This window comes from Rosettibacter primus (assembly GCF_036860675.1).
GTDB lineage: Bacteria > Bacteroidota > Ignavibacteria > Ignavibacteriales > Melioribacteraceae > Rosettibacter > Rosettibacter primus.
In genome coordinates this window covers 173,015-288,357 of the sequence record NZ_JAYKGK010000002.1, presented here as the reverse complement: position 1 = coordinate 288,357, position 115,343 = coordinate 173,015, and the positions used below count along the sequence as shown (strand labels likewise).

Sequence of the window (115,343 nt, the reverse complement as noted above, 5' to 3'; positions counted from 1 at the left end):
GATAGTAAGGAAGCTTTTGCAATTTGTGGAGCACTAACTGCAATAATGCACATGCACTCTTATGCAACTTCGGCAGAAATGGCAAAAGAACTTGGTCCATTTCCCCGTTACGAAGAAAATAAAGAAGCAATGCTGCGTGTAATAAGAAATCATCGTCGTGCAGCTTATAATGTTCCAAATAAAGAATATGAAGGTTTATCAATTTATCCAATGGGTATAAATCCTGAATTTTGTCCTTCTGATTTACTTGAAGCTGCACGCGAAGATGCAGACTTAGCTCTGGAACTTGGTGAAAAATATGGTTATCGTAATGCACAGGTTACTGTTATTGCTCCTACTGGAACTATTGGTCTGGTTATGGATTGCGATACAACAGGCATCGAACCAGATTATGCATTAGTAAAATTCAAAAAATTAGCAGGGGGTGGTTACTTTAAAATAATTAATCAATCAATTCCTCCTGCACTAAAGAAATTGGGTTATAACGAAGAGCAAATTCGTGAAATAGTAAAATATGCAAAAGGTTCAGGAACACTTGTTGGCTGTCCTTATATCAATCATGAATCTCTTAGAGCAAAAGGATTTACAGATGAAATAATTAACAGAATAGAATCAGTTCTTCCTACAGTATTTGACTTGAGTTTTGCGTTCAATAAATATACTATCGGAGAAAAATTTCTTAAGAATAATCTCGGTTTTACAGATGAACAAATCAATGATTATGGTTTTGACCTTTTGACCGAACTTGGTTTTACAAAAGAAGAAATTACTGTAGCTAATGACTATGTTTGTGGAACAATGACCATTGAAGGTGCTCCTTTCTTGAAACATGAACATTATTCAGTTTTTGATTGTGCAAATAAATGCGGCAAAAAAGGAACAAGATTTATTAATTATGAAGCACACATATACATGATGGCTGCAGCACAGCCTTTTATCTCTGGTGCTATTTCTAAAACTATTAATCTTCCAAACTCAGCTGAAATTGATGATATTAAAAATGCTTATATGCTTTCATGGAAATTAGGATGCAAAGCAAATGCACTGTATCGTGATGGTTCAAAACTTTCTCAACCACTAAATACAATGACAGAAGAAGAAGTTGAAGAAATTCTCGAAAAGAAAGAAGAAAATGATATTGTCAAAATTGCTGAAAAAATTATTCATCGATATATTGCTAAGAGAAGAAGATTGCCAGATAGAAGAACTGGCTATACTCAAAAAGTAAAAATAAATGGTCAATCAGTTTATTTGAGAACAGGTGAATATGAGAATGGTCAATTAGGAGAAATATTTATTGATATGCACAAAGAAGGTGCTGCCTTTAGAAGTTTGCTAAACTGTTTTGCTATAGCAATTTCTCTGGGCTTACAACATGGTGTACCTCTCGAAGAATTTGTTGATGCATTTGTATTCACAAGATTTGAACCAAGTGGCATTGTTACAGGACACAAGAGAATTAAAATGGCAACGTCTGTAATTGATTATATTTTCCGAGAACTTGCAGTAACATATCTCGGAAGAAACGACCTTGCACATGTGGACGAAGAAGAAGTAACAAGCAAGAGCAACTCAAGTAGTGGTGAGTATCGTTCGTTGGTTGAAGGTGAAATTGAAGGCGAGGAAGTTGTAAGTGAAAGAATGATTGAACTTGATAATAAAACTAACGATAATAAAAACGGGAACAGCATCAGAGAAAAAGTTAAATTGATAACTTCAAATGATCCGGTTCTAAAAGCAAGAGAAAGAGGCTACACCGGCGATATTTGTCCAGAATGCCAAAGTATGACTATGGTAAGAAATGGAACATGTTTGAAATGTATGACTTGCGGTGCTACCACAGGTTGTAGTTAATAAATTATAAAGGGATTTTATAAAGGGGCTTGAATGCCCCTTTTTTATTATTATATTAACCAAGTAAATTCATTGACTTTTAGAATCAAAACGGATACTTTTTTATCCTTAAAATTTTTATATGATTAAAAAATTCTAAATGATATCTGATAACATAAAAAGACTTGAAGAAAAAATTCTCAATAAATGCAGTTCACTTGGCAGAGACAGGAATGATATTAAATTGATTGGTGTTACAAAAACACAACCTATTGAAATCATTAGACAAGCAGTAGATGCAGGTTTAAAAGATATTGGAGAAAATAAAGCTCAGGAATTAAAAGAAAAATATGAAAAGCTGACAAACGGAATTAAATGGCATTTTATTGGTCATCTACAAACAAATAAAGTTAAATATGTAATTAAGGCTGCTGACTTTATTCATTCTGTAGATTCAATAAAACTTGCAGAGGAAATAAACAAAAGAGCTTTTCAAATTGGAAAGCGGCAAAATGTTCTTCTTGAAATTAAAACTTCGAACGAAGCAACGAAATTTGGCTTAGTAGATGAAAAAGAAATTTTTGAAACAGCTGAATATTGTGTTAAATCTTCCAATTTGAATCTAATTGGACTGATGACAATCGCACCTTTTACAGATAATACTGAACTGATAAGAAAATCATTTATTCAGCTCAGAAAATTAAAAGAAAAGTTGAATGATTCTGGTTTTCATTTGACTGAACTTTCAATGGGAATGAGTAACGATTTTGAAATTGCCATTGAAGAAGGCTCAACAATGCTAAGAATTGGGACAGCCATTTTTGGTGAAAGAATTAATAATTAAGGGGAATTAAAATGAAATTTACCCCGTTTGGAATTAAAAATCAGGAATTTAACAAATCGGTCCGCGGCTACGACCGCGATGAAGTCAAAGCTTTTCTTGAAAAACTTGCTGATGAATTTGAAAGACTTCAAAATGAAAATGAAAAACTGTTAAAAGAACTCGAAGAAAAAGAAGAACAGCTTAAAGAATTCAAAAAGATAGAAAAAAATTTACAGAATGCTTTGTTGAGTGCTACTGAATCTACAACAAAAGCAGTTGATTCTGCAAAAAAACAATCCGCACTTATATTGAAGGAAGCTGAAATTAAAGCATCCCAAATTATTGAGAAGGCAAAAGAGAATGCAAGTGCAATTCGTGATTCAGTTATTAAATTAAGAGAAGAAAAGAAGTTGCTAATATCAAAAATCAAAGCAATGCTTGAAACACAATCAAACCTACTCGAATTGGGTTCGCAAACAAAAGAATTAGAAATTAAAAAGAGAGAAAAAATAACAGAAGAAAAGGACAATCAAACAGAAATAAATGTTGATGATATATTGGAGAAATTACTATGAGTCAATTAATCAAAATGATTAATGAAACACTCGAAGTAATTCGAAAGAAAACAACAAAGAATTATGAAATAGGAATAATCCTTGGCACAGGCCTTGGCGGCCTGGTAAAAGAAATTGAAATCGAACACCAGATTGACTATGCAGATTTGCCTCACTTTCCAATTTCTACAGTTGAATCTCATCATGGCAAATTAATTTTCGGAAAAATAGCCGGAAAAAATGTTGTAGCAATGCAGGGAAGGTTTCATTATTATGAAGGTTATACAATGCAACAAATTACCTATCCTGTTCGAGTAATGAAATTTCTTGGTGTTAAAACATTACTTGTTTCTAATGCTTGTGGTGGTATGAACCCTCTGTTTAGAAGAGGTGATATTATGTTAATGGTAGACCACATAAATTTACTTGGCGATAATCCATTAATTGGAAAGAACGAAGATGAGCTCGGACCTAGATTTCCTGACATGAGCGAGCCTTATAGTCTTGAATTAATTAAACTTGCAGAAGAAGCAGCTCTTGAAAATAAAATTAAAATTCAGAAAGGTGTTTATGTTGCTGTTCCAGGTCCAAATTTAGAGACAAAAGCAGAATATAGATTTTTAAGAGCTATTGGAGCTGATGTGGTTGGAATGTCAACTGTCCCGGAAAATATTGTAGCAAATCATATGGGAATAAAGGTTCTTGGCATCAGCATAATTACAGATGAATGTTTCCCCGAAGCTTTAAAACCTGCTTCTCTTGAAGATATCATAGCGGCAGCTAACGAAGCAGAACCTAAAATGACATTAATTATGAAAGAGGTTATTAAAAAATTATGAACGAAAAAAAAACAATTTATTATGCTACCGCCGTATTACTTGCTTTGATTATTTTTGGGTCTAATTTTTTGAGCACTGATATATTTCAGGCTGGGTATCAAAATTTTGCAGTCTGGTTTGTTCTTTCAATTTTTGCTTTTGCCTGCGGATGGTTGATAAATCGAACTCTGGGTTATAACCATGGCGGGAAAGTAATATTTGCTGTTATTGTATCTTCTGTTTTTCTAACAATAATTTTAATTTCATTGTTTAGTGAATATTTTGGCTTAGGTAATTTACTTGTAGAGAATATGATTTTGTATACACTTCGAAATATTACACTTGGTGCAATGGGACTATTTGGAATGGTTGTATGTGAACTTCTTATTATTCAAAAAGAAAGTAATGCCGGAAAAAAGAAATTAGATGAAATTAAAAAGTTGCTGGCCTCGGCTCAAAGAGAAGCACAAATTATTGTTGAGGAAGCAAGATTAAAAGCAGATAAAATTCTTTACGATGCCCAAAAAGCTGCAGACGAAATCTTAGAAAAGAAAAAATATATTGAAACACAATTAAAAGAATTTATTGCTGCAGAAAAAGAATTAATAAAAAAATATGAATCTGAAGAAGAATAATTATTAACAATCTAAATACAGAGAAAAAGATGTTTAAGCAATTTGACGAAAAAATTAATTATCCTGAAATCGAAGAACAAATTCTAAAGTTCTGGCAGGAAAATAAAATTTTTGAAAAAAGCATCTCTTCACGAGATGAAAGCAAACCCTTCACATTTTATGAAGGTCCTCCTACTGTCAATGGTAAACCGGGAATCCATCATGTAATGGCAAGAACTTTAAAAGACCTTGTTTGCCGTTATAAAACAATGAAAGGATTCCGAGTTCAAAGAAAAGCTGGATGGGATACTCACGGATTGCCAATTGAAATTGCTCTTGAAAAAGATTTAGGATTTACACAAAAATCTGACATCGAAAAATATGGTGTTGCTGCTTTCAATAAAAAAGCTAAAGAACTTGTTTATCATCATATTGAAATGAAAGAAGGCTGGCGAACTTTAACTGAAAGAATGGGCTACTGGATTGACCTTGATAATCCTTACATTACCTGCACAAATGAATATATTGAATCTGTATGGTGGGCATTATCTGAATACTTCAAGAAAGGATTAATTTATAAAGGATTCAAAATTGTTCCTCAATGCCCACACTGCGAAACTCCACTTTCTTCTCATGAACTTGCTCTCGGCTACAAAGATGTTCAGGACCCCAATGTATATGTGAAATTCAAACTTAAGGATGAAGATGCATCAATACTTGTATGGACAACAACACCATGGACATTAATTTCGAATGTTGCTCTTGCAGTCGGTCCAGATATCGATTATGTAAAAATAAAAACTGAAAAACACGGAGTAATGTATCTTGCAAAAGCAAGACTTTCTGTAATTAAAGAAGAATACACAATCCTTCAGGAATTAAAAGGTGCTGATTTATTAAATCGTGATTATGAACCTCTTTTCAAATATATTCCTGTAAATAAAAGAGCATGGTATATTGTTGCCGGCGATTTTGTTAGCACTGAAGATGGTTCGGGTGTAGTTCATATAGCTCCAGCTTTTGGTGCTGATGACTATGAAGTTTCAAAAAAATATGATCTGCCATTTATTCAGCCAGTAACAAAGAGCGGAAGATTTACAGAAGAAGTTAAAGATTTTGCCGGCAGATTAATTAAAACAATTCAGTTCGAAACTCATGAAGAAAAAGGTGTTGACCCTGATATAATTCGTAATCTTAAAGAAAGAGGTCTTATCTACAGAGCAACAAATGATTACATGCACTCTTATCCTCATTGCTGGAGATGCGACAACCCATTGATTTATTATGCACGCGATAGCTGGTATATTCGCACAACTCAAGTTGCTCAAAGAATGATTGAATTGAATAAAACTATAAACTGGTATCCTCCGGAAGTAGGAGTGGGAAGATTTGGAAATTGGCTTGAGGAAAATAAAGACTGGTCATTATCTCGCGATAGATATTGGGGAACTCCACTTCCAATTTGGATTAATGATGATGGAGATATGTTTGCAATTGGTTCTATTGCTGAATTGAAAGAAGGTTTTGTTGAACGAGATGGGAAAAGAATTTTAGTTAAAGATTTACCAGAAGAAGAAATTGACCTTCATAAACCATTTGTTGATGAAGTTAAATTTGAGAGAAATGGCAAAATTTATAAAAGAACCCCTGAATTAATTGATGTGTGGTTTGACAGTGGAGCTATGCCGTTTGCTCAATTCCATTATCCATTTGAAAATGTAGAAACTTTTAAGAATAAATATCCAGCAGACTTTATTTGTGAAGGCATTGACCAAACACGTGGATGGTTTTATACTCTTCATGCAATTGGAACAATGCTTTTTGACAACATTGCTTTTAAGAATGTTATTGTGAACGAATTGATACTCGATAAAGAAGGACAGAAAATGTCTAAATCTCGAGGCAATACAGTTGATCCATTCGATTTGTTTGATAAGTATGGAGCAGATGCAACAAGATGGTATCTTATTACTACAAGTCCACCATGGAAACCTACGCTATTTGATGAAGAAGGTGTTCTCGAAGTTCAGAGAAAATTCTTTGGAACTCTTATAAATACATATTCATTTTTTGCACTTTATGCAAATATAGATAAGTTCAATTTCAGTGAAGATTTAATTCCTTATGACGAACGTCCTGAAATTGATAGATGGATAATTTCTAAATTGAGTTCTCTTGTCAAAGAATATGAAGAACTGATGGATAATTATGATGTTACAAAAGCTGCAAGACAGGTTGCTAATTTTACAATTGACCAATTATCTAACTGGTATGTAAGAAGAAGCAGAAGGAGATTCTGGAAATCCGAAATCAATAAAAATAAATTATCAGCTTATCAAACTCTTTATGAATGCCTTATTACAATTGCAAAATTAACTGCTCCATTTGCACCATTTATTGCAGAAGAAATTTATCAAAATCTCAATAGTGTTGCTAAAAAAGAAAATTATGAATCTGTTCATCTTGCAGATTTTCCACAGCCGTCATACTTCGATAAAGAACTTGAAGAAAAGATGGACGTTGCTCAACGAGTTGTATATCTGACTCGTTCGATAAGAGCAAAGCATAATTTGAAGGTTCGTCAACCATTAAGAAAAATAATGGTAGCTGTTGAAAAAGAAAAACAAGATGCACTCAAAAAAATGCAGGATGTGATTCTTGAAGAAGTCAATATCAAAGAATTAATTGTTCTTGAAGATGATTCTTCGATTGTAAACAAAACAGCAAAACCAAATTTTAAAGTAATTGGTCCAAAATATGGTAAACTTGTAAAAGCATTAACCAATGTAATTAAAGAGCTCGATAAAAATTTAATAGCAGAACTTGAGAAATCAGGTAAAATAGATTTAGAAGTTGAAGGACAAAACATTCAAATTACTTTGGAAGATGTCGAAATTGTAAGTCACGAAATAGAAGGCTGGTTTGTAGAAAGTGAAGAAGGAGTTACAGTAGCAGTTGATACTGAGCTAACAGAAGATTTAATTGCTGAAGGATATGCACGCGAGTTTGTAAATCGAGTTCAGAATATGAGAAAAGATGCAGGTTTTGATGTGGTGGATAGAATTTTTGTTGATGTTTATGGAGACGAAAAATTTTTGGGCTATATTCAAAAATTTTCTGATTATATTTCAAACGAAGTTTTAGCGGAATCAATTCGATATGAAGGTAATATGAATGGCTATAAACAAAAATGGCAAATAGGCGATTATGAATGTGAGATAATAATTGCAAAGCAAAATAATTATAATTCTGAAGCTTAGGAGGAGTTATGGCAAAAAAGACAGATAAAAAGACAAAAAAGAAAACCGCTGTAAAATCTAAGACAACAAAAAAATCAGCGAGCAAATCAAATTCAAAGAAAGGGAAAATAATGTCAAAATCAAATGAAAATAATAAGAAGATAACCATGAAAAAAGGTAAGCATGTGGAAGTAATTTCACCAACAAAAAAAGTGAAAAAGATTCAGGGATATTCAAAAAAAGATTTAGAAGAGTTCAAAAAAATTATTCTTGAAAAAAGAAATGAAATAATTGAACAGCTTCAAGTATTAAAGGAACAAATGATGGACCCCACAACAGGGCAATATGTAAATGAAAATTCGCCATATTCTCTTCACATGGCAGAACAAGGAACCGATGCAATGGAAAGAGAAAAACTGTATCTATGGGCTCAACGTGAAAATAAATTTTTGGGTTATCTCGATGATGCTCTACAAAGAATTGAAAATGGGACTTATGGAATTTGTATTGAGTGCATTGATGAACCACAAAATCTTTGTCCAACATGTCCATTAATTCCAAAAGAAAGATTAATGGCAGTGCCTCATACTCAGCATTGTCTGCAGGTGAAACAAAAAATGAAAACAACATAATAGGTAAAAGTCTTGAAAGTTCTTTATACAACATTAATTGTAATAATTATTGATCAGGTTTCAAAATTTTTTGTTAAAGGCGGAACTATTCCTTTTTTGAATATAAAAGCAAATGGTATGGATTATGGTCAGAGTATAAATGTTATAGGAGATTTTTTTAAGATAACATTTGTCGAAAATCCAGGCTTGGCATTTGGAATAGATGTTAGTAACTCATCAAAATTAATTCTATCTATTTTTTCTCTTTTAGCAAGCATTGGAATATTTTATTATTTATATAAATCGAGAAATCAAAAATTTATTGTAAGATTTGCACTTGCATTAATTCTTGGCGGAGCAATAGGAAATTTAATTGATAGAACTTTTTATGGGGTAATTTATGGTTATGCGCCATTATTTTATGGTAGAGTAGTAGATTTTTTTAATGTAGACTTTTTTGATTTTACAATTTTTGGAAGAACTTACGACCGCTGGCCTATTTTCAATATTGCAGATGCTTCGGTATCAATAGGTGTTATTCTCTTAATCATATTTCATAAATCTGTTGAAGAAAAAACTGAAGGAGAAAAAGAATTATTAGCGACAGATGAATTTAGTAGAAATGAAAATCTTGAGCTTGAGACTACTAACCCAATTGTAAAAAATGTCGAAGATAATAACCGAGAAGAAAATTAAAATTGAAATTCCAGAGGGCAAAAGAAAAGAAAGAATAGATATTTTTTTAGCCAATTCAGTTGAAAATGCTACTCGATCAAGAATTCAAAAGTTGATAAAATCAAATCATGTTACTGTTAACAATAAAATTGTCAAACCAAATTATCTAATTTGTCCCGGTGATAAAATTGAAATAACAATTCCAGTAACTCCACGGCCTGAAGAAACTGAACCAGAAGATATTCCATTAAACATTGTTTATGAAGATGATTACATAATAGTTGTAAATAAACCGGCAGGAATGGTAGCTCATCCAGCATTAGGGAATTATAGTGGAACGCTTGTAAATGCATTACTGCATTATACTCAAAAGTTGAGCAAACTTAATGAGCCGGGCAGACCTGGAATTGTTCATAGAATTGACAAAGATACAAGCGGACTCTTATTGATTGCAAAAGATGAATGGACACATGCTCAACTTGCCAAACAATTTTCTGCTCATACAATTGACCGTGAATACTGGGCAGTATGCTGGGGATTGTTTGATGAAAAAAAAGGAGAAGTTATAGGAAATATAGCAAGGTCAAAAAAAGATCGAAAAATTTTTACTGTGAGTAATATCGAGGGAAGATATGCACACACATTTTATGAAGTAATTGAGGAGTTTGAATTTGCTTCGTTAATAAAATTAAAATTAAAGACTGGGCGAACACATCAAATTAGAGTTCATATGTCGCATATTAAACATCCGGTTTTTGGTGATCCAACATATGGCGGAAGAAGAATTGTATATGGTTCTAATCTTCCTAAAATTAAAAGCAGAGTTGAAAATTTACTTCAAATTATGAAACGCCAAGCGCTGCATGCAAAAACTCTTGGTTTTGTTCATCCACATACAAAAGAAAAAGTTTTTCTTGATTCTGACCTTCCTGAAGATATGAAAATGTTGTTAGAGAAATTAAGAAATGAGTAATATTAAATGTTAATCCGCTGAAATGATTTTTCCCACTCAGCAATTGCTTCTGGAAATGGTTCAAGAACTCTTGGTATTGCACCATGAAGATATGAAATTGCCACACCATAATTTACAATTGGAATTCCCATGTATCTTGCTTGTTTAATTCTTGTTTGCATCATTTTTCGTGTAAGTGTGCAACCACCGCAATGAATAATTAATTTGTAATTAGATAAATTTTCTGGAAAGTCATGACCGCTAACAATATCAATTTCTATGTTCTTTTTTGTATGATGTCTAAGCCAGCGCGGAATTTTTACTCTCCCAATATCATCTTCCTGTGCATGATGAGTGCATGCTTCGGCAATTAAAACTTTATCGCCATTTTCAAGTTCTTCTATTCTTTTGAGTCCCCTTATGTATTCTAAAATATCTCCTTTATATCTTGCCATCAAAATTGAAAAAGTTGTAAGAAGAATATCATCTGGAACATCTGCAATTACTCTCATAATTGCCTGACTATCAGTAACAACTAATTTCGGTGCTTGATTTAATTTACTCAGAGCTGCTCTTAATTCTTTATCTTTTACCACAACAACAATTGTATCTACATCGAGTGCTTCCCGAATTGTTTGAACCTGTGGCATTATTAGTCTGCCTTTGGGAGCTCCTAAATCGATTGGAACAACAAGAACAATTAAATCATGCTGTTTGACAATATCTCCTATCAGTGGGATATCTTCTTCTCTTGGTAAAAGTTGAGATACCTTTTCTTTTAATTCATAAATCCCATTACCTGTTAAACAAGAAACGGGATGATATTTTATTCCAAATTTTTGTAGCTCGTTTATCAAATCGTAGTTAATTCCCAAATCAGATTTATTTATTACGGTAAGAAAAGGAACACTGAAGTTTTTTAATTTCTCAATTAATTCTATTTCATGATGTGTTAATTTTTGCTGTGAATCTAAAACAAGGATGGCAAAATCAACTTCAGTGATAGTTTTAATTGTTTTAGAAATTCTTTTTTCACCAAGTTCACCTGTATCATCAATTCCAGCTGTATCAATTAAAACTACTGGACCAAAAGGAAGAAGTTCCATTGCTTTTTTAACCGGGTCTGTAGTTGTACCTGGAATATCACTTACAATTACAAGATCTTGACCAATAAATTTATTCATCAAAGAAGATTTGCCAACATTTCTTCTTCCAACAAATGCTATATGAGTTCTTTCGGATTGTGCTGCTTTACTCAAGGTTGACTCCTAAATCTTTTGATATAATTTTATATAATTGATTTTCGTCGAGCAACTTGCTTTTCATTAATGCTTTTACAAATGGGATTTTATTTTCATAAGCATATTTTACTAATTCTTGAATTACATCATATCCAAAAGTAGTGATTAATGATGCCGCAATCGCTGAACTATTGATTAAATTTATTTTACATCTTTCTTCATTTGCGGTAATTCCTTCAATACAATTTTGAGCAAGATTTATATTTGAGTCACGAAGCATTTCGAGTGATTTCAAAAATACATGAGCCAATAATGGAACAAATGGATTGAGTTCAAGATGTCCACTTCCAGCAATATTTGATATAATAATATCATGACCTTTAACAAGTTCACAAATTTGAATAGTATTTTCAAGAATAACAGGATTTACTTTTCCAGGCATAATGCTTGAACCTGCTTGTTTTGGTGGAATATTAATTTCTCCAATTCCTCCATTTGGACCACTGGACATAAATCTTATGTCGTTACATATTTTTATTATTGTTACAGCACCTGCTTTAACCAGTCCATGAACTTCAACAAATACATCAAGGTTTTGTGTTGCATCTATAAGGTCTTCACTTTTTGCAATTGGTAATTTTGTAATCTTTTTCAATATATTATTTACATTAAGAACATATTCTCTTGTTGCGGAAATAGAATTTCCTACAGCAGTTCCGCCAAGATTTACAGAACGCAATCTCTCTTCTGCATTATATAGTCTCCATCTATCTCGAGCAATTGCCTGAGCATAAGCACCAAACTCCTGTCCAAGTGTTATTGGAACAGCATCTTGATATTGAGTTCTTCCAAGCTTTAAAATGTGTTTAAATTCATCTTCCTTCTTCTGTAATGCATTTTGAAGAGTAGCAAACGAATCTGCTAATTCTCTTAGTAAATTTATCGAAGCAATTTTTAGCGCAGTAGGGAAAGTATCGTTTGTAGATTGACTCATATTCACATCATCAATTGGATGAATATAATCATATTCACCATACTTTTTGCCGGAAATTTGTAATGCAGTATTTGCAATAACTTCGTTGATGTTCATATTAAGAGATGTTCCTGCGCCTCCTTGATATGGATCGACAATTATTTTTTCGTAAATGGAAGATAAATTGCCTTTGATGCAGGCTTCCGTTTCTTTAATTAATTCTTGAATTGCTTCTGATATTGCCTCATATTTTTCTTTTAAGAGAATGCCGCATTTGTAATTTGTTTCGGCTGCAGCAAGTTTAACCTGAAAATAGGCTTTGATTAAATGAAGATTAACTCTTTCGTTGCTTCGTGGAAAGTTGTTAACACTTCTTAAAGTATGAATTCCATAAAGTGCATCTTCTGGTATTTGTAGTTCACCTAATGAATCTTTTTCAACTCTCATTTTATATTAAATTTTTTACAAAAATATAAAAACAATTTCTCTTTTGGATATAAAAAAACCCTCTGTTTTTTAGGCAGAGGGTTTAAGAAGGAGGTAAAATGAAGATTATTTGAGTAATAACATTTTGTTTGTTTTAACAAAATTATCAGCTTCAATTCTATAAAGATAAACACCAGATGCCATGTTCTTTGCATTCCATTCAATTGTATGAGTTCCAGCATTTAATCTGTTATTAACGAGAGTTACAATTTCTCTTCCTATAGCATCATAAATTGTTAATTTAACATTAGATTCTTTTGGAAGCTGGAATCTGATGTATGTTGTTGGGTTAAATGGATTTGGATAATTTTGGAAGAGTGCATATTCACTTGGAATTGTTAGTTCGTCAGATTTTACATCTGTAGGAATGCCAAGTAAATTCATAGCACCTTTCAAAGCAGTAATAATATATTTGGGATTGTGTATACCGTTGCTCTTATCATTTTTTGCAGTAATTGCATTCCAGTAAGCACTAAGTTGATCTTGTGTCCAGCTTGATTTTGGGCCATCAAGAGTTCCATCTGCTTTGTGTGGTAAAGCAGCCATAATTTTTTCAATCATCCCCTTAACCTCACTTTGTAGTCCCTCAACTACACCATCATTATCGTGGTCGCCATTACCATTTAGGAAGAATTTAACATCTTCGAATGAGGTTCCAAATGTACTACCGTGGCATTGAGCGCAAGCTTCCATATTATCTTTATCTGGAATTTTTCTGCCATTTGAATCAAGTATAAAATTACCTTTTTCATCTTTCTTAAATGTACTCATACTGAATGAATGTCCACCCCATTGAATTACATTTCCTCCAGAGAGAACATTTCCAGTGTACATATGGCATCTGACACATGATTTCTGAACAGCACCAAAGTGATTCGATTTTGCTAACTTTACTCCAGCAAGTTCTAACATATTATTTCCTACTAATATATCACCTTGAGGACCATAATGAGGACCAAATCTTACTGTAATATTTCCTTTTAATGATGCATTAGCTTCAGCTCTTGATTTATGACAATTGAAGCAAAGTGCCCCAGTTCCTGCATTACTTTCATCAATCTTAATTGTTGTATTATTAGGTGCAAGTAATTCAACTTCTAGTTTTCTTAATTGATATTTATTTTCTGCGCTATGCGGATCGTGGCAGCCTGAACATGTAATTGGTGTATATGAAGCATCAAAATATGGGTCTGCCTTTGTAATACCATTTACATATTGAGCAAAACCTTTACCAGTATGGCATGGAACGCAATCTTCTCTTCCAGGACCAGTTGGATAGGATGTAGCACCTGAATGTACAGAGGCATCCCATTGTTCAGGGAAAATATGGTATGTGCCTGAATCATGGCAATAAGCACAAGCATCAGCTGAATATGTTGCTTGCATTCTTGAATCTTGAGTTACTCCTAAATGACCACTTCCTGGTCCATGACAGCTTTCACATTGGACATTAGCTCTCTTCATTGCATCTGGAAATTTTACTAATAATGTATCGTATGTATTTGGTGTAATTTTAGCAGGGTAAACAAAACCTAAATCGTCAAATCCATCATTAACCGCAGTTGGATTTGCATCATATCCAGTTGTATGACATGGCACACAATATGGAGCGTAATGATCTGTAGGTCCACTTAATCCTGGTGTTGCTTTCATAGCTCTGGTAAAAATAGTAGCATGCTTACTTTTCTCCCAATCACTTACTTTAGATGGATGACAAGTTTGGCAATTTACTTTTTTATCAACACCATTAACTATTGTGTTTGTATAACCTAAATATTTAGCTGAATTGAAAACAATAGATTTAGAATAAGAACCTTCTGTAACTGTTATTTCATAGACTCCAAGTTTATCGGGTGTGAATGTTACAACTTGAGTTGAATCATTTTTAATATCTTTATCGGCTCCAATTATTGCAGTGGAACCTGCGGGTTTGCGTGTAATTGTGTAAACTGGATTTTCAAATTTTTTCCCTGTAATTGATGCCTTAAAATACATTAATGTTCCTACACCGACATTTGTTAAGCCATTATATGGATAAGTGTATATATCGGTGGTAGATTTTGCTACATCTCTCGGTGATACTCCAAATGGCTGAAAATCTAATTTAACTGTTTGAGCCATCAGAGTAGTCGAGAGAATACACGCAAATAAAATAATTGTAAGTTTTCGAATCATAAAGGTTCCTCCTTTGATTAAGAAGTTAAATTAAATAACCAAATTTTCAAGTTATTAAGATATCTTTGTTTTTTTTCTTTATTAAAATATAAAATAGAACAAAGATGTCAAAGTCTAATTTTATTTTTTGTTTAATTATCTTTTTATCGTATTTTATACCAAATTTCATTCCATAATTAAATTTGTATAAACTGTGCACTATTTGTATATTTTTTCCCAAATTTTGGAATAATAATGTTAATCTATAATACTTTTTCTAAAATTAAAGAAGAATTCATTCCGGTCAACCCGCCTAATGTAACCTTTTATGTTTGTGGTCCAACAGTATATGATTATTTTCATATTGGAAATGCTCGATCTTTTATCATGGCAGATATTATAAGGAGGTATCTTGAGTATAAAGGTTTTAATGTAGATTTCGTTATGAATATTACTGATATAGATGATAAAATTATTAATAAGTCAAAAGAAAATAATAAATCAACAGAAGAAATAGCTAAATTTTTTACCAGCGCATTTTATGAAGATATTCAAAAATTAAGAATTAAACCTGCAGTTAAAAACCCTCGTGCTACTGAATCAATACAAGATGTTATTGAAATGATAAAGATACTGGAAGAAAAAGGTTATGCCTATAATGTTGATGGTAATGTTTATTACGATATAACAAAATTTAAGGATTATGGAAAACTGAGCGGTAAGAATATTGAAGAGCTTGAAGCTGGTTCACGAGTTGAAGTTAATGAATCCAAAAGAAATCCACTTGATTTTGTTTTATGGAAAAAAGCAAAAGAAGGCGAACCAAGCTGGGATAGTCCATGGGGAAAAGGTAGACCCGGCTGGCATATTGAATGTTCTGCGATGAGTTGTAAACATTTGGGTAAAACAATTGATATTCATGCTGGAGGTAATGATTTAATTTTTCCACATCATGAAAATGAAATAGCACAGAGTGAAGCAGCTAATGAAGTAAAATTTGTAAAATACTGGATTCATTTTGGCTTTCTTACAATTCATTATGAGAAGATGTCAAAATCTCTTGGCAATTTCTTTACTGCGCGAGAAATTCTTTCAAAATATTCGGCAGAAGCAATTAGACTTTTCTTTGCACAAACACATTATCGAGGTCCCCTAAACTTTAGTGAAGAACTGCTTTCGGCGGCTGAAAAAGGAGTTGAAAAAATTAAAAATCTTGCTGAGAAAGTTGAAATGGAACTCCAAAAGCCAGTAACTGGTGAAATTTCTCAGCAGTTTGATTTTAAAAAATATTATGAAGAATTTGAAAAAGTAATGGACGATGATTTCAATACACCGCAAGCGGTTGCAGTAATTTTTGATTTTGTGAAGAATGTAAATAAATTAATTTCAGAAAATGAAAAAATAAATTCTGAATTTTATAATAATGTAAAAGAATTTCTTAAAGATACAGCCGAAAATGTTCTGGGCATAATTCATTTTGATTCATTGTATGAAAATAAAAAATCGGAAGTAATCGAAGATAAATTAATAGAACTATTAATTAATGTTAGACTTGCATTAAAAAAAGAAAAAAATTATGCACTGTCAGATTTTATTAGAGATGAATTAAATAAACTTGGAATTATACTTCAGGATAGCAAAGAGGGAACTACATTCAAAAGGAAAAAGTAAATCCAACAAATCAAAAAAATATTTAGTTATTAAGAAAAAAATGTAGTATTATTTATACTAAAAATTGTAAAGATAAAGTTATGAAGAAAAATATTTTTCTCTGCTTTCTTTTTTTAACGACATTATCAGTCAAAATATTATCTCAGGGCACTTCTGGTACTGATGCAAAATATGAATGCAGAAATTTAATTGATATCCCTACAGCAGGTGTTCTCGATAAAGGTGTTGTTGGAGTATCATTAGATATGATGCCTCTTGGAGTAGTTATTTCAAAAATTGAAGTTGGTGTGTTTGATAATTTTAGTATTGGAATATCTTACGGAGGTAGTAACATAATTGGACAGGGAAAAATTGATTGGTATAAATTGCCGGCCGTAAATGTTCGTATAAGATTAATTGACGAAACTGTAACTTCACCCGCTGTAACATTTGGCTTTGATTCTCAAGGTAAAGGAACTTTTAACAAAGATTTAAATAGATATCAAATAAAATCTACTGGATTTTTTGCAGCAGCATCAAAAAATTTTGAATTCTTTGGTTACTTAAGTTTGCATGGCTCAGTAAATTATTCTCTGGAAAGAGACGATAACGATAAAGACTTAAATTTAGCTATTGGTTTTGAAAAAACAATTGGTAAAAAAATATCATTAGTCTGCGAATATGATTTTGCAGTAAATGATAATACTGGATTATCACTCGGTAGTGGAAATGGCTATTTAAATATGGGTTTGAGATGGTCTGCAGCTGATGGATTTACAATAGGAATTAATCTCAGAGATTTACTTGATAATAAAAAGTTTAACAGTAGTAGAGCTGATAGAGGTATTGTAGTTGAATATGTAAAATCGATTTTCTAAGTGTTCTATAAATCGAACATATAAGTTCATAAAAATATACAATAAATTTATTAGTCCTTTCTTTTTAGCATTTCTTTTAAACTTATTGAGGCATAATTTTTGTCAAAGAAATTGAAAAAGGGGTGTAGAAAATGAAAACCTTAGTTAAAATATTGTTATTGATTCCATTGTTGACTTTAGGGGGGTGTTATACACAGTTAGCTCTTCGCGATAGTTACGACTATGATGATGAATATACTTATCAAGAACAAGAAGATACAACATATACAGATAATCGCGGAGAAGTAAATATTTATAATTATTATTATGATGGATTCTATCCTCGTTACAGAAGATATTACTGGGGGTATTATCCAAGCTGGAGCATAACAATCGGAACATATTATGACCCGTTCTGGTGGGATGTTTACTATCCATATGTGCCATGGTGGTATTATCCATATCCTTATAGTTATTGGGTTTATTATGATTACTGGTATTATCCAAATTACTGGCATTATGGCTATTCACATTCTGGAGTTTATAAATACAGAAATACTTATACAAGATTGAGAGATACTGATGGTGGAAGAAGTGGTGATATACGGAATAGAGGAGATAGTTATCGCAATGGAAGAACAAGCATAATTGATAGCAGAAGCGGTGTAAGCAAACCAGCAGATGTTGACTTAAGTAGAACAGGAGTATCTCGGACTAAGGGTAATAGTTCGGGTACACTTTCGAAAGAAGGTGCAAATACAAATATTGAAAGAAAACGGGAAAGAAGTGAAACAAGAATAAAATATCCAGTAGAAGCAACAAGAGATAGAGAGACAAGAGAACGAAAAAGTGAAGGCGGCAGAGGTAATTCATCAGAAAGGGAAAGAAGTAGTTCTGATAATAGCAGCTCAGGAAGATCATCACAACCAAGTTATACACCGCCACCAAGTGAATCAAGAGCTCCAGCTCCATCGTATAATCCTCCACCGAGATCAAGTTCTGGTAGTGGTTCTACGAGAGGAAGTGATGGAGGACGCTCAGGTGGTGATAGTGGAAGAAGAAGATAAAAATTCTCTATTAAAAACTTATTGCTGGAGATTGATATGAAGAAAATATTTGTAATTGTCTTAGTCTGCTTGATATTAAATGCATTGAACTATGCACAAAATTTTAAAGATGCTTTACGATTAACAGAACCAGAAATATTAACAAGTGCTAAAGCACTTTCTCTGGGAAATGCTTATACAGCTTTGAGTAATGATTTTTCGGCATCCTTATTTAATCCTGCTGGATTTGGTTTAATAAAGAAATCAGAATTTTCAGGTTCACTTTCTTATAACTCTTTTAATAATTCAACTACTTTTTTCAATAAAGAATTAGATTATTCAAATAGCAATACGAAATTAAACGAGTTTGGTTTTACTGTTCCTATGCCAACAAGAAGAGGCAGTTTAGTATTTGCACTTGGTTATAATCAGTTAAAAGATTTTAACTATACCATGAAGTTTGATGGATATAATCCCAATAACAATTCATTAATTCAGGATCTTACAAATTATAATGATGATATTGCATATGAGCTTGCATTAAGCTACCCTGTTTATAATAAATCTAATAAATATCTTTATGATACTACTTTAATAAACGGAAAATTAAACCAAAGTGGTAAAATTACACAAGAAGGAGGTTTACACAGTTGGTCATTTTCAGGTGCTGTAGAAATTCAAAAAGATGTTTTTGTTGGTGCAACTTTGAATATTATTAACGGAGATTTTAAACGTGACCGTCAATACTGGGAAGATGATGTTAATGATTATTATAATATTAATTTACTTTTAGATCCTATAGAACCGGCTACTCGTGATTTTCAAACTTTTTATATCAATGATATTATACGCTGGGATGTTTCAGGATGGAATTTGAATTTTGGATTATTGACAAGAATTAATGATAAACTGAACATTGGTTTTTCTGTTAAAACCCCGCGTAAATTCACAATTAAAGAAACTTACTTTGTTGATGCATATAGTGATTTTGCTCAAACAAGATTCACATTAAATCCTCCTGTAGAAAACAGAACTGAATATAAAATTAATACTCCTTATGAATTCTCCTTAGGAGCAGCAATTAATGAAAACAATTTATTGATAAGTTTCGATGCAAAGTTTATTGACTATACTCAAATGGAATTTAAAAGCGGATTAGATGTTAGAGACATTGAAAATAACAACAGGGATATCAAAGAATTATTCAGACAGGTAATAAATCTACATGCAGGATTAGAATTCGAGATTCCATATATAAATCTTGCCTTAAGAGGTGGTTTTATGATTTTACCTTCACCTTATAAAGATGACCCTTCAGAGTATGACAAAAAATTTATTACAGTAGGACTGGGCTTAAATCCAAATCGTAATCTATCATTTAATCTTACTTATGCTTTTGGATGGTGGAAAGACATAGGTGATAATTATGGCACAAATCTTTCGAGAACTTATCAAGATATAACAAGAAATAATTTTATTGCAGGAATAAGATATAATTTTTAATACACACCCCGCTTGGTTAATGCTCCCCACAAAAAGCATCTTAGAAATAAGATGCTTTTTGTTTTTAATAATTTCATAAGATAGATTTGTAAGACAAAATTTAAAGGAGGTGTTTTATTAAAGGAATAATTTTCAAGATAGAAAGTAAAAATTATTATGTTCTTGATGAAAATGATAAAGAAATAAGATGTTTTTTAAGAGGGAAATTTCAAAAAGAATTTTCTATTAAAAAAGATAAGTTGGTTACACTTGATATTGCCGCAGTTGGTGATATAGTAGAATTTATTTTGAACAAAGATGGAACAGGTGTAATAACAGAAATCAAACCACGAAGAAATAAAATATCAAGAAAAGCTCCAAGAATTAAAGGAGCAAGCATAAGAGGAGAAAGATTAGAACAAATTATTGCTGCTAATGTTGATAATTTAATTATTGTTTCAAGCTGGATTAATCCTAAATTTAATAATCGGTTGATTGATAGAATGATTGTTGTTGCAGAAAGTTCTTCGGTTGAACCAGTAATTGTAATTAATAAAATTGATCTTGATAGTATTAACGAAAGAAAAAAATGGGTTAATCTTTATAAACAAATTGGTTACAATGTTTTTGAAACAAGCACAATAAATAACTTAGGTCTCGATGAATTAAAAAAATTTTTAAAGGAAAAAACTAATTTGTTCTGGGGACATTCAGGTGTTGGAAAGTCAAGCTTATTGAACCTGCTTTATCCAGGCCTCAATCTTAAGGTAAGCGAAATTAGTAATTATACTTTGAAAGGAAAACATACAACGGTAACTGTATTAATGAAAAAAGTAGATGATAATACTTTTGTTATTGATACACCAGGAATCAGAGAGATTGACCCTTATGGAATAAAAAAGGAAGATTTGTGTCATTACTTCAAAGATTTTAAGGAATTTATTTACAATTGTAAATTTAATACATGCACTCATCATCATGAACCTGATTGTGCTGTTGTAAAAGCATGTAATGAAGGAAAAATTAATGAAGATAGATATAAAAGTTATTTAAACATCTTAGAGACTATCGAAGAAGATTTATTTTTTGAGTAATAGAACTTTCTTTTTCATTTGTTCTATAAACTGAATAATTACTTCATCGGGCACACCATCATGATGTTTTGATTTTAATCTCATGTCGCATTGGTCATTGATGTAATCAATTAAAACAAATTTATTTTTTCTTGTTAATGCAATTTCAGTTGAGAAGTAATCAATTCTTGTAATTTTTGATAATCTTTTGGTTATTCGATGCAATGGTTGAAGATGATACTTTTTAATCTGTTCATAAGTAATTGATTCATAAACATGAGTATGGTCATCCCACCAAGTTGGAATAACTTTATTAAAAGCCCAGAATACTCTGAACCATGCCCTTTTTCCGCTTAATGTTTTAGGATAAATTTTTTCCTGAATTAAAAATTCCTCAGTTTGATTTTTAATTCTTTCTTTTTGAATCTGTGAAATTGTGGTTGCATCAACTTCAACTCCTTCACCACCACCTGTTTCAATTGCAGGCTTAATTATAAATGGAATACCAAGTTCTTCTAAATCTTTTTCATTTATGTTGAGATTGTGATTGTAATAATAAGGAGGCAATAGAATAGTTTTTGGCAAATTAAAATTTTTCTTTGAAAGCAATTTGTGCATGTAAGATTTATTTGTAAACTTATGAACTTTTTTATGAGGATTAATTATATAGGTTTTTCTTTTTGATAAGATTGAGGCAATTGGTTCGAAATCCGAATCAACATCTGAAGCGCGGTCTAAATAAGCTCTAAAGTGTAGCTGTTTTGATTTTAATGAATTGATAACTTCAAAAACATTATAATTGCTGATTATAAAAGTTGAAAATCCATCCTTCTGAAATATGAATTCGATTAGTTCGACAAACTCTATATCATATTCCCATGTGTAAGATATTGCCAGATCAAATGTATTCATAACTTAAAAATATTTTTTACAATATTAATATAATAGCTTTTATTAAATTAATATTGCAAGCTCACATCTATCTATGATTTTTAATAATATGAAAATAAAATCGAAAAGTATAAAATTTTATTTGGTGATTATTTAAAATCATGGTTGTTGAATTTTAGTATAATTCATTTGCATTTTATTTTAAGCATATATAGAATCTTGTAGAACTTTTCTTTCTTACAATTACATCTTGGTTTTTATTAATTTCGATATGTTTCTATCTAACTTACTTGTTAATCAATACTTGATAAACTATATTTTGAATAAAATTAAATGGTGATTATGAAATATTTATTTTCCTTATTGAGCTTACTCGTATTTTTAAGTTGTTCTTCTGATATAATTAAAAAGCCTTTACCAGCTTCTTCCATTAAAGTTGATTATGAAAAATTAGCTGTAGAAAAATTTATTAATGGTTCTATTCAGGAGATAAAAGGGAATATACAGGAAGCAATTAATGAATATTCTGCAGCATTAAATTATGCTGATAAACCCGGAATACACTATGCACTCGCAAAAAATTATTACAGAATTAATAAATTAGCACTTGCATTACAGCATGCAAGAAAAGCAGCTCTGCTTGAACCTGATAATAAAGAATTTCTTTTCCTTCTTGCTTCTGTTTATAATTCCTCTCATCTTGAAGATTCTTCGATATCGGTTTATGAAAAAATAATTTCACTGGATTCAACTGACGCAAAAGCTTATTTTCAACTTGCGCAGCTTTATGAGAAAAATAGACCAAAGTATGCACTCACGATTTATAAAAAGCTTATTGATATGATAGGACCTGAGTGGAATGTGCTGATTAATATGATTGAGTTAAATGAGAGACTTGGCAATATTGAAGAGTCCATTAGCATGCTTGAAGAGTTAGTCAAACTTAATCCTTCGGATTTGGAATTGCAGAAGTTATTGATTGATGCTTACATTAAAACAAAAAATTATGATAAGGCATTAAAAACCTGCGATGAATCTTTAATAAGTTATCCTGATGAAATTGGTCTTCTTGAACTTAAGGGGAATATATTTATTCAACAGGATAGGTGGAATGATGCAGCTTTAGTATATGAAAAAATTTTTGAAAATAAAGAAAGCGATTTTAACACAAAACTCAGAATTGCATCTTTATTTATGATGGCTTCAGAAAAAGATTCAACTAATCTTTTTACAGCAAAAAAGTTTTTTGAAAAATTAAACATTGATTCTACTGATTGGCAGATAAATGCTTCTCTTGGTGAAATCGAAATTAAGTTAAAGAATGATTCATCAGCTATTGAGTATTTTAAGAAAGCTGCATCACTTGCAGAATGGAATTCGCAATTGTGGATTAGATTAGGAGGACTATTATTCGATAAACGAAAATACTCAGATGTAATTTCTTTGCTCTCTGAGGCTGTTGAAAAATTTCCAAATGACTTTGCAATTAATTTGATATACGGATTATCATTATCACAAAATAATCAACATCAAAAAGCAAAAATTTATCTCGAACGTGCAGTAAATATTAATCCAGATGATATTACATCTTTAACAGCATATGGTTATACTCTCAATCAATTAAAAGATGAAAATGGGGCTCTAAAAATTCTTAATAAAGCTTTATCAATTGACCCCAAAAATATTGACATAATTGGCATGGCTGCTTTGATATATGATTCTCAAAAAAATTTTGAAAAATCAGATTCTCTTTATAACGAAGCACTGAAAATTGATTCGACAAATGCATTGATATTGAACAATTATGCATATTCTCTTGCTGAAAGAGGAATTAAATTGGAAGAGGCATTAAGAATGTCGAAAAAAGCAGTTGAAAAAGAGCCAAAGAATGCTTCCTATCTTGATACAATAGGGTGGATTTATTATCAACTCGGAGATTATAAAACAGCAAAAAAATATATTGAAGATTCTATCAAACAGGATTCAAAAAGTGCTACTATAACAGACCATCTTGGTGATGTTTATTTTAAACTTGGTAATAAAGAAAAAGCAAAAGAACTCTGGAAAAAAGCACTTGAACTTGAACCATCAAATGAAAAAATTATTCAAAAATTAGAAAAAGGTGAATTGTGAAAAGGAAATATTTTTATTTACTTCTTTTAATAATATTATCAATATTGTCAGCATGTGCTCCAACTAAAACAATTGAGAAAGAACTGCTTATTTCTCCTGACAGACTGGTAATAAAATTAGAAGCCAATCGTAGAAAAATAAAAAGCTTTGCAGGCAGTGGTATTATAAATGTTCAGAATAAAGAATTAAATGCAAAAAGTAATTTCGAAGTAAATTTAAAAAAGCCTGATTCCCTGAGAGTTGATTTTTTTGGCCCTTTTGGAATTGAACTTGCACAAGCTGTAATTTCTTCTAATGGTTTTTTGTTTTATGATGTAATTAATAACAAAATTTATAAGGGGAATTTAAGAGATGATGTTTTGCAGAAAATCTTAAAAGTAAACTTATCCTTGAGTGATGTAATTGATGCATTAACTGGTTCTGTAAATTTAACCGATAAGTTGAGAAAGGAACCTGATAAATTTGAATATGAAAATAAGTTTTACAAATTAACTTATGTTGATTCAGTTAATTCATTGGAGAAAGTTTATCTTGTTAAAGCAGATGACCTTTCAATTTCAGAAAGTATTATACAAAATCTTAATGGAGAAAAATTGCTCGAAGGGAGATTTTCTAATTTTAAAATGTTTGATAATGTCCCTGTCCCATATGAAATAAGAATAAATGACTTTAGAAACAATCAACAGCTCAAAATTGAATACAGAAACATAAATGTTAATAAAGAACTGCCAAATTTATATATAGAAATACCCGATGACGCAAAAATTTTAGAATGGTAAAACAATTTATTAAAATAATTTTTGTCATTCTTTTGCTATCATGCCTTTCATTTTCTCAAAAGAAGGACAGCATTTCTATTAGGAACAAACAACTCGAACAGATTAAGAAAGAAATTGAATTATTAGAAAAAGAATTAAGTAATAAATCAAAAAAAGAAAAGGAAAGTCTTGAATTTTTAGAGAGAAGCAGCAGACAAAGTTTGTTAATACAGAAATTTATAAATAATCTTATAGCCGAAGAAAATCTGAAGTCAGCAGAAATTCAAAAAACAGAAGAAAAGATAGCAGAAATTGAAAATAAGATTTCTCTCCTCAAGCAAAAATATTCACGTTATATAGTTTGGGTTTATAAAAACAGAAACACTTCTACATTGAAATATTTAATTGGGTCAAGTTCAATTGGAGAGATGCTTAAGAGATACAAATATTTGAAATTCATTACAGAACAAAATGAAAAAGATTTAAAACTGCTTTCATTGAGTAAAACGAATTTAGCAAAATATAAAAATCAGCTTCAGCATGAAAAAGAACAGAAAGAAATGCTTGTTTCACAAAAACTTGAAGAACAGAAAAAACTTGCATTGCTGCAAGCAGAGCGGAAACAATTGATTGTTTCATTAAGAAGGGATAAGAAAATTATAGAAGAAGAAATCGACTCGAAAAGAAAAGCTGAGATTGAAATTAAGAATTTAATTTTCAACTTGATTGAAAAAGAAAGAATAAACAAAGCCAAGCAGCTTGAGGAAAGAACAAAGAATAAAGTTGTTAAACCTGTTCTTGATTACACCAAGTTTGAAAATTTTGATAGATTGAAAGGGAAGTTGTTGTGGCCTGTTAAAGCAGGCAAAATAGCACGGAAATTTGGGGAAAATAAAAATGAGAAATTAAATACAATTACTTTGAATTATGGAGTAGATATTGCAACAAAATCTCAGCAGGAAATTATTGCTGTTGCCGAGGGAATAGTTTCTACGATAGAATGGATTCCAGGTTATGGAAGCGTAATTATTTTAACTCACAATAATGAATATCGTACTGTGTATGGACATGTTGGAGATATTAAAGTTAAAGAAGGGGATATAATTAAAGCTGGAACTGTAATCGGCAGAGTAAGCGAAAGTCTTGAAGGAAACATTTTACATTTCGAAATATGGAATGAAAGAAATTATCAAAATCCAGAACTGTGGCTTGCTAAAAGATGATAGCTGATTCAAAAATATAATTTCAACAACAAATCTCATGAGAGTTTATGAAAAATAATTACAAATTACTCATAATGATTTTTTTGTTTTTACCTGATATTGTTCATTGTCAGTTTGAACGATTAAATCAAAACGAAGCAATGCTTGGAGGAAGCTTTGGTTTGACATGGATAGATGGAAGACCTCACTATGCATTTCGCATTTTTCCAGAAATTCAGTTCTCAAAAGTTGGAATTGGGTTGGATTTGAATTTAGAGTTTACACCTGAAGGAAAAATTCGCAAAGAAAATTTTAACGAGTTTTCAGATTATCTGAGCATAATTCGTTATATACGATATGGTAAAAAACATGACCCTCTTTATTTTAGAATTGGTGCTCTCGATTATGCAACATTGGGACATGGAAGCATAATGTATCTCTACAACAATAGTCCAGCTTTTGACACAAGAAAAATTGGAACTGAGTTCGATATTGATTTTAATAATTTCGGATTTGAATCTGTCTATGGAAATTTTGGCCAATCAGGCGTTATGGGATTAAGAGGTTACATTAGACCAATTCGATTTACAGAATTATCATCTGTTCCTATACTTGGAAATCTTGAACTTGGTGCAACATTAACTACGGATTCAGATGAAAAGAGCGGAATAATTGCAGGCGATTATAATTCTTACAATAATACTTTTCTACCATTGATTGATGAAGGAAAAATAACAATTGTAGGACTGGATGTAGGACTTCCTTTGTTAAGAACAAACTTACTTGATTTCGATGTTTACTTTGACCATTCAAAAATTATAAAATTTGGAAGTGGTTCAGCTCTGGGTTTAATTGCTGATTTTAAAGGATTGAGTTTAATTTCATTGAAAGCAAAATTAGAAAGAAGATTCAATGGTAAAATGTATTTACCTTCATACTTCAATTCTCTATATGAAATTGAAAGATTTAGAATTGATAAATCAACTGGAATTGTAATTAGTAAAATTCAAAAACTAAAATCTGCAAATGAAGGTAACGGTTACTTTGGAGAACTGCTTCTTAATTTTTTGGGAGCTTATAATATTCTTGGCAGTTTTCAAAAACTGGATAAAATGCCGGAAAGCGGAATACTTCATCTTTGGACAATCATAGATTTAGAAAATTTGCCATATCTATTTCGTGCAGGTTATGATAAAATGCAGATAAAAAATTTTGCTGATATTTTTAAAATGGATAATCGTTCTTATCTCTTTGCAGAATTTGGTTATAAAATTCAAAAATACTTTCTGTTATCTGTAGTTTATTCATGGACTTACACACCGTTGAGAGATAAAACTGATAACATAATTGGATATAAACCACAAAAGAAAATAGAACCAAGATTATCGTTCATTTATCCAGTTGGGATTTAGAATTGGTTTATTATTGAATATTTTCTTCAATGAACTTTTTAAATTCCTCTACAGAATAAAAAATAAAATCGGCTTCTGCATTTGAGTATTTACTTCTTGAAAATTCATCCCATAGCACAAGAGCACATTTTATTCCAGCATTTCTCGATGCAATAACATCCGTATTGGTATCGCCAACCATCAAAACATTTTCTGGTTTAAGATTAAATACGTTCAAAAATTTTATTATTCCTTCGGGGGCAGGTTTGTGTTCTTTAACATCATCTCCCGTAACAATTAAATCAAAATAATCATGAAGTTTAATTGCTTTTAATGTTATTATCGAAGTATCTCTTCCTTTTCCGGTAAAAATTCCAAGTGGAATTTTTTTGCTTTTTATTAACTTTATTATTTCTTCTAATCCAGGAAAAATATCTGCCATTTCTTCATGCTGGGATTCATAAAAATCGTAATAATCTTTTCTGGCTTTTTCATAATTATCTTTCATCCATTCTTTTAAAATTACATCTTCAGTCGGTCCAAACAACGCAATAATTTCTTCAGTAGTTAATCTTTTGTTGTGATATTTTTTTATTACATGATTAAAACTTTCAAATATCAAATCGTGTGTGGATGCTAGTGTTCCATCAATATCGAATATTATTCCTTCAAAGTTTTTCAATTTTTACCTCGTTTTAAATATTACAATTGTTCCATCAATATTTGATGTCAAATATTTATTTGAAGATATTTTTTCTACTGGATGAATTGGCGCAGTGCCTAAATATAAATTTTTTACTGAATTGAATTTTGAATCGAAATAATTAATAAATCCATTTCCGCTCCAGAATATTTTATTATCAATTTCAACAGGAGTAGAGAAAGAATTCAAAAAGTTTATATCAGTTTTAATTTTTCTTTCGATTTTTCCTTTATCAGCAGAAATTATCATAAATTCATTGTTTTGTGATTCTGCAAAAATCATTTTTTTGTTTTCAGATAAACCAAAGTTCTGAAAAAACTGATTGTTAATTTTCCAGTCAAGCTTACCCAACAATAAATTAACAGCATAAAGTATACCTTCCTGAGAAATAACAAAAACTTTTTTCCCATCACTTAATAATTGAGAATAAGAAAGGTCTGTATTTGCTTTTTCTTTCCATCTCCATATTGTAATTCCATTTCGAGCATCGATGCAATAAAGAAAGCCATCTCGACTTGTATAAAAAATTTTATTATCTACATACAATAAATTAGAGCTTATCATTTCTTTGCAGTAGTTATTTGACCAATATTCTTGGAGAGTTTCTAAATCGTAACAATAAACTTTTCCACTTGAAGTGCCAAAAACTACTGCTGTGGTTGATTGTGAAAGTTTTGGAATCATTAATTCTTTATCGCCGTTGTAATTAATAGCAAGTAAATCTGTAGTTATGTAGTCTTCGAAACCAATCGATTGAAATTGTTCGCCGGAAATTGCACTTAATGAAATTAAATCTCCCTGAAAAGTTGCAGTTGCAATCATCATATCTGCAATTATTGGTTTTCCAATAATATTTCCATTTGCATCAAATTCCCATTTTACTTTGCCAGTAGTATCAATACAGCTGATTAAACCAGAATAATCAAAAGTATAAATTTTATTGTTCCAGTAACTGCACGATTTTAACATTGTTGAGTTTAAATTAATGCTAAGCAAAATATCAGAATTAATTGCTTGTAGTTTATCGATATCAATTTTTTCTTTTGGGATATCGATTGTTTTATCAAAAGCAGTAATGATTTTTTTTGTATTATCAAAAATTTTTACCGAGTCATCTGAAATTTCTATAAGGACAAAATCAAAAATTTTTTTATTTGTGTGTTGTGATGATTGGACATCGAGTATAGAATAACCATGTAAATTTCTTAATTCTGTCTTTGTGGCATTCCCATTTATCATCAACTTTAAATTCTTTCCCGATAAATTGGTAAGCAAAGTTTTCCAGTTGTCTACTTTAACATCAAATTGAACGGGGGAGAAAAAATAAATTTCATCACTTAATTTTAGTGTATCTAAAGTTTCATTTAACCAGTTGATATTTTCTGTAATGTAATGATAATAATTCGTTAAAGGAATAATGGGACTTAATCCTATAAAGATTTTGTTATTGAATCGTATTGCAAATTTATCATCGTAATTATCCTGAAAATATGTCCAGCCTTTTGCATCCTTAATATCATTCAAAGCAGGTAAAAGGAAATAAGGTTTTTCAAGTTTATTAAGCAAGGATTTAAGTATTAAAAATTCTTTTTCAGAGCCGGATAAAGTTAAATTTCCAGCGATAATTAAGAAATCAAGATTTTCAATTTTATTAATCTTTGATATGGTAGAATCGAAAATTGAATTATTTCCGCTTTTATCAATTAATGGAGCTGAGAAAAAAGCAAAGTTAACTCTTTGAGCAAAACTTATGCTATAAATCAAGCATAAAATTATAAATAGTTTTTTCATATTATAATTACATCATTAATTAATCATTTACAAAATTAGTAAAACAAGAAATGATAATGAATCTTTATAATGCCTAATTAAGAATATTTATCTGTCACTTTGTTTAAATTGTAAATCCTTTACCTTCTTTATATATTTGCCACTAAATTTTTAATTGAGTATGCAAAACATTCGCAATTTCTGCATAATTGCTCACATAGATCATGGCAAGTCAACATTAGCAGATGGTTTATTAGAATTTACTCATACAGTATCAGAGCGCGAAGCAAAAGAGCAGCTTCTTGATAGCCTTGACCTTGAAAGAGAGCGTGGGATAACTATTAAGTCTCATGCTATACAGATGGAATATAATGCTCAGGATGGGCAAACTTACATATTAAATTTAATCGATACCCCTGGACATGTAGACTTTTCTTATGAAGTTTCACGCTCACTTGCTGCCTGCGAAGGTGCAATTCTTGTAGTTGATGCTGCCCAAGGTGTTGAAGCTCAAACTATTTCAAATCTTTATATGGCAGTTGATGCAGGTTTGGAAATAATCCCTGTCATCAATAAGATTGATTTACCGAGTGCAATGATTGATACTGTAAAGCAACAGATTATTGATTTAATTGGTTGTAAGGAAGAAGAAATTATTTTAGCAAGTGCAAAAACAAGAATTGGAATAGATAAAATTCTTGAAGCGATAGTTAAAAGAATTCCGCCGCCAAGTGGTTCAGAAGATGCACCACTTCAAGCTCTGATATTTGATTCTGTATTTGATTCTTATCGAGGTGCAGTTGCTTATATCCGTGTATTCAATGGAATAATAAAAGAACGTGATGAAATTACTTTTTTTGCAAACGGCAAAAAATATATTGCTGAAGAAATTGGCATACTTCGATTAAATAGAATTAGAACAGGAGAACTTAGAACCGGCAATGTAGGATATTTAATTGCTGGAGTTAAAGAATTGCGAGATACAAAAGTTGGTGATACAATTACTCATGTTAAGAATGGTGCAGAAAAACCATTGCCTGGTTATAAAGAAATTAAGCCAATGGTCTTTAGTGGTTTATATCCTACAAATTCAGACGATTATGAAAGTTTAAGAGATGCTCTTGAAAAATACAGACTTAATGATTCATCAATTACATTTACTCCAGAAACTTCTGCTGCCCTTGGTTTTGGATTTAGATGTGGATTTCTGGGAATGCTTCATATGGAAATTGTACAGGAAAGACTTGAAAGAGAATTTAATCAGTCCATTGTAACAACTTTACCAAATGTTGAATACTGGGTTTATAAAAGAAATGGTGAAAAAGTAATTGTTGATAATCCTGCCGAAATGCCACCACAGGGAGAAATAGAACACATTGAAGAGCCTTATGTTAAAGCTCAAATTGTTACTCCAAGTGAATATATTGGTAACTTAATGCAGCTTGCAATTGAAAAAAGAGGAGTTTATTTGAATACTACTTATATCGACCCAAAGCGAGCAGATTTGTCATTTGAGTTCCCTCTTTCAGAAATTATTTTTGATTTTTATGATAAATTAAAGTCAATATCTCGCGGTTATGCTTCTTTTGATTATGAGTTAATAGGTTATAGACAATCTGATTTAGTCAAACTCGATATATTGCTAAATGGCGAAAAAGTTGATGCTCTTTCAATTATTGTGCATGAAAAAAAAGCTTATAACTGGGGACTAAAAATTTGTTCAAAACTCAAAGAGCTTATACCACGTCAAATGTTTGAAATTGCGATACAAGCTGCTATTGGCAGCAAAGTTATTTCAAGAACAAATATTAAACCTTTGAGAAAAAATGTTCTTGCAAAATGTTATGGCGGGGATGTAACACGCAAAAGAAAATTACTGGAAAAACAGAAGGAAGGGAAAAAAAGAATGAAACAGGTTGGCAATGTTGAAATTCCTCAGGAAGCATTTTTAGCTGTACTTCAAATTGAAGATTAATAATTTTTTCGAATAACAATTGGTTGAATATGTCATCACAAAAAAAAGAAAAAACAAAAACACCGCAGAAAACACCCGCACAAAAATTTTGGGAATTTATTAAAAATTTATTGTTCGCCGCATTTGCTGCTCTTCTGATTAAAACATTTTTAATAGAAACTTCGCGAGTCCCTACTGGTTCAATGGAAAAAACGATTCTGGTAGGCGACTTTCTTTTTGTTAATAAATTTATTTATGGTTCTACTTCTCCTCGAACTATTCCATTTACAAATATTGCTTTACCTTATTTCCAGCTGCCAGCAATAAGAGAACCAAGAAGAGGTGATATCGTTGTTTTCGAATATCCTGGAGACCGTGATGAATTAAAACCCGTAGAAATTAATAATTATGTAAAAAGATGTATTGGAATTCCCGGCGATACAATTGAAATAATTGATAAAGTGGTTTTTGTTAATGGGAAAGAAGCATGGATTCCACCTCATATTCAATATTTAAATCCATATGTTACTCCAAAAGGTGTTCCTAATCCAAGAATTTTTCCAAAAGGGGCTAATTTCAATGAAGATAATTATGGACCTATTGTTGTCCCTAAAAAGGGGGATGTAATTCCTTTAAATCTGGAAAATGTTGAACAATGGAGAACAATTATAGACCGTGAATTTGGAAGAAGAGTTGTTACAGTTGAAGGCAATCAAGTCTTTATTGATGGCAAACCTGTTAATTCATATACAATTAAAAAAGATTATTATTTTATGATGGGTGATAATCGCGATGATAGTGCAGATAGCAGATTTTGGGGTTTTGTGCCTCGTGATAAAATTGTTGGACAAGCATTTTTAATTTACTGGTCATGGGACCCAAGCATTCCATTTTCTGATTTCTTTAGACTTCTTGGCTCTGTTAGATTAAATAGAATTGCAAAATTAGTTCACTAAGTTTGGTTATGATATAAAAAAATTAATTTTCTTTTATAATAATGAAATATTTTCTTACAATAATTTTTTTATTGATTTTAATTATTACAACTTCTGCTCAAACAAAGTATTTTATTTACTTTAAAGACAAAGGCATTCCTGAATCACATCTTCTCAAAAAAAATTCTCAATTGTTTTTGCAAGTTGAAAAGGAACTTTCTCAAAAATCTATCGAGCGAAGAAAAGCAGTTAATGGAAATGATAATTACATAACTTATGAAGATTTACCTGTAAACAAAGAATACATTCAACAATTAGAAAACTTGGGTATTAAAATTATTCATACTTTGAAGTGGTTTAATGCAGTTTCATGTTTTTTAAGTGATGAACAAAAAAATAAAGTTGAAAAATTATCTTTTGTAAAGAGTGTTGAAAAGGTTAAACTACTTAAGCGTATTGAACCTATAGAACATGAACAAAAGAATTTCCATCAAGTTTTAGAAAAATCAAATTATTTATTGAATTATGGTCCATCATTAAAACAAAATTTACTTTCAGAAATTCCAGCTGTTCACGAGCTTGGAATTAATGGCAGTGGTGTTTTAATAGGATTACTTGATACTGGATTTAGATGGAAGAATCACCCTGCTTTGAAAAATGCAAAAGTGATAGCAGAAAGAGATTTTATACAAAATGATAACTTAACCGAAAATGATTCTACAAAAGATGATGCACCGAATCAAGATAGACATGGAACCGCGGTATTTTCAATTATAGGTGGATTTGATAATGGAAATTTAATAGGACCGGCATATGGTGCAGAGTTTCTTTTAGCAAAAACTGAATATATACCAACTGAAACTCATGTTGAAGAAGATAATTATGCTGCTGCATTAGAGTGGATGGAAGCACAAGGAGTTGATATTACAAGCAGTTCTATTGGATATAATACATTTGATACTGGATACTCGTACACTTTTCAAGATATGAATGGTAATTCAACAATTGTTGCAAAAGCAGTTAATCTTGCATTTCAAAGAGGTGTTTCAACATTTACAGCGGCAGGTAACGAAGGAAATTCTGACTGGGGAGCAAAATATGGTGATAATAAATATGGAAAGATAGTTTCTCCTGCAGATGCATTTAATATTATTTCAGTAGGTGCAGTAGATACAAGCAATAAGGTAAAAATATTTAGCAGTCGAGGTCCAACTTTTGACGGAAGAATCAAACCTGAAATTGTAGCTCAAGGTTCATATGTTTACTTTGCATTAGCAGGAGGAGGCTATGGTTTTGGAAACGGAACTTCTTATGCCACTCCAATTGCTGCTGGAATAGCCGCACTTCTTAAATCTGCTTATCCTCATTTAACAAATTATCAAATTCGCCAGATTATGCTGGAAAGCAGTGATAATGCAATTCAACCGGATAATCATAGAGGTTATGGCTTAATTTCTGCTCGAAGAGCAATTTCATTTCCAAATCTTGAAAGAAAAGATAATCAATTTATATTAAATAAAATTTTTGTTGATTCTACTCTCAATAAATCGAAGCCTGTTATTATTTACTATAAAATTGAAAATGAGAATTATCAATCCGCTCAAATGGATTTTGATGGTCATTTGAAGTATAAATTTATTCTTCCTGCTTTTTCATTGGGCAAAAAAGTAAGTTTCTATTTTTCTTATGAAAATAAAAATGGGAAAATACGTGAACCTCAAATAGGCTCATATGAATTTAATTACGGCTCTTTATTAATTCACTATAATGTTTACAGTGTTGAAGATACAACAAATATCGAAGAACCCATTCCATTTAAATATTATTTGTATAATAATTATCCTAATCCTTTTAATAATTTAACAAGGATTGAATTTTATTCTATTGACAATGCCTACGCAGAGTTGATTATTTTTGATTTCCTCGGTCAAAAAATTAAAACTCTTTTTGCTGGTAATGCTTCGATTGGTAAAAATATTTTTTACTGGAATGGAAAAAATGATGAAGGTAAAAATGTTGCAAGTGGAGCATATTTTTGTGTATTAAGAATAAATGATAATATTTTTACAAATAAAATGGTCTATTTGAAATAGTATATTATGAATAAAATAATTTATGAAAAACAAATAAAATATCTGGAATCTCTTCGCAATGTTCATGATCCTATAATTAAAGAAATGGAAGAATTTGCAAAAGCTAACAATATTCCTATTCTTGATTGGAAAGCTGCGGAGTTTTTGGAACAATTAATTTTAATGCTTAGACCAAAACGTGTTCTCGAAATTGGAACTGCTATAGCTTACTCTTCAATTAGAATAGCAAGAAGACTTAGAAAGAAAGCTGTGCTTGATACAATAGAAAAAAGTCTTGATAATATTTCTCTTGCGGGTAAATTTATTGAAAAAGCCGGATTAGAATCTAAAATTAATTTGATTGAAGGAGATGCACTCGATATTCTTCCATCTCTTACGAAAAAGTATGACTTGATATTTTTAGATGCCGATAAACAGGATTATGAAAAATTGTTTTATTATTCATTGGTGTTATTGAAAAAGCACGGAGTAATTTTTATAGATAATTTACTCTGGCATGGATATGTGGCATCAAATATAGTCCCGGCTTCTTATAAAAATTCTGCTAAAATTATTCGAGAATTTAATAAACTATTTTTGAACCATAATTCCCTTCAAAGTACAATTTTACCAATTGGTGATGGAATTGGTTTAGGAGTTAAATTATAATGGATTATAAATTAGAATCAGAGAAAATTTGCAACGCAGTAGAAGATTTAGCTAAGGGAAAACTTAAAAACAAAGAAGATTTACTGCGAATTATAGAGCTTGCATTAAGCACAGATAAAATGAACAAACTTGAAGAACTTGCCTTTCTTGCCAAATTTTCGCAGGGAGTTTTAAGAATCATTCAAAATAGAGATAATTCTATTGAAGATGAATATTTTAATTCATTAAAAAATGAATACTTAAAAAGTATTCAAGAAATAAAAGCTATTTTGGAAAATCTGCTCGAAGGTGCAAGTCAATTTTTGAAGACAATTTATGAAGAAAAATTTTTACAGCTGACAATGCAAAGTATGAATTCTCTGAATGATTTATGCAGTGATTTGGTCTATTTGAAATATTACTTTAATGATAATAAATAAAGAGGTTGCTTAAAAGTCACTGTTTCCTTTCAAACAACCTCTAAGTGTTCTTATTTGTGCTTGCTTAATGTTTCGGCATACTTTTCTGCTACTTCCTGCACAGATTTGCTTGATATCAAATTATAAATTCTGTTTCTTAAATCTGCCCATTCATCGTGAAGTGGACATGGATTTTCTTCTGAGCATTCTTTCAAACCAGTAACACATTTTAAGTTAATTACAGGTCCTTCAACTCTTTCCACAATTTCGAGTATTGAGCTTTTCTTGGCAAGCTCAGTTATTCTGAATCCTCCTCCTCTCCCTTTGAATGAATCAACATATCCATACTTTGCCATTCTTTGTAAAATTTTAGCAAGATAGTGAGCAGGAATATCCTCGCTTTTAGCAATTTCAGAAGACATAATTAATTTTTCTTTTGGCTGTCGTGCCAAAAATAAAATTGCTCTAATAGCATATTCGCCAGTTTTAGTGTATATCATACTAATCCCTTATAATTATTTTAAAAAGAGATTTATGTCCATATTGAAATTAATTAAATCAATACTTTTTGTCAATTTTTAATAAAAGATATGAATATTATAAGTAAGTGAAAAAATCAATTTCTTTGATTTTAATCTGATTGTGTATATATGAAATTAGTTCATTGATAAATTTATCCTTGATTTCTACAGGGACAAGAGCTTCTATGCGGGGGATTTCATCGAATAAATTTTTTTCAATTACAGCCTTGTATTTAGATATACATCTGTGAACGATGCTAAGTGAATCATAATTATAGCTAATAATTAATTTGTTGTAAAGTATTTTTGTTAGAATTTGAGAATTTTGCAGACATTGATATGCAGCTTCATAATATGTTTTTCCAAGCAGACCAACACCTAATTTGGTTCCCCCAAAATATCTGGTAACTATTACAAGAATATTATTTAAGTCGAAATGGTTTATCGCATGTAATATTCTTATTCCTGCGGTTCCATTTGGTTCACCATCATCAGAATGCTTAATTGTTCCGTCTGTTAATTTATACGCATAACAATTATGAGTTGCATCGTAATATTTTTTTTTGATTTTTGTTAATTCTTTTGTAGCATCTAATTCATTGCTTACAGGAAAGCTCATACCGATAAATAATGAATCCTTTTCTTTAATTCTGAATTCTGTGAAATTTGATATTGTTTTTATGGAAAAAGGTAACTTCATATTATATAAATTGATTTTATTATTGCATTGATTTTAGTTTTATGTTTATCTAAAATAACAGGTTGAACTTTTACAAATTTATGTAAATGACCCAACTGAGTAAAATATTAATTAAAGGTGCAAGGGAACATAATCTTAAAAATATAGATTTAGAAATCCCGCGTGATTCTTTTGTTGTTATAACAGGATTATCAGGTTCTGGAAAGTCTTCATTGGCATTTGATACAATTTATGCAGAAGGACAGCGCAGGTATATTGAATCATTATCTTTATATGCCCGTCAATTTCTGGATATTCTCGAAAAACCAGATGTAGATTTAATTGAAGGATTAAGCCCGACAATTTCAATTGAACAAAAGTCTTCTGCTACAAATCCTCGCTCGACTGTTGGAACTGTTACTGAAATTTATGATTATCTCCGATTGTTATACTCGAGAGTTGGTAAAGTCTTTTGTTACAACTGCGGCAGACCTGTTGAAAAGCAGTCTTCTGACCAGATTATTGATAATATTCTGAATAATTTTAATGAGAAGAAAATTTTAATTTTGGCTCCAGTTGTAAGAGGAAGAAAAGGTCATTATCGTGAATTATTCCAAGAAATAATTCGGGATGGTTTTTTAAGAGTTAGAGTAGATGGCACTGTTCATGAATTAATTGATGATTTTAAAGTAGAACGCTACAAAGTTCATGATATTGAAATAGTGGTTGATAGACTTCAGGTAAACCAAAGTTCGAGATACAGAATTAGACAGTCTGTAGAAGTTGCACTAAACTATGGCAATGGAAATGTAATTGTAAACGATGGGAATGAAGATTTCTGGTTTAGCAGAAATTTTGCATGTCCACATTGTGGTATTGGTTATCAGGAATTAGCTCCTAATTCATTTTCTTTTAATTCTCCTTATGGTTCATGTCCAGATTGTGATGGTCTGGGTGAAAAGAAAGAACTGGATGTAAATTTAATTATTCCAGATTGGGATAAATCAATTAATGATGGGGGACTTGCACCACTTGGCAAACCCCGTTCTATCTGGATATTTACTCAGCTTGAAGGTATTGCTAATCATTTTGGATTCTCTTTTGATACTCCTCTTAATAAATTAACAAAGGAACAAGTAGATATTTTATTAAATGGGACAAAAGATAAAATTCCTTTCACTTATGTTTATGGAGGTGGAAGAGAAGTAACTTACATGCACAAGTTCAGCGGAGTGATAAATTATATAAAACATTATTATGAAAATACATCTTCAAACAAAATTAGAGAATGGGCAGAATCTTTTATGAATACATTGACATGTTCAACATGCAATGGAGGAAGATTAAAAAAAGAATCACTTGCAGTAAAAATTGGTGGCTTAAATATTGCTGAGGTAACTTCTCTTTCAATAGAAAAGACACTTAAATTTTTTAGAGAACTTAAATTAACCGAACGCGAGGAATTAATTGCAAAACAAATTTTAAAAGAAATTAAAACAAGATTAGAATTCCTGATTGATGTTGGTCTTGATTATCTTACATTAAACAGGTCTGCAAGAACATTATCAGGTGGAGAAGCGCAAAGAATTAGATTAGCAACACAAATTGGCACCCAACTTTCTGGTGTGCTTTATGTACTTGATGAACCAAGTATTGGGCTACATCAGGCAGATAATATGAAATTGATTAATTCATTAAAGAACCTGCGCGATTTAGGAAATACTGTGATTGTTGTAGAACATGATAGAGAAACCATAGAAAATTCGGATTATATTATCGATTTGGGACCGTTCGCAGGTGAACATGGCGGAAAAGTTTGTCTATACGGAAAGACAGAAGAAATTTTGAAATCACCAGATGGAAAAAATTCTCTTACAGCTCAATATCTTAAGAATCAAAAGAAAATTGAAATTCCTGAAGAAAGAAGAAAAGGCAATGGAAAATTTATTGAATTGATTGGTGCATCAGGAAATAATCTTAAGAATGTTACTCTGAAAATTCCTTTAGGAACATTTGTTACAATAACAGGAGTAAGTGGGTCAGGAAAATCTTCTTTGATTAATGAAACATTAGTTAGAATATTATTTCAAAAAATTTATAATTCCAAAGTTGTTCCTCTCCCTTACAAGCATATAAAAGGTCTTGAAAACATTGATAAAATTATTGAAATAGACCAAACTCCGATTGGGAGAACACCTCGTTCGAATCCTGCTACATATACTGGTGTGTTTACTCATATTCGTGATTTATTTGCACAGTTGCCGGAATCAAAAATGAGAGGATATACTGCAGGGAGATTTAGTTTTAATGTAAGCGGCGGAAGATGCGAAGAATGCAATGGTGATGGCTTGAAAAAAATAGAAATGAATTTTCTCCCAGATGTTTATGTGACTTGTGAGGCATGCAATGGAAAAAGATATAACCGAGAGACTCTCGAAATCCTTTACAAAACAAAATCTATTTCTGATGTTCTGGATATGACAGTTGAAGAAGCTCTAAGCTTTTTTGAAGATTATCCAGTTCTTCATCGTAAAATTAAAGCTTTGTATGATGTTGGACTTGGTTACATTAAATTAGGACAGCAGGCTACAACATTATCAGGAGGAGAAGCTCAAAGAGTAAAATTAGCAACCGAGCTTAGTAAAGTTAGCACAGGAAAAACTTTGTATGTACTTGATGAACCAACTACAGGTTTACATTTTGAAGATGTAAGAATTCTTCTTAAAGTATTAAATCAACTTGTTGACAAAGGAAATACTGTTATAGTAGTTGAACATAATATGGATGTAATTAAAGTTGCAGATTATATTGTTGATTTGGGACCAGGAGGTGGAGAATATGGTGGAGAAATTATTGCCGAAGGTACACCAGAACAAGTAGCAGAAAATAAACAAAGCCTTACAGGAAAATTTCTTAAAAAAGAATTAATGAGAAAATAATAGGTGCAAAATGAAAACAACAGTTAAAGAATTTAGAAGATACCGTTCAGAAATGAATGAGAGAATATTGAACTCTAATTTTAGTGATTTCAAAAAATTTTTTGCTCTTGATAACAAAGCTTACATTGATGGAGCACTTCCTGCAAAAACCAAGGAACTTATGGGGTTGGTAGCATCGATGGTATTAAGATGCAACGATTGTATTCTTTACCATATTGATAGGTCGATAGAAGAAGGTGCAACAGAAGAAGAACTTTATGAAACTTTTAATATTGCCTTAATTGTTGGTGGTTCAATAGTTATTCCTCATCTTCGGTTTGCAATTGAAAAAATGGATGAAATTTTTACAGAAAAGAAAAAGGAGAATCAATGAAAATTATTTTAGCAAGTCAGAATAAAGGAAAAGTTAGAGAAATAAAATCAATTTTTGAAAATTCCCCATTTGAAATAATTTCTCTTTATGACTTAGGAAATAATATTGAAATTGAAGAAACAGGTTCTACTTTCAGTGAAAATGCTTTTATAAAAGCTAAAGCAATTTTTGAACATTATAAAGAACCTTCAATTGCTGATGATTCTGGAATTATGGTTGAACAACTTGATGGAAGACCTGGAGTAATTTCAGCAAGATATGCAGGACCTAATTGCACTTTTGAAGATAATAATTTGAAGCTTATAAAAGAATTATCAAATTACCCAGAACCACACAAAGCAAAATTTGTTTGCACTGCTGTTTTTTATGATGGAAGATTTACTATAGAAACCGTAGGTGAAATAAATGGAATTGTGATAAATGAACAAAGAGGCACAGAAGGTTTTGGTTACGACCCGATATTTATTCCTGATGGCTATAATAAAACAATGGCTGAATTAAACTTTGAAGAAAAAAATAAAATAAGTCACAGAGCTATAGCATTCAAAAAATTACTTGAAAAGTTGAAAAGTTATTATGGTTTATAATGTAAGTTAATTTTGTCCATTAACATTTTAATCTTTGTGTTCCAGTTAATCTAATATTACATTTTATTTTTGGTTGAACAGGCAAACATGCGATTATTTTTTTATCCTTTTATAACTCCTACCGGTTTTAATTTAGCTACTTTTGTACTTATTCCTGCGAAATGCATAACATCAACGACTTCTGAAACATCTTTATATGCTTGAGGCATTTCTTCTGCAATTGTTTTGTAACCTTTTGCCTGAATTATTATTCCACTATTGGTGAGTTCTTTAATTAAATCTTTGCCTTTTGCAGATTTCATTGCTTGATGACGACTTTGAACTCTTCCTGCACCATGACAAGAGCTGCCAAAAGTTTCTTCCATTGATTTTTCTTTACCAACAGCAATGAATGAATACCTTCCCATATCTCCTGGAATTAAAACTGGTTGTCCCACAGCTCGATATTTTTCTGGTATTAATTCACTTCCTGCTGGATAAGCTCGTGTTGCTCCTTTTCTATGGACACAAACTTTTTTTGTTTTTGTTTTGCCATTTTTATTAATAATAGCATGCTCTTCAATTTTAGCTATGTTGTGGCAGACATCATAAATTAATTGAAATCCAAGTTCTGAATCTGAAATAGAAAATGTTTCTTTGAAACTTTTTTTTGCAAGGTGCATAATTATTTGTCTGTTATTCCAGGCAAAATTAGCAGCACATCTCATAGCACTTAGATAATCCTGTCCTTCCTGAGATTTAATTGGGGCGCAGGCAAGTTGTTTATCTGGAAGTTTAAAACCAAATTTTTTTTCTGATTGAACAAGGAGTTTTAAGTAATCATCACAAATTTGATAACCAAGACCACGAGAACCAGTGTGAATTAGTATAACAATCTGACCTTTAAACAAACCAAATACTTCTGCAACTTTTTCGTCATAAATTTCTTCGACTACATCAACTTCAAGAAAATGATTTCCCGAACCAAGTGTTCCAGCTTGGTCCAATCCTCTTTCTATTGCACGCTCACTTACGGATTCTGGATTTGCATCTTTTAATTTTCCATTCTCTTCTGTAAATAATAAATCTTCTTGAGAACCAAAACCATTTTCAACTGCCCACTCGGCTCCATTTTTTAATATTCTCTTAATTTCTGAAGGAGATAATTTTCTTATTGCTCCACTTGAACCAACTCCAGTTGGAATGTTCTGAAAAAGTACTTCGATTAATCTTTGAATTTTGTTTTTTATGCTTTCATATTTTAATGAAGTGCGCGCAAGTCTAACTCCGCAATTAATATCATATCCAACGCCACCTGGGGAAATAACACCTTCATCTAAATCCGTAGCAGCAACTCCGCCAATCGGGAAACCATAACCCCAGTGAATATCTGGCATAGCAAGACTAAACATTTGAATACCAGGCAAATGTGCAACATTTATTACCTGCTTTAATGCTTCGTCATTTTTAATTGATTCCATAAGCATTTTTTCGGTTGCATAAATTCTTCCGGGAACAAGCATGCCTCCTTGTGCAGGAATTTCCCAGAGATAATCACTTATTTTTTCGATTTTGATTCCGTTGATTTCCATAGCTCCTCCTTTACAAATCCTAAATATCAAAAACAATTATTGTCGATAAGTTCCCGTTCTTTTCTTCTATTTTCATTTGATGAAATGTAACCGCTTTTATCTCCTCTTTAACTAAATGATTTTTATTTTTTAATGATTCTCCAAATACTTCAAAATCCAAATGAAATAATTCACTGGTCTTTTCAATTAATATTTTATTAATTGAATTGACAACCCATTTTTTTGTATACAATTGATAGTTCAGTTCACCCAGAAATTCTATTAGTAATTCTTCAAGTGTTTTTGAATTGAATATGAATTTTTTTGATTGTTCATTTTTAATATTAGTTGTTTCTAAAACAATTTCTTTCCAGGCATAAAAAGCAGATATGAAAACATCTTCTATTGTTTTCCCTTCGACCTCTATAGCAATATCAGCTGTGTGTTCGATGAATTTGTATGGCATATTAAATTGTTTATTTTATTTCGTGATTAATTTAGTGCTTTTAGTATTACACTACAACAAAAATGAAAGGGAAAAAGGCTTCTATTGATTTTAAAGTTCAATTGTTATTATGTTCAAATAGATTTAAGTAATTGCAATGAGCAAACAATATAAAACAATTTTAATTTTATTTGTTATTTACCAATATGCATTTTCATCTCTTTTTTGTCAGCAGCTTAACAATCCAGTCGGATTATCTCAAAAAGCAAAACAATTATTGGAATCTAAAGATACGTTAACAGCTTTAAAATTTTTTAAAGAATCTATTTTGAAAAATAATGATGCTGCATCTTACTTTGAACTTGGGAAATTATTTTTGAAAAAGAACACATTCGAATCAAGAAATTTAGCTTATGAATATTTTAAAAAAGCCGTAATGCTAAAACCTGATAATATTGAATATCGATTTACTTATGCAGTATTAATGAAAGATTTTGCAAAAGTCAGTGCAATCAATGAATTTAAAAAAATAATTTCAATAGATAGCACACACATCCCCTCTCTTTTGAGTATAGCAGAAATTAAAAGTAAAGATTTTTTTGAATATAATAAGTCAGTAAGAAAATTAAGCGATGAATTTTATGCAAGTCTTCAGGAATTTGCAAATGAAGATTTTTATGAAGCAGAAAAATATTATCGAAAAGTTTTACTGATTGATTCGATGAATTATGATGCAAATAAAAGTTTAAGCATACTGTATGAAAGTACTGGCTCCCCCGAAAAAGGAATTCCATTATTGACAAAATTATTGAACAAAAAGAATAATGATAAAGAACTTCATTTAATTCTTGGTCTGCTTTATTACAAAACATCAAGATTTAAGGAAAGTTACAATGAATATCAAAAAGCTATATCACTAATGGACAAAGAGGAAAAAAAGGATTTTACATTTAACACTGTGAAATTTTTAATAGAACCTGCTTATAAAAATGTAATTGATAAAATGAGTGACAAACAGTTAAGTAATTTTATTGAACTATACTGGAAAGTTTATGACCCGCTTTATATGACAGAATACAATGAAAGATTGCTTGAACATTATTCTCGTGTAGTATTCTCTAATTTACACTTTAGTGTGCCCCAGATTGGTTTAGCTGGCTGGAAAACAAATCGAGGTGAAGTTGTACTTCGCTATGGAGAGCCATTAAATTTTATGCGTATCAGACCTTCGATGGGAGAAAGTGGATTAATGATGAAAACAGAAGTATGGGACTATAAAGATATGAGTTTTGGATTTACTGATATGACATCATCAGGAAAATATTTATTCAGCACACCTTCTTTCGATAAAGATAAAGTTCACTCACAATTTAATGGTAATACTCTGGATTATATAAATTATCTTAAAAAAGAAATTCACACTATTTATGAACCAAAATTCGAAGGACCCCGATTTAATATTGATTATTCTATCCTGCAATTTAAAAGCATGAATAAATGGTATCAGACAGATTTGTATTTGAATTATAAAATTGATGTACCTGATTCTTTATTTAAGAACAAGAAAGAACTTAAGCATAAAATTGGATTATTCTTTTTCGATAAAAATTATAATGAGCAATTCAGAAAATTAGACAGCATCAATATAAGCAAAAATGAAATCAATAATTATGTGAATTCGATAGCAGTTACAACATATCCCGATTCTGGATTTATCTCATTTGAAATGATAAGAGAAGACAAAGGGACATTTTCCAATCGTTCTGATTTAGTGATTAAAAAGTTCAGCAATGTTGATTATGGTATTAGTGATATTTTATTTAGCAGAAGAATATCAACAGAAAAATCAAAAGGAATTCAAAGAGGAAATTTATATATCGAACCAAATCCATTAAATGAATTCACAAAGAATGATACGATTAAACTTTATTATGAACTGTACAATCTTAAAAGAAACGAAAAAGGCTTTTGTAGTTTTGAACAAAAAATCTCAGTGAAAAAATTAAGTGAGAGATTAGAAAGCAGTCTTGCAAAGATTATTAATTCGATTTCAAACTTTCTGGGTTATACTAAAAGTTCTGAAGTTGTAATCGTTTCTGATTATGAAACATATGAAAATAATCCACAAATAATTCTGCAATTAGATATGAAAAATTATCCATCAGGTAAATATTTATTTACTATTACAGCAAAAGATAAAGTAACAATGAAAGAAGTAACTTCTCAAACTGTTATTGACTGGAAGAAATAAATTTATAAAATAGAATAAATATCATTTTCGCCAATATGAGTCTTATCTTTTTTTTATATTTCTTTGCAAAAATGTAAGTAATAATCAAATGATAGAAATAAAAAATCTTCATAAGAGTTTTGGCGGCAATCATGTTTTAAGAGGAATTGATTTGATAATTAAAACAGGTGAATCTTTAGCAATTATTGGTAAAAGTGGCTGCGGGAAAAGTGTTCTACTTAAACATATTGTAGGATTGTTGAGTCCAGACGAAGGCGTAGTAATGGTCGATGGAATTTCAGTAAATGATGCAAATAAAAAAGAATTATATAAACTCAGAAGGAAATTTGGATTTTTATTTCAAGGAGCCGCATTGTTCGATTCTATGACTGTATTCGAAAATGTCAGTCTCCCTTTGATTGAAAATAATTTTGGATTATCAAAAAAAGAAATTGAAAAAATAGTTCAGGAGAAATTGGAACTAATTGGATTGCCAAATATTCAGAACTTAAAACCATCAGAATTATCAGGTGGAATGAAAAAACGTGTAGCGCTCGCTCGTGCTCTTGTAACAAATCCTGATTATATTCTTTATGATGAACCAACTACAGGACTCGACCCGATTATGTCAGATTCAATTGATGAACTGATAAAAGAACTTAATGAAAGATTAAATGTAACATCGATAATTGTAACACACGATATGTTCAGTGTGAAAAATACTGCAGAAAGAATTGCTATGATTCATGAAGGGAAAATTTATTTTACAGGTACGCCGCAGGAATTTCTTGAAAGTAAAGATTCTGTAATAGAAAATTTTATAAAGAGAACAGGATTTTTAATTAATGAGTAAATTTAATATCAAATATGTATGCTCTAATTGTGGTTATGAAACAATCAAATGGCTTGGTAAATGTCCATCATGTGAAAACTGGAATACTTTTGTTGAAGAGATAATAGAAGATAAAAAGAAACCACAACGTAAAAATATTCCAGAGGGTTCTCTTTCTAAATTAAGTTCTATAATTTATGAAGAAGAAAGTCGTATTAAAACAAACATTGAAGAATTTGATAGAGTACTTGGCGGTGGATTGATGCCCGGTTCAGTTGTTTTAATTGGGGGCGACCCCGGAATTGGAAAATCAACTCTGGTTCTTCAGGCTGCAGCAAAAATTAAAGGGCAGGTAATTTATGTATCGGGAGAAGAATCTGTCAGTCAAATTAATCTTCGTGCAAAAAGATTGAATATTGACTCAGAAAATATTTCTATACTTACCGAAACAGACCTTGATATTATCATTAATTCTATAGAAAAATATGAACCCGATGTTGTAATAATTGATTCAATACAAACAGTTTATAAGCCCAATTTAGAAAATACAGCAGGGACAATAACACAAATAAGAGAATGTACTGCTGAACTGATGCAAACAGCAAAAAAGAAAAAATGTTCGGTTATAATAGTTGGTCATGTTACTAAAGATGGAATGATTGCAGGACCAAAAGTTCTTGAACATATTGTTGATGCAGTCCTTCAGTTTGAAGGGGAAAGAAGTTATTCATATAGAATATTGCGCTCACAAAAAAATAGATTTGGCAGTACAAATGAAATTGGAATTTTTGAAATGCATGAGGATGGTTTGCACGAAGTAAAAAACCCGAGTGAAATATTTCTAAGTGAAAGAGAAAAAGAAATTTCTGGCTCTGTAATTACATCGAGCATAGAAGGGACAAGACCAATATTACTTGAGGTTCAGGCACTTGTTACTCCTTCCGTTTATGGAAATCCTCAACGAGTTGCAACTGGATTTGATTATCGTCGTCTTTCAATTTTGCTTGCAGTTCTGGAAAAAAGAGCCAATCTTAAATTGTCATCATATAATGTATTTTTAAATATTGCTGGTGGAATTAGAATTGAAGAACCAGCTGTTGACCTTGCAGTATGCTGTGCAATTGCATCAAGTTATGCAAATCGGTTTGCCAAAAATAGTACAGTTGTAATTGGAGAAGTAGGTTTAGGTGGTGAAGTAAGAAGTGTAAATAGTATTGAAAAGAGAATTCAAGAAGCTTATAAATTAGGGTTCAAAAGTATTGTAGTTCCCAATAATAATTATAAATCACTCAACATTAAAAATTCTATTGAGATTATTCCGGTTGAAAATATCATTTCTGCATTAAAACAGGTTTTAAGTCCATAAAATATTGAGAAAATGTTGAACACAAATTTTACTCAAAAAAGAAATGAACTAATTATAATTATTTTAAGAATTATTTTAGGGATTGTGTTTTTATTTTCCGCTTATTCTAAATTAATTACTCCCGGGATAGTTGAAATTATTTTAATAGACCATGGATTTTTTTCATCCAGAGAAACAGCTGCAATTTTTGTTCGTTTGTTAATTGGTCTGGAATTTTCATTAGGTTTACTATTTGTTTTTAACATCGAAATCAAACGTGTGGTAATTCCTGCATCAATTATTTTTCTGGTGGTATTTACGATCTATTTAATCTATACGGGTTATTTTCTAAAAGATAATCAAAATTGTGGTTGTTTTGGAGAGGTAATTCCAATGTCTCCTCTGGAATCAATAATTAAAAATGTTTTTTTGGTAATAATGATTTTTGTTTTGAGTAAATACAAAATAATGAACAAAAATAATTTGATGTTAACATTTTTAATAATAATTGTAGTATCAGTTTTAATGTTTGCAGCTTCGCCTGTGAAATCTTATAGAAATTTTAAATTCAGCGATTTGACATATTTTGAAGGAAAAGGCAGAGTTGATTTAACATCAGGTGATAAATTTATTGCGGTAATGAATACAGAATGTGAACATTGCCAGCAACTTGCAATAGAATTAGAAACATTGAGAACAAAACCAGAAGTTTATTCGAATATTTTTTCTCTGCTATTTTCAGAAGGAGATGTATCTATTGATTCATTCAAAGTTATAACTAAATTTAATCTGCCCTATCAAAAAATAGATGTAAAGAAATTTTATGATTTAATTGGGTCAAGTCCACCGAGAATTTACTGGCTTCATGATGGCGAAGTGAAAGAATTCTGGGATAACAATTTTTTAGAAAATATTTTGAAAACACAGATTAAATGAAATTAGGTATGAATGTAATTAATTTAATTGATAACAAAGAGAAAGTTAATTCCACCATAAACTTAATGAATAAATACGGCAAAGAAAGAATTCCATATTTGTTTATAATTGATTTTGATATGGAAAATCCTGTCGTATTAAAAATGTCGGAATTACACCAACAAAAAATTTTTTATCAAATTAGTGACACTCCCGCAAAAAATCATAGCATTAATAAAAAAATTGAATTCATTAAATTTCCTGTATCATTTGAAGATTATGAGAAAGCTTTCGAAAAAGTTTATAAAGAAATTTATTCGGGTAATACTTATTTGTTAAATCTTACTTTCCCTACAAGGATTAAAACAAATCTTACAATGGAAGAAATTTATTATGTAAGTTGTGCTAAATACAAACTTTTGTACAAAAATGAATTTGTTGTTTTTTCTCCAGAAACATTTGTTAAAATTGAAGACGGATTAATTTCATCATTCCCTATGAAGGGAACAATTGATGCTTCGATTCCGGAAGCAGAAGACATTCTTTTGAATGATGATAAAGAAATTGCCGAACACAATACAATTGTTGATTTGATAAGGAACGATCTAAGCATTGTTTCAAAAAATGTAAGAGTTGAAAAATTCCGATACATAGAACGATTGGTTACAAATCAAAAAACATTGCTGCAGGTAAGCTCAAAGATAGTTGGCGAGCTTGAAAAAGATTACAATGAAAATATTGGTAATATAATTTTTTCACTTCTGCCGGCAGGTTCAATCAGTGGAGCACCAAAAAGAAAAACTGTAGATATTATACACAATGTTGAAATTGAAAAAAGAGGTTACTATACAGGCATATTTGGCATTTTTGATGGTTTTAATCTCGATAGTGCTGTGATGATTCGTTTTATTGAAAATAAAAATGGACAACTTTTTTATAGAAGCGGTGGGGGAATCACTTTTTTGAGTAATCTTTATTCAGAATATCAAGAACTAATTGATAAAGTTTATGTGCCGATTAATTGAAAGCATTAAAGTATTTGATAAAAAATTATTCAACATTAATTATCACAATAATAGAATGAATAATTCCAGAAAAATTCTTTTCAACTGCGAAGATGAAATTGATTTATCTTCAATAATAAAAATCCCGAATAATTTAGATAACAAGCTTTATAAATGCCGTGTAGTTTATTCAAAAGAAATTGAATCAATTGAATTTGTTCCTTATGTTAAAAAAAATATTAATACAATAAAAATAGTTGAAAATAATTTTATTGATTACACATATAAATTTGAAAATCGTGATGAATTGAACAAGATGTTATTAGAATCAAATGCTGATGAAATAATAATAATTAAAAATAATTTTGTTACTGATGCTTCTTTTGCAAACCTTGTTTTTACTGATGGAGTAATTTTTGTTACACCATCTACACCACTTCTTAAAGGGACAAAGAGAGAAAAACTTTTGAATGAAGAAATAATACGAGAAGAAGAATTAAGGAAAAATGATATTAATAAGTTCAAATTTTTTTATCTAATAAATTCAATGTTAAATATTGATGATGAACATAAGATTCCCATAGAAAAAATTTTAAGCTAATCCTTAAAAAAAATTTTTATCACTTTTTGCTGAATAATATTTTTTTTATAAATTTGCGCAATTTAATTTGACATCCAGTATTAATACCTCCCAAATTTATAAGACTATAAAGGAGTAAAAAATTGAGTAGCAAAAAGAACACACAAAAACAAAGAGGAAAATTAATATTAAAAAATGGTGATATTTTTGAAGGTTATCTCTTTGGAAGTTATAAATCTGTTGCTGGGGAAGTAGTTTTTAATACTGGTATGGTAGGATACCCTGAAACTTTTACAGACCCTTCTTATAAAGGACAAATACTTGTGATGACTTATCCCCTGATAGGAAATTATGGAGTTCCACCTTTAAATGATGATGACATACCTGAGTTTTTTGAATCAAAAGAAATTCAAGTTTCTGGTTTAATTGTTTCGGAAGAATCAGAAACATATAGTCATTGGAGTGCAGTTGAAAGTTTAAGCGATTGGTTAAAACGATATAATGTTCCCGGATTATACGGAATTGATACGAGAATGTTAACAAGAATTTTAAGAGAACATGGAACAATGCTTGGCAAAATCGAGGTGGGAGAAGAAGTTGTTGAATTTTATAACCCTGATGTTGATAATCTTATATCGAAAGTTACAATTCCACATGTAGAAAAATATGGCAATGGTAAAAAAAGAGTACTATTAATTGATTGCGGTTGCAAAAAGAGTATTCTTACAAATCTTCTTCAGAGAAATGTTACAGTAATTAGAGTTCCTTATGATTATGATGTTGAAAAAGAAAATTATGATGGGGTTGTAATTTCTAATGGACCCGGCAATCCTGTAGTATATAAGCAACTTGTAGCATCAGCAAAAAAATTAATTCAAAAACAGGTTCCAATACTTGGAATATGTATGGGGCATCAGATACTTGCTCTTGCTGCAGGTGCAAAAACTTATAAATTAAAATATGGTCACAGAAGTCAAAATCAGCCTGTTAAAGAAATTGGAACGAATAAATGTTATATAACTTCTCAGAATCATTCTTTTGCAGTTGATACAAAAACATTGCCTCGCGGCTGGCAGCCCTGGTTTGAGAATTTAAATGACTATTCTAATGAAGGAATGATTCATGAAAAATTGCCATTTAGGAGTGTTCAATTTCACCCGGAAGCTACACCTGGTCCAGTAGATACATCATTTATATTTGATGAATTTTTAAAAGATGTATAATTTTTTCAAAATTAATTTTATTAAATAATTAATTCGGGGAGAAATGAAAATCAAAAAAGTATTAATCTTAGGAAGTTCTGCATTAAAAATTGGAGAAGCAGGAGAATTTGATTATTCAGGTTCTCAAGCAATAAAAGCATTGAAAGAAGAAGGCATTTATACAGTTTTAATAAATCCAAATATTGCTACAATTCAAACATCAGATTATTTAGCAGATAAAGTTTATCTGCTTCCAATAAATACTCATTATGTTGAAAAAGTTATCGCAAAAGAAAAACCTGATGGGATCTTACTTAGTTTTGGTGGGCAAACAGCATTAAACTGTGGACTTGCATTGTATCGCGAAGGAATTATTGATAAATACAAAGTAAAAGTTCTTGGAACCCCAATCTCTGCAATTGAAAATACAGAAGACAGACAATTATTCTGCAATAAACTTGCAGAGATTAACGTAAAATTTCCTCAAAGCAAAGCTGTCACTACTGTTGAAGATGCAATTGAATACGCACAAAAAATTGGTTTCCCTGTTATAATTAGAATTGCATATGCTCTTGGAGGACTGGGCTCTGGAATTTGCAGAAATAAATCAGAAGTAAAAAAACTTGCTACCAAAGCATTATCATATTCATCACAAATATTGGTTGAAGAATATCTTGAAGGCTGGAAAGAAATTGAGTATGAAGTAGTTCGTGACCAATATGATAATTGTATTACAGTTTGTAATATGGAAAATATTGACCCGATGGGGATTCATACTGGCGAAAGTATTGTTGTTGCTCCAAGTCAAACTCTCACGAATTATGAATATCATTTGTTAAGAGAAGTTGCTATTAAAACAATTCGGCATCTTGGTATAATAGGTGAATGTAATATTCAATATGCTCTTAATCCAAATTCGAGTGATTATCGTGTAATAGAAGTTAATGCAAGATTATCAAGAAGTTCTGCTTTAGCTTCGAAAGCAACGGGATATCCGCTGGCATTTATTGCAGCAAAACTAGCACTTGGTTATGGATTGCATGAATTACCCAATAATGTAACCAAAACTACAAAAGCATTTTTTGAACCTGCACTTGATTATATAGTTGTAAAAGTTCCTCGCTGGGATTTGAAAAAGTTCAGGCTTGTAAAAAGAAATATTGGCTCCTCAATGAAGTCTGTTGGCGAAGTAATGGCAATAGGCAGAAAGTTCGAAGAGGCTATTCAAAAAGCAATGCGAATGCTCGATATTGGAGTTGAAGGTTTAACTGCAAGCAGAACTAAAATTGAGTTCGAAAATATTGAAGAAGCATTAAGTCATCCAACCGAAGAAAGAATGTTTGCTGTTGTGCAAGCTCTTAAAAGTGGTTATTCTGTTGATTGGATTCACTCATTGACTCATATTAATAAATGGTTTTTATATAAAGTTCAAAATATTGTAGAAATAGAGAAAAAGATTGCTGCTGCAGGAAAATTAACAAAAGATTTATTAATCGAAGCCAAACAACACGGATTTTCTGATAGACAAATTGCAAATATCTTAAATAAAGATGCTCATGATATTTATTTGCTCAGAAGAAGATATAATATAAAACCTTATATTCAGCATATTGACACACTTGCAGCTGAATATCCAGCTAAAACTAATTATCTGTATCTCACTTATAATTGTTCGTCTCATGATTTTGATTTCAAACTTAAGAATAGCATAATCATTCTTGGTTCAGGACCATATCGAATAGGAAGCTCCGTAGAATTTGACTGGTGTTGTGTTAATACTGTAAAGACATTACGAGAAATGAATCATAAAACTGTAATGATTAATTGCAATCCCGAAACAGTAAGTACAGATTATGATCAATCTGACGCCCTCTTTTTTGAAGAACTGACAACAGAAACTATCTGGGAAATTTATGATGCCATTAAAGCTAAAGGTGTAATAGTATCAATGGGAGGCCAAACCCCCAATAATCTTGCATTAAAACTTCATAATATAGGTATAAAAATTTTAGGAACTTCTCCAAAATCTATTGATACTGCTGAAGACAGAAGTAAATTTTCAGCATTATTAGATCAACTTGGAATTGAACAACCAGAATGGAGTAAATTAAATACAATTCAGGATGCTCTGAATTTTGCCAATAAAGTTGGTTACCCTGTGCTTGTTAGACCATCTTATGTTCTTAGTGGTGCTGCAATGGCAATTGCAACCGATGATGTTGAACTTACAAGATTTCTTCAAAAAGCTGTTGATGTATCACCCGAACATCCTGTTGTGATTTCAAAGTTTCTTGTGAATGCAAAAGAACTTGAGTTTGATGCTGTAGCTCAAAATGGAGAAATAATTTGTTCTGCAATTTCTGAGCATGTTGAAAATGCTGGCGTTCATTCAGGTGATGCAACATTAGTTCTGCCTGCTCAAAGAACTTATCTAGAAACAATGAGACAGATTAAAAAATTTTCTGCAGCAATTGCCAAAGCATTAAATATCAATGGACCATTTAATATTCAATTTCTTGCTAAAGACAATAAAGTAAAAGTAATAGAATGTAATTTAAGAGCTTCTCGAAGTTTTCCATTTGTATCAAAAACATTAAAGAAGAATTTTATTGAATTAGCAGCAAAAGTTATCGTAGGTAAAAAAGTTGAAAAGGAAGATGACCATACATTTAATTATGATTATGTTGGAGTTAAAGCTCCCGAATTTTCTTTCACTCGTCTTGAAGGAGCAGACCCAACTACAGGTGTAGAGATGGCATCAACTGGAGAAGTTGCCTGCCTTGGCAATGATTTTGATGAAGCTTTCTTAAAAGCCTTAACTGCAGTTGGTTATAAATTCCCGATAAAGTCAATATTAATTTCATCAGGTACACTGGAATCAAAAACAGAATTGCTCGAATCAACAAGACAGTTATTAAAAATTGGTGTTAAATTTTATGCAACACCAGGAACAGCAAAATTCATGGAAGCAAATGGAATTCCAGTTGAAACACTTGATTGGCCTCTAAATGGAAAATCCCCAAATGCAGCTGATTATATAAAATCCAGAAAAATTGACCTTGTGATTAATATCCCTAAAAATTACCAGGAAGAAGAATTAACAAATGATTATATAATTCGCCGAACAGCAGTTGATTTCAAAATACCGTTAATTACAAATAGACAACTTGCTATGCGTCTTGCTGAAGCTCTTGTCAATAAGAACCCACTTCAGTTGGAAGCAAAAAGCTGGGATGAATATTAAACTTTTTATTTCTCAGTTTATTTGTTCAGAAATTTTATAAAACTGCACGCAGGTATTTTATTTCTTTTCCAAATTCTCTAACGAAAATTCCCTCTGAAATTAAACGATAATCATAATTTTTTTTGTATTTTTAATTAATAAAAATTATAAAAAAAATTTTTTAATCAATATCTACTGTCCATCTTTTAACCTGTACCTCCGGAATTTATAAAAAGTTATTTGTTCTTTATTTTTTTTCTTTAACAATAGATAAGAAAGGATGCTAATAAATTTTCTTATCGCAGGAGGGAATAATGGCAACAAAACTGCCAAATAATTTGGAAGTAAATTTTAACAAAGAACTTTTTGAATATTTATTTCTTGCTCATCCTTTGCCAATATTGGTTTATGAATTAAAATCACTTACTATTAAAAATGTCAATAAAGCAGCAGTTCAAAAATATGGATACAGCAAAAGAAAATTCCAGAAACTAAAATTGACCGACCTTTATCTTCCGCAAAAATCTCAAACTAAGCCTGCCAGAAAAATCAATAAAGATACTCTCCAGAAGCACAGAATAAAAAATGGAAAAGCTGTAGATGTTCAGATTACAAAAAGTAAAATTGTTTATGAAGGATTAACATGTGAATTAATGATTGTTCAGGATATAACTGAGCATATCAATCTTGAAAATGAACTTATTAAAGCTGAATCTGAATTGAGAACTACATTATACAGTATAGGTGATGGTGTAATTACAACAGATAATCATGGTAAAATTGTGATGATGAATCCGATAGCAGAAAAATTAACTGGCTGGAAAGAGAAAGATGCAAAAGGGAAAAAACTTGAATTAGTTTTTAACATTGTAAATGAATATACAAGAAAGAAAGTTGAAAATCCTGTAAAAAGAGTTTTAAAAGAAGGAATTGTAGTCGGTCTTGCAAATCATACAATCTTAATATCCAAGGATAAAACAGAAAGACCGATACTTGACTGTGGGGCACCAATTAAAGATAAAAAAGGGGAAATTACAGGCGTTGTTCTTGTTTTTAGAGATCAAACAAAAGAACGAGAAGCTCAAAAGAAAATTGAAGAAGCAAAAATTTTTGCAGAAAGTATTATTGCTACAGTAAGAGAGCCCTTGATTGTTCTTGATTCAAAAATGAACGTAATTACAGCAAATCGTTCTTTTTATAATATTTTTAAAACTTCTGAGAAAGATACAATTGGGAAATCATTATATAAACTCGGAAATGGACAATTGAATATCCCGGCTTTAAAATTATTGCTTAAAAATATTCTTCCCTTAAATACTTCTTTTGAGAACTTTGAAGTTCAATACAATTTCCCTCATTTAGGTTTCAAAACAATTCTTCTTAATGCACGAAGAATTTACAGAGAATCAAATAAAACTGATATGATTCTTCTTGCTATTGAAGATATAACAGAAAGAAAAAAAGCAGAAGAAAAAATAAAGAAGTTGAACCGTGTTTATTCAATGTTGTCTGAGGTAAATGAGACAATTGTAAGAATCCGTGAAAAAGAAAAATTATTGAATACAATTACTAAAATAGCAGTTGATAAAGGTGGATTTTCTTTAGCATGGATTAGTATGATTAATACCGAAACAGAAGAACTTAATATTGAAGCAGATTATGGAATGAATGATAATTACAAAGATAGAATATTTGCTGACCTTAATGTAGTAAGCCATAATAAATCTCCAATTAGAAAAGTTTTAAGAACAGGAAAATATTTTATATCAAATAATATTCTTAAAGATAAAAAAATGGGCTTATGCTACAGATTAGCCGCTGATTATGGTTTTAAATCATTTGCAGCTTATCCAATAAGAATGTTTGGGAAAACAATTGGAACATTAAATTTATATTCTATTGAAGAAAAGTTTTTTGATAAAGAAGAAATTGAACTACTCGAGCAACTTTCAATGGATTTATCTTTTGCTCTGGAATATATTGAAGCCGAAAATGAAAGAAGAAAAATTGAAGAGATAATAAAGCAAAACGAAGAAAATTATAATGCTTTAATCGAATCCAGTGAGGATGCTATTTATCTTGTAGATAGAGATTGCCGCTATCTTCACATGAATAAAAGATATTTAACCAGATTAGGAATGAAATTAGAAGAAGTAATTGGTAAACCGTACAGCGAATTTCATACTCTTGAAGGTTCAAAAGAATTTGAAGAAAAGGTAAAAAAAGTTTGTGAATCTGGAATCGCTATTGCTTATGAATATCAGAGCTTTAGAGATGGAAGATATTTTATAAGAACTTTAAGCCCTGTAAAAAATCCTACAACGAATGAGATTTATGCGGTTGTAATAATTTCAAAAGATATTACTCATCTTAAGGAAGTAGAAAAAGCACTGAGAGAAAGTGAAGAACGATTTAGAAATATTTATGAAAGTTTAACAATTGGTGTTTACAGAACAACTCCTGACGGTAAACTTTTGATGGCAAATCCAACATTTTTATCAATGCTTGGGTATGACTCCTTAGAAGAGGCTCAATCTAAAATTATTATGGATGAAGTTTATGCTGAAAAAGGTACTCGTGATTTATTTCTGAGAATAATAATGGAAGAAGGAATAGTTTATGGTTTTGAACAAAAATGGAAAAGAGCAGATGGAAAAATTATTTACATAAGAGAAAATGCAAAAGCATATAAAAATGATGATGGTTCAATAGCATATTTTGAGGGAACAGCAGAAGATATTACAACAAAAAAATTAGCAGAACAAGAATTAATGATTGCCAAAGAAAAAGCAGAGCAGGCGGATAAATTAAAATCCTATTTTCTTGCTCAAATGTCCCACGAAATAAGAACCCCATTGAATGTGATTGTTAGTTTCTGCAACTTAATAAAAGAAGAAACTCAGGATATAATTTCACCTGAATTAAAAGAATATTTTAAAAGTATTGATTTTGCTTCTAAAAGAATAATTCGAACTATTGACTTGGTTTTAAATATGTCTGCTGTTCAATCAGGTGCTTACATCCCAACATATAGTTTCTTTAATCTAAAGGAGAAAATTATTGATAATCTTATGGCTGAGTTTAAAACAATTGCCGAAAATAAGGGATTGACTTTTTATGTTGATTATAAAACTGATAAATTAAGTCTGTTTGCAGATGATTATAGTGTTGCGCAGATTTTCTCGAATTTAATTGATAATGCAATAAAATATACAAACGAAGGTAGTGTTGAAATTGTTGTTGAAAGAAATGAAAATGATAAATTGACAGTGAAAGTAAAAGATACAGGAATAGGAATGAGTGAAGATTTTCTCAACAAGCTTTTTCAACCTTTTACACAGGAAGAACAGGGCTATACAAGAAGATTTGAAGGAAGCGGTTTAGGTCTTGCACTTGTCAAAAAATATTGTGAAATGAATAATGCGGAAATATATGTTGAAAGCCAAAAAGGAAAAGGCTCGACATTTACAGTGATATTTGGTTGATTTAAAACAGAAATTTTATTTGTTGATATAGAGCATATATGCAATTGCTCTTTTTATGTTAGCTTGAATTGTTTATTTTAGTTTAGTAGATTTTTATTGGATACTAACTATTTAAGGAACATTGCTATGTCTGGAACTAATGAAAAAAGAAAACCAAAACTTTTGATTGTAGAAGATGATTTTGAAAATCAAAAATTCCTTCAACTTTTTCTGAAACGCAAATTTGATGTTGATGTTTGCGATTCAGCCGAAACTTTTTATGAAAAGATGAAAGAACAAAAATTTGATATAATTTTAATGGATATTTCATTAAGAGGTAAAAAAGATGGCTTGCAGCTTACAAGAGAACTAAGACAATCTGATGAAACAAAAAATATCCCTGTTGTTGGACTTTCAGCTCATGCATTTCAGAGAGATAAAGATAATGCTTATAAAGCCGGGGTTGACCTTTTTATTACAAAACCTGTCCAAAATAATGTTTTATTAGAATCATTAATTAAAACTTACGAAAGCAAAACAGGGGAAAAACTAGAATAGTTTTACCTTATCAGTAAAAGAATATATGTGCTTGATATGGTTTTAATTCAACATATAATCCAGTGTGATATACTTCTTCGGCAAATCTATAATAAGTTTGATTATTAAGCATATCTTTTATTTCAAAAGTTTCGGGGTAATTTCTTACATCTAATTTAATTCTGCATGAAGAAATTGTATCTGAATAATTTAGTGCTACAAGGCATCTTTGAGAATTTAATTCCCACTGCCACGTTAAAATATTTGTAAAAGTGTGATTCCCTTCCCAGGAAGGAAGTGCTTCAAGTAATTTCCATGTCCCAACTTTAAAGATTTCCGAAGAAGTTATATCAAGAAGTTTATCGTAAAATTCTTTCATATCTTTTTGGATTAGTTCTTCAGGTTCTCGGCCCAGCTGAACAGGTAATTTAATTTTTTTACCTTCAAATTGACCATCATAGTATAAATGCATTCCTGGAATTGTGCTTATTATTATTGCTGCAGCCCTTGATTTCTCTTTTCCAAGTGAAACAATTGCTCTCTCTTCATCATGATTTTCAATAAAACGGACTGATTTTTTCTGATGTTGTTCATCAAGTTGAAGATGTTCATAAATATCAAGAGCATTGCCAAACTTGAATTTATCGAGAAGATTTTTATCGTAGGTAAAATCAAAACCAAGTTCCTGTAAATCTTTTTCAAGATTCCAGTAAACTTCTCCAATAAAAATAAAATCATTTCTTACTTTTTTAATTTCAGAAATTATTTCACTCCAGAATTCAGTTGTAGTCAGTTCATTTTCACATTTGTCTATAACACCTGCCCACGTATTTTTAAAAACATTATTTAAACCAAGCATTGCCATGTCACATCTAACACCGTCGCAATATTTTGTAAGATTTTTTAATACTTTCTTAAAATATTTTCTAACATCTTTGCTGAAATAATTTACTTGAATTGTATCCTGCCATGCAGGAAAGAACGGATCACGTCCATGAGCATAATATTTTTCTTCATCATCAAAGGGCTTATAAAATGTATGGGGGTCTCTTTCAAATGTATCTTTGTTTACACTTAAAAAAAATGATGGATTGGTTTTTATCAATTGACTATCGGCACTAAAATGATTCGGTACAAAGTCAAGAATCAATCCAATATTATTTTTATTTAAAAAAGATTTTAATTTCTGCAGAGTTTCAAAATTACCTACATCTGTGTTAACTTCATAAACATCAATTGAATATGGTGAACCGATAACATCATTTCTTTCCCAATTCTTCAAAGCTCTATCATAACTTTGAATTAAGTAATCTTCAAAACAATATTTATCAATTGTAGATTTACATGTTTTCCATATTCCCATAAGCCAGATATAATCAAACTTTTTCTGAATAAAATATTCCCAGTAACTTTGGGGAACATCATTTAATTTAGTTTCGCTGCCAAAACGTTTTAGAAATACTCTCGTATTAATTTCATAAATAGATGGATTAACTATCATTACTTTACCGTTGTTAATTTTTGTTTTGTGTTAAAAGATGTTTCTTTTCGTTCAATAGTTCTTTGTTTCTGTTTAAGAGTTCAATTTTTAGGTGTTCATCATTGGTGCTTTCAATAATCTTATTGTTTGCTTTAATTTCTTGTTCTATTTGATAAACAAGAAATTTATTCACTGTCTCTTTTGCATATTCAAGTGAATCTTTTTCTATTTTGCCATTGAGAGAAAGTTCATCCCATCTGTGGCTAATGCCTTCATCTTTTAATGTGAGTTTGAATATAAAATCTTTGAGTTGTTCATTTTTAATTTTATCAGTTAGATAACCTGGTGAAATATCTCTGTCGGTATGTCCATCAAGAACAATTTCAACAAGATATTTTAAATCAGGATTGGAGAAATAATCCAGACTAATTTTTTCAAGAATGTGTTCAACAATTTCTTCGTTGCCGCTGTAAAGTAGTCTAATAATTTCCTTTTCAAGTTGAGAAATATTTGAAATTGATGCTGAAGGAGAAAAATTGTTATTTGTTCTTAAATTTCTTTGCATAGATTGTAAACTTTGAGAAGGTGTTGTTTCTTTTTGCTGTGATAAAATTTTATTTAACTCATCTTCAATTAATCGTTCTTTCAGATTAAATTTTTTTACAATTGTTTTAATGAGGAAACTTCTTTTTAATTCGTCGTTGACGAGTGCGAGTGTTCTAACAATTTCTCTTATGGCAGATGCAGCAGCAGCAGGGTCGTCAAACTTTCCTTCTGCTTCAAATTGTGCTGTCTGGAACTCAACGAAATTTTTAGCTGAGTTTAATAGTTCATCAAATTTTTCTTTGCCATATTTATTAATAAAAGAATCGGGATCTTCATTTTGAGGAAGCATCATAACTTTTATGTCAAAGTCATATTTCAACAAAATTTCAATGCTGCGAAGAGATGCTTTTTGTCCTGCAGGGTCAGCATCAAATAGAACGATAATATTTTTAGTGAATCGAGATAAAAGTTGAACTTGTTCTTCGGTTAAAGATGTGCCAGATGAAGCAACAACATTTTTAATATCTGCTTGAAATAGTGATATTAAATCCATATAACCTTCTACAAGTATTGCTCTATCGAGTTTTCTTATTTCTTCTTTCGAATGAAATAAACCATATAATGATTTTCGTTTGGAATAAATTTTTGATTCTGGAGAATTTAAATACTTTGCAGTGTTCTCTTTATCGATAAGAATTCTTCCGCCAAAGGCAATTACTCTTCCATTAGGAGAAAAAATTGGAAAGATTATTCTTTCTCTAAATTTATCGTAATATTCACCTTTTTCATTAACATCAATTAAACCAAGTATTTTTGCTTTTTCTAAATCAATTTTATTTTCTCTTGCAACATTTAGAAAATTGTTCCAGCCTGCAGGAGCAAATCCTAGTCTAAATAATTTTTGTGTTTTTGGTTTTATGTTTCTTTTCTTTAAGTATTGGCGGGCTTCCTCGGCTTCTGAACTTTTTTGCAAAATTTCTTCAAAGTATCTTGCAGCAAAGTCATTTATTTCATAAAACTCTTCAAGCTCTTTCTGAATTTCTGTTAACTCGGATTTTTCATATTGTATTTTAATTCCTGCGTGTTCAGCAATTTCTTCAACTGCTTCGATAAAAGAAATATTTTTAAAATCCATCAAGAATTTAAAGACATTACCACCTGCACCACATCCAAAGCAATGATAGATTTGTTTATCGCTGCTTACAGTAAAAGATGGAGTTTTTTCTTGATGGAATGGGCATAATCCTACAAAGTTTTTCCCCCGCTTTCGTAGATGAACATAGCCTGAAATAATGTCAACTATGTCCACAGCATTTCTAATTTCTTCAATCTTTTGCTCAGATATTCTCAATATTCAGTTCCTCACATATTAAATTACATCTACAAACTTATAATGATTTATACATTGCATTCAAAATTGCTCATCAAAATTAATATTATTATTTTCGATTTGGAAATTACGATGAGAAACAACTATTTGATTAAAAATAGCATTCTTCTAGTTCTGCCTGCACAGGATTTTAACGAACAGGAATATTTAATTATTTCAAATTCACTAATCAAAGCCAATAAAAAGGTATTTATTGCTTCCGATTCAAATTCATTATGTGTTGGTTCAGAAAATTTGAAAGTAAAAAATGATATGCTTCTTTATAATGTTCATGAAAAAAATTTTAGTGGAATAATATTCATAGGAGGGAAAGGAGTAAGAAACTACTGGAACAATAAATTACTTCATTCAATTGCGCAGAAATTTGATAAAAGCAAAAAAATTATTGGTGCAATTTGTAGTGCCCCCGTTATTCTTGCTAAAGCTGGGATAATAAAAAAAGTTGCTACATGTTTTCCGGATGATAAAAAAGAACTAGAAAAAGAAGGAATTGAGTATAAAGATGAACCCGTTGTAATTGATAGTAATGTAATAACAGGAAGAGATCCTGCTTCAGCACCTGAATTTATATCGAGATTTTTATATGAAATTTCAAAAAAAAGTTAGAACTACTTTTCATTTAATCTTGTTAATTAAATGCTATGAAAAATAAAATAGAATCAATAAAGAAATACTGTAATAGTCTTACAAGTTATTCAAGATACAAAACAAGAGAAGTTTATATTGGTGATATTCCTCTTGGAGGAAATAATCCAATTCGTATTCAATCGATGACAACAACAAATACTATGGATACTATTGCAACTGTTGAGCAATCAATTCGAATGATTAAAGCGGGGTGTGATTATATAAGAATCACTGCCCCAAGTATAAACGAAGCGAAGAATTTATTAAACATTAAAAATGAATTAAGAAAAAGAGGATTTAACACACCATTAATAGCAGATATTCACTACACTCCAAATGCAGCTGAAGTAGCTGCTCGAATTGTAGAAAAAGTGAGAATTAATCCGGGCAATTTTGTTGATAAAAAGAAATTTCAGATTGTTGAATACACTGATGAACAGTATAATGAAGAGCTCGAAAAAATTCGAGAAAAATTAATTCCATTAATAAAAATTTGTAAAGAATACGGCACTGCTCTGCGAATTGGAACTAATCATGGATCACTATCAGATAGAATTATGAGCCGATATGGCGATACTCCATTTGGAATGGTTGAATCTGCATTGGAGTTTTTAAGAATTTGCAGAGAAGAAAATTTTCATTCTATTGTTCTATCGATGAAAGCAAGTAACCCTCAGGTGATGGTTCAGGCATATCGACTTCTTGTAAATAAAATGGAAGAAGAGGGAATGAATTATCCACTTCATCTTGGTGTGACTGAAGCAGGTTTTGGCGAAGATGGCAGAATAAAATCAGCTGCTGGTATTGGAACTCTGCTTGAAGATGGACTTGGAGATACAATCCGTGTATCATTAACAGAAGAACCAGAATTTGAAGTACCTGTTGCAAAAATTCTTGTAAACAGATATAAAGGAAGAGAAAATCATAAACCAATTATTGATATAGAAGAAAATCCCATCAATCCTTTTGAATATAAACGAAGAGAAACTTTTGAAGTATCAAATATTGGTGGGGCAACAGTTCCAAAAGTTATTGCAGATTTCAGTGAAGAAGTAATTTCGCTTTCATTAATGAAAAGCATTGGTTATAATTATTCAGAAAAAATAGATAAATGGTTGTTAACAGATTCAGCAGCGGATATAATTTATCTTGGTAAAAAAGATTTTCCTTTTGAACCGCCGCCAAACTTAAAACTTATTTTTGATTATGAAAAATGGATTCACCTGAATGATAGGACAAAAGGATTTCCTTTTTATAAAAATGTTTATGAATTTTTAAATGCTGAAGCTAATTCATTTACTATTAATTTTATAGAATTAAATATCGATGAAATTTTTTTGGATGAATTTGAAAATGTAAAAAACAATTTTAGTGTTGTTTTTGTAATTAATACAGATAATCTGCATGGAATGGCAGAACAGAGAAGAATCTTTTTTGAATTAATTTTGAGAGACATAAAAAATCCTGTGATTATCAAAAGATTTTATGAAAATATTGATGAAGAAGAATTAAGACTTTATTCAGCTACAGATTTTGGTGCACTATTTATTGATGGTTTTGGTGATGGAGTATGGATAAATGCTAAAGACAAATATGGGAATAATATCAGCAGAGAATTTTTAAATAAAACTTCTTTTGGAATACTTCAAGCAGCAAGAGTGCGTATTACAAAAACAGAATATATTGCCTGTCCATCATGTGGAAGAACATTATTTGATTTAGTAGAAGTGACAAATAAAATTCGCAAGAGGACAGAACATCTTAAAGGTGTTAAGATTGCAATAATGGGTTGCATAGTAAATGGTCCAGGAGAAATGGCAGATGCCGATTATGGTTATGTTGGTTCGGGTCCTGGGAAAATTACTTTGTATAAAGGGAAAGAAATTGTAAAAAGAAATATATCTGACCAAAATGCATTGGATGAACTTATAGAATTAATTAAAAATGATGGGAAATGGATAGAAAGGGGAGAAAATTAGTAATCTTCTTGAAGTTCTTGTTCTATTATTATATATTTTGAGTAGATTTATGGACAATTATTCATTTAAAAAAAGAAAAATATTCAACGGGTTTTCTAAAAAGAATTTCAAATGGGAAATGCACTCCACTTTAAGAGGGGTGCATTTTTTTTATATATGATTGCAGGAGAACTGACAGATTATATTGAAAGCTGGTCGCCCCCTGGAGCCGCTTGGGAAAAAGATAACACAGGACTTCAAATAGGCTCTCGGGGGACAAAGATAAAAAATATAATGCTATGCCTCGAACTTACCGATGAAGTCCTGAAGGAAGCTATAAATAAAAATTGCAACTTTATTTTTACACATCATCCACTACTTTTCAATCCAGTCTACAAATTAGATTTTGAATTCAACTCTACAGCTAAACTTATCGAGAAAATTATTAGGAATAATGTAACTGTTTATTCGGCTCATACAAATTTAGATTTTGCTAAAGATGGAGTTTCATTTGAATTAGCAAAAAAATTAAAATTAACAGAAATTAAATTTCTTCAGAATTTAGAATCAAACCAATTTAAAATTGCAGTCTTTGTTCCCGAAACCCACCTTGAACAAGTTTCGAATGCTGTTTTTTCTTCTGGGGCAGGAATTATTGGTGAATATGAAAATTGCAGTTTTAGATTAAAAGGGGAAGGTACTTTTAAAGGTTCTGAAAAATCAAATCCTGTAATTGGAAAAAAGAATATCTTTGAAAAAGTCGAAGAGATTCGTTTAGAATTTATTGTTGACCAGTGGAATCTAAATAAAGTTATCTCATCAATGATTAAAGCTCATCCTTACGAAGAACCAGCTTACGACATTTATCCCTTGAAAAATCGAAATGTAAATTTTGGAGCTGGTGCAATTGGTATCCTCAAGAATGAAATGAGCGAAGAAGAATTTTTAAGATATGTGTCTAATTTATTAAATACAGAAGTGTTAAGATATTGCAATGGTAAAAATAAAGTAATTAAAAAAGTTGCAGTATGTGGTGGTGCTGGTTCTAATTTAATAAGTCATGCTATCAATTCTAATGCAGATGCTTTTATTACTGCTGATATTAAATATCATGAATTTCATCAAGCAAATAATAAAATATTGCTTATAGATGCAGGTCATTATGAAACTGAAGTATTGATTTTGAACGAAGTTAAAAAAAGAATTGAAGAATTAATAAGCAATAGAAGCAAAATAAAAGTTTATAAATATACAAAAACGACAAATCCAATAAAGTTTTATAAACATTAAGGAGTATTTAAATTGGTAGAACGGTTAACAACTCTTTATGAACTTCAATTAATTGATGATCAACTCGACGAGCTTGAGGATTTAAGAGGTGATCTTCCTGCTATAGTAAGTGAACTTACAGCACAAATTAATTCTATTCGAGAGCAAATAGAAACAAAAGAAGCTGAAAAGAAAAAGTCGCTGCAGAAACGAAAGCAAAATGATGAAGATGTTGAACGATTGAAAGCTAATTTAAAAAAATTTAAAAGTCAGCTTTATCAGGTGCGCAATAATAAAGAGTATGATGCTTTAACTAAAGAAATAGATCATACAGAAGAACAAATAGAAAAACTTGAAACTGAGAGTCTTGCTCTTGAAGATTTAATCCAAAAATTGAAAGCAGAGATTGCCGAAATTGAACCTCAGCTTGAAACTCTTTCAAAAGAACTTAAAGAAAAAGAAACAGAACTAAAGCAGATTATAAAAGCAAACGAAAGAGAAGAATTAAAGCTAAAAGAAAAAAGAGAAAAAGTAGCAGCAAGAGTTCGAAAGCAGGATTATTCCACTTACATGAGAATTCGAAAAGCACTTGGTGGTAAAGCAGTTGTAACAATTATTCGTTCTGCATGTTCAGGATGTCACAATGTTGTTCCACCACAAAGACAACTTGAAATCAAACAAAACAAAAGAATTTATTCATGTGAATCCTGCGGTAGAATTTTGGTTTCTGCCGATATAGCAGAAGAAGCAAAGAAAAAGTTACAGTTATAATTTTGATATTAAAGTTATATCTGCTTCTTAATGTTATAAAACTTTTCGAATATTTAATTCACTAAAATTATTTTAAATATGATATCAAAAGAACTTTTAGAAATTTTATGCTGCCCAATTTCAGGAGCAGATTTAGTTTTAGATGATAATTATCTTGTATCCACTGACAAAAATACAAGAAGAAGATACAGAATTGAAAATAATATTCCGATTATGCTAATTGAGGAATCTGAAGAGCTAAATTTAGATACCTGGAAAGAAATAATGAAGCGACACGGAATTCAAACAGACTAATTAAAAACAAACTTTCAAATTGTATGCTGATAAAACAAAATCAAGATGAAATTCAAAATTATTTGACTGATGCTTCCAATTACAAGGGCAATTGTGAAGCAATCTATATTCCTTCAAATGAAGAAGAAATTTCTGAAATTTTAATATATGCTAATTCAAATAAAAAAAGAGTGACAATCTCAGGCAATGGAACTGGATTAACTGGAGGAAGAGTGCCCGAAGGTGGTATTGTCATTTCCCTTGAAAACATGAACAAAATTATTGAATTAAATAAAGAAGAAAAATTTGCAGTAATTCAACCTGGTGTAATACTTAAGGATTTTCAGGATTATGTTGAAGAACGGAAATTGTTTTATCCTCCAGACCCAACAGAAAGAAATTGTCAGATTGGTGCGAATGTTGCCACTAATTCATCAGGAGCAAGGACATTTAAATATGGACCAACCCGAGATTATGTTCTTGGACTAAAAATAATTCTTCCTGATGGAGATAAATTTTCAATTCAACGAGGTCAATATTTTGCTGATGGTTACAATGTATTACTAACAACAGACAGCGGGAAAAATATTTCTTTTACATTACCTCAGTTTGAAATGCCTGATACAAAGAATGCAGCAGGATATTACTGCAAAAAAAATATGGATTTAATTGATTTATTTGTAGGTTCTGAAGGAACGCTTGGGATTTTTTCAGAAATAAAATTAAAATTAATTGAGCTTCCGGAAAAAATATTATCCTGTGTAATATTTTTTGACAATGAAGATAATGCACTTAATTTTATTGAAGAAGCAAGAGCAATTTCAAAAAAAAGAATTGAAAGTTCACTATCTTTAATTTCTGCAAGAGGCTTAGAGTTTTTTGACTTCTTTACGCTCAAATTTTTATCAGAAGATTATACAAACATTCCATCAGATGCAAAAGGAGCTGTATGGTTTGAGCAGGAAATAGATGAAAATGAAGATGAGATAATTTCACAATGGATGGAATTAATCAATAAACATTCAGGTATGGAAGAAAATTCTTGGATAGCTGCAAGTAAAAAAGAACAGGAACAGTTCAAAGATTTTCGTCATGCAATTGCATGGAAAGTAAATGAATATGTAACACGACGAGGCTTAAAAAAAGTTGGAACTGATGTTGCTGTTCCCGATGAAGTTTTTAAGAACTATTACTACGATGTGAAAAAAATTGTTGAAAGTCATGAATTGAATTATGTTGTTTATGGTCACTTTGGAAATTCGCATATGCATTTGAATATGCTTCCTCAAAATGAGGATGAATATAATACATCAAAAAAAATATATATGACAATCTGTGAAAAAGCTGTACAACTGAAAGGAACAATTTCTGCAGAACATGGCATCGGAAAATTGAAACGCGATTTCTTTTTGAAAATGTATGACGAAAAAACTATCAGAGAAATGGCAAAGCTAAAACTTGTATTTGACCCGAACAAAATTTTAAACATTGGTAATATTTTTTACGAGAGCTATTTTGATTAGACATATATTTATTACATCGTTTTTCTTATTGATAATCTCATCTTATTCAATTGCTCAAAATGATTTATCTTTGGACAATCGTTTTAGATTAGCACAGAGTTATGAAGAAGCAGGGCAACTTGAAAAAGCAGAGGCAATTTTAAAAGAACTTGTAAATTATAATCCATCGAATTATTCATATTTTGATGCACTGACAAGAATTTTTATTAAACAAAAAAAATATTCAGAAGCTGCTGAGTTAATTGAAAATAGGTTAAAGCAAATACCCCAGGATTTTAATCTTTACGGACTTCTCGGCTCCGTTTATTTCATGTCTGATAATGTTTCAAAAGCTTATGAAGTATGGGAACAAGGTTTAAAAGTAAACCAATCTTCTATTGTTGCTTACAGGGTGATTGCAAATTATGCAATTGAAAACAGAGCTTTTGAAAAAGCTGTTGATATTCTTAAACGGGGGAAAGAATTATCTGATGAACCAGAAATTTTTTCTCTTGATCTTGCAAATATATATCTTGCAAATATGAGATTTGCAGATGCAGCAAATGAATTTTGTGACCTGTTAATTAAAAAGCCTGAACAGATTGGCAATGTGAAAATTAGAATTAATTATTATTCAGATAATCAAAATGCTGTTGAACAATTTATAGAAGTTATCAAGAAAAAAATAAAAGAAAAACCATCGCCTTTATTGTATGACTTGCTCTCTTACAATTATTCATTAATTGGTAAATATGACCATGCATTCCAGCTCTTAGTTGAATATGAAGAAAAAACAAATGGAAATGGAAATACAATTTTTTCTTTTGCTCAAAATGCTTTACAGAATAAAGAATATTTAGCAGCGCTGAAAGCTTTTGAATATCTAATCAAAAAATACAATAACCCTCAATTGCTACCGACAATAAAGTTTTACTATTCAACATCACTCGAGGCAATTTATAATGAAAAATATAAAGATGAAATTGATTTCTGGAAACCATATAAAGAATTTAAAATAAGTAATGAAGAAGAGATAAAAAAAATTATTAAATCATATGAAGAAATTATTGAAAATTATCCGGGGAGTTCTGTATATCCTCAGGCATTATTTAGAGTAGCAGAAATTAATTTTAGCTTGTTGAACAATACTCAAAAAGCAGAAAGTTTATACACATTGATTAACTTAAGAGCAGCAAATACAGATTATTCAATTTTATCATTCATACAAAAGGGTAAAATTGCAATAAATGGAAATCAATTTGATAATGCGAAATCTCTTTTTGAAAAAGTATTGGTAAACAGCAGAGCAAATTTAAATCATAAATCACAAGCAAATTATTTTATTGCTAAAATAAATTTTTGGCAGGGAAATTTTAATGAATCGGTAAAATATTTATCAGAAACAGCTAAAAATCTTTCAAGTGATTTTGCCAATGATGCTTTAGAATTAATGACAATTATAAATGCGGCAAAACGAGATTCAATAAATTTATTAAAATATGCTACTGCTGATTTACTTATGTTTCAAAAAAAATTTAATGATGCAACAGAAGTGTTAAAAAATTTAGCTAACAATAAAGATTTATTTATTATAAATGAATTTGCAAGCTTTAAACTTGCAGAAGCATTAACAGCTTTGAATGATTTACCTGTTGCAATTAAAATACTGGAAGATTTGTCAGATAATTCTAAAACAGGAATTTTCAGTGATAAATCACTTTTTCTGTTGGGAAAAATTTATCAATATGGAATTAAAGATAAAACTAAATCCGTTCAGATTTATCAAAAACTTCTTGAGAAATTCCCAAATTCATTATATTTTGAGCAAGCAAGAGAATATTTAAATAATTTACAAACAAATAATGGTTGAAAATGGCAAGTCATAGAGAACCCAAAACAATAAGATGCTCTTTTTGCGGAAGGGATGGTAGTGAGGTCTCCAGTATGGTTGCAGGTCCTGATGTTTATATATGCGACATTTGCATAAAAACTAGTGTAGAAATATTAAAAAACAATGTTTCAACTTTTGGTAAAAAAGATTCAATCAGTTTATCGTTAACACCTGAATTAATTAAGAAAAGTCTTGATGAATATGTAATTGAACAGGAACTTGCAAAGAAAATTTTGGCTGTGGCAGTATATAATCATTATAAAAGAATAAATGCTCCTTCTTCTTTTTTTGATGTAGATGATGTAGAAATTGAGAAAAGTAATATTTTGTTGATTGGTCCTACTGGAGTAGGAAAGACACTCCTTGCTCAAACATTAGCAAGAATTCTTGATGTCCCATTTGCAATTGCAGATGCAACTACATTAACCGAAGCAGGTTATGTTGGTGATGATGTAGAAACTGTTTTGGTTCGATTACTTCAAGCAGCAGATTATAATCTTGAAAGAGCACAAAAGGGAATTGTTTATATCGATGAAATAGACAAAATAGCTCGTAAAAGTGAAAGTGTTTCAATTACTCGTGATGTTTCGGGTGAAGGTGTTCAGCAAGCATTGTTGAAAATTCTTGAAGGAACAATTGCGGGAGTTCCTCCAAGAGGTGGAAGAAAACATCCAGAACAAAGTTTAATAAATGTTAATACAAAAAATATTCTGTTTATTTGCGGCGGTGCTTTCGAAGGAATTGAAAATATTATTGCCTCAAGAATAAATCGTAATCCTATTGGATTTGATACGAATATGTCCAAAGCTGAAGATATTGACAGAGATAATCTTGTTCAAAAAGTTCAGCCTGAAGATTTGATTAAATTTGGACTTATACCAGAACTTGTTGGAAGACTTCCTGTAATTGCTCCACTTCATTCTTTGGGACCAGCGGCACTTAAAAATATTTTAACTGAGCCCAGAAATGCGATTATCAAACAGTATAAAAAATTATTTGCACTCGAAGGTGTTGAACTGGAATTTGACCCGCTTGCTCTGGATGAAATTGTTAAAAAAGCAATTGAAAGAAAAACTGGTGCCCGTGCTCTTAGGTCAATCGTCGAAGGAATTTTGCTTGATGTAATGTATGAAATTCCAACCATGGAAAATGTTGATAAATGCTTAATCACTCGTGATGTGGTAGCAAAAGGAGAAAAACCAATTTACATCGAATCCGATAGAAAAATTGCATAATTAGATTTTCACTTTTCACATTCACAGTGTAAATAACCGATTTACTATAATATTACATCAAATTTGTTGATATAAAAGATTTGTGGAATGACACAAATCAGTCAGAAAACTTAATAGCTTCACTATCATTAGAAAAATTTATGTCTGATAATTAATTTCTAGAAAGCTTAGAAGTTAAGGTTTCTTCTTTATTTTTATATTGAGAATAATTTTACAAATATGAAAAAGTTTGTCTTAATAAATTTTCTCCTTACTTCCTTAATACTTGCACAATCAAAAATTCTAATCTACATGGATTTGCAGCAAACAGACCATTTGAAAGCTTATGGTATTGCTTACAATGCACTTAAAGATGGAATGATTGGAGATTGGCTTCTTAATTACAGAGGTGGTTCATTCATGTTTGATTACTCTGAAAAACTTGCAGCAAGATGCCGAATTAAAGGAGTTGCATTTCAATCATTGAATCAGCAGGAAGCAATTCAAATTTATTCACTGGTTCAAAGTGAAGATCAGAATATGGAAGTAGTTAGACTTGAAAAAGCACCCAGAATTGCTGTTTATGTTCCGCCAAATTTTAAACCCTGGGATGATGCTGTTACGCTTGCACTTGATTACGCCGAAGTTCAATATGATAAAATCTGGGTAGAAGAAATTTTACGCGGTGATTTAGAAAAATATGATTGGCTTCATCTTCATCATGAAGATTTTACAGGACAGTATGGAAAATTTTATGCTTCATTTAGTAATGCGCCCTGGTATATAGAACAACAAAATATTTATGAAAAGGAAGCAAAAAAACTTGGTTTTAAAAAAGTATCAGAAATGGAAAAAGCTGTTGTTCTGTCAATTAAAAATTATATTGGGCAAGGAGGATTTTTATTTGCTATGTGTTCTGCAACAGATTCATACGATATTGCACTTGCAGCTTTAAATGTTGATATAGTTGATAAAATGTATGATGGAGACCCGCCAGACCCTGATGCTCAAAGTAAATTGGATTATTCACAAACCTTAGCATTTCGGGATTTTAAACTCGAGATGAATCCATTAGTTTATGAATACAGTGACATTGATATTCAACCTGCTGAAATTGGGAGTGAGCAGAATGATTATTTTACTTTATTTGAATTCTCTGCAAAATATGACCCCGTGCCAACAATGCTTACTCAAAACCATGTTAATGTAATTCATGGGTTTATGGGACAGACCACTATGTTCAGAAAAAAGTATATTAAAAATTCAGTTTACATTCTTGGTGAAAGAGCAGGAACTGACCAAGTAAAATACATTCATGGAAATTATGGGAGAGGTACATTTACATTTTACGGTGGACATGACCCTGAAGATTATCAACATGCAGTAGGTGACCCTCCAACTGATTTAAGCTTATTTAAAAATTCACCAGGGTATAGATTGATATTGAATAATATTCTTTTTCCTGCCGCTAAAAAGAAAGAACAAAAAACCTGAATACAAGTTAATGCCATTTTACTGCTTTGATTAAATTCCTATATTTGCATGCAAAATTTTTTACTGATTAAGTTTGCCAGATCAATGACCGGCAGGTTAATACCCAACCCCGCCAGGTCCGGAAGGAAGCAACGGTAAGTATTTAACCTGGGTGGTCTTTTGGTCTGGCTTTTTATTATGTTTTTGATTTTTTCTCAGGGTGATAAAATTCAAAAATTATTTTTGCCTTAGCTTTTCCAACTACTTCTGATAATTTTGATTCATCTAAATTTTTTATTTCATCAATGCTGAATTTTGATAAAAGCTTTTGAGCAACTTTTTCTCCAATACCTTTGATTTCAAGTAGTTCACTTGTAAAAGTTCTTTTGCTTCTTCTTTCTCGATGAAATGTAATGGCAAATCGGTGTGCTTCATCTCGAATTTGTTGTAACAATTTTAAACTTGATGATGTTTTTGAAATTAGTATAGGTTCTGATTCATTGGGAACATAAATTTCTTCAAGGCGTTTTGCAAGACCAATAATTTCATAATCTTTTAATCCAAGTTTTTTTAATGTTTCAATTGCGCTTGAAAGCTGACCTTTACCACCGTCTACCATTATCAAATCTGGCATTGGTTCATTTTCTTCAAGAAGTTTACTGTATCTTCTGTAAATTACTTCCTGCATGCTTGCAAAATCATTTGGACCTTCTACAGTTTTAATAATAAATTTTCTATACAAACTTTTTTTTGGTTTTCCGTCAACAAATACAACCATGCTTGCAACCGTATCACTTCCTTGTAGATTTGATATATCAAAGCATTCAATTTTTCTGGGAAGTTTTTTCAAATGCAAATCTCTTTGAAGTGCAGACAAAGCATAAGGCACACTTCCTTCTTTTTTCATCCTCTGAAGTTGAATTTCTTCGAGGTAAAGCTGAGCATTTTGTTTACACATCATCAAAAGTGATTTTGCTTCGCTCTGCTTTTGAGGAATAACAAATTTGCATTTCTTTAATGCTCGTTTATTCAACCATTCTAATAAAGTGTCTGCATCATCAGGTTCAACCTCGAGTATTATTTCTTTTGGCACTTCAACATATTCATCATAATAAAATCTGATAATGGCTGAATAAATTTGATTTTCGTCTTCATTTTCTTCTGTTGTTAAAGCAAGTTGTCGTTTCCCGACTAATTTACCGGAGCGAATATTAAGAATTGTAGCTGCAACATCTTTTCCTTCATAAGCTGCACTGATAATATCTTTATCTTCTAAGTCAGTGGATACAACTTTTTGTTTTGAAGAATAAATTTGAAGTTGTTCGATTCTATCTCGTAATTCTGCTGCCTTTTCAAATTCTAAATTTGCAGCTGCTTCATTCATTTGTGATTTTAATTCATCAATCAAATCATCAGTTTTACCTCGCAAAACTTTAACAACCTGGTTAACCATCTGATTGTAATGATATTGAGACACAAGCCCTTCACATGGTCCATCACATTTTTTAATATGATAATCAAGACAAACTTTAAACTTCTTTTTTTGAATTGCTTCTTCTGTTATATCATACTTGCAGCTTCTTATTTTGAATATTTTATTTATCAATCTAAGTGACTGCTTCATATTTTTTACATCGGTGTAAGGACCAAAATATCTTGAACCATCTTTAACAACATTTCTGGTAGGATAAATTTGCGGATAAGGTTCATTGGTAACTTTTATGTAGGGATAAGATTTATCGTCTTTAAGATTAACATTATAACGCGGTTTTAGTTCTTTAATTAAATTATTTTCAAGAACGAGTGCTTCAATTTCGTTATCAGTTATAATTACTTCTAAATCGTGAATTTTCGAAACAAGTGCTGCTGTTTTAGGGGAATCAATATTTTTTTGAAAATAAGAACGAACTCGATTTCTTAAATTTTTTGCCTTGCCTACATAAATTACTTTGCCTTTTTCATTTTTGAATTGATAAATTCCAGGCAAAGCTGGCAAATTGTTTAATTTATCTTCTAATATTGGATTCATAAAATATTTTGTTGAGAATTTGTGTAATAAAAATCTGAAATCTGTGGAAAAAAGTCTATCTAAATTATTTTGATTTTTTCTTGAAATAATTATATTGCGATAACTTTTGAGGGAATATAATGAACACTTTCCATATTAGTATTGCTGTAAAATTAACTTTTTTTGATGAATTTAAACTGCTTCCTAAAGTTTTTATTAGATATATAAAAACATTGAATTTGCTGCAGTGTAAATTTTTTGGCAAAGGTTAATTAGTTTATAGCTAAATAGGTTTAAGAACTGAAAATGATTGTAACATGGTTATTATTTCAAAATTAATTTGAGTTGTAAAATGGATAATGAAAATGAATCTATCGGTTATTATTGCTCTAATTGTAATTCTCCTGTAAAAGTTGATGATAAAATATGTTTAGTTTGTGGTGCAAATCTGGATGAAACAACAGAAGTAGAAACTGACATCAATCTTGTAGAAATTAAAATATGTGCAAATGAATTTGAAGCACAGTTAATATTATCACATTTGCAATCAAATAATATTGATGTAATTCTATCAAGAGATGATTGTGGGTCAATGAAACCACACCTTCAATTGAGCAGAGGAATAAGAATTCTAGTTAAAGAAACAGATGTTGATAAAGCTGTAGAAATTCTCAATGCAATGGAAAGCTAACTGTTAAGCATAAAAAATATGATAAGATGAATAAGAACTTGAAAAATTATTTTTACAATCAAGGGGGGGAATTTTTCGTAAAGATTTATTTTTACTCTTAAATCTTAGTTAAATAAAAATGAGGATGGTCATGAAAAAATCCTTTTTGATAATTTTCATAATATTTTTCTCTTATATCTCTTTTGCTCAGATTGAAAGCAAAAGATTTGAAATTTCGGCAAGTGGAAGTTTAGGTTCGGTTTCATCAAAAAGCGAGTCGGGCGATTATACTTATGAGTCAGAAGCAAGATTATATTTTAATTCTTTTATCCGTGCAGGTTATTTTCTTCATGGCGGGTTTGAGTTCGAGCCAGAATTTTATACATTTTTAACTGAGGGAGGAAAACCTTCTTTTGTAGTAAGTGCAAATATTGCTTATAACCAGCAGATTGGCGAAACCAAATTTTATCCGTTCCTTTTGATAGGTTATGGTCTTGGCAATTCATATCCTTTTTTAACGATGACGAATAGCTATATTCGTATGTCTGATGAATTTGATGTAGGATGCTTAAATGCTGGTTTTGGATTGAAGTATTTTATTAATAATAGTATTGCTATCAGAACAGAATTTCGTTACCAGCGCTTTCACGATGAAATAAAAGGAAGTTTTTATACACAAGAGCATACAATAAAAATAAATTCGTTGTTAATAGGATTTTCAATTTTGTTTTAAAATGAATAGAAAATATTTTATTAAGTATCTGTGATGATTAAGATTTGTAATTAATAATCGAGCAATAAACTATTGCTGATTAGAAAATTTGCTCTGGGCATAAGGCTATAATGTAATTATCAAATGTAGGAACAAAATGAAAAATAATGGCTGTATGTTTCCTTTTAAAGTCTTGAATACATTAAAAGAACTTAAGTGATAAGAGTGACAGTAAATTTGAAATATATTTTTTAGAAGTCTCTATTATAATGTGTATATATCATCTGAATGCTAACAATTTTTCATTTTCTTTATTTTGATTATTGTTTTTGAACACTGATGACACTGATAAGACATGATTTTCACAGATTTTTTTCTGTGGTTATCTGTTCAATCTGCGTCATCTGTGTTCATAATTTTTTAGGCTTATTCTGGAAATTATTTTTTGAATACATAAAGTTTTTTTCAAAAATTTTATTACAAATTGCCTAATTAATTTTCTTCTTAATGTAAGTAAAAAAATGAGGGACTTTATGGAGAAAATGATTATTCTTTCCAGTCAACCCATTAAATTATCCAAATGGGCATATGCATTACTTGGTTTATCTTTTATTTTACAAAGTGTAACAGTATATGAAGCGGGCAGCTTACTTTTTTATCTCATTTTACTTTTAGGAATAGTATTAATTTTTGTCTCAATATTTTATGGTACCCCAATATTTCTTAAATATATTAAAACAAATGAGGATGGCATAGTATTGAAACAAAATATTTTTAGTAAAGAAAAACTTCTAAGCTGGGATAAAATCAAACGACTTGACGCAAATATGCACCGAATTGAAATTACTTATGATAACGGTGAATTTTATTATGTAGGATTTTATGACCTTGATTATAAAACAAGACATAATGATTTAAAAGATTTTTTAAAATTAATAGTAGAAAAAGGTAAAAGCTTTCCTGATTTTAGCATAAGAATCTGATTTTAAATTAATATTTAGTTGAACTTATAATTTTTGGGTATAACAACAATTCCTGTTTCTGAAACTGTAAATCTTTTTTTATCTACCTCAGGATCAAAACCAATTTCAGTTCCTTCGGGAATGATTACATTTTTATCAATTATTGCTCTGCGAATTCTTGAGTGACGACCAATATTACAATTATCCATTATAATTGAATCAGTAATATAAGTATAGCTGTTAACACGAACATTAAAACCAAGTATTGACCTTTCAACCAATCCTCCGGAAATAATTGTTCCATCAGTAATCAAAGAATTAATTGCTCGTCCTACTCTTTCTCCTTCGTGTGACACAGTTTTAGCTGGAGGGAATTGTCTTTGTTCTGTTCTTAAAGGCCAATTTTGGTCATAAAGATTAAAATGAGGATTAACACTAATTAAATCCATACTCGCTGCATAGTAACTTTCAATTGTTCCAACATCAACCCAGTACGGTTCTGCTTTTTTATTTTCATCTACAAATCTATAAGCTTGAATATGATAATTATTTTTTATCATGTAAGGAATAACATTTTTTCCGAAATCTATATTAGGTACTTTTTCAGCTTCCATTTTATTCATTACTTCTTTAATAACAGGAACATCGAAAACATAAATACCCATGTTGACAAATGAGTAATCTGGTTTATCGGGAATTACTGGTGGATTTTTTGGCTTTTCGAGAAATGAAGTAACTTTATAATCACTATCTATTTCAAGCACTCCAAAACGATTTGAGTGAACTTTTGGTATTTCTATAGCAGATAAAGTTAGTGCAGCTTTCTTTTCAATATGATATTGAATCATCTTTAAGTAATCCATTTTGTAAATATGATCGCCAGATAAAATCAATAGCCATTCATACTGTGAATCTGTTATTAAGTTGAAATTCTGATGGATAGCATTTGCTGTGCCAAGATACCAATCTCTTCCAGTTTTAAATTGTGGTGGTATTGAATAAATAAACTCTCCAAGTTCAGGATTAAAAATATTCCAGGCTTCATAAAGGTGACGATTTAAAGAATCAGATTTGTATTGAGTAAGCACAAAAATTTTTCTAAATCCAGAATTCAAACAATTTGAAAGAGTGAAATCGATAATTCTGTATTTCCCTCCAAAAGGAACTGAAGGCTTTGTTCTTTCTTTGGTAAGTGGGTATAGTCTTTCACCCTGACCACCGGCTAAAATCATTGTAAGGGTTTTCCTTAAAATTTCGGAACCGGCATAATTTCTCATTGGAGCCTCCAGTTTTTGCTTAAAATATATTTAATTATCGATTGATTGGCAATTTAATAAATGATTAACTTTGTGATGTTTATGGATAAATTATCTGTAATATTATGAACTTCAAAAAGAATCCAGTTAAAACTGCAATTATAATTGCATTTGTATCAATTCTCTTTTCAATTTTTGTAATTGTTCCATTTGCAGTAAGAACTTTTCATTTTATATATAAACCAGTAAAACTGCTAACAAATTTTCATAATACTCAACAAAATGAAAATTTTATTGAAGAATATAATACTCCAATTCAGACAAAATTTGATGTATTACATTATGATATTCATATCGAATTAATTCCAGATAATAAAATGATAAAAGGAACAGTTGTTATTAGATTTACAACAAATAATCTGAATGCAAAAGAAATAGACATTAATTTTTATGACAATATGAATATAAAAAATGCTTTTCTGAATAATGAAATCGTTGATTATGTAAGAGAAGAAACAATTGTAAAATTTCTGCCAAAAGAAATTCTTAAGGATACATCAGAATTAAAAATTATTTATGAAGGTGAACCTAAAAGACTTGGCTTTGGTTCTTTTTGTTTTGAAGAAGTGAATGGGCAAAGTTTTGTTTATACAATTAGCGAACCGTTTTATGCATCAACATGGTTCCCATGTATTGATAAGCCCGATGATAAAGCTCTAACAGATATTTATATAACTAACGATTCCTCCTATGTTTCTCTTTCAAATGGGAAATTAATGCAGGTAATTTCAAATAATTCAAAGAAAACATATCATTGGAAAACATATTATCCAATATCAACTTATTTAATTGCTTTGTATTCGGCAAAGTATAAATCTTACAAAGAAAAATATATTTCTATTACAAACGATACACTTGACATTTACTATTATGCTTTAGAGGATAAATTTGATGATGCGGTTCAGGATTTTTCAGATCATCCTCGCTATATTAAAACATTTGAAAAAATTTTTGGACCATATCCATTCATAAAAGAAAAATATGCAGTAGCAGAATTTCTATGGCAAAGTGGAGCAATGGAACATCAAACAATTACTGGCGTTGGTTCAAGATTTATAACAGGTAAAAAATTTTTTCAGGACATGTTAATTCATGAATTATCGCATCATTGGTGGGGAAATGCCGTAAGTCCAAAAACATGGAAAGATATCTGGCTTAACGAAGGTTTTGCAACTTACTCTGAAGCATTATACTGGGAATCCCAGGCTGGAAAAAGTGCACTAAAATCTACGATGAGTGCTAAATCGGGAATGTTTTTAAGAGGTACTTTATATAATCCAAAAGATAATCTTTTCAGCAGTTTAATATACAATAAGGGTGCATGGGTACTTCATATGCTGCGGAGAGAAGTAGGCGATAGCTCATTCTTCAGAATATTGAGAACATACTTTGAAAAATTCAAATATAAAAATGCATCTACACAAGATTTTCAAGAGATTTGTGAAAAAGTTACTGGAAGAAATCTTAAATTTTTCTTTGACCAATGGATTTATAAAGGCACAGGAAAAATAGAAGCTCAATACAATTGGAATATAATTCCTGTAAACAATGGCTATAAAGTAATTTTTAATATAAAGCAGTTACAAAATGGTTATGATATTTATAAATTTCCTATTGATATAAAAATCTTTTTTGAAAACAATGAATCAGAAATTAAGAGTTTTTATGTGGATTCACGCCAAAGCAGTTTTGAATTTGTTACTAAAAATAAACCGGTGTCGTTTGAGTTAGACCCAGATAAGTGGCTGCTTGCTAATTTTAATTTATCAGAATAATTATTATGGATTCTCTCAAAACATATTTTTTTATTTCTGATTTACACTTGGGGTTAGATTCACAAGAAATTGAAATACAAAAAGAAAATAAACTTATTTCTTTTCTTAACTTTGCAGCAGACAACTGCGATGAATTGTATATTATGGGAGATTTGTTTGATTATTGGTTTGAATATAAAAGAGTAATTCAAAAAGGATTTTACAGAACTTATGCAGCATTAAAAAAATTTACCGAGAGCGGAAAAAAAATCCATTATTTTATAGGTAATCATGATTTTTTACATAGAGATTTTTTTGAAAAAGAAATTGGAGCAATTCTTTATCATCAACCAATTTCAGCTGAATTGAACGGGAAAAAATTTTTTATTGGACATGGTGATGGATTAATTAAAAGTGATATCGGTTATAGAATTTTAAAACAAATTTTGAGAAATAAATTTCTTCAAAAAATTTATTCAATGATTCATCCAGATTTAGGAATTAAAATCGCAAGCCTTTCAAGTAAAACGAGCAGAAATTATTCCTCTCAAAAATTTCAAAACAGTTTAGATGGACTTTATGATATAGCTAAAGAAAAAATTAACGAGGGATATGACTATGTAATCTTTGGTCATTCTCACATTCGCACATTTGAAAAATTTAATAATGGATATTACATAAATCTTGGTTCGTGGTTGCAAAAACCATGTTATGGGAAATTCACAAATAAATTTGAGATTATAGATTGGGTGTAAGATGATTAAAAACCAAATACCATCAAAAAAAATCCCGAAAAAGAAAAAGAGCAAAGGTTTGAAATTATTTATTCTATTCATTGGAATAATTATTATAGCTGCATTCATACTTTTAGTTCAATACATCTTTGAAGGTTTGCCATCACTTGATGAACTTGAAAATCCCAAACCACAATTGGCAAGCAATGTTTATAGTATCGATGGAGAATTGATAGGACAATTTTTTAAGGAAAACAGAGTTGAGGTAAGCATTGACAGTATACCCCCTCATGTAGTTAATGCATTGATTGCTACAGAGGATAGAAAATTTTATGACCACTGGGGAGTAGATATTGGACGTTTTATTAAAGCAATGTTTAAAAATATATTTTTATTTAAGCGCGAAGGGGCAAGTACAATTACACAGCAGCTTGCAAAAAATCTTTATGAATTGAAACTACAAAATGAGTCTTTATTTGATACCATAATCAGAAAAATTCGTGAATGGATAACTGCAGTTCAAATTGAAAAAACATATACTAAAAGAGAAATTCTTGAAATGTATTTCAACATTCAATGGTTTGGCCACGGTGCTTATGGAATTGCAATGGCTTCAAAAGTTTATTTTGATAAAGATGTAAAACAACTTAGTATTGAAGAAGGAGCTCTTTTAATTGCTTTGTTGAAATCCTGGGTTTATTATGACCCATATGAAAAGTATGAAAGAGCACTTCAAAGAAGAAATGTAGTTTTAAAGAATATGGTTGACATGGGTTATCTTAGTGAGGAAGAGTATGAAAAATTAAAAGTAAAACCCATTAAATTATCATATAAAAAAATTGAACAGGGAATAAGAGGAACAATTGCCCCACATTTTGTTGAATATATTAGACAGCAGATGGAAAAAATTGCATCTAAATATGGCTACGATTTATATCGAGATGGATTAAATATTTACACTACTCTTGATAGCCGTATGCAAAGAATAGCAATTCATGCAGTTGAAGTTCATTTAAATGAATTTCAAAAGCAATTTGATAAATCTTGGTCATGGAATAAATATAAAGGAGTAATAGATGATTTGATTGACAGAGCAATAAAAAATAAAATTGAATATAGAACAGCTACGAGCGAAGAGGAAAGAAAAAATATTTATTACAGATTGAAAAATAATCCAGCGTTTATTGATTCTGTCAAAAATGCTGCAAAGAGAATTGAAGTTGGTTTTGTTGTAATGGATGTTAAGACAGGTGAAATTAGAGCAATGGTTGGCGGAAGAAACCAGAGATTTTTATATGGTCTGAATCATGTGACACAAATAAAAAGGCAACCCGGCTCTGCATTCAAACCAATTGTTTACACAGTTGCTATAGATAGAGGTTTATATCCAGCTTATCCTATACTAAATCAACCTTTTAATTATAATGGTTGGAGTCCACAAAATTTTGACTTATCTACTGGCGGTTTTACAACTTTAAGACAGGGTCTTGCTTATTCAATTAATATTGTTGCAGCAAGATTAATAATTGAAGATTATGCACCATTACCAGATATTGGAAGAATTGCAGAAAGACTTGGAATCAAAAGTCAACTTGAACTTTATCCATCAATTGCACTTGGCACCTCACTTGTTTCTCCACTTGAATTAACAACTGCTTATGCTACACTTGCCAATCATGGAATTTATAATGAACCAATTTCAATTTTGAAAATTGAGGATAAAGATGGAATGTTGATAGATAAATTTGTGTCTGAGTCACGCGAAGCAATATCAGAAGAAACTGCTTATATAGTAACTGATATGATGAGAACAGCAATCGATCAAGGGACAGGAGTTGCAGCAAGGTATCGTTATAATTTTCAAAGACCGGCAGCTGGAAAAACAGGAACTACACAGGATTTTGCAGATGCTTGGTTTGTTGGATTTACTCCTCAACTTGTCGGAGGTGTATGGGTTGGATTTGATGACCAGAGAATTTCATTCACAGGTGAATATGGTCAGGGAGCAAGAGCTGCTTTGCCAATCTGGGCAATATTTATGCATGATGTATATGAACAATTAAATCTTCCTATGGAAGATTTTCAGCCTCCTGCAAGCGGGAATGTTGTGCCAGTTAAATTTTGCCGTGAATCTATTTTTGAATATGGAAATCCAAAACTTTACTCTGCTGACTGCAGAGGCGGTGTTTATGTAGATATTGCAAATATCAAAAGTCTTCCCGAAAGTTTCGATGCATTTGTTGACAATAAAGTGATTGTTCCTAACAGATATTCATTGAAAGATTCAACACACGAAGCAAAAGAAATTAGATGAGTTTTGTTTTAAAAATCAATTGTGGTTATTTTTGAATTGAGATTTTTTGCCCGGATGGTGGAATTGGTAGACACGCTAGCTTCAGGAGCTAGTTGGCTTACGCCAGTGCAGGTTCGAGTCCTGTTCCGGGCACAAAAATAATTCTCCAAATTTTTTCCAGATTACCAATCTATTCCTTTAGAATAAATTATTTATTAACTTCACTTCGAACAAATTATTGTTGTAATGAAACCATTAATAAAATTTCCGATAGTAATTTTTATATTTTTTATATCATGTATTGAGTATTCCGAAAAAATGAAATTGAATGAAAATGGTTCGGGTGAAATAATTTTTGCCATTGGAATTAATAATGAAATATTTAATCTGGGAAAAGGCAAGTTCGAAATAAATAATTTTAATGCAGACTCAATTAAAAAAAATTATCTAAACAAAACAGGGATAGAATTTGTTAACAGCAGAACTTATGTAAAAAATAATATTAGATGGATAGAAATTGCATTAAAATTTGATTCAGTCGAAAGTCTAAATTCAATTAACAATGACACTACGCAAAATGGAATGATCGGAATTATATCTATTTCAAGAGATAGAAATGGAAACATTCATTACTTTAGAAAAATATTTCCATTTAATCAAAATGAAGTAACGAATGGTGAATCCAAAATTCTTTCCATAATATTTTCCCAGTACAAATGGAATTATGAACTGCAGCTTCCTTCGAAAATTATTTCATCAAATGCACATGAAGTAAGAAATGATTCGAATATTGCAAAATGGTCGTTTTCACTTGCATCATTGAACTCAATAAAAAATATGGAGGTTACTTTTCAAAAGAAAAAATTTCCGTGGTTTATTTACTCTATAAGTGTATTATTGATAATTGCATTGTTTATAATTTTATATCGTGTAAATCTCAAGAGTAAAAAGCAAATCTTAATTAAAAAGTAAAATTTATTTTCGAATGAAATATGATAGATTAAAAAAAGCATACGATGATGCGGTTAAGTTTACGAAGTCACATTATGAAAATTTTCCAGTAGTTTCGTTTTTTCTGCCTAATAAATTAAAGAAGCATATTGCTGTAATTTATCAATTTGCCCGTCAGGCAGATGATATTGCGGATGAAGGCAATTACCCAATAGATTTTAGATTGATGCTTTTAGAAAATTATAAGAATACACTTATAAGTACTCTCAAAGGAATTTATGAAGATGATTTCTGGATGGCTTTAGGAAATACAATTAATTCAATGAAACTTACGCCTGAATATTTTTTCAATCTTCTAAGTGCATTTGAACAGGATGTTACAGTTACCCGATATAAAACTTTTGATGATTTATTGAATTATTGTGAACGGTCAGCCAATCCTGTAGGTAGATTAATTCTTGAATTATTTGATATCAGAGATGAAAAAGTAATGGATTATTCTGATGCAGTTTGCACTGCACTTCAATTAACTAATTTCTATCAGGACATTTCAATTGATTACAAAAAAAACAGAATTTATCTGCCACTAAATGAAATGAAAAAATTTGGGGTAAGTGAGAATATTTTTGAGTTAAAAAAAAATAATGCTAACTTTAAGCAGCTATTAAAATTTCATATAGAAAAAACAAAAGAACTATTTAATAAGGGTAAAAATATTTTAAATTATCTTCCAGGTATTCTTAGACTTCAAATTAAACTTACTATACTTGGCGGAGAAAAAATTTTAGAAAAAATTGAAGAACTTGATTATGATACTTTGAATTATAGACCAATTCTTTCAAAAAAAGATTTAGTTAATTTGTTTTTTAGAGCAATTGGTTAGAAAATGAAAGACCAAACAAAAATAATAGCAAAGGAAAGTAAAAGCAGTTTTTATTATGCTTTCAGCTTACTTCCTTCAGAAAAGCGTGATGCAATGAATACAGTCTATGCTTTCTGCAGAAAAACAGATGATATTGTTGATGAAGGTAATGAAAACGAAGAGATCAAATATGAACGTCTAAGAAGATGGAAAAATGAATTTGAAAAAGCTCTTCGCGGAAAGTCTGATTATTATCTGCTAAATAAATTAACGAATATCATCAAACAGTTTAACATCCCGTTAGAACATTTCTATGAATTAATATCAGGTATGGAAATGGATTTGCAAAGAAAACGATACCTGAGTTTTGATGACCTTATTCAGTATTGCTATAAAGTAGCTGCAACTGTTGGATTAATGTGCATAGAAATATTTGGTTACAAAAATAAATCAGCAAAAGATTATGCAATAAATCTTGGAATAGCAATGCAGTTAACAAATATATTGCGTGATGTAGGAAAAGATATTGATAAAGGAAGAATTTATATCCCTCAAAATGATTTAATAAAATTTGATTATACTGAAGAAGAACTTATTCAAAAAAAATATAATGATAATTTTAAAAAGCTAATGGCTTATGAAAGTCAGAATGCTTTTTATTTTTTTGAAAAAGCAGAACAGTCAATAGATTTTGATGATAAGCCTTCATTATTTCCTGCACGTGCCATGCAGCATATCTATTTCAGACTTCTTAAGAAAATTCAATCTAAAGATTATGATGTGCTTAATAATCAAATTAAAGTAAGCACAGTCGAAAAAGCTGCCATTTCATTAGGCGTTTGGGCTAAATATAGTCTTATTTATTAATGAAAAATTGTTTGGTAATTGGTGGTGGTTTTGCGGGATTAAGTGCTGCAGTAAATCTTTCTCATAAAGGATTTAAAGTTACTTTAATTGAAGCCTCGCCCAGATTAGGTGGACGCGCATATTCATTATTTAATTCAAAACACAATGATTTTTTTGATAACGGTCAGCACATAATGATGGGCTGTTATAATGCAACTTTGAATTTCTTGAAAAAAATCGATGCATTGGACAAAGTTAATTTTCCTGATTCGTTAAAAATTAATTATGTTGATAAAGGTGGAAAGATATATAAATTAAGTTCATCCACTTTTTTTTATCCAATGAATTTGATTTATGCTTTCATGAAATTTCCTGCAATAAGCTTAAAATCAAGATTGCAAGTAATCAAGCTTCTTGCTGAAGTACTTTTATTTGATAACAATTCAGATGATAATTTTACTGTTGAAGAATGGCTTAAAAGAAAAAATCAATCAAAAGAATCAATTAAAACATTCTGGGAAATTCTTACAGTTGGAGCGTTGAATGCAAGAATTGAAGAAGCATCTGCAAAAATATTTAAAGAAGTATTAAAAAGAATTTTCAGCAGTTCAAAATCATCTTTAATTTTGGTACCAATTGCAGATTTGACAAATCTATATGTAAAGGACTCAGAAAAATTCATTAAAGAAAGAGGCGGGGAAATTATAACTTCTGAAAGAGTACTAAAGTTTATTGTTGAAAAAGAAATAATAGAAAAAATTGTTACGGATAAAAACACTTATGAGAATTTTGATTTCATAATTTCAGCTGTCCAATCACATTCATTGAGGAAAATAAAAATAGAAAATTCGAAATCATATAAAGATTTTTCTTTTATCCCTGAATTTAATTATTCACCTATATTAAACGTGCATTTGTGGTTGAGTCATAATCCATTTTCAGAAAAGTTTTATGGATTAATAGATTCTAACATTCACTGGGTTTTTAATCACAATGAACATATAACACTTACAACAAGTGCAGCAAATAAAATTATTAATCTGAAAAACGAAGAACTTCTTGAACTTATCTATTCGGAATTAGAGAGATATTTTCCTATATTCAAAAGTGAAATTGTAATTGATTATAAAATAATAAAAGAAAAAAGAGCAACTTTTATACCTGATATCCATTCATTGAACGTGAGAAAAAGAATATTAACTCCTTTTGAAAATTTAGTAATTGCAGGTGATTGGACAGTTTCGGATTTACCATCAACAATTGAAAGTGCAGTTATGAGTGGTTACATTGCAACAGAAAAAATTATTTTTTCGATAAAATGATGTTATAAATACTTTTTACCAACAAAAATGATGGAGGGATATATGTCTTCCTTAAAAGAAAAGTTACAGGAAAAAATCATTCAGGAAAGACCTCGAACTGAAAAATTAATGAAAGAATATGGCGATGTTAAAGTTGACGAAGTAAAAATTAATCAGGTAATTGGAGGAATGCGTGATATCAAGTGTCTTGTAACTGATATTTCGTATCTGGATCCGTATGAAGGAATTCGTTTTCGCGGAATGACAATTCCAGAAGTTCTTGAAAAGTTGCCTAAAGTTCCAGGTGCAGAAATGCCATATGTTGAAGGTCTATTTTATCTTTTATTAACTGGTGAAATTCCAACAGAAAAAGAAGTAGAGGAAGTTCATCAAGAATTTAATCAAAGGAAAGAAGTTCCTTCTTATGTTTTTGATATTATTCATGCAATGCCAAAAGATTCGCATCCGATGACAATGTTTGCTACTGGAATTATGTCTATGCAAAGAGAATCAGTTTTTGCGAAAGAGTATCGAAAAGGCTTAAAAAAGACAGATTATTGGTCAGCTTACTATGAAGATGCAATGAATCTTCTTGCAAAAATACCTGAAATTGCTGCTCATATTTATAGATGGAAATACAAAAATGGGGATATTATACCCGCTGACCCACATTTAGATTTTGGTGGTAACTTTGCTCATATGATGGGTATTGATAAACCTTATGATGATGTTTCAAGATTATATTTCATTTTGCATAGTGACCATGAAAGTGGTAATGTTAGTGCACATACTGGTCATCTGGTAGCTAGTGCGCTTTCTGATATTTATTATGCTATTAGTGCAATGCTAAATGGTCTTGCAGGTCCATTGCATGGATTAGCTAACGAAGAAGTTTTACGCTGGCTTCATGGTGTGATGGAATCAATGGGAGGGAAAATTCCTACCGAAGATGAAATGAAACAATTTGTTTGGGATACATTGAAAGCCGGGAAAGTTATACCTGGTTTTGGTCATGCTGTGTTAAGAAAAACTGACCCGCGTTATATGGCACAAAGAGAATTCTGTTTGAAACATCTTCCTGATGACCCAATTTTCAAATATGTAGATTTGTTATTTAAAGTAGTACCTCCAATTCTTATGGAACAGGGAAAAGCTAAAAATCCATGGCCCAATGTCGATGCACAATCCGGTGTAATTCAATGGCACTATGGTGTAAAAGAATATGAATTTTATACAGTTCTGTTTGGTGTTGGGAGAGCACTTGGTGTATGTGCTAATATTATCTGGGCTCGTGCACTTGGTTATCCAATTGAAAGACCAAAATCCGTTACTACTGCAATGCTCGAAGAAATTGCATTCGGGAAAAAATAATCTATTCATTTTAACGAGCCGAAGAATCTTTCTTCGGCTCTCTATAATTACCTTCTAAATATTGTTAATTAAAAAATTAGTTTAATTACTCTTCCATATCATAAATTATTTTGACATCCTAATTTTTTTCTTTTGTAATCAGGAAATTTTATTTTGTAATAAATCATTTAACAAAATCTAAATAGCATGAACAGAAAAGATATTTTTATTATTGTAGCAGCTATTTTAATTGTTATAATTTCACTGTTATCGTTAATTATGAGTTACATGACTTTTAAAGAAAGAAAAAATGTTCAAAAAGTTGTTGTTAAAGTAGAACCTGAAGAATACAAAATTTTTATTCCGGAGGTGCCAGAGCAATTAGAGTTTTGTGGCGAAAAAGTTCCTCTAAATGATATTGATGTGAGAGAACGTATTGAAAGAGAATTGCTTGTAAATGCTTACTGGCATTCATCGACTATATTAGCATTGAAAAGAGCCAACAGATGGTTCCCAATAATTGAACCAATTTTGAAAAAATACGGAATCCCTAATGACTTTAAATATCTTGCTGTAATAGAAAGCAATTTGTCAAATGTAGTATCAAGTGCAGGTGCTGTAGGTTTTTGGCAATTAATGGAAGCTACAGCCAAGAAATATGGTCTGGAAGTAACAAAAGAAGTAGATGAAAGATATAATGTAGAAAAATCTACAGAAGCTGCCTGCAAATATTTGAGAGAAGCTTACTCAAAATATAAGAGCTGGACACTCACAGCTGCATCTTATAACTATGGAATGAATGGAATCGATTTACAAATCAACCGTCAAAAGTCGAAAAATTATTATAATCTTTTTCTTAATACCGAAACTTATAGGTTCGTAGCAAGAATAATTGCAATGAAAGAAATAATGAAAAATCCTGAAAAGTATGGCTATTACCTAAAAAAAGAAGATTTATATCAGCCAATAGAAACCGAAGAAATTAAAGTAAAAAGTTCAATTCAAAATCTTGCCGACTTTGCGGAAAAACACGGAGTGAATTATAAAATACTTAAGCTCTTAAATCCGTGGCTTAGAGATAATTATCTGCCTAATAAATCAAATAAAATTTACTTAATTAAAATTCCCAAGGGAAATGAATATTTCGCACTTGATGAATAAAAAATTAAATTTTTTTGATAATCATTTCTGAATTTTGATAGACAAATGAACAATTTTTGTTATTTTTCAACCCGAGATTTTCTACCATAATATTGAAGTTTAATGTCCCACAAAAAGAAAGTTAAGTATATTTTTATAACTGGAGGCGTTGTTTCTTCATTAGGGAAAGGAATAACAGCTTCTTCAATTGGTCTTCTTTTGAAATTGCGCGGCTATAGTGTAACTATTCAAAAGTTTGACCCATACATTAACGTCGATCCGGGTACCATGAATCCATTTCAGCATGGAGAAGTATATGTGACAGATGATGGAGCTGAAACAGATTTAGATTTAGGTCATTACGAGAGATTTCTTGATGTTGATATGACGCGTGCAAATAATACAACCACAGGACAGGTTTATTATGAAGTAATAACAAAAGAAAGAAGAGGAGATTTTCTTGGAGCTACAGTTCAGGTAATTCCTCATATTACTGATGAAATTAAAAGAAGAATGAAACTTCTTGGCGAATCAGGGAAGTATGATATAATTATTACAGAGATCGGTGGAACTGTGGGTGATATTGAAAGCTTACCTTTTATTGAAGCAATGCGGCAAATTATGCTTGAGATGGGAAGAAAAAATGCTATTAGTGTTCATGTAACGCTTGTGCCTTATATTTCTTCTGCAGGTGAAATGAAAACTAAACCAACTCAACATAGTGTTAAAAATTTATTAGAACTTGGAGTTCAACCTCATATTTTAGTTTGTCGTTCAGAAGAAAAATTATCAAAAGAAATTCGTGATAAAATAGCTTTGTTTACAAATGTTAAACCAGAAGCAGTAATCTCTGCTTATGATTGTTCAACAATTTATGAAGTACCATTAATTCTTTATGAACAGGAATTAGATAGGATTATTCTTGATAAATTAAAATTACCGGATATTAATCTTCATCTTGAAAAGTGGGTATCTTTTGTAGATAAAATCAAAAATTCAACTGAGGAAGTTAAAATTGCAGTTTGCGGAAAATATGTAGAAAATAAAGATGCATATAAAAGTATTTCAGAAGCATTTGTTCATGCAGGAGCTGAGAACAATGTAAAAGTTATAGCTGATTTTATTAGCTCGGAAGAAGTTGAATCAAAAGGACCCGAATCAATTTTGAAAGATTATGATGGTTTACTTGTCCCAGGTGGTTTTGGCGAAAGAGGAATTGAAGGAAAAATTCTTGCAATTCAATATGCACGTGAAAATAATATTCCATTTTTCGGCATTTGTCTTGGTCTGCAATGCGCAGTAATAGAATTTGCAAGAAATGTATGTGGACTTAAAAAAGCTAACAGTGCGGAGTTCACAAAAAATAATGCTTTTAATGTTATTCATATTATGCCTGACCAAGCAAGAGTGAAAATGAAAGGTGCTACAATGAGGTTGGGTGCTTACCCATGCATACTTAAAAAGAAAACCAAAGCTTACGAAGCATATAAAAAACAAAAAATTTCTGAACGCCATAGACATCGTTATGAGGTCAATAATAAATTTAGACCAATTCTCGAACAACATGGAATGATATTCAGCGGACTTTCACCTGATGAAAAATTAGTTGAAATGATTGAACTTGAAAATCATCCGTGGTTTGTTGGATGTCAGTTTCATCCTGAACTGAAATCCAGAGCTACAAAAGCTCATCCACTTTTTCGAGAATTTGTAAGAGCTGCTTATCAATTTTCAAAGGAGAAAAATAAAAATTGAAAAAATTTCTTTTGGCCATTTTTATAACAATTATTTTCTTTAATAAATCCGAAGCTCAATCAACTACCAATCAATTGATTCAACAAGGCATCTTTAAAGCCTACAATATGGAAATAGATTCCGCAGAAAAAATTTTTAATCGTGTAATTAAAAGAGCTCCAAATTTACCGCATGGATATTTTCATTTAGCTCAAATTCATTTCTGGTGTTTTCTTGGAAGCAGAGATGAACATCATTTAACTGAATTCAATAAGTATGCAGAACTTGCTCAAAACAAAATAGATTCACTCCTTGAAATAAATCAAAATAATTTTAGAATTGCCTACATGGCAGGAAATCTTGCCTCGTGGCGGGCAATGATTAGTGCAACTAATAATTCTTCTGTTGATGCTTTGTGGTATAGTAAAAAGTCTATCGATTATTATGAAAAAGCATTAAAGATAAATCCTAAATTCTATGATGCATATTTTGGCCTTGGACTTTTTAATTATGCTATGAGTTTTGTGCCAGACTTTTTGAAATGGGCTGTAGACCTTACCGGTCTTTCTTCAGATAAGTACAAAGGGTTTAATTATATTAAAACTGCTTATAGAAAAGGAATTCTTAACAAAACAGAAGTCGAGTTTCATCTTGCAAAAATTTACTCGGATTATTTTGCTGCCTATGATAGTTCTTATAGTTTATTAAGAAAACTTATTTCTAATTATCCAAATAATTCTTTATTTCGTTATCAATATGCTCTTACTTTAATTAGAGATAAAAAATTAGATAATGCTCTAAAAGTATTGAATAATGTAATAAAACTTAATAATAAATATTTTCCGCAGGTGACATCTTTTGCTAATTATCGTAAAGGTGAAATTTACTTTAAGAAAAATCAGTTCGAAAAAGCAATTCAGCATTATCAAAACTTTCTTAAAACTACAAAAGAAACAGATTTAAAGAGTAGTGCAGCATTAAATATTGCATTAAGTTATAAAATGTTGAATGATGATAATGAGTATAACAAGTATCTTAACAGAGCTAACGAAGGTAATGCAGATTTATTCGAAGATGCCTATGCAAAAGAAAAAAGTGAATATTTCATTGATAAAGGTATTTCCTCAGTTGACTTATTCCTAATTAGAATGAAAAATTATATTGATGCAGGTTGGTACAAAATTGCTTATGATAGCATAAAATCAAAAATTGAATCTATAAATAATGGTCGAAAAAATCTTGCATTGATTTATTTGAGTGAAGCCTCGCTTTATCTTGGAAATTTACAGGATGCAGTAAAATATGCAAAAGATGTTATAGAATTGGAAGTTAAAAGAGAAAAATGGACTGTGCCTTTTGCAAACTTTATAATAGCTAAATGCAGTTACTTCTTAAATGATAAAGAAAATGCAAAAAAATATCTTGCTGTAGCTGAAGAAAGTAATGATTATGAGTTTAGAGATTATATTCAATCTTTAATAGAAAATCTAAAAAGAAAACTTAATAGAATTAAACAATGATTCTAAATGATTTCATTGATTATTCATATCATATTAGATAATTTTTGGTAAGATTAATTTTATGTTAAAAATTGCAGTATTTGTATCAGGACGGGGTTCAAACTTAAAGGCTATTTACGAGAAAGTACCAAAATCGAAGGTAGAAATAGCTGCAATTGTAAGTGATAAATTAGATTGTCCAGCAGTTAAATTCGCTGAAGAAAAAAATATACCGGTTTATTTTGTCAGCACGAAAGAAAAAGAAAATTTTATTACTTACTTTAACTTAATTGATGAACTGAAAAGAATGAATGTGGGACTGATAGTTTTAGCAGGTTTTCTTAAGAAAATTCCTGATGAATTTGTAGATGCTTTTGAAAATAAAATAATTAATATCCATCCTGCATTGCTTCCATCTTTTGGTGGCAAAGGGATGTATGGAATTAATGTGCATCAAGCAGTATTTAATTCTTCGGCTAAAGTATCCGGCGCAACAGTTCACTTTGTGGATAAAATTTATGATAATGGAAAAATAATTGCTCAAAGAGCAGTTGATATTAGTGATGTTAAATCTCCAGAAGAAATTGCTGAAAGAGTTTTGAAAATAGAACACGAACTACTTCCATTTGTTGTAGAAAAATTTGCAGATAATAAAGTTGTAATAGAAAATAATCGCGTATTAGTATTAGAATAATTAAGGGGAGTAAAATTGGAAAAGTTAGCTCTAATAAGTGTTTCTGACAAAACTAAAATTATTGAATTCGCAAAAGAATTAAATCTCCTCAATTACAAAATACTTGCCACTGGTAATACAGCAAAACTTTTGATAGAACACAAAATTGATTGCATTGAAATAAGTTCATTTACTTCTTATCCAGAAATTTTTTCGGGAAGAGTTAAAACTCTTAATCCCAAAATTTTCGGTGGTATATTGATGCGGCGGGATAATCAAACAGACAAAATTCAAGCAGAAGAAAATAATATAGTTCCAATTGATATTGTTTGTGTAAATCTTTATCCTTTCCCTAAAGTTGTGGATCGTGATGATATTTCACTCGAAGAGAAAATTGAAAATATAGATATTGGGGGACCAAGTTTAATTCGTGCTGCTGCAAAAAATTATAAGTATGTTTCTGTGCTTACAAACCCAGAGCAATACGATGAATTTTTAGATGAATTAAAAAAAGGTGAAATCAGTTTAGAAACCAGAGAAAAATTAGCTTATGCTGCTTTTGCATATACATCATATTATGATACATTAATTGCAAATTATTTTGAGAAAGAGTTTAATCAACCAAAAAAAGAAATTAGATTGAATTATAAATCTTCTTTTGATTTAAGATATGGTGAAAATCCTCATCAGAAAGCTTATCTATTTGGAAACTTTGAAGATTATTTTGAAGTGCTTCATGGGAAAGAACTTTCTTATAATAATATTGTTGATTTAACTGCAGCGGTTGAACTAGTAACTGAAATGGAAAAGTATGGTTGTGCAATTATTAAGCATACAAACCCATGTGGTGCAGCAATTGGTAATGATGTAAAAAGTGCATACGAAAAAGCATTATCATGCGACCCAATTTCTGCATTTGGAGGAATAGTTGCTTTTAATTCAGAAGTGGATGAAGATACAGCAGAAAAATTGAATGATATATTTTTAGAAATTATTTGTGCTCCTTCTTATTCCGTAAATGCATTGGAAAAGTTAAAGACAAAAAAAAATCGTAGATTAATTAAAGTGAAAAAAAATCTTGATAAAGATGAATTAGTGGTAAAAAGTGTTCCTGGTGGATTACTTATTCAGGAAAAAGATAACTCGAAACTTGATGAATCAATGTTAAAATACGTAACCGAAAGAAAATGCAGCGAAAAAGAACTTGAGGATTTAAAATTGGCATGGGTTGTTTGCAAGCATACAAAATCTAATGCAATTGTATTTGTAAAAGAGAAAAAAGCAATTGGCGTTGGAGCAGGTCAAATGTCACGTTTAGATTCAGCAAAGATTGCAGCTATGAAAGCAAAAGAATTTGGACACGATTTGAATGGTGCAGTTGCCGCATCAGATGCATTTTTCCCATTTGCAGATGGTTTGCTCGAAATTGCATCACACGGAATAACTGCAGTAATACAACCTGGCGGCTCTGTTCGAGATGACGAAGTAATTAAAGCAGCTAACGAAAAAAATATTTCAATGATTTTTACAGGAATCAGAAATTTTAAACATTAAGAGGAATTATGGGATTATTTGATTTATTTACAACAGATGTTGCAATAGACCTTGGTACTGCAAATACTTTAATTTATATCAAAGGTAAAGGAATTGTGTTAAATGAACCATCAATAGTGGCATTTGATAGGAACACAAAAAGAATTATTGAACTTGGAAATAAAGCTAAAGAAATGCAGGGGCGAGAACATCGCGATATAAGAGTCACAAGACCAATGCGTGATGGTGTTATTGCAGATTTTGAAATTGCAGAAGGTATGATTCGAGCTTTTATTAAAAAAGTAACTCCCAATTCATTTACTTCTAAAAGAATTGTTATTGCTGTTCCAAGTGGTGTAACTGAAGTTGAAAAACGAGCCGTAAGAGATGCAGCTGAACATGCAGGTGCAAAGGAAGTACATTTGATTGCAGAACCTATGGCAGCTGCAATTGGAATTGGCATTGACGTAGAAGCTCCAGTTGGCAATATGATTATTGATATTGGCGGGGGCACTACAGAAATAGCTGTAATTGCACTTGGCGGTATCGTTAATGAAGAATCAATTCGAATTGCAGGGGATGAAATGAACAATGCAATTATGCAGTTCTTTAAGAAAAATTATAATTTGTTAATTGGAGAAAGAACCGCTGAAGCAATTAAATGTGAAGTTGGTTCTGCTGTTCCTTTAAAAGAAGAAATAACAATTCAAGTTAAAGGGAGAGATTTAGTTGGTGGTATACCAAAAACTACAGAAGTTAGTTCTGTAGAAATTAGAGAAGCTTTAAATGAAAGTATTACTCAAATTGTAGAAGCAGTACGTCAAACTCTTGAGAGAACTCCACCAGAACTTTCAGCTGATATTCTTGACCGTGGCGTTATGCTTACAGGTGGAGGTGCTTTATTGAAAGGCCTTGATGAGAGAATAAGAATGGAGACTAACTTACCTGTTCATGTTGCAGATGACCCATTAACTGCTGTTGTTCGTGGAACAGGCAAAGCACTCGAAAATATGAACAAATATTCTAAGGTGTTTATACGTAAAAGAACTTACTGATGATAAAATTTTTAAGAAGAATTATAAATAATTTCAAAGAATACTTTTTAGTTGTATTCCTTTCAATAATTAGCATATCTCTGTTTTCAACAAACGAAAAACCCGCAATAAAAAAAATTCGAACTTTTGCATTTGGCAACTATGCTTTCTTTAATAAAATTCTGAACTATCCTTTATCATTTCTCAAAAATGATTTTTCACTTAAAGAACTTGAAGAAGAAAATGCTAAATTGATGCTTGAAATAAATAAACTGAGAAAACAAGGATTAGAAAACGATAATCTTCGCTCAATGCTGAATTTTAAAGATACAAGCAAATTTCAGTTGTTAAGTGCTGATGTCGTTTCTAAACTTGTAAATAAAACTCAAGGAAATTTTATTATCAATCGAGGTTCTTATGATGGAGTTTTAATTGGAATGCCCGTTATAAATAATAAAGGTTTGATTGGAATTGTAGTAGATACTTCAAAAAATTTTTCTGTTGTAAGAACTTTGTATAATAATAATCTCAATATAGCTGTAACAATTGAAAGATTGAATGTCGATGGGGTGTTAAGCTGGAATGGTAATGAGTTAATAATTAAAAATGTTCCATCAACTTATGAAGTTAAAATTGGAGATAGCATTATTACTTCTGATTTCAGTACAATATTTCCGCCGCATATTCCTGTTGGAATTATTTCTAAACGAGAATCTGTTCCAATTGGTTTGCTTCATAATCTAAGTGTCAAGCCATTTGTTGATATTAACTCTGTAGACAATTTATTTGTAATAAAGATTGTCCCAAGCAAACAAATTAATAATTTAGAAATGAATTTATTGAAGAAATAATTATGTTCTGGAATTTTTTAAAACCAATTTTATTATTTATTCCGCTTGCTTCAGTTCAGCTTGTTGTAATGCCACTTTTATCCATTGACGCAATTACTCCTAATCTGATTATTATTTTAATTTGTTTTTTTACATTAAAGTATGGTCAGATGTATGGCACACTGTTGGGATTTGTGCTTGGCTTTTTATATGATTCAATTTCAGGTGGATTATTAGGTGCATTTATGTTTTCTTTTACAATCTCTGGATTTATTGCAGGATATTTTTTCAATGAGAATAAAATAGAAATTAATACTGCAACAAATGAATTTATTATAATTGTTCTCATCTCGGCAACAATAAATTCATTTTTATATAATCTTTTATCAAGTTCTTATGATGAATTGAATATTTTTTATATTATACTCGAAGGAGGTATATTACCAGGACTTTATACTGCATTTTTTGCTTTGCCTGTAATTTTATTTAATACAAGAAGGGAATTAAGATGAACGATTCTGGCTTTGGTTCATCATTAAGAGCGAGAATAATTTTTGTAATCATAGTTGGATTTTTTTGCATATCGGCTTTGCAATTGTTTAATATGCAGATACTGCAGGAAAAAACTTATTCAACCAAAGCAAACGAAAACAGTGTTAAACCAGTTTATCAGATTGCACCGCGTGGTGTTCTTTACGATAGAAATCATAATATACTTGTTGGGAACAAACCAACATTCACTCTAAGAATCACACCTGCTGAATATGATAAAAAATTATCTCCATACATTGAAACAATTCTGGGTGTGCAACCTGGTTATATTGATAGAATACTTAAACAGACACAGCAATATTCACGTTATATTCCGAGGAGAATTGCAAGAGATATTCCATTTAAAATAATTGCATGGTACGAAGAAAATGCAAGTAGACTTCCCGGTGTAGATTATGTTATTGAAACTCAGAGAGATTATTCATATGGTGTTATGGGCTCTCATATGTTTGGATATACAAAAGAGATACCTGCAGATTTGCTTCAGAAAAAAAAGAATAAATATATGATGGGTGATGAGATTGGGTTTGTAGGAATTGAAAAAACTTATGAAGATTTTCTTCGAGGTGAAAAAGGGATTCAATATGTGTTAGTAGATTCTCGGCAAAAGATTATTAGCAGTTATAAAAATGGGGAACATGATAAACCTGCAATTAAAGGTTACGATTTAGTTCTTTCCATTGATAAAGATGCACAGATGGCAGCAGAATCATTATTTGTTGATAAACGCGGAGCTGTTGTTGCAATCGAACCATCAACAGGTGAAATACTTGCATTATTAAGTTCACCTCAATATGACCTTGCAGAGTTTGCTACTGTAACATCAAATGAAGTATGGAAAAAATTAAACTCAGATGAAAATAAACCATTGTTCAACCGTGCTACAATGTCAATCTATTCTCCTGGTTCAACATTCAAGATGGTTTCAGCCTTAGCAGCGCTTGAAGAAGGAATAATCGATACAAACTATAGAGCATACTGCGGTGGCGGTTTTCAGTATGGAGATAGATTTTTTAAATGTCTTCATGTTCATGGAAGTATTGATATAATCACTTCAATCGAAAAATCATGCAATACTTTTTATTATCAATTAGCATTAAAAATTGGAATTGATAAATGGTCAGAGTATGCTAAAAAATTAGGCTTTGGGAAAAAAACAGGTGTTGATATTAGCGAGGAATCTCCTGGAATTGTTCCAACAAGAGAATATTATGATAAGGTTTTTGGTAAAGACAGATGGCCTAAGGGGATATTAGTAAGTTTAGGAATTGGTCAGGGAGAACTGAGTGTTACTCCAATTCAATTAGCACAATATGCTGCGTTGATTGCTAATTATGGAAGAACAGCTAAACCCCATTTCTTAAAAGGTTACATAGAAACAAAAACTGGAAAATATTTTGAAGTAAAACCTGAATATTTCGATATAGGAATAAGTAAAAAATCGTTTGATATTGTAAGAAGAGCAATGTTTCGTGTTGTTAATGGAGCAGGAACTGCAACCAACATTAGAATGCCTGATATTGAAATAGCCGGAAAAACTGGAACTGCTCAAAATCCACATGGAAAAGACCATGCAATTTTTATTGGTTTTGCACCATATCAAAATCCTAAGATTGCAATAGCTGTTATTGTAGAAAATGCTGGTTTTGGCAGTGTTAATGCTGCTCCTATAGCAAGAGATATAATTAAAGCTTATTTAAAAAAAGATAAAATCAAAATTGAAAAACCTGCTTATATAAGTGCATTAGTAAAATCAGGAAAGAATAAAAGTGAAAATTGATTATAAGTTAAATGACAAATTTGATTTGATGATTTTTATTCCTGCAATAATTCTAATTGCAATAGGATTAGTGGCTATATATAGTTCTACAGTTAATCATCCAACTGCAAGTGGTAATTTTCTCAAGCAAGTATTTTTTGTATTAGTATCTCTGATAATTTTTTTGATTATCTATTCACTTCCACAACAAACATTTAAGAAATTTACGATTCCTTTTTATGCATCTTCAATTTTTCTTTTGGTGCTTGTTTTATTTATAGGTAAATCAGTTTATGGTTCAAAAAGCTGGCTTGACTTTGGTCCTATTGGCTTTCAACCATCAGAGTTTGCTAAAATTGGAACTATTTTGGCATTGGCTTACTGGTTAACTTATAAAGATAGAGATATAAATAACATCCCGGATATTGGAATTGCATTGATGATTGGTTTTGTCCCGTTAATATTGATTTTATTAGAACCAGATACAGGCACTGCAATTGTATTTGCAATTATTACTTTATCATTAATTTACTGGAGCGGAATAAGTTTGTTTGGATTGTTCGTGGTTCTTTCTCCTGTTATAGTAACTTTTGCTTCTCTATTCGGAACTTTTACTTTTGTTCTATCTCTTGCTGGAGTTGTTGTTGCTTTATTTTTATTCAAAAGAGATATTTTTAACAGCATCATAGTATTTGTGATGAATCTGGGGGCAAGTTTCTTTTTCGATTATGTATATAAAATTCTTAAACCTCACCAACAAAAAAGAATAACAGCATTTTTAGACCCTTCTGCCGACCCCCTTGGTTCGGGATATAATGCTCTTCAAGCTAAACTTGCAATTGGTTCAGGTGGTCTATTGGGCAAAGGATTTATGCAGGGTAATCAAACTCAGCTGAGATTTATTCCCGAACAATGGACTGATTTTATTTATTGTGTTATAGGTGAAGAATTTGGATTTTTAGGAAGCATAATTGTTTTAATTCTATTCCTCATAATTTTTATCAGACTTCTTAAATTATCTTCGCTTGCAAAAGATAAATTTAGTGCTCTAATAATCATTGGTTTTTTGAGTTTGTTATTTTCACATTTTGCAATTAATATTGGAATGAATTTAGGTTTGACTCCTGTTATTGGTTTGCCTCTTCCATTTTTGAGTTATGGTGGAAGTTCTTTATTGTCAAATATGATTTTGCTTGGCATTGTATTAAATATTTATAGAAATAGAAAACTTCATACTTAATTCTAAATAAAACTATGACTGCACAGGAAAAATTAAATCAAAAAATTCATAATAATTTTCATGTCTGTGTTGGACTTGATACTGTCTTTAATAAAATTCCTGAGTATTTAAGAAATTCAAAAAATCCAGTTGTTGAATTCAATAAAATTGTAATAGAAAATACATACGAATCAGCTGCAGCCTTTAAAATAAATTTTGCATTTTATGAAAAAGATGGATTGCTAGGAATTGAAAATCTTTTAGCTACAATTGAATTAATTCCAAAAGACATACTGATTATTGGTGATGCAAAACGCGGCGATATAGGAAATACATCACAAATGTATGCTGAATCGATTTTTAATTATTTCAAATGTGATGCTGTTACTCTACATCCTTATATGGGTTTTGATTCACTTGAACCTTTTTTGCAATTTAAGGATAAACTTAATTTTATTCTTGCTCTTACTTCGAATAAAGGAGCAGAGGATTTTGAAAAATTAAAACTTAACGACGACAAATTTGTTTTTCAAAGAATTATTGAAAAGGTAAAAGAATGGAATCAAAATAAAAATTGCGGGATTGTTTTTGGTGCAACAAACTCGAAAGAACTGGAAGATAATATAAATCTATTTGGAGATTTGCCTGTTCTTCTTCCTGGAGTAGGTGCTCAGGGCGGCAGTCTTGAAGATGTTGTAAAAATATTTGATACTGCGAATAATCAGAATTATTTGATAAATATTAGTCGTTCTTTAATTTATTGTGATAATTCAAGTTCGTTTCCCGAGACAATCAGAAGTGAAATTGAAAAGATGAATTCTATAATTCAAAGCTTAAAAAGAAAACAGTAGCATTTGGAAAAATATTGTGTTAATTTGAAGTGCCGTAGCAAAGACAATTCTTTTCTAAATAAAAAGAATATAACGGACCAATGGGTTCAGAACAAAAAATTCAAGAGAGCATTCTTTACGAAATCTGGCAAAAACACCATTTTAATGAAATCATTGAAGCAGATAATGGCGATGATATCTTTATAATCGACAAAGGTAGCCGCAACGAAAATTCAGCAGGACCTGATTTTAAAAATGCTCGAATTAGAATTGGAAATCTTACTTATGTGGGTGATGTTGAAATTGATATTGATTATTCGGACTGGAAGACACACGGGCATAATATCGACAATAAATATAACAGCGTAATTCTTCATGTAACACTTACTAATAAAAATAATCATAGTTATGTTTATACGAGAAATGGAAGAAAAGTCCCTTCAATCTGCTTATCAAATTTAATTCATGACGAAACTATAGAAAAATTAAAAAGCAGTATAGATGTTGATAAGAAAGATACAATCAGTTTGCTTAAATGTTCTGAAGCAAATCGAATTGTTCCATTTGAAGTAAAAGAAAAATTTTTAACTAAGTTGGGGATAGAAAGATTTAATAAAAAATGCAAAAGAATTTATGAACGACTTAAAGAACTACAATTTTTGAAAGAATTAAACATAAAAGAACCTGCAATCTCTTACGAATTAACTCCAAAATTTCACGAACGACAGTTCAAGCATTCTGACTTTTCGAACAAAGAAGTATGGCAGCAGTTATTCTATGAACTTGTTTTTGAAGCGCTTGGCTACTCAAAAAATAAAGTTCCTATGACAACATTAGCTCAATATGCAAATATTGATTTTCTTAAAAAGATAGACAGAGATGGTGTAATTATTCAGAAATTTGAAGCTGCATTGTTTTATATATCTGGATTGATAAATTCAAATAAAGAAGTTAATGAAGAAGAAAGCAAAAAATATCTTGATAGTATCCTGCTTCATTGGAATTCGATAAAACCATTCTATGATGGAAAGTATATGAGTGAGACTCAATGGCATTTCTTCAGACTTAGGCCTCAAAACTTTCCGACAATAAGAATTGCGGCTGGAGCAAGAATTCTAAACGAAATTTTACATGAAGATTTAATTGGACTAATTGCAAAGAAAATTTCTGAAATACAGAAATTGACAGTATTGATTAATTCTCTGCGTTCGCTTTTTGTAATCAAATCCGAAGGCTACTGGAAAAATCATTATGTGTTCAATCAATTAGCAAAAAATGAAATTAAGTATTTTGTTGGAGCAACTCGTGCAGATGAAATTGTAATTAATGTAATTCTACCTTTTTTTGCAGTTTATTTTGAGATATTTGGTAATAAGATTCTTCCAAAGAAAATAATGAAAGTGTATAGTATCTATGAGCAGAAATCTGAAAATCAAATTATAACAGATGTGGGAGCTGCTCTTTCCTTAAATGAACACATTAATAAAACAATACTTTCACAAGGAATGATTGATTTATTTAGAAGTTATTGTTCGAAAGGAAAATGTCTTGAGTGTGAAATTGGGAAAGTTGCTTTTAATTAATAGAAGACAAGAAATTTTCAATTCTGCTGTCCTTTAATCTTATTAATTTCATCTCTCAATTTTGCTGCGCGTTCGTAATCTTCTTTTTCTATAGCTTCTCTCAGCTGGTCCTGTAATTCAGCTAATCTTGCTTCTTTTGACGATTTTTTAACAGGTTTGTCTTCTTCCTCTTCTGGATTTTCTTCTTCAGGGGTTTCTTCTTCAATATCTTCACTTGATGGAACAAATGAAGCAAGTCTCATCACATCTTCTGCAACATAAACTGGAGAACCAGTTCTTACTGCAAGAGCAATTGCATCACTTGGACGAGAATCAATTTCATGAGTAAAAGATGAGATTTCGATTTTAATTTTTGCGTAAAAAGTATTGTCTTTGAGTTCATCTATAATTACTTCTGTAACAGTTCCACCCAGATGTTCAATGACACTTTTTAACAAATCATGAGTAAGAGGTCGTGGTGCTTTTATGCCTTCCATTTCGAGAGCAATTGATTGAGCTTCGAAAGAACCAATGATGATTGGAAGGCGTCGTATGCCATAAACTTCTTTGAGAAGTAAAGCATAAGCCCCTCCTGTGGAAGGGCTTGCTGATAATCCTAATATTTCTACTTGTACTTTGTTCAATTTGATTTCACTTTTTTAATTTCTTCAATTAATGACGGAACAATTTCAAAAACATCACCAATGATTCCATAATCTGCAATTTGAAAAATTGGAGCATCTTTGTCCTTATTTATAGCAACAATATATTTCGAAGATCTCATACCTGCAAGATGCTGAATTGCACCTGAAATGCCAAGAGCAATATATAAAGTTGGGGCGACGGTTTTGCCTGTTTGTCCTACTTGTTCACTGTGTGGACGCCAACCTGCATCAACTACAGCACGCGAAGCTCCCACAGCCCCGCCTAATACTTCTGCTAATTGTTCTACAAGATTAAAATACTCCGGTCCTTTCATTCCTCTTCCACCTGAAACTATGATATCTGCTTCTGCAACATCAAGTTTTCCATCTGATTTTTTGATTTCGATTACTCTTGTTGATAAATCTATATCTTCTGCATTAATTATTTTTACTTCAGCTTTTGTATCAGAAACTTTTTCAGCCTTAAAAACATTTGGCCGAAGTACAAATATTTTTTGTGGACTACTAATTTTTACATCCATCAAAGCTTTTCCAGCAAAAATTGGTCTCGTAGCAATTAACTCATTGTTTCTGTATTCTAAAGCTATGCAATCGCTAACTAATCCACAATCTAATTTTGCAGAAATATGTGGAGCTAAATCCTTACCTAATGCCGTTCCGGATATAAATAAAATTTCAGCATCAGTTTCATTGAAATAATTAAATAAAATTTTTGTATATGCAGAAGTAGAATAATTTTCTAATTGTGAATTTTTGAAGTGAACAACATTATTAACTCCATAATTTCCAGTTTCTTCAATATTTTCAATGTTATTTCCAATTATTACTGCTTCTATTTCATAGTTAAGTTTCTTCGCAATATCGGAAGCAACTTTTGCAGCTTCGAATGAAGATTTTTTTATTTGATTATTTCTTTGTTCAAGGAAAACTAAAATTTTATTTGCCATATTTTCACCCTAAATTACTTTTGCTTCTTCTTTCAATAAACGGACTAACTCGGAAACAGCCGAAACATCTGTTCCTAAAATTCTGCCCTGTTGTTTTGGTGCAGGCTTCTTCATTTCAATTACTTCAACATAATTTTGATAATATGAAGGTTGTTTTTCGGCTATTACTTTTTTCTTTGCAGCCATTATTCCTTTCAGCGATGCATATCTCGGTTCGTTCAATCCTTTTTGTGCAGTAATTACAACTGGAAGCGAAGTTTCTACTACTTCCTTGCCGCCTTCAATTTCTCTTGCAGCAATGATTTTGTTTTCTGATATGTTTAACTCAACCACTGTAGAAACAGAATTATAACCTAATAGTTCAGCAACAAGTTGTCCAACAGTTGAATTATCATAATCAACAGACTGCTTACCAAAGAAAACAATTTCTGCTCCTTGAGATTTAATTTCGTCGGCAAGAGCTTTTGCAACCGACAGCGAATCACGATAGCTCTCATCTTTTAATAACACTGCTTCATCAATTCCCATAGCCAATGCTTTTCTTAAAGTTTCTTTATTTGCTTCACCGCCAAGACTAATTGCTACCGTTTCGCCTCCAAATTTTTCTTTGGTCTTAAGTGCTTCTTCAATTGCAAATTCGTCGTAAGGATTTAATACATAAGTTACGCCTGTAGAATCAATATTTTTGCCATCGCTGCTGATATTGATTTTTGCTGCTGTGTCCGGAACATGATTGATGCAAACTGCTATTTTCATCTATCCTCCAAAAATGTTCAATCTTGATGTTGAAATATATTATCACACAATTGAATTTTCAAAAATAATATAAAATGTTTTTTGTATTTATTTAAATTAATTTGCTCATATAAGAGTTCAGGAATTTAATGAAGTATATTTTTTGAATTCACTTTTTGGATTCATTTTTATAATTTAGGGAAGAAATTGGAGAATAAGTTATGGAAGAGTTAAAACCTGGTAAAGTAGAACCTGTAATTGAAGAAGAAGTCACAGTTAATCTTCCTTACAAAGTTATTCTCTACAATGATGATATTCATACATTTGATGAAGTTATTCAACAATTAATTAAAGCAATTGGCTGCAGTTATGAACAAGCCCGCAAATATACTTTTGAAGCACATGTGAAAGGAAAAACTGTAGTCTTTTCAGGTGAATTGAGTGATTGTTTAAAAGTAACTTCAATATTAGAAGAAATAGCACTGCATACACAGATTGTTTCATAAATTAAATTTTACTTTCTGGTTTAACTAGTAAGCATATAATTTTCTTGTTATTTGGCTCTTTATCTTATGCATTATTTATTATATTAATAAACACAAATTTTGAAATTAATTTTTGAGAAAGCAGAATGCAAATTGGTTTGGTTGGTTTACAATATTCTGGTAAAACAACTTTATTTCATACACTTTCGAAAAGTTCTTCACAACACAGTGCAATAAAAGAAGAAGCAGCCGTAGAAGTAGTAAAAGTACCTGACGAGCGCTTGGATAACCTGACGAAAATTTTCAATCCTAAAAAGAAAGTTAATGCTACAATAGAAGTATTTGATATTCCTGGTTTAAGAATGTCTGATGACAACAAAGTTAAAATTACTTCTACTTTTTTAAATAGTGTTAGAAACAATGATGCATTATTTTATGTAATTCGTGCTTTTCGTGATGATACTATAATTCATCCTCTTGGCGATATTAATCCTGTTAGAGATATTGAATTTCTGGAAACAGAATTTCTTCTTTCGGATTTAGCATTTCTTGAGAATCGTCTTGAAAAGCTAAAAAAAGATTTACAAAAATCTAAAGATGAGAGATTAAAAAGAGAATACCCTGTAATAGAAAAATGTTTTGCTCACTGTGAAAAAGAGCAACCATTAAGAGCACTCCATCTTGATGATAATGAATTAAAGTTGTTAGCTGGGTTTCAATTAATTACACTAAAACCTCTTGCAATTGCAATTAATTATGATGAAGATGCCATTCAAACTGTAGATAGTGATGTAGAAGAAATAAGAAAGAAATTAAATAAAATGAATGTTCCGATAATTCCATTCTTTGCTAAAATTGAACTCGAACTTTCAAAATTGAATGAGGATGACCAGAAAATTTTCATGGAAGATTATGGAATTAAGGAATCTGCATTGAGTAAAATTTTGCGAACTTCTTATGAAATGCTTGGATTGCAATCTTTCTTTACAGTAGGCGAAGATGAATGCAGAGCATGGACAATCAAGAAAAACTACAATGCTCAACAGGCTGCAGGAGTAATTCACTCTGACTTTTATAATAAATTTATTCGAGCCGAAGTCGTTCATTATGATGATTTTATAAAGTATGGTTCTTTCAGTAAATGTAAAGAAGCAGGAGCCTGGCGCCTCGAAGGTAAAGAATACATTGTTAAGGATGGCGATATTTTAAATATACGACATAACTAAGAGAGAAATTTATGTCTTATGAAGTTATTGAAGGTCTTTCACCTCAAATCTTGTGGAAAAGATTTTTTGAAATAAGTCAAATACCCCGCCAATCAAAACATGAAGAAAGAATTAGATTATACATCAAAAATTTTGCAGGTCAACACAACTTTAGTTTTAAAGAAGACCAAACAGGGAACATTCTAATTTATTTACCACCAACACCTAATTACGAAAATGCACCAACAATTGTATTGCAAAGCCATCTCGATATGGTATGTGAAAAAAATAAAGAAATAATTCATGATTTTGATAAAGACCCAATTAAATTAATTAAACAAGGAGAATGGCTTAAAGCTGATGGAACTACACTTGGGGCTGATAATGGAATTGGTGTGGCAGCTGCTCTTGCAATAGCATTGGATGATACTTTTGAACATGGTCCAATCGAATTGTTATTTACAGTTGATGAAGAAACAGGTCTAACAGGCGTAAATAATTTGCAAAATGATTTTATATCAGGAAAATATTTATTGAATCTTGATACTGAAGAAGATGGAGCATTTTATATTGGTTGTGCTGGAGGAATGGATACAATTGGTTCATTAAAAATTAATTACGGGAAATTGAATCCAAAATATAAACCATATTACTTATTTATATCCGGCTTAAGGGGGGGACATTCTGGAATTAATATTCATGAAGGCAGGGCAAATGCAATTAAGTTATTAGGATTCATTCTGAAAAATCTTGAAGCAGTTAATTATCAGATAAGTTATTTGAATGGCGGTTCGAGAAGAAATGTTATTCCTCGAGAAGCTGAGGCAATTTTATGGCTTAATCCAGAAGATGAAATAAAAGCAATCGAAATTGTTAACGCTTTTACAATTGAAACGACACTTGAGTATAAAAACAAAGAAGATGATATAAAAATAATTTTCGAAAGAAAAGAAAATTATGACATTAACAAAAATGTTTTTGCTGATGACTTCTTAAAAAAAGTAATTAATTTATTACTTGCTGTTCCACACGGTGTTATTTCAATGAGTGCTGATATAGAAGGTCTCGTGGAAACTTCGACAAATTTGGCTACCATCACTATGGAAGATGGATATTTGAAAATTGGAACAAGTCAAAGAAGTTCAATCGAAAGTGCAAAGAGAAATATTGGAAATTCTATTCGAGCAGTTTTTGAATTAGCAGGCGCAGATGTAAATGTTGAAGATAAATATCCAGCATGGCAGCCAAATATCAATTCTAAGTTGCTCAAGATTTCTAAAGAAGTATATCAAAAATTATTTGAAACAGAACCACATGTGAAAGCAGTTCATGCTGGATTAGAATGCGGAATTTTAATTGATAAATTTCCCTGGCTTGATATGATTTCTCTTGGACCTACTATCGAGGGGGCACATTCACCAGATGAAAGAGTTAAGATTACAGATGTAGAAAAATTTTATACTCTTATTAAAGCTATTATTTCAGAAATATCAAAGAGCAGTGTATTATGATTTTGTTAATCCTCAATTAAAATAGATAATAATATTATGAAAAAAGAAATGAAATATTTCGATGTTCCTCATATCGAATCAATTCAAGATATGATTCTGCAATCTGCAAGAAAATTTGGCTCAAAATTAGCTCTTGAAGATCTTAACGATACTCCAATTAAAAAAGTTACTTTCAATGAGCTGCTCGATAATATTTTAAGATTTGGCAGTGCACTTAATCAACTTGGGATTAAAGAAAGAACTCATATTGCACTAATTGGAGAAAATAGAGTTCAATGGGCTATTAGTTATTTAACTGCAATGTGTTTTAATTATGTTGTTGTCCCAATTGACAGAAATTTAACAACAAATGAAATAATGAATATTATTCATGAATCTGATTCTGAAGCAATAATTTTTTCTGGAAGTTTTGCAGGTATGATGGCAGAAGGGAAAAGCTTCTTAAAGAAATTGAGACATTTTATTTGTATGGACCCGACAAGTGAAGATAAAAGTTTTTTAATAATGTCTGATTTGATTAAAAATGCAAAACCAATTTCGATTAATGAATTACCAAAAATTAATCCTGATGAACTTGCCGAAATAATTTTTACATCTGGTTCACTTGGGAGAGCAAAAGGAGTTATGTTGTCACAAAGAAATCTTGCATCAAATTTAATGGATATGGTAAGCATGATTTTAATTGATGAGAAGGACAGGTTTTTATCCGTATTGCCAATGCATCATACTTATGAATGCACATGTGGATTATTATGCCCGCTTTATGCAGGTGCATCTGCTCATTATGCCCGTTCGTTAAAAACTGTAGTGGATGACCTTCAAAAAGTTCATGCAACAATTTTACTTGGTGTTCCTTTACTTTATGATAAAATGTTCAGAAGAATTATCAAAGGGATAAAAGAAGATAAATTGAAATCAATTATTGTTCCGCCTTTACTAAAATTAACAAATCTTTTTTCTTTTGTTGGATTAAAAGATATAAAGAAAAAAATTTTTGCAGAACTTCATGAAAAATTTGGTGGTTCGATAAGAATTTTTATTGCAGGTGGTGCTGCTCCAGATCCATTGGTAGCAAAGGGATTGCGTGAGTTTGGCTTTACTTTTATTCAGGGATATGGATTGACTGAAACATCTCCAATTTTAGCATTAAATCGTCTGGATAATTTCAAAGATGATGCAGCAGGACTGCCACTTCCTCATGTTCAAATTAAAATTCATAATCCAGATGAAAATGGGAGCGGGGAAATATGGGCTAAAGGTCCAAATGTAATGATTGGTTATTATAAAAATGAAAAAGCTACAAATGAGGCATTCTTTGACGGATGGTTTAAGACAGGGGATGTTGGATACATTGACGAAGATGGATTTCTTCATATTAATGGGAGAAAGAAAAATGTTATTATTTCAAAAAATGGAAAGAATGTTTTCCCGGAAGAAATTGAAGATATATTGAACAGAAGTCCATTTATTCTTGAATCACTTGTGTATGGTGAAAAGGACTCAAAACAGGATGAAATTATTGCAGCAAAAATTGTAGTTGATGCCGAAGCATTGATTGAATATGCGGAGAATAAAAAAGTAGAAATAACGGAGGAATTAATTCATAAAATTATCTCAGAGGAAGTTGAAAAAGTTAATAAACAATTAGCAAGTTACAAGCAGATTAAAAAGTTTTATATAAGAGAAAAAGAATTTGAAAAAACAACAACGCAAAAAATTAAAAGATACTTAGTTAATAACGGGAATAACTAAAACCACCTGAAATATGAATTGGTGGCTTTAGTTTTCAATAAAATTATTTAGTGAAATAAATAGTTGGTTATTTGTTTTTAAATTTTGTTCATCAAATCGCTCATTTCAATTGCAGTAAGAGCTGCATCCCAACCTTTGTTTCCAGCTTTTACACCTGCTCTTTCCAATGCCTGTTCCATTGAATCTGAAGTAATAATTCCAAAGACGATAGGAATTCCTGTTTCTAATCCCACATTAGCAATCCCTTTAGAAACTTCAGCAGCAATATATTCAAAGTGTGGTGTTGCACCGCGAATTACTGCACCAAGACAAATTACTGCATCAAATTTTTTTGTTAATGCAATTTTTTTTGCAGTAAATGGAATTTCAAATGAACCGGGGACCCAGTAAATTTTTATGTCTTTATCATCAGCACCGTGTCTAATCAAGCAGTCGTTCGCTCCATTTAATAACTGATTTGAAATCAGCTCATTAAATCGGGAGACTACAATTGCAAATTTTTTCCCTTTTGCATTAAGATAACCCTGAACTACTTCAGCCATTTTTCCTCCATTTATTCTGGTAAAATACTTTTTAAGGTTTGTTCATTTAATAAATGTCCAAGTTTTTCTTTCTTTGTTTTAAGATAATTTCTGTTTTTTTCATTTGCTGGAATTTCAATTGGGACTCGTTCAACAATTTCAAGATCATAGCCTTTTAATCCTACAATTTTCTTGGGGTTGTTTGTCATTAAACGAATCTTAGAAATTCCAAGGTCTTTTAATATTTGAGCCCCAATTCCATAATCTCTTAAATCAGCTTTGAAACCGAGTGCTTCATTTGCTTCAACTGTGTCTTTTCCTTTTTCCTGTATTGAATATGCAATTAATTTATTTACCAGTCCAATTCCTCTACCTTCCTGACGCATATAAAGAAGAATTCCTCTCCCTTCTTTTTCAATCATTTTAAGAGCTGTTGCTAATTGGTCGCCGCAATCACATCTTAACGAACCAAAAACATCACCAGTTAAACATTCTGAATGAACTCTAACAAGAACAGGTTCACCATTATCAATCTTTCCTTTGACCAATGCAATAGCATTTTCATTCGGGTCTAATATGTTTTCGTACAAATGTAATTTGAAGTCTCCATATTTTGATGGAAGATTAACTTCAACAATTTTACGAACTAATTTTTCTTTTCGTCTTCTGTGTTCAATTAAATCTGCAATTGAAATTATACTCAGATTATGCTTATCGGCAAATTTTTGTAAGTTTTCACCTCGACACATCGAACCATCACTGTCAAGTATTTCACACAGAACACCTGCTGGATACAAACCTGCAAGTTTTGCAAGGTCAACTGCAGCTTCAGTGTGTCCTGCTCTTTTAAGGACTCCTCCTTTTTTTGCAACAAGTGGGAAGATATGACCAGGTTTAGCAAAATCTTCCGGTTTTACATTTTTATCTGTTATTGCTTTGATGGTTTTTGCTCTATCAAATGCTGAAGTTCCAGTTGTTGTTCCGTGAATATAATCAATTGATACTGTAAATGGTGTTTGATGAATTGAAGTATTTTCTTTAACCATCATCTGGAGTTCTAATTCCTGTGCTCTTTCAGGAGTAATTGCTACACAAAGAATACCGCGCGCTTCTCTTGTAATGAAATTCACTGCTTCTGGGGTTACAAATTCTGCAGCCATTATTAAATCACCTTCGTTCTCGCGGTCTTCGTCGTCAATAACAATAATCATTTCACCATTGCGGAATTTTTTGATTGCATTTTTGATTGTTTCTAAATTTCTAAATTCTTCCATTTTCAATAACCTAATTTTTTTAACATCTCTTCACTAATTTCATTTTTTTGTGATAAATAATTTTTAATAAAATTTTCTATATACTTTGCTGTAAAATCAACTTCAATATTTACTAAATCATTTCCTTTTTTGTATTTAAGTGTGGTATTCTGCCATGTATGAGGAATAATCGAAATATTTATTTTATTATCAATTATATCAGCTACAGTTAAACTTATACCATCAACTGCAATTGAACCTTCTTTAATTATATATTTCATTAAGTCATCTGGCAATTCAATTTGAAGTAAAAAATTTTCTCCAATTTTTTTTAGTTGAGTAATTTTTGCTGTTGAATTTATATGCCCTTGAATTAAATGTCCTCCAATTCTTTCGTTAAATCTAATTGCTCTTTCGAGATTAACATAAGATTTATTTTTTGTTGTTGATAGTGTTGTTTTCTTAAGAGTTTCTCCGACAGCATCAACAGTAAAAGAATTTTTATTAAATGATGTAATAGTTAGACATATTCCATCAACAGAAACTGAATCACCTATTTTGACATCTTCTAAAATTTTATTGGCAGATATTGTCAATTTAATACCACCACTTATAAAATCAATTTTTTGAATCTGTCCTATTTCTTCAATTATACCGCTAAACATTTTTTTTAATAAATTGTTCGAAATATTTTTTATTTAATTCCCTTGCTTCATTTTCAAGTACACCAATATCTACAATTATTCCGGCTTCTTGAAGTTGTTTAACACCATTTCCGTTTACTTTTGGATTTGGGTCAAGTGTGCAAATTACAACTCTTGATATTTTATTTTTTATTATTAAAGGTACACAAGGAGGAGTTTTTTTATCTGTATGACTGCATGGTTCTAAATTGCAATAAAGTGTGCTTCCTTCGAGTTCCTCTTTTGCATTTTTTATTGCATTTGCTTCTGCATGTGGACCGCCAAAATATTCATGCCAGCCTTCAGATAAAATTTTACCATCCTTTACAATTACTGCACCAACAAGAGGGTTTGGTTCTACTTTGTTTTTTCCTTTTAGTGCAAGCTCTAAGCAATGTTCCAAATATTTTTTATCCAATTCCATTAATAACTTATAAATCCCAGTTCAAAAATACTCTAATTTTAATCATGAAAAAATATCTTAATTGGTCAACATTTAGATTAAAATTAAATTTATCAGATTAATGCATATTGAACTAAATGAATTTTATAAATCTGCAGAATATGTGTTTAATTTTATTATTGGCTACTTAGATTTATAAAGCCAATTAATTCACCTGTACGTAATTTTTAACTTTTTCATTTTACTTTGAAGAGTTGTGGGTTTAAGTTTTAGTAAAGCAGCAGCTCCATCTTTTCCATAAATTTTACCATTGCAAATATCAAGAGCTTTTAGAATTATTTTTCTTGTTTCATCTTCAAAAGAACCAATTGTAGCTTCGTCAACAATTATATTTTTACTTGAAAAATGTTTTTCAAAAATTAAATGAGAAGGTTTAATAATTCCATCAGCACTTAAAATAGCAGCTCTTTCAAGTGTATTTTGAAGTTCTCTTACATTGCCTGCCCAATAATTTTCTTTCAGAATTTTAATTGCTTCATCTGTTAAAAGGAATTTTTTATTACTGAATTTTTTAGAAAGTTTTTCAAGAAAGTAATTTGCTAAAAGATAAATATCATCTTTTCTTTCTCTAAGAGGTGGAAGATAAATTGGGAATACATTTAATCGATAGAATAAATCTTCTCTGAATTTTCCTTCTTTAACTTTTTGTTCCAAATCTACGTTTGTAGCACAAATTATTCTAACATCAGCATGAATGGTTTTTTCTCCTCCTAATCTTTCAAATGTTCCTTCCTGAATTGCTCTTAATAATTTTGGTTGGATGTCGAGTGGCAAATCACCAATTTCATCAAGAAATAAAATTCCACCATCAGCTAATTCAAATCTTCCTCGTCTTGAAGATACAGCACCTGTAAAAGCTCCTTTTTCATGTCCAAATAATTCACTTTCTGCAAGATTATAATTGAGGGCAGAACAGTTTAAAGTAATAAAAGGTTTATTTGACCTTTTCGATAATGCATGAATTGCTTTTGCAACCTGTTCTTTTCCAGTTCCAGTTTCTCCAAGAATCATAACATGAGATTCTGTAGGAGCGACCAATTTTATTTTTTCAATTACCTGAAGCCATTTTGGAGAATTTCCAACAAGTCCCTCAAAAACAGAATTTATATCAGTGATTAAGGAATTGCGTTCAAAAATTAAAGTTTCCCTTTCGTTCATTAAAGAATCATTTACAATTGTTTGAGCAAGTGCAAGAGCAATTAATTTTGAAAGAGAGTTTGCAATGTTTACTCGTTGAGGAGTAAACATATCACACTGACTGTGGTCAAGTGTCATCAATCCAAGTGACTCTCCATTAATTTTTAGGGGTGCAAGCATGCAAGAATGTCCAATTGGTAAATTTACTACACCTGAATATGTGTCTTTATGTTCTGGGTTTTTTGTCTCTTCTACTAATTTGACCTGGCCTGCATTTAAAACCTCAAGCAGTTCAGGCCTATGGTAAAGTGATATTTCAAAATTTTTTAAATCATCATTAACAAGAGGTCCTCGTAAGTATCTTACTTTCAATGTATTGTTTGATTCTTTGCTTAAAATGACGGCAAGTTCATAAGGAATTATTTCGCTAATTGTATCAAGTACAATTTCCATAGTTCTTTGAGGAGTTAAATAAATCAAATCAGAGTGCATTAATTTTTGATCTTCCATTTTACACCTAAATTTAGTTAACAACGAAATTTCGTAATTAAATATTACGAAATATAGTTTTAAATGTAAAAGTCAATAAAAAAATTTTGTTTTTTGGCCAATTTTTGATAAAAATTTTGTGGCATAAAGCTTGGAATAATAGAGGAAACAATTAAGGAGAATAATTATGAAAACAATATTAAGCAGTGTTTCAAAAACAAGAATTGCGGAAATGCTTAAGCCTATTCTGGCAGACCAATATGTTCTTTATACAAAAGCAAGAAATTATCACTGGAATGTAAGAGGAAGTTTATTTTTAACACTTCACCAAAAGTTCGAAGAATTATATAATGAATTAGCTGATGACATTGATGAAACAGCAGAAAGAATTAGAGCTTATGGATTATATGCACCAGGTTCTATGAGTGAATTTTTAAAATTATCTGAATTAAAAGAAGAAACAGAAGGAACATATCCTAATCAGTTTGAGATGGTAAAAAAATTAGCAGATGATTATGATTCACTTGCTGAAAGAATTAGAGAAACCGGTGAAGAAATTCAATCTGAATTTGGAGATGAAGTAACTGCTGGCAAAT

Annotated in this window: 96 protein-coding genes, 1 tRNA gene and 1 other RNA gene (2 of these 98 running past the window's edge); 76 read left to right on the top strand and 22 right to left on the bottom strand. The window is 30.7% G+C overall.

Annotated features, from left to right (window positions below; translation table 11 throughout):
* From VJY32_RS04395 to VJY32_RS04355, 9 genes are all read left to right on the top strand, one after another.
* Window positions 1-1,854 carry the 3' portion of a vitamin B12-dependent ribonucleotide reductase gene (locus tag VJY32_RS04395; protein ID WP_353676674.1) on the top strand. It extends 1,713 nt beyond the left edge of the window, so 1,854 of the gene's 3,567 nt are visible here — the last part of the coding sequence; the start codon falls outside the window, past its left edge; its stop codon occupies window positions 1,852-1,854.
* A gap of 139 nt (window positions 1,855-1,993) precedes the next feature.
* Window positions 1,994-2,677: a YggS family pyridoxal phosphate-dependent enzyme gene (locus VJY32_RS04390; RefSeq protein WP_353676673.1), complete on the top strand. Its 684-nt coding sequence runs from the start codon at window positions 1,994-1,996 to the stop codon at window positions 2,675-2,677.
* Window positions 2,678-2,688: 11 nt separating this feature from the next.
* Window positions 2,689-3,231: a DivIVA domain-containing protein gene (locus tag VJY32_RS04385; protein ID WP_353676672.1), complete on the top strand. Its 543-nt coding sequence runs from the start codon at window positions 2,689-2,691 to the stop codon at window positions 3,229-3,231.
* Window positions 3,228-4,049 (top strand): purine-nucleoside phosphorylase, encoded by an 822-nt coding sequence (locus VJY32_RS04380; protein WP_353676671.1) that lies wholly within the window; start codon window positions 3,228-3,230, stop codon window positions 4,047-4,049. The genes VJY32_RS04385 and VJY32_RS04380 overlap by 4 nt, the downstream gene beginning before the upstream one ends.
* Entirely contained in the window at window positions 4,046-4,663 is a 618-nt protein-coding gene (locus VJY32_RS04375; RefSeq protein WP_353676670.1) for a hypothetical protein, read from the top strand. The genes VJY32_RS04380 and VJY32_RS04375 overlap by 4 nt, the downstream gene beginning before the upstream one ends.
* 29 nt (window positions 4,664-4,692) lie before the next feature.
* Window positions 4,693-7,902 (top strand): isoleucine--tRNA ligase, encoded by a 3,210-nt coding sequence (gene ileS, locus VJY32_RS04370; protein ID WP_353676669.1) that lies wholly within the window; start codon window positions 4,693-4,695, stop codon window positions 7,900-7,902.
* Between the two features lie 8 nt (window positions 7,903-7,910).
* Window positions 7,911-8,513, top strand: coding sequence for a TraR/DksA family transcriptional regulator (locus VJY32_RS04365; RefSeq protein WP_353676668.1), 603 nt, complete (start codon window positions 7,911-7,913; stop codon window positions 8,511-8,513).
* 12 nt (window positions 8,514-8,525) lie between these two features.
* Window positions 8,526-9,188, top strand: coding sequence for a signal peptidase II (gene lspA / locus VJY32_RS04360; RefSeq protein ID WP_353676667.1), 663 nt, complete (start codon window positions 8,526-8,528; stop codon window positions 9,186-9,188).
* Window positions 9,157-10,140: an RluA family pseudouridine synthase gene (locus VJY32_RS04355; protein ID WP_353676666.1), complete on the top strand. Its 984-nt coding sequence runs from the start codon at window positions 9,157-9,159 to the stop codon at window positions 10,138-10,140. The genes lspA and VJY32_RS04355 overlap by 32 nt, the downstream gene beginning before the upstream one ends.
* Before the next feature lie 2 nt (window positions 10,141-10,142).
* On the opposite strand, the gene hydF is transcribed toward VJY32_RS04355, so the two are convergent.
* The 3 genes from hydF to VJY32_RS04340 all read right to left on the bottom strand — a co-directional run bounded on the left by hydF (window position 10,143) and on the right by VJY32_RS04340 (window position 14,994).
* Complete coding sequence (gene hydF, locus VJY32_RS04350) at window positions 10,143-11,378, bottom strand: [FeFe] hydrogenase H-cluster maturation GTPase HydF (RefSeq protein WP_353676665.1); 1,236 nt, start codon at window positions 11,376-11,378, stop codon at window positions 10,143-10,145.
* Window positions 11,371-12,780 carry an aspartate ammonia-lyase gene (locus VJY32_RS04345; protein WP_353676664.1) on the bottom strand — a complete coding sequence of 470 codons (1,410 nt, stop codon included), beginning with the start codon at window positions 12,778-12,780 and terminating at the stop codon, window positions 11,371-11,373. The genes hydF and VJY32_RS04345 overlap by 8 nt, the downstream gene beginning before the upstream one ends.
* Window positions 12,781-12,885: 105 nt before the next feature.
* Window positions 12,886-14,994, bottom strand: a complete 2,109-nt coding sequence (locus tag VJY32_RS04340; protein ID WP_353676663.1) for a multiheme c-type cytochrome — start codon at window positions 14,992-14,994, stop codon at window positions 12,886-12,888.
* A gap of 234 nt (window positions 14,995-15,228) precedes the next feature.
* Between VJY32_RS04340 and cysS the strand changes: the two genes are divergently transcribed.
* The 5 genes from cysS to rsgA all read left to right on the top strand — a co-directional run bounded on the left by cysS (window position 15,229) and on the right by rsgA (window position 21,102).
* Entirely contained in the window at window positions 15,229-16,644 is a 1,416-nt protein-coding gene (gene cysS, locus VJY32_RS04335; protein ID WP_353676662.1) for a cysteine--tRNA ligase, read from the top strand.
* Between the two features lie 80 nt (window positions 16,645-16,724).
* Complete coding sequence (locus VJY32_RS04330) at window positions 16,725-17,501, top strand: hypothetical protein (protein WP_353676661.1); 777 nt, start codon at window positions 16,725-16,727, stop codon at window positions 17,499-17,501.
* A 131-nt stretch (window positions 17,502-17,632) separates the two neighbouring features.
* Complete coding sequence (locus VJY32_RS04325; RefSeq protein WP_353676660.1) at window positions 17,633-18,547, top strand: hypothetical protein; 915 nt, start codon at window positions 17,633-17,635, stop codon at window positions 18,545-18,547.
* 36 nt (window positions 18,548-18,583) lie between these two features.
* Window positions 18,584-20,029, top strand: a complete 1,446-nt coding sequence (locus VJY32_RS04320; protein WP_353676659.1) for an OmpP1/FadL family transporter — start codon at window positions 18,584-18,586, stop codon at window positions 20,027-20,029.
* 116 nt (window positions 20,030-20,145) lie between these two features.
* The gene (gene rsgA, locus VJY32_RS04315; RefSeq protein WP_353676757.1) at window positions 20,146-21,102 is read left to right on the top strand and encodes a ribosome small subunit-dependent GTPase A; all 957 of its coding nucleotides are present in this window, start codon (window positions 20,146-20,148) and stop codon (window positions 21,100-21,102) included.
* On the opposite strand, the gene VJY32_RS04310 is transcribed toward rsgA, so the two are convergent.
* On the bottom strand, window positions 21,088-21,993 hold the full coding sequence (locus VJY32_RS04310) for an ATP-grasp domain-containing protein (protein WP_353676658.1): 906 nt from the start codon (window positions 21,991-21,993) through the stop codon (window positions 21,088-21,090). The genes rsgA and VJY32_RS04310 overlap by 15 nt on opposite strands.
* A 321-nt stretch (window positions 21,994-22,314) precedes the next feature.
* On the opposite strand from VJY32_RS04310, the gene VJY32_RS04305 reads away from it, so the two are divergent.
* Genes VJY32_RS04305 through VJY32_RS04290 form a run of 4 tightly spaced genes read left to right on the top strand, consistent with a single transcriptional unit; the run spans window position 22,315 to window position 27,477 of the window.
* Window positions 22,315-24,105, top strand: coding sequence for a tetratricopeptide repeat protein (locus tag VJY32_RS04305; RefSeq protein ID WP_353676657.1), 1,791 nt, complete (start codon window positions 22,315-22,317; stop codon window positions 24,103-24,105).
* Window positions 24,102-24,884 carry a lipoprotein insertase outer membrane protein LolB1 gene (gene lolB1, locus VJY32_RS04300; protein ID WP_353676656.1) on the top strand — a complete coding sequence of 261 codons (783 nt, stop codon included), beginning with the start codon at window positions 24,102-24,104 and terminating at the stop codon, window positions 24,882-24,884. The genes VJY32_RS04305 and lolB1 overlap by 4 nt, the downstream gene beginning before the upstream one ends.
* Entirely contained in the window at window positions 24,878-26,086 is a 1,209-nt protein-coding gene (locus tag VJY32_RS04295; protein ID WP_353676655.1) for a murein hydrolase activator EnvC family protein, read from the top strand. The genes lolB1 and VJY32_RS04295 overlap by 7 nt, the downstream gene beginning before the upstream one ends.
* Before the next feature lie 47 nt (window positions 26,087-26,133).
* The gene (locus VJY32_RS04290; protein ID WP_353676654.1) at window positions 26,134-27,477 is read left to right on the top strand and encodes a hypothetical protein; all 1,344 of its coding nucleotides are present in this window, start codon (window positions 26,134-26,136) and stop codon (window positions 27,475-27,477) included.
* Window positions 27,478-27,487: 10 nt separating this feature from the next.
* Here the strand turns inward: VJY32_RS04290 and VJY32_RS04285 are convergent, their stop codons facing one another.
* A complete protein-coding gene (locus tag VJY32_RS04285) occupies window positions 27,488-28,138 on the bottom strand; it encodes an HAD family hydrolase (RefSeq protein WP_353676653.1) in 651 nt (216 codons plus the stop codon).
* A gap of 3 nt (window positions 28,139-28,141) precedes the next feature.
* Window positions 28,142-29,950: an outer membrane protein assembly factor BamB family protein gene (locus VJY32_RS04280; protein ID WP_353676652.1), complete on the bottom strand. Its 1,809-nt coding sequence runs from the start codon at window positions 29,948-29,950 to the stop codon at window positions 28,142-28,144.
* 160 nt (window positions 29,951-30,110) lie between these two features.
* Here VJY32_RS04280 and lepA point away from each other — a divergent pair, with 160 nt between their 5' ends.
* The 5 genes from lepA to VJY32_RS04255 are packed head-to-tail and all read left to right on the top strand — an operon-like array spanning window position 30,111 to window position 35,978.
* Window positions 30,111-31,904 (top strand): translation elongation factor 4, encoded by a 1,794-nt coding sequence (gene lepA / locus VJY32_RS04275; RefSeq protein ID WP_353676651.1) that lies wholly within the window; start codon window positions 30,111-30,113, stop codon window positions 31,902-31,904.
* Between the two features lie 29 nt (window positions 31,905-31,933).
* Entirely contained in the window at window positions 31,934-32,839 is a 906-nt protein-coding gene (gene lepB / locus VJY32_RS04270) for a signal peptidase I (protein ID WP_353676650.1), read from the top strand.
* Window positions 32,840-32,880: 41 nt separating this feature from the next.
* On the top strand, window positions 32,881-34,911 hold the full coding sequence (locus tag VJY32_RS04265; RefSeq protein ID WP_353676649.1) for a S8 family serine peptidase: 2,031 nt from the start codon (window positions 32,881-32,883) through the stop codon (window positions 34,909-34,911).
* Window positions 34,912-34,917: 6 nt separating this feature from the next.
* Complete coding sequence (locus VJY32_RS04260; RefSeq protein ID WP_353676648.1) at window positions 34,918-35,559, top strand: O-methyltransferase; 642 nt, start codon at window positions 34,918-34,920, stop codon at window positions 35,557-35,559.
* The gene (locus tag VJY32_RS04255; protein ID WP_353676647.1) at window positions 35,559-35,978 is read left to right on the top strand and encodes a hypothetical protein; all 420 of its coding nucleotides are present in this window, start codon (window positions 35,559-35,561) and stop codon (window positions 35,976-35,978) included. Before VJY32_RS04260 ends, VJY32_RS04255 begins: the two co-directional genes overlap by 1 nt.
* Window positions 35,979-36,028: 50 nt before the next feature.
* Here the strand turns inward: VJY32_RS04255 and VJY32_RS04250 are convergent, their stop codons facing one another.
* Window positions 36,029-36,457, bottom strand: a complete 429-nt coding sequence (locus VJY32_RS04250) for an RrF2 family transcriptional regulator (RefSeq protein WP_353676646.1) — start codon at window positions 36,455-36,457, stop codon at window positions 36,029-36,031.
* 97 nt (window positions 36,458-36,554) lie between these two features.
* Window positions 36,555-37,178 carry an IMPACT family protein gene (locus VJY32_RS04245; protein ID WP_353676645.1) on the bottom strand — a complete coding sequence of 208 codons (624 nt, stop codon included), beginning with the start codon at window positions 37,176-37,178 and terminating at the stop codon, window positions 36,555-36,557.
* 86 nt (window positions 37,179-37,264) lie between these two features.
* Here VJY32_RS04245 and uvrA point away from each other — a divergent pair, with 86 nt between their 5' ends.
* The 3 genes from uvrA to rdgB are packed head-to-tail and all read left to right on the top strand — an operon-like array spanning window position 37,265 to window position 41,056.
* Entirely contained in the window at window positions 37,265-40,096 is a 2,832-nt protein-coding gene (gene uvrA / locus VJY32_RS04240) for an excinuclease ABC subunit UvrA (RefSeq protein WP_353676644.1), read from the top strand.
* A 10-nt stretch (window positions 40,097-40,106) separates the two neighbouring features.
* On the top strand, window positions 40,107-40,469 hold the full coding sequence (locus VJY32_RS04235) for a carboxymuconolactone decarboxylase family protein (protein WP_353676643.1): 363 nt from the start codon (window positions 40,107-40,109) through the stop codon (window positions 40,467-40,469).
* Window positions 40,466-41,056 carry an RdgB/HAM1 family non-canonical purine NTP pyrophosphatase gene (rdgB, locus tag VJY32_RS04230; protein WP_353676642.1) on the top strand — a complete coding sequence of 197 codons (591 nt, stop codon included), beginning with the start codon at window positions 40,466-40,468 and terminating at the stop codon, window positions 41,054-41,056. The genes VJY32_RS04235 and rdgB overlap by 4 nt, the downstream gene beginning before the upstream one ends.
* Window positions 41,057-41,157: 101 nt before the next feature.
* Here the strand turns inward: rdgB and VJY32_RS04225 are convergent, their stop codons facing one another.
* Both VJY32_RS04225 and VJY32_RS04220 read right to left on the bottom strand, forming a co-directional pair.
* Window positions 41,158-42,627: an RtcB family protein gene (locus VJY32_RS04225; RefSeq protein ID WP_353676641.1), complete on the bottom strand. Its 1,470-nt coding sequence runs from the start codon at window positions 42,625-42,627 to the stop codon at window positions 41,158-41,160.
* 19 nt (window positions 42,628-42,646) lie between these two features.
* Entirely contained in the window at window positions 42,647-43,072 is a 426-nt protein-coding gene (locus tag VJY32_RS04220) for an archease (protein ID WP_353676640.1), read from the bottom strand.
* Between the two features lie 136 nt (window positions 43,073-43,208).
* Here VJY32_RS04220 and VJY32_RS04215 point away from each other — a divergent pair, with 136 nt between their 5' ends.
* The 10 genes from VJY32_RS04215 to VJY32_RS04170 all read left to right on the top strand — a co-directional run bounded on the left by VJY32_RS04215 (window position 43,209) and on the right by VJY32_RS04170 (window position 58,404).
* Window positions 43,209-45,302, top strand: a complete 2,094-nt coding sequence (locus tag VJY32_RS04215; protein WP_353676639.1) for a GWxTD domain-containing protein — start codon at window positions 43,209-43,211, stop codon at window positions 45,300-45,302.
* An 88-nt stretch (window positions 45,303-45,390) separates the two neighbouring features.
* On the top strand, window positions 45,391-46,134 hold the full coding sequence (locus tag VJY32_RS04210; RefSeq protein WP_353676638.1) for an ABC transporter ATP-binding protein: 744 nt from the start codon (window positions 45,391-45,393) through the stop codon (window positions 46,132-46,134).
* Window positions 46,127-47,479, top strand: a complete 1,353-nt coding sequence (gene radA / locus VJY32_RS04205; protein WP_353676637.1) for a DNA repair protein RadA — start codon at window positions 46,127-46,129, stop codon at window positions 47,477-47,479. The genes VJY32_RS04210 and radA overlap by 8 nt, the downstream gene beginning before the upstream one ends.
* A 12-nt stretch (window positions 47,480-47,491) precedes the next feature.
* On the top strand, window positions 47,492-48,394 hold the full coding sequence (locus tag VJY32_RS04200) for a MauE/DoxX family redox-associated membrane protein (RefSeq protein WP_353676636.1): 903 nt from the start codon (window positions 47,492-47,494) through the stop codon (window positions 48,392-48,394).
* Complete coding sequence (locus VJY32_RS04195) at window positions 48,391-49,398, top strand: aminodeoxychorismate synthase component I (protein WP_434968524.1); 1,008 nt, start codon at window positions 48,391-48,393, stop codon at window positions 49,396-49,398. Before VJY32_RS04200 ends, VJY32_RS04195 begins: the two co-directional genes overlap by 4 nt.
* Window positions 49,382-49,978 (top strand): aminotransferase class IV, encoded by a 597-nt coding sequence (locus VJY32_RS04190; RefSeq protein ID WP_353676635.1) that lies wholly within the window; start codon window positions 49,382-49,384, stop codon window positions 49,976-49,978. Before VJY32_RS04195 ends, VJY32_RS04190 begins: the two co-directional genes overlap by 17 nt.
* A 122-nt stretch (window positions 49,979-50,100) precedes the next feature.
* Window positions 50,101-51,180, top strand: coding sequence for a glutamine-hydrolyzing carbamoyl-phosphate synthase small subunit (gene carA / locus VJY32_RS04185; RefSeq protein ID WP_353676634.1), 1,080 nt, complete (start codon window positions 50,101-50,103; stop codon window positions 51,178-51,180).
* Window positions 51,181-51,223: 43 nt separating this feature from the next.
* Window positions 51,224-54,403 carry a carbamoyl-phosphate synthase (glutamine-hydrolyzing) large subunit gene (gene carB, locus VJY32_RS04180; protein WP_353676633.1) on the top strand — a complete coding sequence of 1,060 codons (3,180 nt, stop codon included), beginning with the start codon at window positions 51,224-51,226 and terminating at the stop codon, window positions 54,401-54,403.
* A gap of 293 nt (window positions 54,404-54,696) precedes the next feature.
* Entirely contained in the window at window positions 54,697-57,867 is a 3,171-nt protein-coding gene (locus VJY32_RS04175) for a PAS domain S-box protein (protein WP_353676632.1), read from the top strand.
* A gap of 126 nt (window positions 57,868-57,993) precedes the next feature.
* The gene (locus VJY32_RS04170; RefSeq protein WP_353676631.1) at window positions 57,994-58,404 is read left to right on the top strand and encodes a response regulator; all 411 of its coding nucleotides are present in this window, start codon (window positions 57,994-57,996) and stop codon (window positions 58,402-58,404) included.
* 10 nt (window positions 58,405-58,414) lie between these two features.
* Here VJY32_RS04170 and VJY32_RS04165 read toward each other — a convergent pair whose 3' ends face one another.
* A complete protein-coding gene (locus VJY32_RS04165) occupies window positions 58,415-59,884 on the bottom strand; it encodes an alpha-amylase family glycosyl hydrolase (protein ID WP_353676630.1) in 1,470 nt (489 codons plus the stop codon).
* A gap of 13 nt (window positions 59,885-59,897) precedes the next feature.
* The gene (gene dnaG / locus VJY32_RS04160; RefSeq protein ID WP_353676629.1) at window positions 59,898-61,760 is read right to left on the bottom strand and encodes a DNA primase; all 1,863 of its coding nucleotides are present in this window, start codon (window positions 61,758-61,760) and stop codon (window positions 59,898-59,900) included.
* A 111-nt stretch (window positions 61,761-61,871) separates the two neighbouring features.
* Between dnaG and VJY32_RS04155 the strand changes: the two genes are divergently transcribed.
* The 10 genes from VJY32_RS04155 to ffs all read left to right on the top strand — a co-directional run bounded on the left by VJY32_RS04155 (window position 61,872) and on the right by ffs (window position 72,970).
* A complete protein-coding gene (locus VJY32_RS04155) occupies window positions 61,872-62,405 on the top strand; it encodes a DJ-1/PfpI family protein (RefSeq protein ID WP_353676628.1) in 534 nt (177 codons plus the stop codon).
* A gap of 35 nt (window positions 62,406-62,440) precedes the next feature.
* On the top strand, window positions 62,441-64,405 hold the full coding sequence (gene ispG / locus VJY32_RS04150) for a (E)-4-hydroxy-3-methylbut-2-enyl-diphosphate synthase (RefSeq protein ID WP_353676627.1): 1,965 nt from the start codon (window positions 62,441-62,443) through the stop codon (window positions 64,403-64,405).
* A 111-nt stretch (window positions 64,406-64,516) separates the two neighbouring features.
* Window positions 64,517-65,674: a Nif3-like dinuclear metal center hexameric protein gene (locus VJY32_RS04145; protein ID WP_353676626.1), complete on the top strand. Its 1,158-nt coding sequence runs from the start codon at window positions 64,517-64,519 to the stop codon at window positions 65,672-65,674.
* 12 nt (window positions 65,675-65,686) lie between these two features.
* A complete protein-coding gene (locus VJY32_RS04140; RefSeq protein ID WP_353676625.1) occupies window positions 65,687-66,424 on the top strand; it encodes a zinc ribbon domain-containing protein in 738 nt (245 codons plus the stop codon).
* 78 nt (window positions 66,425-66,502) lie between these two features.
* Entirely contained in the window at window positions 66,503-66,718 is a 216-nt protein-coding gene (locus tag VJY32_RS04135) for a Trm112 family protein (RefSeq protein ID WP_353676624.1), read from the top strand.
* A 23-nt stretch (window positions 66,719-66,741) separates the two neighbouring features.
* On the top strand, window positions 66,742-68,220 hold the full coding sequence (locus VJY32_RS04130) for an FAD-binding oxidoreductase (RefSeq protein WP_353676623.1): 1,479 nt from the start codon (window positions 66,742-66,744) through the stop codon (window positions 68,218-68,220).
* Complete coding sequence (locus VJY32_RS04125) at window positions 68,213-70,069, top strand: tetratricopeptide repeat protein (protein ID WP_353676622.1); 1,857 nt, start codon at window positions 68,213-68,215, stop codon at window positions 70,067-70,069. The genes VJY32_RS04130 and VJY32_RS04125 overlap by 8 nt, the downstream gene beginning before the upstream one ends.
* 2 nt (window positions 70,070-70,071) lie before the next feature.
* Window positions 70,072-71,325, top strand: coding sequence for an ATP-dependent Clp protease ATP-binding subunit ClpX (clpX, locus tag VJY32_RS04120; protein WP_353676621.1), 1,254 nt, complete (start codon window positions 70,072-70,074; stop codon window positions 71,323-71,325).
* Window positions 71,326-71,544: 219 nt separating this feature from the next.
* On the top strand, window positions 71,545-72,798 hold the full coding sequence (locus VJY32_RS04115) for an asparagine synthetase B (RefSeq protein ID WP_353676620.1): 1,254 nt from the start codon (window positions 71,545-71,547) through the stop codon (window positions 72,796-72,798).
* Between the two features lie 75 nt (window positions 72,799-72,873).
* An RNA gene (gene ffs / locus VJY32_RS04110) (signal recognition particle sRNA small type) lies at window positions 72,874-72,970 on the top strand.
* Between the two features lie 3 nt (window positions 72,971-72,973).
* On the opposite strand, the gene uvrC is transcribed toward ffs, so the two are convergent.
* Window positions 72,974-74,806, bottom strand: coding sequence for an excinuclease ABC subunit UvrC (gene uvrC / locus VJY32_RS04105; protein ID WP_353676619.1), 1,833 nt, complete (start codon window positions 74,804-74,806; stop codon window positions 72,974-72,976).
* Window positions 74,807-74,925: 119 nt separating this feature from the next.
* Here uvrC and VJY32_RS04100 point away from each other — a divergent pair, with 119 nt between their 5' ends.
* From VJY32_RS04100 to VJY32_RS04085, 4 genes are all read left to right on the top strand, one after another.
* Complete coding sequence (locus VJY32_RS04100) at window positions 74,926-75,057, top strand: hypothetical protein (protein WP_353676618.1); 132 nt, start codon at window positions 74,926-74,928, stop codon at window positions 75,055-75,057.
* A gap of 80 nt (window positions 75,058-75,137) precedes the next feature.
* On the top strand, window positions 75,138-75,476 hold the full coding sequence (locus VJY32_RS04095; RefSeq protein ID WP_353676617.1) for a putative signal transducing protein: 339 nt from the start codon (window positions 75,138-75,140) through the stop codon (window positions 75,474-75,476).
* A 130-nt stretch (window positions 75,477-75,606) separates the two neighbouring features.
* Window positions 75,607-76,188 carry an outer membrane beta-barrel protein gene (locus VJY32_RS04090; RefSeq protein ID WP_353676616.1) on the top strand — a complete coding sequence of 194 codons (582 nt, stop codon included), beginning with the start codon at window positions 75,607-75,609 and terminating at the stop codon, window positions 76,186-76,188.
* A 512-nt stretch (window positions 76,189-76,700) separates the two neighbouring features.
* Window positions 76,701-77,150 (top strand): hypothetical protein, encoded by a 450-nt coding sequence (locus VJY32_RS04085; protein WP_353676615.1) that lies wholly within the window; start codon window positions 76,701-76,703, stop codon window positions 77,148-77,150.
* Between the two features lie 14 nt (window positions 77,151-77,164).
* Here VJY32_RS04085 and glgC read toward each other — a convergent pair whose 3' ends face one another.
* Window positions 77,165-78,406, bottom strand: a complete 1,242-nt coding sequence (gene glgC, locus VJY32_RS04080; RefSeq protein ID WP_353676614.1) for a glucose-1-phosphate adenylyltransferase — start codon at window positions 78,404-78,406, stop codon at window positions 77,165-77,167.
* A gap of 104 nt (window positions 78,407-78,510) precedes the next feature.
* On the opposite strand from glgC, the gene VJY32_RS04075 reads away from it, so the two are divergent.
* The 21 genes from VJY32_RS04075 (at window position 78,511) to VJY32_RS03975 (ending at window position 102,922) form a co-directional block, all read left to right on the top strand.
* Window positions 78,511-80,220 (top strand): M1 family metallopeptidase, encoded by a 1,710-nt coding sequence (locus VJY32_RS04075; protein ID WP_353676613.1) that lies wholly within the window; start codon window positions 78,511-78,513, stop codon window positions 80,218-80,220.
* Window positions 80,221-80,225: 5 nt separating this feature from the next.
* On the top strand, window positions 80,226-80,954 hold the full coding sequence (locus VJY32_RS04070) for a UDP-2,3-diacylglucosamine diphosphatase (RefSeq protein ID WP_353676612.1): 729 nt from the start codon (window positions 80,226-80,228) through the stop codon (window positions 80,952-80,954).
* A 1-nt stretch (window position 80,955) separates the two neighbouring features.
* Window positions 80,956-83,247, top strand: a complete 2,292-nt coding sequence (locus VJY32_RS04065; RefSeq protein WP_353676611.1) for a penicillin-binding protein 1A — start codon at window positions 80,956-80,958, stop codon at window positions 83,245-83,247.
* Between the two features lie 48 nt (window positions 83,248-83,295).
* A tRNA-Leu gene (locus VJY32_RS04060) sits at window positions 83,296-83,379 on the top strand.
* A 165-nt stretch (window positions 83,380-83,544) separates the two neighbouring features.
* Window positions 83,545-84,198, top strand: a complete 654-nt coding sequence (locus VJY32_RS04055) for a hypothetical protein (RefSeq protein WP_353676610.1) — start codon at window positions 83,545-83,547, stop codon at window positions 84,196-84,198.
* 13 nt (window positions 84,199-84,211) lie between these two features.
* On the top strand, window positions 84,212-85,060 hold the full coding sequence (gene hpnC, locus VJY32_RS04050) for a squalene synthase HpnC (protein WP_353676609.1): 849 nt from the start codon (window positions 84,212-84,214) through the stop codon (window positions 85,058-85,060).
* Window positions 85,061-85,063: 3 nt separating this feature from the next.
* The gene (hpnD, locus tag VJY32_RS04045; protein ID WP_353676608.1) at window positions 85,064-85,906 is read left to right on the top strand and encodes a presqualene diphosphate synthase HpnD; all 843 of its coding nucleotides are present in this window, start codon (window positions 85,064-85,066) and stop codon (window positions 85,904-85,906) included.
* Window positions 85,906-87,207, top strand: coding sequence for a hydroxysqualene dehydroxylase HpnE (gene hpnE, locus VJY32_RS04040; protein ID WP_353676607.1), 1,302 nt, complete (start codon window positions 85,906-85,908; stop codon window positions 87,205-87,207). Before hpnD ends, hpnE begins: the two co-directional genes overlap by 1 nt.
* Before the next feature lie 42 nt (window positions 87,208-87,249).
* On the top strand, window positions 87,250-88,557 hold the full coding sequence (locus VJY32_RS04035; protein WP_353676606.1) for a citrate (Si)-synthase: 1,308 nt from the start codon (window positions 87,250-87,252) through the stop codon (window positions 88,555-88,557).
* 186 nt (window positions 88,558-88,743) lie between these two features.
* Window positions 88,744-89,697, top strand: coding sequence for a lytic transglycosylase domain-containing protein (locus VJY32_RS04030; protein WP_353676605.1), 954 nt, complete (start codon window positions 88,744-88,746; stop codon window positions 89,695-89,697).
* Between the two features lie 102 nt (window positions 89,698-89,799).
* Window positions 89,800-91,431: a CTP synthase gene (pyrG, locus tag VJY32_RS04025; RefSeq protein ID WP_353676604.1), complete on the top strand. Its 1,632-nt coding sequence runs from the start codon at window positions 89,800-89,802 to the stop codon at window positions 91,429-91,431.
* Window positions 91,428-92,930, top strand: coding sequence for a DUF6340 family protein (locus VJY32_RS04020; protein ID WP_353676603.1), 1,503 nt, complete (start codon window positions 91,428-91,430; stop codon window positions 92,928-92,930). The genes pyrG and VJY32_RS04020 overlap by 4 nt, the downstream gene beginning before the upstream one ends.
* Window positions 92,931-92,991: 61 nt before the next feature.
* Window positions 92,992-93,603, top strand: coding sequence for a phosphoribosylglycinamide formyltransferase (purN, locus tag VJY32_RS04015; RefSeq protein WP_353676602.1), 612 nt, complete (start codon window positions 92,992-92,994; stop codon window positions 93,601-93,603).
* Window positions 93,604-93,618: 15 nt separating this feature from the next.
* Window positions 93,619-95,136 (top strand): bifunctional phosphoribosylaminoimidazolecarboxamide formyltransferase/IMP cyclohydrolase, encoded by a 1,518-nt coding sequence (purH, locus tag VJY32_RS04010; protein WP_353676601.1) that lies wholly within the window; start codon window positions 93,619-93,621, stop codon window positions 95,134-95,136.
* Between the two features lie 8 nt (window positions 95,137-95,144).
* On the top strand, window positions 95,145-96,170 hold the full coding sequence (locus tag VJY32_RS04005) for a rod shape-determining protein (RefSeq protein WP_353676600.1): 1,026 nt from the start codon (window positions 95,145-95,147) through the stop codon (window positions 96,168-96,170).
* On the top strand, window positions 96,170-97,000 hold the full coding sequence (gene mreC, locus VJY32_RS04000; RefSeq protein WP_353676599.1) for a rod shape-determining protein MreC: 831 nt from the start codon (window positions 96,170-96,172) through the stop codon (window positions 96,998-97,000). Before VJY32_RS04005 ends, mreC begins: the two co-directional genes overlap by 1 nt.
* Before the next feature lie 2 nt (window positions 97,001-97,002).
* A complete protein-coding gene (mreD, locus tag VJY32_RS03995; RefSeq protein WP_353676598.1) occupies window positions 97,003-97,491 on the top strand; it encodes a rod shape-determining protein MreD in 489 nt (162 codons plus the stop codon).
* On the top strand, window positions 97,488-99,311 hold the full coding sequence (gene mrdA, locus VJY32_RS03990) for a penicillin-binding protein 2 (RefSeq protein ID WP_353676597.1): 1,824 nt from the start codon (window positions 97,488-97,490) through the stop codon (window positions 99,309-99,311). Before mreD ends, mrdA begins: the two co-directional genes overlap by 4 nt.
* Window positions 99,301-100,530, top strand: a complete 1,230-nt coding sequence (rodA, locus tag VJY32_RS03985) for a rod shape-determining protein RodA (RefSeq protein ID WP_353676596.1) — start codon at window positions 99,301-99,303, stop codon at window positions 100,528-100,530. Before mrdA ends, rodA begins: the two co-directional genes overlap by 11 nt.
* Before the next feature lie 14 nt (window positions 100,531-100,544).
* The gene (gene pyrF / locus VJY32_RS03980) at window positions 100,545-101,360 is read left to right on the top strand and encodes an orotidine-5'-phosphate decarboxylase (RefSeq protein WP_353676595.1); all 816 of its coding nucleotides are present in this window, start codon (window positions 100,545-100,547) and stop codon (window positions 101,358-101,360) included.
* 80 nt (window positions 101,361-101,440) lie between these two features.
* Entirely contained in the window at window positions 101,441-102,922 is a 1,482-nt protein-coding gene (locus VJY32_RS03975; protein WP_353676594.1) for a DUF2851 family protein, read from the top strand.
* 17 nt (window positions 102,923-102,939) lie between these two features.
* Here VJY32_RS03975 and VJY32_RS03970 read toward each other — a convergent pair whose 3' ends face one another.
* Genes VJY32_RS03970 through VJY32_RS03960 form a run of 3 tightly spaced genes read right to left on the bottom strand, consistent with a single transcriptional unit; the run spans window position 102,940 to window position 105,269 of the window.
* Window positions 102,940-103,545: a bifunctional nuclease domain-containing protein gene (locus VJY32_RS03970; RefSeq protein ID WP_353676593.1), complete on the bottom strand. Its 606-nt coding sequence runs from the start codon at window positions 103,543-103,545 to the stop codon at window positions 102,940-102,942.
* Complete coding sequence (locus VJY32_RS03965; protein WP_353676592.1) at window positions 103,542-104,513, bottom strand: electron transfer flavoprotein subunit alpha/FixB family protein; 972 nt, start codon at window positions 104,511-104,513, stop codon at window positions 103,542-103,544. The genes VJY32_RS03970 and VJY32_RS03965 overlap by 4 nt, the downstream gene beginning before the upstream one ends.
* Before the next feature lie 9 nt (window positions 104,514-104,522).
* The gene (locus VJY32_RS03960; protein ID WP_353676591.1) at window positions 104,523-105,269 is read right to left on the bottom strand and encodes an electron transfer flavoprotein subunit beta/FixA family protein; all 747 of its coding nucleotides are present in this window, start codon (window positions 105,267-105,269) and stop codon (window positions 104,523-104,525) included.
* Between the two features lie 200 nt (window positions 105,270-105,469).
* On the opposite strand from VJY32_RS03960, the gene VJY32_RS03955 reads away from it, so the two are divergent.
* The 4 genes from VJY32_RS03955 (at window position 105,470) to VJY32_RS03940 (ending at window position 110,201) form a co-directional block, all read left to right on the top strand.
* Entirely contained in the window at window positions 105,470-105,754 is a 285-nt protein-coding gene (locus VJY32_RS03955; protein WP_353676590.1) for an ATP-dependent Clp protease adaptor ClpS, read from the top strand.
* A gap of 125 nt (window positions 105,755-105,879) precedes the next feature.
* The gene (gene ychF / locus VJY32_RS03950) at window positions 105,880-106,959 is read left to right on the top strand and encodes a redox-regulated ATPase YchF (protein ID WP_353676589.1); all 1,080 of its coding nucleotides are present in this window, start codon (window positions 105,880-105,882) and stop codon (window positions 106,957-106,959) included.
* Window positions 106,960-106,970: 11 nt separating this feature from the next.
* On the top strand, window positions 106,971-108,449 hold the full coding sequence (locus VJY32_RS03945) for an aminoacyl-histidine dipeptidase (RefSeq protein ID WP_353676588.1): 1,479 nt from the start codon (window positions 106,971-106,973) through the stop codon (window positions 108,447-108,449).
* 36 nt (window positions 108,450-108,485) lie between these two features.
* The gene (locus VJY32_RS03940; protein WP_353676587.1) at window positions 108,486-110,201 is read left to right on the top strand and encodes an AMP-dependent synthetase/ligase; all 1,716 of its coding nucleotides are present in this window, start codon (window positions 108,486-108,488) and stop codon (window positions 110,199-110,201) included.
* A 77-nt stretch (window positions 110,202-110,278) separates the two neighbouring features.
* Here VJY32_RS03940 and ribH read toward each other — a convergent pair whose 3' ends face one another.
* The 5 genes from ribH to VJY32_RS03915 all read right to left on the bottom strand — a co-directional run bounded on the left by ribH (window position 110,279) and on the right by VJY32_RS03915 (window position 114,768).
* A complete protein-coding gene (gene ribH / locus VJY32_RS03935; protein ID WP_353676586.1) occupies window positions 110,279-110,743 on the bottom strand; it encodes a 6,7-dimethyl-8-ribityllumazine synthase in 465 nt (154 codons plus the stop codon).
* 11 nt (window positions 110,744-110,754) lie between these two features.
* Window positions 110,755-111,996: a bifunctional 3,4-dihydroxy-2-butanone-4-phosphate synthase/GTP cyclohydrolase II gene (locus VJY32_RS03930; protein WP_353676585.1), complete on the bottom strand. Its 1,242-nt coding sequence runs from the start codon at window positions 111,994-111,996 to the stop codon at window positions 110,755-110,757.
* 2 nt (window positions 111,997-111,998) lie between these two features.
* On the bottom strand, window positions 111,999-112,640 hold the full coding sequence (locus VJY32_RS03925) for a riboflavin synthase (protein WP_353676584.1): 642 nt from the start codon (window positions 112,638-112,640) through the stop codon (window positions 111,999-112,001).
* Window positions 112,633-113,082 (bottom strand): bifunctional diaminohydroxyphosphoribosylaminopyrimidine deaminase/5-amino-6-(5-phosphoribosylamino)uracil reductase RibD, encoded by a 450-nt coding sequence (ribD, locus tag VJY32_RS03920; protein WP_353676583.1) that lies wholly within the window; start codon window positions 113,080-113,082, stop codon window positions 112,633-112,635. The genes VJY32_RS03925 and ribD overlap by 8 nt, the downstream gene beginning before the upstream one ends.
* A gap of 189 nt (window positions 113,083-113,271) precedes the next feature.
* Entirely contained in the window at window positions 113,272-114,768 is a 1,497-nt protein-coding gene (locus tag VJY32_RS03915; protein WP_353676582.1) for a sigma-54-dependent Fis family transcriptional regulator, read from the bottom strand.
* A 166-nt stretch (window positions 114,769-114,934) separates the two neighbouring features.
* On the opposite strand from VJY32_RS03915, the gene VJY32_RS03910 reads away from it, so the two are divergent.
* Window positions 114,935-115,343, top strand: partial view of a Dps family protein gene (locus tag VJY32_RS03910; protein WP_353676581.1) — the 5' portion only. It continues 77 nt past the right edge of the window; only the first 409 of its 486 coding nucleotides appear in the window; its start codon is at window positions 114,935-114,937; the stop codon falls past the right edge of the window.

Excerpts from the sequence above, each read along its gene's own strand:
- VJY32_RS04390 (WP_353676673.1), top strand. The coding sequence starts at position 1,994 with ATGATATCTGATAACATAAAAAGACTTGAAGAAAAAATTCTCAATAAA.
- VJY32_RS04385 (WP_353676672.1), top strand. The coding sequence starts at position 2,689 with ATGAAATTTACCCCGTTTGGAATTAAAAATCAGGAATTTAACAAATCG.
- VJY32_RS04380 (WP_353676671.1), top strand. The coding sequence starts at position 3,228 with ATGAGTCAATTAATCAAAATGATTAATGAAACACTCGAAGTAATTCGA.
- VJY32_RS04375 (WP_353676670.1), top strand. The coding sequence starts at position 4,046 with ATGAACGAAAAAAAAACAATTTATTATGCTACCGCCGTATTACTTGCT.
- ileS (WP_353676669.1), top strand. The coding sequence starts at position 4,693 with ATGTTTAAGCAATTTGACGAAAAAATTAATTATCCTGAAATCGAAGAA.
- VJY32_RS04365 (WP_353676668.1), top strand. The coding sequence starts at position 7,911 with ATGGCAAAAAAGACAGATAAAAAGACAAAAAAGAAAACCGCTGTAAAA.
- VJY32_RS04355 (WP_353676666.1), top strand. The coding sequence starts at position 9,157 with ATGTCGAAGATAATAACCGAGAAGAAAATTAAAATTGAAATTCCAGAG.
- VJY32_RS04345 (WP_353676664.1), bottom strand. The coding sequence starts at position 12,780 with ATGAGAGTTGAAAAAGATTCATTAGGTGAACTACAAATACCAGAAGAT.
- VJY32_RS04340 (WP_353676663.1), bottom strand. The coding sequence starts at position 14,994 with ATGATTCGAAAACTTACAATTATTTTATTTGCGTGTATTCTCTCGACT.
- cysS (WP_353676662.1), top strand. The coding sequence starts at position 15,229 with ATGTTAATCTATAATACTTTTTCTAAAATTAAAGAAGAATTCATTCCG.
- VJY32_RS04330 (WP_353676661.1), top strand. The coding sequence starts at position 16,725 with ATGAAGAAAAATATTTTTCTCTGCTTTCTTTTTTTAACGACATTATCA.
- VJY32_RS04325 (WP_353676660.1), top strand. The coding sequence starts at position 17,633 with ATGAAAACCTTAGTTAAAATATTGTTATTGATTCCATTGTTGACTTTA.
- VJY32_RS04320 (WP_353676659.1), top strand. The coding sequence starts at position 18,584 with ATGAAGAAAATATTTGTAATTGTCTTAGTCTGCTTGATATTAAATGCA.
- VJY32_RS04310 (WP_353676658.1), bottom strand. The coding sequence starts at position 21,993 with ATGAATACATTTGATCTGGCAATATCTTACACATGGGAATATGATATA.
- VJY32_RS04305 (WP_353676657.1), top strand. The coding sequence starts at position 22,315 with ATGAAATATTTATTTTCCTTATTGAGCTTACTCGTATTTTTAAGTTGT.
- VJY32_RS04295 (WP_353676655.1), top strand. The coding sequence starts at position 24,878 with ATGGTAAAACAATTTATTAAAATAATTTTTGTCATTCTTTTGCTATCA.
- VJY32_RS04290 (WP_353676654.1), top strand. The coding sequence starts at position 26,134 with ATGAAAAATAATTACAAATTACTCATAATGATTTTTTTGTTTTTACCT.
- VJY32_RS04280 (WP_353676652.1), bottom strand. The coding sequence starts at position 29,950 with ATGAAAAAACTATTTATAATTTTATGCTTGATTTATAGCATAAGTTTT.
- lepA (WP_353676651.1), top strand. The coding sequence starts at position 30,111 with ATGCAAAACATTCGCAATTTCTGCATAATTGCTCACATAGATCATGGC.
- lepB (WP_353676650.1), top strand. The coding sequence starts at position 31,934 with ATGTCATCACAAAAAAAAGAAAAAACAAAAACACCGCAGAAAACACCC.
- VJY32_RS04265 (WP_353676649.1), top strand. The coding sequence starts at position 32,881 with ATGAAATATTTTCTTACAATAATTTTTTTATTGATTTTAATTATTACA.
- VJY32_RS04260 (WP_353676648.1), top strand. The coding sequence starts at position 34,918 with ATGAATAAAATAATTTATGAAAAACAAATAAAATATCTGGAATCTCTT.
- VJY32_RS04255 (WP_353676647.1), top strand. The coding sequence starts at position 35,559 with ATGGATTATAAATTAGAATCAGAGAAAATTTGCAACGCAGTAGAAGAT.
- VJY32_RS04250 (WP_353676646.1), bottom strand. The coding sequence starts at position 36,457 with ATGATATACACTAAAACTGGCGAATATGCTATTAGAGCAATTTTATTT.
- VJY32_RS04245 (WP_353676645.1), bottom strand. The coding sequence starts at position 37,178 with ATGAAGTTACCTTTTTCCATAAAAACAATATCAAATTTCACAGAATTC.
- uvrA (WP_353676644.1), top strand. The coding sequence starts at position 37,265 with ATGACCCAACTGAGTAAAATATTAATTAAAGGTGCAAGGGAACATAAT.
- VJY32_RS04235 (WP_353676643.1), top strand. The coding sequence starts at position 40,107 with ATGAAAACAACAGTTAAAGAATTTAGAAGATACCGTTCAGAAATGAAT.
- rdgB (WP_353676642.1), top strand. The coding sequence starts at position 40,466 with ATGAAAATTATTTTAGCAAGTCAGAATAAAGGAAAAGTTAGAGAAATA.
- VJY32_RS04225 (WP_353676641.1), bottom strand. The coding sequence starts at position 42,627 with ATGGAAATCAACGGAATCAAAATCGAAAAAATAAGTGATTATCTCTGG.
- VJY32_RS04220 (WP_353676640.1), bottom strand. The coding sequence starts at position 43,072 with ATGCCATACAAATTCATCGAACACACAGCTGATATTGCTATAGAGGTC.
- VJY32_RS04215 (WP_353676639.1), top strand. The coding sequence starts at position 43,209 with ATGAGCAAACAATATAAAACAATTTTAATTTTATTTGTTATTTACCAA.
- VJY32_RS04210 (WP_353676638.1), top strand. The coding sequence starts at position 45,391 with ATGATAGAAATAAAAAATCTTCATAAGAGTTTTGGCGGCAATCATGTT.
- radA (WP_353676637.1), top strand. The coding sequence starts at position 46,127 with ATGAGTAAATTTAATATCAAATATGTATGCTCTAATTGTGGTTATGAA.
- VJY32_RS04200 (WP_353676636.1), top strand. The coding sequence starts at position 47,492 with ATGTTGAACACAAATTTTACTCAAAAAAGAAATGAACTAATTATAATT.
- VJY32_RS04195 (WP_434968524.1), top strand. The coding sequence starts at position 48,391 with ATGAAATTAGGTATGAATGTAATTAATTTAATTGATAACAAAGAGAAA.
- VJY32_RS04190 (WP_353676635.1), top strand. The coding sequence starts at position 49,382 with ATGTGCCGATTAATTGAAAGCATTAAAGTATTTGATAAAAAATTATTC.
- carB (WP_353676633.1), top strand. The coding sequence starts at position 51,224 with ATGAAAATCAAAAAAGTATTAATCTTAGGAAGTTCTGCATTAAAAATT.
- VJY32_RS04175 (WP_353676632.1), top strand. The coding sequence starts at position 54,697 with ATGGCAACAAAACTGCCAAATAATTTGGAAGTAAATTTTAACAAAGAA.
- VJY32_RS04170 (WP_353676631.1), top strand. The coding sequence starts at position 57,994 with ATGTCTGGAACTAATGAAAAAAGAAAACCAAAACTTTTGATTGTAGAA.
- VJY32_RS04165 (WP_353676630.1), bottom strand. The coding sequence starts at position 59,884 with ATGATAGTTAATCCATCTATTTATGAAATTAATACGAGAGTATTTCTA.
- VJY32_RS04155 (WP_353676628.1), top strand. The coding sequence starts at position 61,872 with ATGAGAAACAACTATTTGATTAAAAATAGCATTCTTCTAGTTCTGCCT.
- ispG (WP_353676627.1), top strand. The coding sequence starts at position 62,441 with ATGAAAAATAAAATAGAATCAATAAAGAAATACTGTAATAGTCTTACA.
- VJY32_RS04145 (WP_353676626.1), top strand. The coding sequence starts at position 64,517 with ATGGGAAATGCACTCCACTTTAAGAGGGGTGCATTTTTTTTATATATG.
- VJY32_RS04135 (WP_353676624.1), top strand. The coding sequence starts at position 66,503 with ATGATATCAAAAGAACTTTTAGAAATTTTATGCTGCCCAATTTCAGGA.
- VJY32_RS04130 (WP_353676623.1), top strand. The coding sequence starts at position 66,742 with ATGCTGATAAAACAAAATCAAGATGAAATTCAAAATTATTTGACTGAT.
- clpX (WP_353676621.1), top strand. The coding sequence starts at position 70,072 with ATGGCAAGTCATAGAGAACCCAAAACAATAAGATGCTCTTTTTGCGGA.
- VJY32_RS04115 (WP_353676620.1), top strand. The coding sequence starts at position 71,545 with ATGAAAAAGTTTGTCTTAATAAATTTTCTCCTTACTTCCTTAATACTT.
- uvrC (WP_353676619.1), bottom strand. The coding sequence starts at position 74,806 with ATGAATCCAATATTAGAAGATAAATTAAACAATTTGCCAGCTTTGCCT.
- VJY32_RS04100 (WP_353676618.1), top strand. The coding sequence starts at position 74,926 with ATGAACACTTTCCATATTAGTATTGCTGTAAAATTAACTTTTTTTGAT.
- VJY32_RS04095 (WP_353676617.1), top strand. The coding sequence starts at position 75,138 with ATGGATAATGAAAATGAATCTATCGGTTATTATTGCTCTAATTGTAAT.
- VJY32_RS04090 (WP_353676616.1), top strand. The coding sequence starts at position 75,607 with ATGAAAAAATCCTTTTTGATAATTTTCATAATATTTTTCTCTTATATC.
- VJY32_RS04085 (WP_353676615.1), top strand. The coding sequence starts at position 76,701 with ATGGAGAAAATGATTATTCTTTCCAGTCAACCCATTAAATTATCCAAA.
- glgC (WP_353676614.1), bottom strand. The coding sequence starts at position 78,406 with ATGAGAAATTATGCCGGTTCCGAAATTTTAAGGAAAACCCTTACAATG.
- VJY32_RS04075 (WP_353676613.1), top strand. The coding sequence starts at position 78,511 with ATGAACTTCAAAAAGAATCCAGTTAAAACTGCAATTATAATTGCATTT.
- VJY32_RS04070 (WP_353676612.1), top strand. The coding sequence starts at position 80,226 with ATGGATTCTCTCAAAACATATTTTTTTATTTCTGATTTACACTTGGGG.
- VJY32_RS04065 (WP_353676611.1), top strand. The coding sequence starts at position 80,956 with ATGATTAAAAACCAAATACCATCAAAAAAAATCCCGAAAAAGAAAAAG.
- VJY32_RS04055 (WP_353676610.1), top strand. The coding sequence starts at position 83,545 with ATGAAATTGAATGAAAATGGTTCGGGTGAAATAATTTTTGCCATTGGA.
- hpnC (WP_353676609.1), top strand. The coding sequence starts at position 84,212 with ATGAAATATGATAGATTAAAAAAAGCATACGATGATGCGGTTAAGTTT.
- hpnD (WP_353676608.1), top strand. The coding sequence starts at position 85,064 with ATGAAAGACCAAACAAAAATAATAGCAAAGGAAAGTAAAAGCAGTTTT.
- hpnE (WP_353676607.1), top strand. The coding sequence starts at position 85,906 with ATGAAAAATTGTTTGGTAATTGGTGGTGGTTTTGCGGGATTAAGTGCT.
- VJY32_RS04035 (WP_353676606.1), top strand. The coding sequence starts at position 87,250 with ATGTCTTCCTTAAAAGAAAAGTTACAGGAAAAAATCATTCAGGAAAGA.
- VJY32_RS04030 (WP_353676605.1), top strand. The coding sequence starts at position 88,744 with ATGAACAGAAAAGATATTTTTATTATTGTAGCAGCTATTTTAATTGTT.
- pyrG (WP_353676604.1), top strand. The coding sequence starts at position 89,800 with ATGTCCCACAAAAAGAAAGTTAAGTATATTTTTATAACTGGAGGCGTT.
- purN (WP_353676602.1), top strand. The coding sequence starts at position 92,992 with ATGTTAAAAATTGCAGTATTTGTATCAGGACGGGGTTCAAACTTAAAG.
- VJY32_RS04005 (WP_353676600.1), top strand. The coding sequence starts at position 95,145 with ATGGGATTATTTGATTTATTTACAACAGATGTTGCAATAGACCTTGGT.
- mreC (WP_353676599.1), top strand. The coding sequence starts at position 96,170 with ATGATAAAATTTTTAAGAAGAATTATAAATAATTTCAAAGAATACTTT.
- mreD (WP_353676598.1), top strand. The coding sequence starts at position 97,003 with ATGTTCTGGAATTTTTTAAAACCAATTTTATTATTTATTCCGCTTGCT.
- mrdA (WP_353676597.1), top strand. The coding sequence starts at position 97,488 with ATGAACGATTCTGGCTTTGGTTCATCATTAAGAGCGAGAATAATTTTT.
- pyrF (WP_353676595.1), top strand. The coding sequence starts at position 100,545 with ATGACTGCACAGGAAAAATTAAATCAAAAAATTCATAATAATTTTCAT.
- VJY32_RS03975 (WP_353676594.1), top strand. The coding sequence starts at position 101,441 with ATGGGTTCAGAACAAAAAATTCAAGAGAGCATTCTTTACGAAATCTGG.
- VJY32_RS03965 (WP_353676592.1), bottom strand. The coding sequence starts at position 104,513 with ATGGCAAATAAAATTTTAGTTTTCCTTGAACAAAGAAATAATCAAATA.
- VJY32_RS03960 (WP_353676591.1), bottom strand. The coding sequence starts at position 105,269 with ATGAAAATAGCAGTTTGCATCAATCATGTTCCGGACACAGCAGCAAAA.
- VJY32_RS03955 (WP_353676590.1), top strand. The coding sequence starts at position 105,470 with ATGGAAGAGTTAAAACCTGGTAAAGTAGAACCTGTAATTGAAGAAGAA.
- ychF (WP_353676589.1), top strand. The coding sequence starts at position 105,880 with ATGCAAATTGGTTTGGTTGGTTTACAATATTCTGGTAAAACAACTTTA.
- VJY32_RS03945 (WP_353676588.1), top strand. The coding sequence starts at position 106,971 with ATGTCTTATGAAGTTATTGAAGGTCTTTCACCTCAAATCTTGTGGAAA.
- VJY32_RS03940 (WP_353676587.1), top strand. The coding sequence starts at position 108,486 with ATGAAAAAAGAAATGAAATATTTCGATGTTCCTCATATCGAATCAATT.
- ribH (WP_353676586.1), bottom strand. The coding sequence starts at position 110,743 with ATGGCTGAAGTAGTTCAGGGTTATCTTAATGCAAAAGGGAAAAAATTT.
- VJY32_RS03930 (WP_353676585.1), bottom strand. The coding sequence starts at position 111,996 with ATGGAAGAATTTAGAAATTTAGAAACAATCAAAAATGCAATCAAAAAA.
- VJY32_RS03925 (WP_353676584.1), bottom strand. The coding sequence starts at position 112,640 with ATGTTTAGCGGTATAATTGAAGAAATAGGACAGATTCAAAAAATTGAT.
- ribD (WP_353676583.1), bottom strand. The coding sequence starts at position 113,082 with ATGGAATTGGATAAAAAATATTTGGAACATTGCTTAGAGCTTGCACTA.
- VJY32_RS03915 (WP_353676582.1), bottom strand. The coding sequence starts at position 114,768 with ATGGAAGATCAAAAATTAATGCACTCTGATTTGATTTATTTAACTCCT.